Origin of the sequence: Roseibium sp. MMSF_3412 (assembly GCF_030733265.1) — a bacterium.
In the GTDB taxonomy this organism is placed as follows: Bacteria; Pseudomonadota; Alphaproteobacteria; order Rhizobiales; family Stappiaceae; genus Roseibium.
Genome location: NZ_JASHJI010000012.1, coordinates 1 through 114292 on the forward strand (window position 1 = coordinate 1; position 114292 = coordinate 114292).

The window sequence follows — 114292 nt, forward strand, 5'->3', positions numbered from 1 at the left end:
GGTTATGACCTGCTGGCGGTCAACTCATTACCGGACCATGTTGAGAGCATCGTCCAGCATCTCGTCCGCGGAGGTCACGATCCGCGAATTCGCCGAATAGGCCTGCTGGGTAATGATCAGCTTCGAAAATTCGTCAGCGATGTCCGCATTGGAAAGTTCGAGGTTGTTGGCAAGGATCTGCCCGCCGCCCGTCAAATCGGCTTCACCGGAAGACGTTGTCGCGGCAAAGGCGGCCCCATCAACCCGCTTCAGGTTCTGCTCGGCTTCGAAGGTCGCAAGCGGGATCTCGAACACAGCGCGCTGCTGGCTGTTTGAGTAACTTGCAATCACACGGCCCGATTCATCGACGGCGACCCCCGTCAACTCACCTGCAGGATACCCGTCCTGGTCCAGGGAGACGGAGCTGGCAGATCCATCCGGGTCGGAATACTGCGTCAGAGAGAACTGGGTCAGACCTGCATTGGCAAAGGAAATACCCACACCCGTAGCATCCGTCCCGGCGATGGTCAGCGTCGCGATGTCGAAGCCGTCGCTCGTGCCGTTCACGGTGCCGATCGAACCAGCCGTCATGTTGGTCAGCGTGCCGGTGCTGTCGAATTCAACGTCGCCGACATCGTAATAGGCGGTAGTCGCATCCCCACCGGAGCCGATGAACATGGTCCAGGTGTCGTTGACTGCAGGTGGACCGGCCGCGGCATTTGCCGTTTTGGCGTACCGGACCTCGACATTCATGGCCGTGCCGTTCTGGTTGTAGATCGTGATCGAGCCGCCGGAGATCGAACTGTTCAGGAAATCGGTCTCGTTTGCCACCGCCACATCACCGGCACCGACAGACGAAGCCAGAAGCGCGGTTGACGCCGTCGATCCATCGTAGTCGTTCGTATTCGGAATGCGTGGAAGGTTGGCCTGATAGTCAACCTGCGTTGTTGCCGAAGCGGCAAGCGGTTGGTTGTCGATCTGGATCACGGTTGGATCGTCACCCACCGGGTTGCCCGTCACCGCATCAAGCGGGAACCCTTGCAGGTAATAGCCGGCGCTGTTGACGAGATAGCCGTCCTGATCGCGCTCGAAGTCGCCGGCTCGGGTGTAGAATGTCTCGTCGGCGAACGTGGTCGATCCGTCGACGACATCGGCCGCCTGCGTGACGACGAAATAGCCCTCGCCGTTGATGGCCATATAGGTGTCGACATCCACCTGGGTGATATCACCCTGGATCGTGTTCGTGGCCCGTGATGTTGCGTATGTTGTCCCTGCAACCTGTGCTCCCTGGGTCGCCCCACCCCCGGAAACCAGATCGGAGAAAGTTGTATCGAGCCGCTTGTAACCGGTGGTCTGAGAGTTGGCGACGTTACCGGAAATGTTCTCCAGCGCGATCGCCTGCGCTGTCAGACCGGAGACAGCCGAGTTGATAGCCCCATAAATACCCATGATGCATCCTCTTTATAGATCGGGCATTGCGCGAATGGGCTCCCGCCCACAGTCAGACACTGTCCGCAAAGGGCGTGCCAGTTTGGGCGAAAACTGATTTACTCATTATTTTCAAATGATTACGATCATTTCCGGATTCTATTCCTGATCTCCGGCCGGCCATCGGCACACTCTTGCCGGGCAAAAACTTCCGGCCGGCTGGGCAAGACTGTCCCGCTCGGCTGTTTTTGGAAGACACCTTTTTGCGGACTTGCTTCCTGAGGCCGGGCCTGCCAGTTTCCGGCCAGGACTTGAACAACGGACGGCACAATGCGCTTTGAAGGAACTGACGATTACATCGCTACGGAAGACCTGCGCGTCGCGGTCAATGCGGCCGTGGCTCTCGAACGCCCCCTCCTCGTCAAGGGAGAGCCCGGCACGGGAAAAACCGTGCTTGCGGAACAGGTGGCGTCGGCCCTGGGCGCCCGGCTGATCGAATGGCACGTGAAGTCCACCACGAAGGCGCAGCAGGGTCTTTACGAATACGACGCCGTGTCGCGACTGCGTGACAGCCAGCTGGGCGACGAACGCGTCAAGGACATCAACAACTACATCCGGAGGGGAAAACTCTGGGAGGCTTTCGAAGCAACGGAGAGACCCGTCCTTCTCATCGACGAGATCGACAAGGCGGATATCGAGTTCCCGAACGACCTTCTGCTTGAGCTCGACCGCATGGAGTTTCATGTTTACGAGACCGGACAATCCGTTCAGGCAAGACAGCGTCCTGTGGTGATCATCACATCCAACAACGAAAAGGACTTGCCGGACGCTTTTTTGAGGCGCTGCTTTTTCCATTTCATCAAGTTCCCGGACGCCGAAACCATGGCGGAGATCGTCGAGGTTCACTTCCCAGGCATCAAGAAGCGCCTCCTTTCGGAAGCGCTCAGGCTGTTTTTCGACGTGCGAGACGTTCCCGGCCTCAAGAAAAAGCCGTCTACCTCTGAGCTGATCGATTGGATCAAACTGCTTTTGAACGAAGACATCGATCCGGAAACCCTTCGTCAACAAGATGGCAGCAAACTGATACCTCCGTTGCATGGCGCGCTGTTGAAGAACGAGCAGGATGTCCATCTGTTTGAACGTCTTGCCTTCATGTCACGCCGCGAGCGCACCTGACGGCCTGGAGAGCGCATTGAGACATTGCATTGCCGGACTGCTTTTGTGGGGCCTTGTCGGCTTGCCGCTTTCGGCAAGTGTCGCGGTCGCGCCTGCGGGCGCTCAGACCCCGCCTGAAAAGGAAGCCGGCTGGCAAAGCGATGTCGGCGGGCTTCGCCATTTCATGGGACTGCGCTGTCCCGACCAGATCGGAGCGTTTTTCCGGATCAAGGTGCTTGAAGGTGGCGCCAACAGTCTTGCCGGCTGTATCTACACCGGCAGCGACGGCATGACTGCGGTGTTGCGCCAGCACGTGCAGGACACCGGGCGCCGGGAAGCCATCAGTTTTTCGAGAAATTACAAAGCCGCCGGTTTCGAGGAGGTGCAGCTCAGCGGCGCAGCCTCCACCGGAATATCCTTCAGGACGCGGAGCTGGACACCCACCAGCCTGTGCGAAACGTTGTGGCACTTCGCCGGGAAGGAATCGGATTTCACCCTCTGGCTTTCCTACACCCTGCCGACGCAGCAGGACGAGGTCGGACCTGCGGTGACCGCTTTTACCCAAGTGCTTGCACTGCAAAACTGAAGACGGCATTTGCACAAGTGCCCTCCTGTCATTTATTGAGACAGAGGACCAACTGGAACTCTGATATGCGCCTGCTTTTGCTACGACACGCCAAGTCCGACTGGGGAGATGCGGACCTCGCCGATATCGACCGGCCGCTGAATGCCCGCGGCAAGGCGGCCGCCGTCACCATGGCGCGCTACCTCCGTGACCAGAAACTGCAGCCGAGCATGATCCTGTGTTCCACGTCCCAGAGAACCCGTGAAACACTTGCTCGTCTCCTTCCCCACCTGCCTCAGGAAGTTCACATCGAGCTTATCTCCGATCTTTACTGGAAAAGTGAGGAGGGATATGGCGCGACAATCCGCAAGCACGGCCACCGGGCGCAGACCCTGATGGTGATCGGCCACAATCCGGCGACGGAAGACACCGCGCTGGATCTCGTGGGGACGAGCGCGCCCGAGACCCTCGCGGACATTGAGGAAAAGTACCCGACCGCCGCCCTTGCGGTCATCGATTTCGACATCTCGGACTGGTCCGAGCTGGGATCGGGAACCGGACATCTGGAACGCTTCGTCAAACCGCGCGATCTTTAGGTGACGGACTCATAAGTGAGGCCGAAATGGTTTGAGGCGGCTTGCATCTCATATAGGAGCGGAAGCGCAGGAAATGGGGTTCATTTTCAAACCTTTCGCAACGCCGAGGAGGAGCAAGCCGGTCAAATCCGAAGAACATGGAAATGGCTTCGCCCCGTGGCGTCAACTTGCTTGACCGGGCAGGATGCCCGCTCCACACACGCTTCCGAACGGGATTGCGCCATTTAGCACGCCATTTCAGCCTCAATTTTGGGTCCATCACCCAGGGTAAGGTTTCTCCGCCTGGCGCCGATCTCAAAGGATCTGGGGCGGCCAACCGGCCGCCCCGTTTGAAGGCTCCATCTCGTTTGCGATAGAACGCATGAGACTGCTTGCGATCGGATCAGATGAAATCCGTCTCCGGGATGACCATTGCAACTGCACCGGCACCGTGGCCCTGGGCAGCAGCGAGATCAGCCGCGGCCGCATCGCTTTCGGCGGAGCCGAACGCAGACAGGGTTTCGGCAGCGCCAGCCAGAAGGCCAAGGATATCGCCGGACGCAAGCGTGTCCGTCCCAACCGACACCTCTTCCAGGGCAAAACTGAAATCGTCGACCGGATCCGTCTTGTCATAGATCGCTTTCAGATCGAACTGGAAACTGTCCGCGCCCTGAACAACCTTGAGCCATTCAACCGCGGTCGCTTCCTCGTCCATACCGTGAACGGTGGCAACGGTCTTGTCGTCAAGCTGGATCTCGAGCGCATCATCCGCCTTGACGAAGTGAAAGGCATCCTCGTCCATCGCCTGAAGCGAGAAGCTGCGCAGCTCGATGACATCATTGCCATCGGGCGTTTGCGAAATCTCGTCCAGGACCGGCAGGTCGACACCAAAGCTCTCCAGGAACGACTTCACGCCGTCGGTCGCACGTTCGGCAATGGTCGCCTCGCCGTCCGCCCAGATCGTGTAGGTGTCGTCACCGGCCTCGCCGGAAAGGAAGCCCTCTCCCGCAAGCACGTCCGCACCGATGCCACCCATGACGACATTCGCCTTGACTTCATAGGCTCCCAGTCCGGTCGCAAGATCAAACTCCGGACTGAAGTCTGTCACTGCATCGATCAGCTTGCCGATCGGTTCGGTGATGCCCTCGATGGCGTTCACCGTTGCTGTCAGCGCCGAACGGAAGTCCTGAACCCATGGAATGTCCGTCAGGGCGTCATGAATGACGATCTTGGTGAAGTCCATGACATCCATGATGATGTCCGACCCCGCGCCACCGGCGAAGAAATTGCCGAAGCTGAAGGAAATCTCGGCAAGGTCCTCGATGCCGGCGTCCTCATTGTCCATGGCGAGAACAGTCGCCATTTCGCCGAGACCATTTGCCGTCAGCACCAGATCGTCTCCGGCTCCACCCATGACCAGCGAGTTTGCGTCGGCAAGGCTCAGCAGGACATCGTTGTCTGCGCCGCCATGCGCAATGGCACCGGGTCCTTCGGCAACCATCAGGTCGGCACCCTCGCCGCCGAGCTGTGCCGTGACGACGATCTCTGACGGCAGCGCGCCAGTCACAAGACCGCCCTTGCGGTTGCCGTCGCTGTCCGTGTCGGTGTTGAGCGAAACGGACGCGGCTGCATCTCCACCGAGGGAAAGCCCGAGCATCACGTCCGTGCCCGCACCGCCATACTGGAACGAGGCTGCGGCCTTGTACTGAGGCGCGACCACCTTTGCCGCGGCAACCATCACGTCCGAACCTTCGCCGCCGAACTGCGCGACGCCCTGGCCGCCGCCGATCAGGATGTCATTTCCGGCATCGGCATATTGCACAACGCCGATGCCGCCACCGACCATGACATCGTTGCCCTGGCCCATAACCTGTGTGGTCATGCCGCCGGCACCAAAGGCGTAGTCTTTCCCGGAACCGCCGAACTGCAGATTGTTGGTGCCGCCGCCGACCATGACGTTCGTGCCGCCGCCGTCGGTTTCGAAGTGTTCATCGAATTTCTCTATGACCTCGGCGAACTTGCCGTCGTCAAAGCCCAGATCCGACGGAATTGCGCTCCACAGATGATCGCCGAACTGGATGTTGTTCGCGCCGCCGGCCATCAGGAAGTCATCGTCGGACCCGCCGATCTGGATGTTCGCGCCGCCGACAGCAAACAGCTTGTCCTCGCCGCTGCCGCCGTGCTGCAGGTTGATCCCGGCAACACCGACAAGCACGTCTTCGCCATCGCCGCCGAACTGGCCGACATTCACGCCGAGACCATAAAGCTGGTCGTCTCCGGCATCGCCGAACTGGAGATTGCCGTTGCCCGCAGCCGCCAGCAGGTCTTCACCGTCGCCGCCGAATTGGATATTTGCAACTCCGAGCGCCTTCAGCTTGTCGTCGCCGGAACCGCCGAACATGGTGTTGACACCGCCAAGAGCGAGCATTTCGTCATCGCCGGCATCGCCATGCACCACGTTGACACCGCCGGTTGCCTCGATCGTGTCGTCTCCAGCTCCGCCATTCAGGACGTTGACGCCACCGGCTGCCTTGATGGTGTCCTCGCCGTTGCCGCCGAAGGCCGTTGTGGCTCCGGCTTTCGCCTCGATGAAATCATCGCCATCGTCGCCGTGGATGACGTTGTTCACGCCATAGCCGTACATCTTGTCGTTGCCGTCTCCGCCGCGCATGACGTTGGACGCGCCACGGCCGGTCAATTCGTCATTGCCGCTTCCGCCATGCATGACGTTGGATGCACCGCGGCCTTCCATGGTGTCGTCGCCGCTGTCGCCATACATCACATTGGAAAGCCCGTGGCCTTCCATGTGGTCGTTGCCGGTGCCGCCGTGCATGACATTGGAGGCACCGTAGCCATACAGTTTGTCATTGCCGCTATCGCCGTTCATGACGTTCGAGGCACCATAGCCTTTCAGCGTGTCATGATCGTCGCCGCCATGCATCACATTGGAGGCACCGCGGCCCTCCAGTGTGTCGTTGCCGTCCTCGCCGCGCATGACGTTGGAAGCTCCATAGCCTTTCAGCGTGTCGCTGCCGGTTCCGCCATACATGTTGTTGGACGCGCCATAGCCGTAGAGACTGTCGTTGCCGGAGCCGCCTTTCATCTTGTTGGAAGCACCGTAGCCATACAGTTTGTCGCTATAGCTGCCACCATCCATGTCGTTGTAGGCGCCGTACCCCTTGAGCGTGTCGTAACCGCTGTCGCCCCGCATGACGTTTTTCGCGCCATAGCCGTAGATCGTATCGTTGCCGGTACCGCCGCGCATCTCATTGTAAGCGCCGTAGCCGTAGAGCTTGTCGGTTCCGCTGTCGCCCCAAAGGTAGTTCGTGGCGCCATAGGCCTTGACGGTGTCGTTCCCCGACCCGCCGCGCAGGTAGTTGAGCGGCGCCCAGCCGCCGACGAAATCATTGCCTGATCCGCCGCGCAGATCGTTCTTGATCGCCGAATAGCCATAGAGCTTGTCGTTGCCCGACCCGCCATCCTTGTTGCCGTAAAGGCCATAGAGCTTGTAAGTCTGGTGAATGCTTTTTGATTTGGAACCCATAATGAAAGATCCTTTGTAAAACTGGAAAAAAGGGAATTACGCGGCGTATGCGCGTGCTTTTACGGGATGGCCGTTCTGGTCACGGCCAGGGTGCTGGACAATGCGCAGGACATGTCCGTTTCCATCGCGTCGAACCGACCGCAGGGCGCGGTCCGGGAAGACGGTCCGCTTGAGATCCCGCGCGGTCTGGAAACCGTCGCCAAAGGGTGCGATGAAATCGATAACGACCGGATTGGAACCGTTGTTCCACTGATCCGGATCGGGAAGATGATCCTGGTGCAGAACGGCTTCTTCCGTTGCCTCGTCGAGCCAGGCCCAGGTCGCAAGCGCGACCGGCAGTCCGCCGCGTCGCCAGATACGAAGCTGGCCGAGCATCAGCGGTGGCAGGATCAGGGCTCCGACCTCCGAAATGCTCCGGTCCTTGTGCAGCGGGCTTTCGGCCATGAGCACATGGGCCTCGCCGAGCAGCGCGAAAGTGGTCTGTTTGTCGATCTCAATGCCGGTCATGTCGTAGCTCCTGACAGCGTTTGTGTTGTCAGAAAGCTAGGTTCGGCATGGTTTGATCGTTATGGGGTCAATCCCCCAATCGGGATGCGCCAGCCATCCTGCAGGCAGCCGCACGCGGTTTCTCGCATGGCTTCACCTATTGCTGAACCATCGTGATTGGCCTTCAAACACGCCGGACGCTCTTTATTGGGTGACCAGTGTGCCGTCCGTCTGCCGCGATAAAAGCGCGAGGGCGGCGCACCCAATGTTCGTCAGGTGAAAGGTGCTTTCATGGTTCCGGCAATTGCAACTCAAACCCGCGTCGCCCTGGTGGCGTCGCTCATGGCGTTTTGCCTATCCTGGACCGGCGTGTCGCATGCCGAACAGGCGGCCGCCCTGCCCTCCTACGTGATCGATCAGTATGGCGAGCCGCCCGAAATTCCGGACGGACCGCTCTCCGACAGTCTGAAAGCCGCCGTCAACGCTGCTTTTGTTGACAGCATCAAGCAGTCGGCCTGGGGAAGAGACCAGACATTGGCCCTCACCGAAGTGGCTGATTCCAAGGATCCCCGCCTGGTCTGGATCATCAGCGATCTGATGCGTTTTACCGCCGGTTCCCAGCTGAGCACCGCACTCACTGACGCGGCCTCAAAGCTGCTCCGGAAAAAGATCCCGGTCGACAACAACTGGGGTGTCATCACCGATCATCTCATTGCCTGGAACATTCCTGCACCGCCCGACTACCTGGCAGTGAAGCGAGGCATTTTCACCACCATCGTTCCCGGCTGGGACCGGATCTTCGTTGAAGGCGACATCGACTGGCGTCACGTTTCCTGGGGCGGCGTCCTGATCGACAACCGTGCCTACGACACCACCGACGAGATCTGCAATTGCATTCCGGCTGCAGACAACCCCGAGGTCAGCAGCGCTGACGACGCCACCTGGCTGAAAGACGACGACATTGTCTTCGGCATAGGGGTGAACGGTGAGTACCGGGCCTATCCAAGGCGCATCATGGAAGTGCGCGAGATGGTCAACGACACATTGGGTGGACGTGATCTCGGCATTCCCTATTGCACCCTGTGCGGTGCCGCCCAGGCCTATTTTACCGACCAGTTGCCGGGCGGCATCGAGCGCCCGGTCCTCAGGACATCGGGACTGCTGATCCGCTCCAACAAGGTCATGTATGACGTCAACACCTATTCGGTTTTCGACACGTTTCTCGGCAAGGCCGTCACCGGCCCGCTCCACGAGAAAGGCGTCCAGCTGGAACAGGCAAGCGTCGTGACGACCGACTGGGGCACGTGGAAGAAGGCCCATCCGGAAACAACCGTGCTGGTGGAAAGACTGGCGCTCGGCCGGGATTTCGATTTCCGCAATGGACGGGATGCCAACGGGCCGATCTTCCCCGTTGGCGACGTCGACCCGCGTCTTCCCGTTCATGAAGACATCATCGGCATTGTCACCGCATCCGGCAAACCGGTCGCCTTTCAGCGAAGCAAGGCCATGGCCGCCCTGCAGAAGGGCGATGAGATCACGTTCGAAAATGTAAGGCTTGAGCTGGATGCCGGCGGGATTCGCGCCGTCGATGCGGATGGCGCCGACCTCGGCAGCCATCAGGCTTTCTGGTTCGCATGGTCCCAGTTCCACCCGGGAACCGAACTCTGGCCGGGCTAAGACGTGTGCGGCAAAGCTGCCGCGCCCGGCATCAGCCGTTGGCGCGGTAGTCCCGCGGTGATTTGCCGAAGCGCTCCTTGAACATTCGCGTGAGACTTTGCTGGTGCTGTATGCCCCATCGGTAGGCTATTTCACCGATCGAGTGCCGGGCGTAGCGGCTGTCCTTCAGATCCGCGGCAATGCGGTCGAGACGCAGGGATCTGATCTGCGAGGAAATCGAACGGCCATCGCTGTGATAGAGCTCAGACAGGCGTCGCAACGACAGTCCCATTTTGGCTGCAAGCGCGCGGCGATCAAATCCGGGATCTTGCAGATTGGCGCGTATCTCCGCATCGGCGCGAAGAAGGATTTGCTGCTCCGGTCTAGAAAGTTCGTAGCGGGCTTCCCGGAGCGACGCCAGACCGGTCACGAACAGGTCGACAACCGTGTCCTGCAAGGAATGTTGAACCTGCGCAGGTGACTGGTCGATCGCACTGACAAGCCGCACGGCACTGTCGTGAATGATGCGCCCCATCACGCTGCTGCCGGAAACGGAGATGCCGGTCATGAGATCGGCATCGGGCAAACGGCTCAGCAGCATGTCGCGCGGTATCTGCACGACAAGCTGGCGAAACCCGTCCGGAAGCTCAAGATTGTAGCGGTCAACGCTGCTGTAGAGTGCGAAATCGCCCGGTTTCAGCCGCGCCTGGCGTCCGTCCTGCAAGACACCGCCTTCTTTTTGCATCTGCAGGCTGATCAGGAAACTGTCTTCGCCGGCCCGCGCTATGTCCCTCCGCCTGCGCCGCACCGACTGCTGGCTTCCCGAAACAAAGGACGCCGAAAGCCGGGATAACCGGTTGAGCAGGATTTCACCGTGAAAATCGTCCGGACGGTCACACTGGCAGTCAAGGTGAACATAGGCGTCGCAGACAGCCTCGCGCCAATAGGCAAAGCCCTCGGTCTGCCGGACGCTCTCCGTGCTCAGCAATATCGCCATTCACCGCCACCTCCTGGACAGAAAGAACTATCACAGCACGCACGTTTTGCGAAGTTTCTGCGCGTTTCCGCCCGGAATGTGCGCTTTTTCCGCCTGGAATGCGAAGTCGAGTGCCCATCGATATGACACGCTGAAATCAAGCATCACATCGCGGAGGATTTTCTATGACTGCTCCTTTCAAGGCGGCCGCCGTTCAGGCCGCGCCCGTATTCCTGGATCTGGATGCCAGCGTCGACAAGGCCATCGGGCTGATCGAGGAAGCTGCGTCCAAAGGCGTCAAACTGATCGCCTTCCCCGAAACCTACCTTCCGGGCTACCCCTGGTACATCTGGCTGGATGCAACAGCCATGTACATGCCGCTTGTTCCCCGCTACGTGGCAAATTCCATCAGGGAAGGCAGCGAACAGGACAAGCGCCTGGCCCAGGCCGCCAAAGACAATGACATGCATGTCGTCATGGGGCTTTCCTGGAACGTCAATGGAACGCTCTACATGGGCCAGTGGCATTACGGACCGGATGGAGAGGTGATTTCCCGGCGCCGCAAGCTGAAGCCCACACACGTGGAACGCACCGTTTTCGGTGAGGGTGATGGCAGCGACATGTCCGTTCATGAGACCGAACTCGGCCGGATCGGCGCCCTGTGCTGCTGGGAGCACATTCAGCCATTGAACAAATACGCCATGTTCTCGCAGAACGAACAGATCCACATCGCCGCCTGGCCGAGCTTTTCGCTCTATGAAGGCGGCGCCTACGCGCTTGGACCGGAAGTGAACGAAGCCGCCAGCCGGATCTACGCTGTCGAGGGCCAGTGTTTTGTCCTGGCCGCCTGTGCCACAGTCTCGGAAGAGATGTCGGAGTTTCTCTGCGACACGCCGGTGAAGCAGCAACTGCTCAAGACCGGTGGCGGCCATGCCCGCATTTTCGGTCCTGACGGCGCACCGCTCGGAACCAATCTCGCACCGGACGAGGAAGGGCTGGTGATCGCCGATATCGATCTCAACATGATCGCCATCGGCAAGGCGGCTGCCGATCCGTGCGGTCACTACTCCCGGCCCGATGTCTTCCGTCTGATGTTCAACAAGAAGCCCAGCCCACCCGTGATGAGCTTCGACAACGAAGCCGCCCGCTATGTCGAGCAGGACGAGGCGGACGCCGCTCCGGCCGCAGTTGCGAATGCCGCAGAATGAGACATCTTCCGGGGCGCTCAGCAAGCGCTGCGCCCCGGCCAAACCGGGAGGCCGACATGCCGACAGCCGATGACTTCTACACAAGCGCGCAGCGGGATCTTCAGGCCCGGTTCGGGACCGCCAAACTGGCGGATACCGTTGTTGCCGCCATTGTTCGCGACGAAATCGAGGACCCGCATGTACCGTTCATCGAAAGCCGGGATTTCTTCTTTCTGTCGACGGTCAGTGCGGACGGCGAGCCCACGGTGAGTTACAAGGGGGGACCCGTCGGGATCGTGCAGGTTCTGGATCCGCGCACCCTGATTTTTCCGAGCTATGACGGCAATGGCATGTTCAAGTCCATGGGCAACATCAAGGCCGCCTCGAAAGTCGGTCTTCTGTTCATCGACATGGAGACACCCAACCGCATCCGGGTTCAGGGCAATGCAAGCCTGAGCGAGGAAGATCCGGAACTTGCCCGCTATCCCGGCGCGAACATGCTGGTCCGCGTGGACGTAACCTCGTGTTTCCTGAACTGCGCCCGCTACATACACAAGCACAAGCGCATTTCGGAAAGCCCCTATGTGCCTGACGGCAAGGGCGAGCAGCCCCATCCGTCATGGAAACGCATCGATATGGTGCAGGATGCCCTGCCTGAAGATGCCAGAGCCCGAACCGCCGCCGAGGGCGGAACCATCACGATGGACGACTATGCCGAGAAACTGATGGCCGGCGAATCCTGACCTTTGGGAAAAGCCGAGACTAGGTGATGGACCCATAAATGAGGCCGAAATGGTTTGAGGCGGCTTGCTTCTCGTCAAGGAGCGGAAGCGCAGGAAATGTGTTTCATTTTCAAGCCTTTCGCAACGCCGAGGAGGCGCAAGCCGGGCAAATCCGAAGGACATGGAAATGGCGTCACCCCGCAGCGTCAGCGTGCTTGACCGGGCAGCAAGCCCGCTCCGCACACCCTTCCTAACGGGATTTCGCCATTTCGCATGCCATTTCAGTCTCATTTATGGGTCCATCACCTAGCGAACCGTGGCGCCCGGATTGACGGCACGGTTCGTGCGGTCCCCCTCAGGCAGCCTTGTCCAGTTGCGACTTGATCCGGTCCATCCTTCGGCTGACATAGTCGCCTTTCTTCAACTTGCGGATTTCGTTGCTGCGCAGCGCCGGTGTCGACTGGAATGCATACCAGTCGCCCTCCCCGACCTTTTTCTGGTAGATGGTGTTGCCGTCCTTGCGGTGGGCAAAGCACGTTACTGCCGGCGCGGAGCCGTCCGCCGCGACCCAGGTCGCATTGAAGCACAGGGTCCCATCTGCTTTGATGAACCAGTTGCCTTCACCATAGGACGCACTCCGCCCACTGCCTGAATAGGCGGAAAAGGCACGCTTGCTGTTGGCGAAGTAACCGGCACCGTCGCTCCAGATCCAGGACCGGTTTGCATAGAGGCCGAAAACCTCGTCGACCGACATCGGGCTGGCCGCCTGGGCGGCGGCATTCACCTTTTGCTGCGTTGACGCTTCTGCGCTGTCGGTTGTTCCGATAGCCAGTCCGGCGCCAGCGACAGTGGCTGCAAACGCCAGAGCTGCAAATTTCTGTTTCATCTTAACGCTCCTCATTGTCTCGCAACTGGTTTGACTTTGGTTCACGAATTGGCGGGCAGGATCTGTTCCGTGATCCGCCAGTCCGGCAGTCCGTATCCATCCGGCCAGGGCCAGACTTCCTTGTCGTTGAAATAGATAACGGTCGTCAGTTCCGGAAACTCTTCGCCAACCGAAGTGACGTCGCCGGCCCAGTCGGTTACATAGTCACGGTCGCCGACATAGCCGAGTTCGGCCACGTAGACCGGTTTGCCGAAGCCGACGACGCGGTCATAGGCCGGGCTCAGGGTCTCGGAGAAGGACCGGTCGCCACCGAACTTGTCCTTGTCCCACTGCTGCAGGCCGAAGATCGAAAGTCCGACGACATCGGCATAGTCGTCGCCCGGATAGTAGGCCTGAAGTCCTTCTTCGCCCTTGGGCGACCACATGAACCCGGCGTCCGGGGCGCTTTGGCGGCAGACGTCGACAACGTGCCGGTAGGCGTCGATATAAGCCTCCGGCTCCCATCCCGACCAGGTGAAGCGTCCGGACGTGCTTTCCATCTCCTGCGCCCAGCGGATCATCACCTGGCTTTCCATAGCGCCTGCGACCGTACAGATGGCGGCGATGTTGGGATCATAGTCACCGGCAGCGATACCTGCGCGCAATTCGGCCGGAGACACATCCCAGTTCTCACCCCAGGTCCAGGGTTCAATGGTGAGAAGCACCGAACGCCCGCGCTCCTTCGCGTATTGATCGGCGAGCAGAAGGCTTTCCAGTTCCACGTCTTCCCAGGGCAGGAACAGATGCTCGACCGAAACGCTGCTTCTGTCTGTGAAAAATCCCGGCGGGTCATAGGCGCCAAAGGCAATATCCGCACTCGGTCGTGGAACGACGACGCCGGCATCCGTATTGCCGTTGGCAACCTGTGCCACGGCCACCATCGAGGCAGCTCCCACGACTGTCGCGAGAATGCCTGTCCGGATCGATATCTTCGGTAAGTTTGCTCTCTGTTTCATGTCAGGCTCCAGATCGTTTTGTCGCTTCCCGCAGCGCTCTCGGCCGGACGTGCGGGCTCACCCACTGTCTCGGCCTGCTGATTGAAAGAAGGATTTGCCGGTGTCACGAGATGCGGACGGATACGGACAGTCCGAAGACCGGCGCTGCCCATGCCGGCACCGGCAACTGAATAGGTGGACCTAGTCAGCTTGATCGGCTCGGCACCGATCTCCAGGGCCTCCAGACCAACCGGGCCCCTCATGCCAAGCGCGGCAGCCGGCAGGAGTGCCAGAACCGCAACACAGGCTCCTTGTGCGCAGGCCCGCATGTTGAGCGCATCTCCGCTCCGGCCGTTTTCCCGCGCATGCCGGAAGACGATAACGGCCAGCAGGGAGACGTAGATGACCGCATTGAGGATCGCGAAGAGATAGAACCCCCGCGCTTCTCCGACATCTGAAATCGCCAACACGGGCAGGACGGACACGAGCGCAAGCACGACATATGGCGCAAGCACGCGGACCGGCAGCTGTGCGGCAGCATCTCCGCCCTTGGGCGTGACCCGGAAATCGACAAACGAACCGGTCAGCCAGTCCCGGAGCGCGGCAAGACATCCCAGCAGCGCCCAGGGCCAGCGTGCAGCCTGGAAAAGCAAAGCCTCCCAGCTGAGCACCTTTGCATTGTAGGGCCGGCACCAGCCATCGCGCTTCCACCAGAAGGCCATTGCGACCAGAACGGCCGAAATCGGCAAAAAATGTACGAGGAAATGCGGATAGGTAACATTGGCAAACGGAACACCCGCGACCAGGGCAACGATCGGCAGCGCGAACATGGCGGTCATGAAAAACGCGAACAGCGGATACCAGATCTGCGCGAACAGAAACTGGAACTTGAGCCTTCCCGGCAGCTTGCCGACATAACTCGGCATGTATTGCAGAAGGATCGTGACCAGGCTCCTGGACCACTGGAACTCCTGCGTAACCAGATCGGCAAAGGTGTTGGGACCGTCGCCATGCGCAATTGCGTCCATCGCGTGTACGCCGCGCCAGCCGCCCGCATTCATCAGGAGCGTGGTCGAGTGGTCTTCGGCCAGTTCCGGGCCGAGCCCGCCTATGTCCTTCAGCACCGCCGTGCGCACCGCGTAATGCGACCCGATGCAAAGCGGTGCCCATCCGTTGGTGTATCCGGCCTGCAGGGCCCCGTGAAGCGTGCCCTCGGCATAGAGGCGCCCGCGCGCGGACCAGCTCTTGTCCGCATTGCTGTCGCATATGCTCGGTGCCGACACATAGCCGACCTCCGGATCGGCGAACGGGGCCATCACCTTTTCAAGATAGTCCGGCTCGGGAACGTGATCGGCATCCAGCTGGCTCACGAAATCGTAAGTTTCGTAGCCATATTGATCATAGAAAAACGCAAGGTTGCCTTCCTTGCACCGCGTGCGCCGCGGCCAGCTCTGCCGGTGATAGTCCGGTCTGTCTTTCCGGGTGGAAATCCTCACGCCGTTCTCTTCGCACCAGGCGATTGTTTCGGCGCTCGGGTCCTCGTCCGCAAGCCAGGTATCGTGCGCCATGGTCTGCGCCAGCATGGCCTGCAGTGTCCTGCGGACAACGGGGAACGGTTCGGACGGTGCCTTTGTGACAACCATCGCCACGCGCGCATCTTTCGGCAGACGCTGCCCGGACACCGGCACCTTTGCCGGAATGAACATGGCCAGAAAGTAGAGCGGCAGCAGCGTGATCCAGGCAAGGATGACCGAGACGGCAACATAACGGAACGTTCCCGCATTATGGGCAGGGTCCAGCCACCAGCTCCAGAAATAGACAATGGCAGCGATCCAGAACCCGACACCGGCGAGATAGCGCAGTTTCTGACGCCGCGAGAGCATCGGCACCAGGAAAGGTTCCGCATTCTCTTTCAGCGATGTCGCAGGACCGCGCCACATGTCACCGTGTCTCCAGACCGAAGAAGGGAGCAGCCGTTCGCACGATTGTATCGATGTCCGAATAACGTGCCTTGAAGCCGATTTCGGACTGCGCCCTTTGGGGGTTGGCGTAAAGAACGGGAGGATCGCCGGGCCGCTTGTCCTGGTAATTGACCGGAACGGGCTTCGCCGTTATCCGCTCCACGCTGTTGATGATGGCGCGCACCGAAAGGCAGTTTCCCGAACCGATATTGTAGGCCGCGCTCTCCCCGTCCGTATCGAGACGGCGATAGGCAAGCACGTGGGCTTCTGCGAGATCCTGAACGTGGACATAGTCGCGCAGACAGGTCCCGTCCTCGGTGTCGTAGTTGTCGCCATAAACGTCAAGATGCGTCAATCGGCCGGCGGCCGCCATCATGGCGCGGGGGATCAGGTGCGTTTCCGGATCGTGCCACTCCCCCAGTTCGCCTTCCGGATCCGCGCCGCAGGCGTTGAAGTAGCGCAGAATGACGTATTTCAGGCCGTAAGCCCGCGCATAGTCGCGGATCATGTGCTCGGCCATGAGCTTTGTCTTGCCGTAGGGATTGATCGGCTGCTGCTCGCTGTCTTCGCTGATCGGCAGCTGGCGCGGTATTCCATACGTCGCGCAGCTGCTGGAAAAGATCAGCCGGTCCACGCCCACCGACGTACAGGCATCCAAAACGGACAACGTTCCGCGGACGTTGTTGTCATAATAGGCCGCCGGATCGACAACGGATTCCCCGACATAGGCCGAAGCCGCGAAATGGATCACCGCCTCGATGCCGAAAAGGCTGAGCGTATTCTGAAGAAGAACCGTGTCGCGTATGTCGCCTTCCACAAACGGCCCCCACCGCACCGACGCGAGGTTTCCGGTGCTCAGATTGTCGAATGTGACGGGTTCCCAGCCACTCGACGCCAGCAGTTTGCACGTATGGCTGCCGATATAGCCGGCGCCGCCCGTGACCAGTATGCGCCTGCGCATCATTCCGCCGCCTCTGCCAAGAGCGTCTCGCTCCGGCTCCGCAACAGATCGTCAAAATGGGCAATCGTCAGATCCAGTCCCTGATCGAGGCTCGTTTCCGGCATCCACCCCAGGCATTGCCGGGCTTCGCTGATGTCGGGTTTTCTTTGCTGCGGGTCATCGACGGGTTTGTCGAGGAAGACAAGCTTCGAGCGCGAACCGGTCTTGGCGATGACCCTCTCTGCCAGTTCAAGAACGGTGAATTCTCCGGGATTGCCCAGATTGATCGGACCAAGGGCATTTTCCGGAGTTTGCATGTGGCGCCGGAAACCTTCGATCAGATCATCGACATAACAGAACGAGCGCGTCTGCCTGCCGCTGCCATAGATCGTGATGTCTTCGCCTCGCAGCGCCTGAACAATAAAGTTCGAAACGACACGGCCGTCGTCAGGCCGCATGTTCGGGCCGTAAGTGTTGAAGATCCGCACGACCTTGATCGGCACCGACCGGGTTCTGGCATAATCGAAGAACAGTGTTTCCGCGGCGCGCTTGCCTTCGTCGTAGCAGGCGCGCGGGCCTGTCGGATTGACGTTGCCGCAATAGCTCTCCGGCTGCGGGTGCACCAGCGGATCGCCGTAGACTTCCGACGTGGATGCCTGGAAGGCCGTTGCGCCGGTTCGTTCGGCAAGATCAAGAACATTTATTGCGCCGATGACATTGGTCTTCATCGTCCGGACGGGATCGAGCTGATAATGCGGCGGCGATGCCGGGCAGGCAAGATTGTAGATCTCGTCAAGGCGCTCATTGACGACCGCCAGAGGGGTTTCGATGTCCTGAACGACGAGGTTGAAATTCTGGTAATCCGTCAGATCCGCCACATTCTCGAACCGGCCCGTTGAGAAATTGTCGAGGCAGATGACCCTGTAGCCCTCGCCGAGCAGCCGTCTGCAAAGATGCGATCCCAGGAAACCGGCACCGCCTGTCACAAGGGCTGTTCTTGCGGGCCTGAACCGGGCTGCGGGGATCTGTAGCCGCTGGTCTTTTCCGTTTGTCGCACCGTCGGTCTTCATTGCATTCCTCCGAAATCGGCCGCAGCCGGCGATCAGGCAAGCCGCGAGGGTTCCCCGGCGCGCCCTTGACCGGGCTCCCGGGGGACATTTGCCAAAGCGAAACACCGGTTTTGCGGTTCCTGATGGCGTCGAGTGTTCGCAGGAGTGATCCGCCCTCTGCCATTCGGGGCTCAGCTGTCACCGGGCAGAAACAGGACATTCGCCTATACAGCGAATGATTGCATCACGCAGGCTTCACATCTTATCAATGCAAAAGGTGGCGCTGCCTCGGATACAGTTCAATAAAATCGCAGCGATATTAAATATTCTTAATTCGGCAGTAAGATTAAAGTAATCGTACCTGCCGCCATAACAAGTTTGACACATAGAAATATTGAAACGCTGCCGGTATCCACTCCTGTCCGGTTTAAACCGAAATGGATCTCGTGAGGCGATCACCCATCAATGATTTTGTCATTCCGGCTGAAGCGTAGCGGAAGGCCGGACCCTGGTAACCACGAGTTTCGCCTTCATTTTTAGGCTCCGGCCACAAGGGATACTGGTTCCCCGTCTTGCCGCCTGCGCGGCAAACCGGGACGACAAATCCGGGAGACAGTCCTAAATCCCGGCTCGACGCGGGACGAAACTATGTCACCTTTCTTAGCAGCATAAGGTCGAAAGTGTTTTCTAAACCAGGCAGCAGTGGCCGGTATCAGCCTTTGCCGGATCGTGCGCGGCATCTGGACTTCTGCCCGAAGCCGCTGGCGGTGCAAATCCAGGGCGCATCGCCGTGATCGGCCGACACGGCCGACTTGACCTTGTCGGCGGGTGACGTTGCTTTTGCGATCACAATTGGAAGGAAACCCGATTTGGCCGCAGGCACTGCCGTACCGGTTACGGGCACCGGTGGCACCGATCCATCCACCGACACCTGCGTGTCTTGCGGAATGCTTGCAAAATTGCATGAGGCGACAATCGCCGCAGCCGCCAGCGCGGGAACAAGATACGTGGGAAACGCCCGCCTGAAGGAAGTGCCTTTTCGCGGATTTGTCATGTCGTTCCCCTGCCGTTTGGCGTGCGGCCTGTTCGCACCACATCGCATTCGATGTTCACCTCTCCCAAGGTCAAACACAAGTTAACAGTCAAACGGGACACGCTTAACAACAGGTAAACAAACGGGGGCGACGTGTTTCCGATGTCTGCCGGATCACGGTTTCCGGTCGATCCAGAAGTCCCGTCCCTTCCCTGCCCAATTGCACTCTTCCTGCCGCTCGCCTACATGAACGCCCTGGAGGTGCTTGTGAACACACTGACTTCGCTCACGGAAGAAACACGGCTGACGCTTGCAAACCTGGCCGATGCCGCGACCGGCCTGACCGTGCCGAGCCTCAGGCTGGGCGTGACGGGTCTTGCCCGGTCCGGGAAGACCGTTTTCCTGACGGCGCTGGTGCATAATCTCGTTCACGGCGGCCGCCTCCCGCTCTTCAGCGCCTCGGCCGGGCGCAGGATGACGTCAGCGTACCTGCAGCCCCAGCCGGACGACGCTGTGCCCCGCTTCGACTACGAAGCCCACGTCAATGCACTCGTCAATGAGCGGATCTGGCCGGACCCGACACGGCAGGTGTCCGAACTGCGCCTGACAATCGACTATGAAAGCGCGTCCTTCCTCTACCGGAAACTCGGACCCGGCCGACTGCATGTGGACCTGATCGACTATCCCGGCGAGTGGCTTCTCGACCTGCCCCTTCTGGGCAAGGACTTCGCGGCATTTTCTGCCGAGGCTCTGATGCGCGCGCGTGCAGAAAACCGGTCAGGTATTGCAGCACCGTTCCTGAATGCCGTGGCTGGTGCCGATCCGGGCGGTGAAGACAAAGAGCAGGCTGCGCAGGAGCTTGCCTCGCATTTCAAGACCTATCTCGCCGCATGCCGGGCGGACGCCCATGCCCTGTCGATGCTGCCGCCCGGCCGGTTCCTGATGCCGGGCGACCTGGACGGCTCTCCGGCCCTGACCTTCGCGCCGCTTGATATTCCCGCCGACGCAGGCCCCGCACGTTCCGGCACGCTGCGCGCGATGATGGAACGGCGATATGAATCCTACAAGAACCACGTTGTGCGGCCGTTCTTCCGTGATCATTTTGCGCGGCTCGACCGCCAGATCGTGCTGGTTGACGTGCTGCATGCGCTGAATGCCGGACCGCACGCGATTGCCGATCTGGAAGTGGCGCTGAGCGAAGTGCTCGGTGCCTTCAGGCCCGGCCGTCGCAGCTGGCTCTCCTCCATTCTCGCACGGCGCATCGACCGGATCCTGTTTGCAGCGACCAAGGCGGATCATTTGCACAGCGCGGATCACGACCGGCTGGAAGCGATCCTGAAACGGCTTGTCACCCGCGCCGAGGAACGCGCCCGCTTCAAGGGCGCCGAAGTGGATGTCCTTGCCATGGCCGCCGTGCGTGCCACCCGCGAGGCCACCGTAAAGCACCGCGGAGAGGAACTGCCCGCGATCCTGGGCACACCCCTGCCGGGCGAGCGCATGAACGGCGACAGCTATGACGGCAACACCGAAATCGCCATGTTTCCCGGTGACTTGCCGCAGAACCCTGAATCACTTTTTCGAAAAGATGAATCTGTTTCTGAAGCAACCGGCCCCAAGATCCGGAAAGGAAAGTCGAACCTTCAGTTCCTGCGCTTCCGGCCACCGAAACTCGACACGACCGCGGAAGGCCTGACGCTGTCGCTGCCCCATATCCGCCTGGACCGGGCCCTTGAATTCCTGATTGGAGATCGTCTCGCATGAGCGGATCTGAGCCGACAAAGTCGCGGAAACCCACCGCCTTCCGCCTGGACGACAGCAAGGTGCACCTGTCGGACGACGACCTGAGGGTGCCCGCCGCGGACGAGGCCATCATCGCCCGCTCCGCGATCGAGGAAGAAGACATCAGGCTGCCGCGCGATGCCAGCGATCCGAAACCCGGGTTCGGTTTCGGCAAGTGGCTCATGATCGGCCTGACCGGACTCGTGTCGCTTGCCGCAGGCCTTGCGGTCGACAGCCTGATCCGTGATCTCTTTGCGCGCACCGACTGGCTCGGCTGGCTGGGTGTCGGTCTTGCCGCTGTCGCTGCCCTTGGCCTGCTCGGGCTTGTGATGCGCGAACTGGCCGGCCTCATGCGCCTCGGCAAAATCGATGACTTGCGCGAGAACCTGCAGATCGCCGCAGAGGAAGACGATGCCAGGCGCGCCACTGCCGGGCTGAAAGAGCTTCTGGATCTCTACAGGGACCGCCCGGCAACCGCCCAGGGCCGCAAGGCGCTTGCCGGGCACATGCGGGAAGTGATTGACGGGCGCGATCTCGTCAAGCTTGCCGAGCGGGATCTGCTGTCTCCGCTCGATCAGGAAGCCCGCAAGATCGTCATGAACAGCGCCAAGCGGGTGTCCGTGATCACAGCCGTCAGCCCGCGTGCCCTGGTCGACCTTCTTGTTGTCCTGTTCGAAAACCTGAGGATCATCCGCCGCCTCTCGGCGCTTTACGGTGGAAGGCCCGGAACGCTTGGTTTTCTGCGGCTTGCAAAACACGTGCTGGCGCACCTGGCGGTGACCGGCGGCATGGCGGCCGGTGACAGCCTTGCGTCTGAACTTCTCGGACACGGACTGGCAGCGCGCCTGTCGGCCCGGCTTGGTGAGGGTGTGATCAACGGTCTCCTGACGGCGCGGATCGGCATTGCAGCAATTTCCGTCTGCCGGCCGGCTCCTTTCGTCGACAGCAGCGGCCCGAACGTCAAGGACTTCATGGGTGAATTGATTGCCTCGTCCGAAAAGGCCGAGAAGGAAGCCGGGGAAACAAAGTGACGGAGGCTGGGCCGAACCCGTGATCCCGTTTCGCCGCGAATCCACCCTCGACACAGCCACGATCGCTCACTAGTTTCATGTGATGTTCATCAACTTCTTCTCCGAGCTGAAATCCGCCGGAATACCGGTTTCGCTGCGCGAATACCTGACGCTCATGGACGCGCTGGACAAGGATCTCGCGGAACGCAGCGTCGAGGATTTCTATTACCTCGCCCGGCTGACGCTGGTGAAGGACGAGAGCAATCTCGACAAATTCGACCGGGTGTTCGCTCACGTCTTCAAGGGCCTCGACCTGATGAGCGACGTTCCGGTCACCGACCTTCCCGAGGAATGGCTTCGAAAGCTGGCCGAAAAGCATCTGAGCGAAGAAGAAAAGGCCCAGATCGAAGCGCTCGGCGGCTTTGAGAAGCTTATGGAAACGTTGCGCGAACGCCTCAAGGAGCAGGAAAAGCGCCACCAGGGCGGCAACAAGTGGATCGGCACCGCGGGAACGTCCCCTTTCGGCGCCTACGGCTACAATCCCGAAGGCGTGCGTATCGGCCAGAAGGAAAGCCGCCATCGGCGTGCCGTCAAGGTCTGGGACAAGCGGGATTTCAAGGACCTGGACGACACCCAGCTTCTGGGGACGCGGAATATTCAGGTTGCGCTCAAACGGCTCAGAAACTTTGCCCGCACGGGCGCCGCCGAGGAGCTCGACCTCGACGATACGATCCGCTCGACCGCGCACAAGGGTCTGCTCGACATCAAGATGCGGCCGGAACGGCACAACGCGGTCAAGGTGCTGCTCTTCTTCGACATCGGCGGATCGATGGACGATCATATTCGGGTGTGCGAAGAGATGTTTTCGGCCGCAAGGTCCGAATTCAAGGTGATGGAGCATTTCTACTTCCATAACTGCCTTTACGAATACGTCTGGAAGGAAAACCGGCGGCGGTACACCGAACGCATGGATACGATGGATGTGCTCCATAAATACCCATCGGACTACAAGATCATCTTCGTCGGCGATGCATCCATGAGCCCTTATGAAATTGCCTATGCAGGCGGGTCGGTGGAACACTGGAACGAGGAGGCCGGGACAGTCTGGATGCAGCGCGTCACCAATCTCTACAAAAGTGCCGTCTGGCTCAATCCGGTGCGCGAGGAACACTGGCACTACACCCATTCGATAAAGATGCTGAATGAGCTGATGGAAGGCCGCATGTATCCGATGACGGTCGAAGGTCTGACCGAGGCGATGAAGGAACTGGCGCGATGATGGTCTTTTCAGGGCACGGCAAATGAGCGGGGAAAACGCCGGCGGCACCTCACCGGACACCGCTCGGATCGACCCGGACAGCCACGCGACGACGACGGGCATGACCGGGCACGGCTACTACGATGCCAATTCCCGAACCCAGTGGAACGCCATTGAGGCGGTCCTGCCGTTGCTCGACCATGCGGCAGCAACGTTTCCTCTTCAGGGCGACGGCGTGATCACCTTCGCCGATTATGGCTGTTCGGAAGGACGCAATTCGGTTGCCGTGATGGAACGAGCGCTTCGGACGGCCTTGCCGCGCACACCGCTGCCGGTGCAAACGGTCCACTCCGATTTGCCGACAAATGACTTTGGAACGCTGTTCCAGAACCTTCGCCCGCACGGCCAGTCCGTCTTCGGCAGCGGCCGGGTGTTTTCGTCAGCCGTTGGCGGGTCCATGTACGATCAACTGCGGCCGGACCGAAGCGTTCATCTGGCAACGACGTTCAACGCCATCGGGTTTCTTTCCCGACGCCCCGTGGAAACGCTGCCCGGTTACATCCAGCCGAACGGGCCAAGCGCCATCAGGGGCAATGGCTTTGTCTCGGAAGAAGAAACGGCCACATTCAGGGCTCAGGCCAGGCGCGACGTCGAGGCGTTCCTGAAAGTCAGGGCTCGGGAACTGGTTCCGGGCGGCCAGCTGCTGGTGCAGGTTTTCGGTGCCACCGACGAGGCAAAGACCTGCGACGGAATTTACGACCTCCTGAACGATGCCGTTCTTGGCTTTGTCGAAACCGGCGAGATCGATCGGGAAACCTACGACCGTTACTACCAGCCGGTCTATATGCGGCGGCTGGAGGAACTGACCGGACCCGCGCTCGATCCGGGCTCCGAAACGGCGGATCTTTTCGAGGTGAACCAAGCAAGGGATTACGAAATCACCGTCCCCTTCGTCGAGCAGTACAAGGAGGACGGCGATCTTGATGCTTATGCGACAGCCTATGTCCACTTTTTCCGGGCATTCACCGAAGCGGTGTTGACGAATGCCCTGCCCGACACGCCCGAAAGGGGCGGACTGGTCGACCGGGTTTACGACCGGGCGGATGAGATCCTGAGAGCGGCGCCTGATCTCTACCCGTTCCGTTATCTGGCAGTCGCCATGCTGTTGACCCGCAAGCCCTGAAACCGGAACCCCGTCAGCCGCGCAGGACCATGACCGAACAAGGTGCGTGCCGGACGATATGGGCGGCGTTGGACCCGATGAAATAGGTGCTGAGGCCCGGCTTGTGCGAACTCATCAGAACCAGGTCGCAACCTGCTTGTTCGGCTTCATCTATGACTTCGTGATAGACGCTGCCCATGCGCACGACGCTGTCGACCACCCCGTCCGGAAGGTTGAGATCCGCACCGATCTTGTCCAGGATGACGGCGGTTTCGCTCGTCGCCCGCTTCTGCCAGCCCTCGGGCAATTGGCTGGCGACAAAGCTCTGCACTTCCGGGCAAACGGCCATCAGGTGGACCTTGGCTCCGTAGTCGCGAGCCATCTGCGCTGCTTTCGAAAGCGCGTCTTTTGCAAAACCCGGTTCAGCGGGATCGACGGGAACGAGGATTTTCTCAAACATGGCGTTTTCTCCAAGACTGTTTGAACCGAGTCTTGGGTCTTCCGCCTTTCAGCGCCATGAGGCAGATCAATCGGTCTCGACAGACGCGAAATATCGCCCCGGCGTGACGCCGAATGCCTTTTTGAACGTGGCAACAAACGCGCTTGGCCCCTCATAGCCAAGCTTGTGCGAGACATCGGAAACCGTGCGCCCGGAAGCCAGAAGCTCAAGCGCCCGGAACAGTTTCACCTGCCGGCACCACGTCCTGAAACTGAGCCCGGTCTCGGCTTTCATGCGCCGTTCAAAGGACCGCACCGAGACCGTGCACCGCCGCGCGGCCTCCTCAAGCGAGGGAATGTGGGCGGGACATCTGACAATGGCCTCACAAAGCGTTCTGAGCCTGCTGTCCTGCGGCATCGGCAGCTGCAACGGGGCAGCCGGAAGCATCTTGAGCTGGTCGAGAATGACGGCTGCGATGCGTGCCGCCGGTCCCTCCTCCGTCTCAGAACGCGGGTAGGACATGAACTCAAGGATCAGCGCGCGCAAAAGGTTGGTGACCTGGATCACCTGCGGCGTTTGCGGAAGGTCGCGGGCATGATCGATCTGGACGTAAACATATCTGATATCGGTATCCGTCAGATAGCGGGTCTGGTGCGCGACGCGCGGCGGCAGCCAAACGGCCCTTTCGGGTGGGGCGAAGAAAGTGCCGTGCTCGGTTTCGATTGCCAGCGAACCCTTCACGACATGAAAAAGCTGCGCGGCGTCATGAGCATGCCACTCGTTCAGTGCACCGCGCGGCTGCGCCTTCGCGTAGCCGATAAGCGGTGCAGCGACCTCGTGCGTCGGAAACTCGGATAACTCGGGATGAATGGACATGCGTCAGCCCCTGAAAAAGACGGTCAATTCCCGACCGGACAGGAAAATTTTGGCAACTGGGAGATATATCATGACAAAACAGCGCTAACACGCAAGTCCAAATCGGGACTAGAAGCTTTCTGGACGGCGCTGTCGATAGACGTCCTGATCTAACGGAAGCGGAATGACCTACTTTACACAAAGCGCAGACACACACGAAGTAACCGGCTGGCGGTCTCCGGCAGTCCTCCTGATGATCATGGCAGGCGCCATGCAGCTGTCCTTCGCTGCCTGGTGGAACCTCATGAACAATTTTGCGGTTCAGGAACTCGACTTTTCTGGCCGGGAGATCGGCATCCAGCAATCGATCCGCGAAATCCCGGGATTCCTGAGTTTTCTGGCGGTTTACCTGCTGCTCCTGATGCGCGAGCAGACCCTCGCCTATGTATCGCTTTTGCTTCTGGGCGTCGGCGTTGCGATCACCGGCTACTTTCCGACTGCACTCGGCTTCTATGTCACCACGCTGATCATGTCGATCGGCTTTCACTATTATGAGACCATGGCCCAGTCGCTGTCGCTTCAGTGGCTGCCTAAGGCAACGGCGGCAGCCAGCATGGGCAAGATCATTGCCGTTGGCGCGTTCGCCCAGCTGATCGCCTACGGTCTCATTTTCGTCGCCTGGAAGACATTCGACCTTTCCTTCACCTTCGTCTTCGCGATAGCCGGTGGCCTGACACTGGTCGTTCTCGCGTTTCTGATGATGGCTTACCCCCACTTCAAGGAAGGCGTGCCGCAGCACAAGAAGCTGATCCTGCGCAAACGCTACTGGCTCTACTACGCGCTCACCTTCATGGGTGGTGCGCGCCGCCAGATCTTCATGGTATTCGCAGGCTTCCTGATGGTTGAACGCTTCGGCTATGACGTTCATGAAATCGCCGGTCTGTTCCTGATCAACGGCGTCTTCAGCATGATCCTGGCACCGAAAATCGGTCACCTGATCGTCCGGTTCGGGGAACGCAAGGCGCTCATTCTGGAGTATATCGGCCTGATCGGCGTCTTCGTCGCCTATGCCTTTGTCTCAAGTCCCTGGGTCGCGGCCAGCCTCTACGTGATCGATCACGCCTTCTTTGCGGTGGCGATCGCGATGAAGACCTATTTCCAGAAGATCGCCGATCCGAAGGACATCGCACCGACGGCAGGCGTCGCTTTCACGATCAACCATATCGCGGCGGTGTTCATTCCCGTCCTGTTCGGCTTCGTCTGGCTCATTTCCCCGGCGGCCGTGTTCCTGGCAGGCGCCGCCATGGCCGCCGTCAGTCTTGTGCTCGCCTCACTCATCCCGGGCAATCCCGAGGAAGGCCGCGAGGTTGACTTCTGGTTCCGAAAACCGGCAGCACAGGCAGCCGAATAGCGGAAATCCAAATGAAAAAGCCCGCCATCGTCCGGCGGGCTTTCCCTTTAAGGCAAAGGCTTCAGCGTTACGCCTGGCGTTCCGGCACGTGCACAACGAGACCGTCCAGTTCCGAGGTCACCTTGATCTGGCACGACAGACGCGACGACGGTTTCACGTCATAGGCGAAATCGAGCATGTCTTCTTCCATCGGTTCGGCGGATCCGGTTTTGTCTGTCCAGGCGTCATCGACATACACATGACATGTCGCGCAGGCGCAGGCACCGCCGCATTCGGCTTCAATACCCTGAACCATGTTCTTGATGGCGTTTTCCATCACCGTCGTGCCTTCGGCGGCATCGATTTCGGTCTGGTTTCCATCAGAGTTGATAAAAGTAATTTTCGGCATCAGTCGCGTCCAAGCCTCGAATTGCAGGTTTCAGCTGAACCGACATAAAGCTTCCAACGCAAAGGTCAAGGACGATGACGTATTCCGGATGCAAACAGGCCGAAAACCTTTGAGGGATCAGCCCGCGAGCAGATCCCTGATATACGTGTTGGCCTCGTCGACCGCGGCAACCAGCCCTTCGGTCGCGGACCCGGGTGCCTGTTTCATGCGGCCCTCAAGATTCTCGCAAACCTCGGCGACACGGCCGGCGCCGATCGCCCGCGCGGATCCTTTCAGCGTGTGTACCAGATCCAGCCGCACGCTCATGTCGGTCTCGTTTGCAAGACGTTCGAGCGTTGAAGAAGACTGTGATTTGAACAGGTGAAGGACCTGAACTTCAAGATCCCGGTTCCCCAGGGTGTTTGTTGCCAGTTGTACAAGGTCGATCGGCGCTTCGGGACCGCAGCGGCCGCTGACACGGGCCATCGATGAAGGGGCCATTGTCGGGCTCCAAGTTACTCATTACACACCACACGGCACCTCGCCGGCGGCTTGGACTGCTCAAAAGTGTGCTCTCAAGACCCAAACACCCGGTTAAATGCGGCTGACAAACACCCGACTCGGCCCAATGTCCCCAAAAAACTGAAAGTTTGGTTAACGGAGCAATTTCCGCGGGCGAAGCTGGCTGGAAAAAAAACGTTGCCTTTCCGCCGTTTGTCAAAACCGAAGCCGGTCGAACGAGGCAAACAGCCGTTAACTTTTTTTGCGAATTCGACTTGAACTGAGAACCTCGAATGCGTCGGGCGTGAGCCGGCAAACCAGCCAGTTGGGCTTGATTGGGTTGGAAAACCAAGGCTCTGCCCAACCTGCATCAATGCACGCTCTGATCGTTCGTGCCGGAATTTCACGTCCGTTTTCGTCGAACAGAGGCAATTTTCCACCCGGTTGTTCAAGTCCCCTTTTCAACCATCGCTTTTGAACGGCAGTCAGGTTTCCGAGTTTCAGTGCGCCCGGAGCGGACGCCGAAGCTCCCTCCTCCACCACGCCTTCTTTCTTCGATTTCGGCATCGAAACCGCCCCCTAAGTGATTCACGCCATTACAGTTTCTTGTTCGATGGGAGAGATTGTGCCATTACAGTTGGTGATGCGGCAAGATAGGAGCAGACCGTCTGGTGTATAATGGCGGTAGGTCAGCGGCGGCCCTCCTTAGAAAAAGCAGTTTTGCGCTGGTGTATGTCCAATGGCAGACGCGAAATGACGCATCAGATAGACTAGGGAACGGTCGCTTGTGGCGACTGGCGAGTTTTCCCGGCGTGTAATGAGTACGGACGTGAGGCGACCATAAATGGCAAATCCGACAAAGGCCAAGGATCCTGCGGAAGCGGCCCTGTCAGCAGTTGAAGAAGCCCTGAAGCTTGACTTTGGCGGCCCTGACGCGACCTTCAATTTCGATGAAGGCGCTCCGGAAGCAAGCGCGGCTGTGGAAGCTGAACCCGAGAAAGAGCCCAAACCGCCGGCGTCAAGCGAACCCGCGCGCGAGGAACAGCGTGCGCCGCGCCGGCGCGGTCGCGGTGGACGTCCGCCCGCAGCCAACGACGATCGCCGCAATATCGGCAACCTGATCTACGCCCTGCAGCGCCGCCCCTCTTCGGCCCCGTTCTGGGGTGCCCTGGCCTTGAGCGCGGTCTGGGCTGCGCTCGGCGGCAGCCTTTTCTTCTCCACCTTTTCCGATCAGGTCTCGACACTCGACACGCAGGCCCTGCTGTCTTCTCCTGAAATCATCCTCGCCGCCGTCGGGATCCTTGTCCCCATCATCTTCTTCTTCGTGATGGCCATGATGATCTGGCGTGCACAGGAAATGCGTATCGTCGCGCGCGGCATGACCGAGGTTGCCCTGCGCCTTGCCGAGCCGGAAGACATGGCCAAGGAATCCATCCTGAGCGTTGGTCAGGCTATCCGCCGCGAGGTCGCGGCCATGGGTGACGGCATCGAGCGCGCCATTGCCCGTGCAAGCGAGCTCGAAGTGCTTGTGCACAACGAGGTTTCGTCTCTCGAACGCTCCTATAATGATAATGAGCTCAAGATCCGCGCACTGATCGAGGAGCTTGTCAGCCAGCGCGAGTCCATCGTCATCAATGCGGAGCGCGTGCGCGAAACGATCGCCGGTGCCCACGAGAAGTTCTCCTCGCAGCTCTCCGGTACGTCCAACGAGCTTGGCGAGACCGTCGATCAGGCTTCGCAGCGCATGATTGATGCCGTCAACAGCCGGGTCGAGGAACTGACCTCGACAGTCGACAGCCGGATCGAGTCCCTTGGTGCGACCCTCAATGCGTCCGGCAACGAACTTGTCGACAACCTGACGCATCGCGCGGAAGACTATGTGTCCCGCCTGTCCCTCACCGGTCATGAACTGGTCGACAACCTGTCTGAAACCGGCACCACGATGTGGGAAACCCTGTCGGCGCGCGGCAACCAGGTGAACGAGCGCTTCGCGGAAACCGCGAATGCCTTTGTCGAGACGCTGACCGCGCGGGGAACGGAGATCAACGAAACGCTGGCATCCTCCAGCACCTCCGTTGTCTCGACCCTCAGCAGCAAGGCCGACGAGTTCCGCGCAACGCTGGAAAACACCGGCATCACGGTGGGCGACGTCATCACGCAGCGCGGCGAAGAGATCAATGCCAATCTGTCGCTGACTTCCGGCCGCCTGATCGACACGATCACATCGAGAACCGAAGAGCTTGTCTCGACGGTGGATACGCGTGTCACCAATCTCGATGAGTCCCTGGCAGAAACGGGTAACCGCGTTGTGGAAAGCATTTCCGAACGTGGTCAGACCGTGACCGACACGATTTCGATCCGCGGTGCTGAAATCGTCGAGACCCTTTCCGGCCGGTCGACGGAAGTTGCTGAAATCCTTCGCGGAACCGGTGAGAGCATCGTGGTCGACCTGTCCCTGCGCGGTGGTGAAATTGCCGCCAAACTGGACGAGACCGCCGGATCTCTCACCCAGACCATCTCTGTCCGCGGCGGTGAACTTGCCGAGAAGCTGGACAGCATTTCGGAACGCATCTACACGGCGATTTCCATCAATGGAACCGAACTTGACGAGCGCCTGACGGCCCGCAGCAACGAAATGGCGACGATGCTGGAGCAGCAGACCGTCGGCTTCCGGGATACGCTGGAAAGCGTCTCCAGCCAGTTTGCCGCCGGACTGGGACAGCAGACCGGCACGCTGACCCAGACGCTTGCCGAAACCGGAACGCAGCTTGCCGAACTCATCGGCACCCGCGGAGACCGCGTGGCCAATGATATCAACCAGGTCAGCGGTCAGATCGCCGACACCCTCGAAATACGTGGTGGTGCCCTGAATGAAGGCCTCGCCGCGCGCCTGTCCGAGCTTGAAGAGCTTGTGGGTGAGCGCGGCGGACAGCTGATCGACGCCTTCGGCACGAAGACCCTGCTCCTGTCCGAGGCCATGGATTCGCGCCTGTCCACGCTTGATGCAACCTTCGCATCGCGCATCGACACGATGGACGCTTCGCTTGGCAACCGGATTGCGGCGATCGACTCGGCAATCGGAAGCCACGCGGCGACGCTGGATGCCGCTGTCGGCGGTCATGCGGCGACACTCGAGGCCAGCCTGAGCAACCATGCAGCTGCGATCGACACATCTCTGACCGATCGTCTGGCAGCCGTCGAAACTGTGCTCAGCGAGCGCGCGACGACACTCGACACATCCCTCGGCAACCATACCGCGTCGATTGATGCGGCACTTGGAAACCGGCTTGCAGCAATCGACTCCACTCTCACCGAACGCGCCGCGGCAATTGACGCGTCGATTGGTGAACGTGGCAACGCGCTTGATGCGTCGCTTGGTGAGCGGATCGCGGCCCTGGATACGTCGCTCGTCGATCGCATCGCGACAATGGATAGCTCACTCGAGCAGCGTTACAATGCGATTGATGCGACCCTGACAAACCGTATCAGCTCCATGGATACATCTCTTGAGCAGAAACTCTCCTTGATGGACGAGACACTCGAGCAGAAGTTCACGGGCGTGGATGCGACGTTGACGGATCGCATCAGCACCATGGATGCAACGCTCACCGATCGCATCAGCACCATGGATGCGTCTCTGGAGCAGCGCTACAACGCTATCGACGCGACACTTTCCGATCGCATCAGCACGATGGACACGTCGCTCGAACATCGGTTCACGTCGATGGACGCAACGCTCACGGACCGCATCAGCACGCTGGATGCCTCTCTGGAACAGCGGTTTGCCTCGATCGATATGTCCCTGGGAGAAAAAATCTCCTTCATGGACACCACGCTGGAAAGCCGTTTCAACACGATGGATGCCTCTCTCGGTGCCCGCGTGACCACCATGGACGCGGCACTTGAAAACCGCCTGTCTTCCATGGACCGGTCGATCAGCGAACGCATCACGACGATGGACTCGTCCCTCGGCAATCACATCAGCACGCTTGATCTGACGCTCGATCAACGCACGGCGTCCTTCGAGGCAACGCTTGAAGCGCGCACCCAGATCCTGTCCGATGCGATCGAAAACCGGACGACCGGTATCAGCGACGCCCTGGAAGAGAAAACCCGCAACATCACGGACGTTCTCGCGGACCGCTCCGATGCCATCACGCTGCAGCTTGGCCAGCGCATCGAGACCGCGGGCAACACCCTCGCCGAACGCGCGACGGAAATCGGTGACACCCTCTCCGAACGCGTTGACGGCGCTGCTGCGTCCATGGCGGAAAAGGCCGAACTCCTGTCCGCCTCGATGACCAGCGGGACCGACCGCATCGACGAAACGCTCGATGCACGCGCCCGTCAGATTTCCGAAACGCTCATTTCGCGCACCAAGGAAATCGCGAAGGCCTTTGTCGACGGTCAGGACGAAATGACCAATGCCCTCGACAACCGCCTCTCGGAAGCCGGCGATGTCCTTGGCAAGCAGAGCGAGCAGCTCACGGAATCGCTGTCGGAGCGTATCGCCGAAATCAATGTTTCCCTTGGTGCGAAGGTCTTTGAAGTCGCCGAAACGCTTGATAGCCGCGCAACGCAGCTCGAAACGCTTCTCAACGAGCGCCTGGAGAGCATCTCCGGCACGCTTACGGGTGAAAGCGAGCGTGCCCGCGATATCCTGACGGCGGTCATCTCCGAAGCCGGGGCCACCCTGTCGACGGAAAGCACGCGTCTGCGTGACACCGTGCAGGAAGCCGTGACCGCTGCTGCGGCATCGCTCTCCGACGAGCGCACCAAGACCGTTGAAGTTGTCGACACGGCGCTTAACCAGGCGACCGAGAAGTTGGCCGGTGAAAGTGACCGCATGCGCCAGATCGTACTCGGTTCCGTGGGCGAAGCCCGTGGAGTGCTTGTCGGCGAGAGCCAGAAAGCGGCCGATGTCGTCAGCAATGCGATGCATCAGGCGACCGGTGCCATGTCCGGCGAAAGCACCAAGATCCGCGAACTGGTTCTGTCCGCAGTGGCAGACGCAGCCCGCGCCATGGCCGCTGAAAGCGAAAAGGCCAGAACCCTCTATGCCGGAACGCTTGCCGAATTCACCGGATCGCTCTCGGGTGAAAGCGAGAAGATCCGCGGCGATCTTGCCAAGGTTATTGCCGAGATTTCCGGGAACCTCTCCGCCGAAAGCGAGCAGGCCCGTGCAACGCTCACCAAGACGCTGGAAGACATCCGCGGCCAGATGTCGAGCGAAGCCGGCATGGTTCGTGCCCGCGTCAACAGCGCGGTTTCGGAAGCAGCCGAACTTCTCGTCGGACGCGGCAATGATGTCGCCAACGAGCTGATGGAAAAAGCGACATCCCTCAACGAGGCCTTCGGTGAGCGCAGCGGCGAACTCGCGCGCATCGTCGGCACCGATGGCAACGACCTCATCAATGCGATCGAGGCCCGCGCCAACGACCTGACCGGGCGTCTGTCGGAAGTCCACGGCGCCATTCTGGACGCCATCACGGTCAAGGGCCGCGACGTGACCGATACCTTCGCGCATACCGGCCTCGATGCGACCCGTTCGCTAGTCGAGGCGGGCGACCGGATCATCGCGAGCATCAACGATCGCAGCGAACGCGCGACAGCGCTTCTCAGCGACACGAAGCAGCGCCTGGAAGCAGACGTTACGGAGATCCTCAACAAGGTCGAGGAATCCAACACCAACCTTCAGGGCATCGTCACCACCGCAGGCGAAAACCTGACCGAAGTGGAAGGCAACCTCGCCCGCCGGGCCGGAGAATTCCGGTCCGCGGTCGACCGCGCTGTCCAGGAAACCAACCAGACCACGTCGCTCATCAACGAGCAGGTGTCCAACCTTCGCGATGTCACGCAGATCACGCTTGCAGACATCCAGAACCTGACACATCGCTTCGGCGATCAGTCGGAAGAGCTGACACGCGCTGCGCGTCACCTGGAAGACACCAACAAGTCCGTCGAGGGCCGGGTCACCGAACGCCGCACGGCGATCGAGGAAGTGGCCGATACGCTTCTGGCGAAGACGGAAGCTGTCGACACGTTGATGCGGTCTTTCTCGCAGAACCTGTCCGACACGCTCGAGTCGGCCGACGACCAGGCCCGCGAAGCCGCGAACATGCTCGGAGCCGCCGCAGAGGCCGCATCGAAACAGGTCGCGGAACAGTTCGAGTCAATGCGCCTGACGGCGGGCATGGAAGGTCAGAAGGCCCGCGACGCCATTCGTTCGGCTCAGGACGACATCATTTCGGAGATGAGCAAAACGGTCAGCGATGCCTCGGACCGCTTCAACGATGCGGCGGGCCGTATGCGCGATGTCGCCAGGGATGTGCACCGTGAGCTGGAAGCAACGCGCAACGAACTGAAACAGGGCGTTCTCAACCTTCCGGACGAAGCCGAGGAATCGTCCGCGGCCCTGCGCAAGGTCGTGAACGAGCAGATCCGCGCGCTGACGGAGCTGTCGGAGATTGTGGCCAAGCAGTCCAACTCTCTCGACATTTCGCGTCCGCAGGCCCAGGCCGCTGCAGCAAGTGCTCCGGCACCGCAGGCCGCAGCCCCCTCGCCTCAGGGCTATGCGCCTGAACCGCTGGCGCCTCAGCGTCAGGCACCGGCAGCGGATCCGCGTCCTCAACAGCAGCAGCGTCCGGCTGAAATGCGTCGCCAGCAGCCTGCAGAGCCGCAGGGCGGAAACCCCGCCGGCAAGGGCTGGGTTGCCGATCTGCTGCGTCGGGCCTCGCGTGACGAAGATGCAAGTGCCGACACAAGCATGGCACGCACACCGTTGCAGACGGTTGAAAGTCTCAATTCGCTTTCGGTCGACATCGCCCGCGCGATCGACCACGAGACTTTCATCGATCTGTGGAACCGTTACCGCAGCGGCGAGCGGAACGTCTTCACCCGCAGGCTGTACACGCTTCAGGGTCAGCAGACATTCGACGAGATCCGTCAGAAATATACACGCGACCCGGAATTCCGTACCGCCGTGGAAAGATATGTTTCCGACTTCGAGCAACTGCTGGCCCAGGTCTCGCGCAACGACCGTGACAACATGCTCGGCCAGACCTACCTCACGTCGGACACCGGCAAGGTCTACACGATGCTGGCGCACGCCAGCGGCCGGCTCGACTAGGGCTCTGAAAACAAACATGAAAAAGGCGGCCCCTGGCCGCCTTTTTTTGTTCGGGCTGCGAGCGTAAAGACCGCATCAGCCGGTCCCGTCCTGTGCCTCCCCAATGTCCGACAGATTGTCCCGGATACGCTGCGCGATCGCCAGAAAGCCGTAAATGTCGTCTTCGCTCAGACCGCTCAGCATCCTGCGTTCGACAGCCAGCAATTTGGGTCCGAGATCCTCATAAACAGCGCGGCCCTCGTCGCTGAGCTGAAGGAGGAAACTTCTTCCGTCCTCCAGGTGGGTCGAGCGCTTCAGATATCCGCGTTCTTCCATCCGCTTCACGGCGCGGCTCACAACGACCTTGTCCATGCTGGAGCGAGAGACGATCTCGGTCGCCTGGAGACCGGTTTCTGCCGCACCGAGGATCGCCATCGTCCGCCACTCGGCCGGCATCATGCCGTAGTCGCGCTGGTAAACGGCGGACAAGGCATTGGTGACATCGCTGTAGAACACCCTCACCTGATAGGGGAAAAACGCCTGAAGATCGAACACGGGACCGTTTTCAGTCTCCGAATTCTTCATCGGGGTCTTGGTGTGGGCGTTTTCGCGTCGGGTCATGGTGTCTCGGCCGTAATTCTCAGGTCGGTCCATTTTAAGATTGACTTAGTTTCATATGCAACTATTTTCGACCATCAAATGCCGAGTAAAATCCTGGTCGGGGAGTGGCCGGACCTTGGCTGACAAGCAAGTGGGAGGAAAAACCATGAAATCCATCAAATCTCTTTCTGTTCTGGCGGCCGTGACGGCAACCGCTCTGTCGGGTCTTGTTTCAAATGCCGTTGCCGACGAACTGGTGCTTTCGTCCTGGCTGCCGCCGAAACATCCGATCGTGACCGGTGTCATGGAGCCCTGGGCCGAACAGGTTGCGGAGGCAACGGACGGACGCGTGACGGTGCGCATCCTGCCGAAGCCGCTCGGACCACCGCCCGCGCATTACGACCTGGCGGCAGACGGCGTTGCCGATATCACCTACGGCCTGCATTCCTTCACCCGCGACGATCGTTTCCTGCGCTCCCGTATCGGTCAGTTTTCCTTTATCGCCGACACGGCAACGGATGGCTCCAAGGCCTATTGGGATGTCTATGGCGGGCAGCTCGACGCCCAGGCCGAACATCAGGGCACCAAGCTGCTCGGACTGTGGATCCATGGTCCCGGCATGTTTCACAACAACCAGCGCAAGATCGAAACGCCGGAGGATTTCTCGGGCCTGAAGATCCGCACACCTGGCGGTTACATCGCTGATTTGTCTCAGGATCTCGGCATCACCACGCAGTTCATGGGGCCAGGCGAAGTTTACGAAAAACTCTCCCGTGGCGTGATCGACGGTGTCACGTTCCCGATCGAGGCATTGCAGGCATTCAAGCTGACGGACTACCTCACCTCTTCGATGAGCGTCCCCGGCGGCATCTACAACACCTCCTGGTTCATGGTGATGAACGAAGATATCTGGGACGGGCTTTCCGACGAGGACAAGGCGGCCATTGAGAAGGTATCGGGAGCCGCCCTCGCCGAACTCGCCGGCAATGTCTGGGACAGCGCAGACGCGCGCGGAAACGCCTTCGTCGCCGACAAGACGCTCGAAGTCTACGAGGCCCCTGCTCCTGTCCTCGGCAAGATCCGCGAACTCGCAGCGTCACACGAGGCGGCCTGGGCGGATGCGGTCAAGGAAACCGGCTTCGATGGCGCAGCGGCCCTCGCTGAATTGCGCGCGCAGACAGGCATCTCCAACTGATGACACCGTCTGAGCCCGAAACAGGCGCACCACGCAGAACCGGCAGGTTCCGGCGTGGTGCCACCTTCCTGCTCGGCCTTGCCTGTCTCCTTGTGCTGGCAGCCATGATCGGGCTCACCTGCGTGGACGTTGTCGCCCGCTATCTCTTCAACAGCCCGGTCAACGGTGCGTACGAGCTGACGCAGTTGCTGCTGGCATCGCTGATCTTTCTCGCGCTGCCGCTCACGACAGCAGCTGGCGAACATATCGAGGTGGAACTTCTGGACGGGCTCAAGAGCAGGGTTTTCAAGTATCTGGGCGCGATCTGCGCGGGGCTCGCGACAATTGGCGTTTTCCTGATCATCGCCGTGGAGCTGTTCGAACATGCCGAAAAACTGCAGCGCCGGGGCCAGGTGACAGATTCCCTGGAAATCCCCCTCTACCTGATCGGCTGGCTTGGGACGGCTTCCTTCGCAGTCTCCGCCATTGTCGCCGTTTTCTGGACACTCAGCCGTTTGCGCGAAAAGGCCTGATACGTGATCGAAGCACTGATTGGATTCATCGCCCTATTCGGCCTCGTTCTGCTGCGCGTGCCGATAGCCGTTGCCATGGTGATCATCGGCACGGCGGGGTTTGCCGCTCTGCGAAACTGGAACGCAGCGCTGAACCTGCTTGGCAATGCCGCATTCGATACTGGCCTCTCCTATACGCTCTCCGTGATCCCGCTGTTCATCCTGATGGGCAATCTTCTGACCATCTCGGGCGTCAGCCAGTCGCTGTTCAGCACAGCGCACAGCCTGCTGCACCGCATGCGCGGCGGCCTTGCGATGGCCTCGATCGTTGCCTGCGGCGGATTTTCCGCCGTCTGCGGGTCTTCGCTTGCGACAGCTGCCACCATGTCCAAGGTGGCGATGCCCTCGATGCGCAAGGCAGGCTATGCCGACAGCCTTGCGACCGGCTCCATCGCCGCCGGCGGAACCCTCGGCATTCTGATCCCGCCAAGCGTCATCCTGATCATCTATGGCCTTCTGACCGAGGCCGACATCGGCAAGCTGTTCATCGCCGGAATCATCCCGGGGCTTCTCGGCGTCGTCTTCTACCTGGCAGCCGTCTACGTCACCGTTCTTTTCAAACCCGCCCTAGCCCCGTCGGAACATGACGACATCGCGCTGGAACGCAAGGACGTCTGGGGCGTCTTGGCCGTGCTTGGCCTCTTTGCGGTGATCATGGTGGGCATCTATGGCGGCTTCTTCACGCCGACGGAGGCAGCCGCCATCGGCGCGGCGACCGCGCTCATCATCGCCTTCCTGTCAGGTGGCCTCACGTTCGAGAAACTGTTCACAGCCGGGCTCAACTGTGCCCGCACGACGGCAATGATCTTTGCAATCATCATCGGCGCCGAAGTCTTTTCCAACTTCATCAGCTACGCCGGCGTGCCGGACGCGCTTCTGACATTCGTCCAGTCTCTCGATGTCAACGCCTATGTGGTCATGCTTGTCCTGGTGCTGATCTACATCGTGCTCGGCGCGGTGCTGGAAAGCCTGTCGATGATCCTCCTGACGGTGCCGGTGTTTTTTCCACTGGTCACGTCGCTGGATTTCGGCACCGGGCTTCTGAACGACCCGGAACTGGTGCTGATCTGGTTCGGCATCGTTGTTGTCGTCGTCACCGAAATCAGCCTGATTTCCCCACCCATCGGTCTCAATGTCTTCGTCCTGCGCTCCGTCCTTACCGACGTGCCGCTGCGCACGATTTTTGCCGGGGTCCTGCCGTTCTGGGCGGCCGACATTCTTCGCCTCGCACTGTTGATCGCGGTTCCGGCCCTGTCTCTGATGCTGATCTGACGATACTGGTTTGCTCCGCGGTCGGGTGGGAGTTATTGGCGGAGACATCATCAAAAAAAGCACCCGGAGCACCGCCGCCGTGACCAAAGAAGAATTGGCAGAGATCAAGCAGCGCTGCGACGCGGCAACACCTGGCACCTGGGTATCCTACATTGAGGGACGGGATCACTCCGCCGGCAGCAACTTCATCATGACCGGCAATGGCGAAAATCGCGGCGAAGATATCTAACTGACCGGAGCCACGGATGCCGATCAGGATTTCATTGCCCATGCCCGGCAGGACATTCCACGCCTGCTCGCAGAAATCGAAAGGCTTAAAAGTCTACCGCTGAAGTAAAATCACGACATCTGCGTACATCCCAACAGCTTTCGAGACAATACACTGCGGCACTTAGACGACGCCGATCGCATATCGGCCCCGGAACCGTTTTGGATATCAGTTGGCCGACACGAACTGTGCTTAAGGGAATTCCTGCTTGAGGCGTGACATGAAATAAATCAATTGGTCCTCGGAGAAATCGTGCTCCGACGTCTCGACAAAAATCTCCAATCTATAGAAGTCAACAAACCAGGGGTCCAGGACCCGATCATGTACATCGACGATCGTCAGACTAGCGATATTGATGAAACGCACACCTGCCCCGTGTAGGTGATACCCCCAAAGGCTGCCCAGGTGCATCAGGGTACCGGTGACTGAGTATTTTCCCTTGAAAGCAAGTATGTAGCTCAGCTCATCCGATGTGTCGGCCACGGGGAAGGCATTGCGAAAGGCCTCAAGCAATCCTTGCTGGTAAACGAGAAACTCGCACTTGATAAACTCGTAGTCCTGCTCAAGCTGACTGTTGGGCATCTTTCGCGTGTCAGACGTTGCGGAGCGTCCAGGCGGCCATTTCGGCAAAGACGCGGTCGGCTGACCTGTTCATGGCCTCCACCGCCTTGTCGACCGACGAACTGCCCGCAGGCGTTTCGGCACGGAAGACCTTGGTGGCAACCGTGCGACCGTTCCGGTCGTTGACCACGCGGGCGGAGATCTCAACAACGCCCCGGTTGCCGGACACCTGAAGCTCGAACGCCCGGATCTCGGTCTGAAGCTGATAGTCGATCAGAAGACCGTCGCCCGGCAGCCCGACCCCACGCAGGCGGCCGGTATTCTGAAGGGTTTCCTGAAGCTTGCTCTGCACGACATTGGGCAACGTGTCCGCCCAGGCCGATTTCGGGTAGTAGCTGTAGATCGGACCGTCATCGACAACGGCGATATAGCTGGTATCCAGTGCTTTGAGCGCGCGCGGCGGCGCGACCAGAACCTGCACCCGGCTGGAGCGGCCGCGCAGGCTGTCCACATCCGCCGATGTCAGACTGTAGAACGCAGACGGGGCCGTGCTCGCGCACCCGCCGACGAGCGCGCCCAGGCCCATGACTCCCAACAACCCCCGACGGGTCAGTTTGGCTGTTGCCTTCGTCATGCGCCTTCGCCCTTGTTTCTTTTCTTCTTCATCGACGGCGTCCACCGGAATAGGTCGGAACATCCTCACCGCCGAAGATCACCCGGTTCGGGCTACGCTCGAAACTCTCCGCAGCCCGCTGGATCGACACCAGCGTCCGGTTGAGCTGCGCCAGTGCAGCCGTGAAATCGGAAGAGCCCTGTGTTGCGAATTTGGAGAGGCCACCTGCAATGGAATCCGCCCGGCTTTCAAACGCGACCGCCACCTTGCGGATCGCTTCTGCCGCCTGTGTCGCTTCCTTGATCAGCCCCTCGCCGTCGCCGTCGACCATCGTCGCAACTTTCTCAACGAGGCTTTCGACCCGAACGGATGTTGCATTCAGGGTCGCCGTCATCTGTTTTGCATCGGTGATGATCTGGTCCACATCCGGCGTGCGTTTGGACAGGTTCTCGGTCATCTCCTGGACATTGTCCGCCGCCTTTTGCGCACTCTGCAGGATGGACGGAATGCCGTTTTCTTGGCTGGCAAGCTCGGACGCCGTCGTCTCGACGGATCCGACGATGCTCGCGACTTTCTCCGGATTCACCGCCTTCAGCAGTCCATCGGCTGTCTGCAGGGTCTCGGCGAACCGTTCAGCGGCTGCCTGAACATCTGTGATCAGAGCCGCGATCCGGTCGTCCTGATCGCGCACGGTGGCCGAAACGGCCTCGAAATTCTGGATCGTCGACTTGGTCGACGCGATGATCTCGTTGATCTGGCTTTGCTGGTTGTTGAAGTTGTCGATCACCCTGGCGACACCGTCCACCGCGCTTTCAACCGTTTCGGGATCGACGCTTGCCAGAACCTCGTCGACACGAACGAGCGAGGCGTTTATGCCCGTGGTGAACGAACTGACCGACTGAACAACCTGTTCGATCTGGAGCGGATCGATGGCGGCGGCGATTTCGACGCCGCGTGACATGATCGCATCCACTTTCACGACGACATCCCTGCCCCCTTCGAGGATCTCGGTAATGGCGCCTTCGCGTTCCTGAACGACGGCAACGATCTTGTCGATATTCTGCATGGTTGTGGTGGTCGAGGCGATCAGGTTGCCGATGTCCTCGCTTTTGCTTTCAAGCACCCCACCAAGCGCCGCCGCGCCGGTCATGACCTTCTCAACATCCTCCGGCTTGACCGCCTGAACGATCTTCTGGACGTTATCGAGGCCTTCGTTGAGTTTCTTGGTGAACGTATCCAGTTCCTTGGCGGCGCTTTGCGCATCGGACATCAGGAGATCGATGTCCTTGCTTGCCTTGCCGAGACTGTCCGAGAACGTTGTCAGGTCATCGACAATCGCCGTCACCTTGTCAGACGGAACAGCGGCGAGCAGCCTCTCCCCCTGATCCACGAGCTTTTCCAACCGTCCGGACAGGCTGGAAAACGCCTCGGACGCCTGCCCGATGCTCGCCATGAAGTCCTTCACGCCATCCGAATTGGCGGCAAGGGCAGCAGAAAACGTCTCGACGTTCTTGATGGTGTCGTTGATCAGCGGCTTGTTCTCAACGAGCACTTCCTCGATCGTTTTCATGGTCGTGTCGGCGCGTTTGAGCACGTCGCGCGCGCCATCGACAATATCGTCAAAGAAGGATCGCTCTGCGTAGAGGACGGGAACCTTGCCGTCATCCTTGCCGAGAAGCAGCGGCGAAGACGATGTGCCGCCGGACAGATCGACATAGGCGATGCCGGTAAGGCCGGTGAAGTTCAGTGTCGCCTTGGTGTCTTCGCGGATCGGCGTGGAGGGCTTGATGCCGACTGTCGCGACAACCTTGGTCGGATCATCAGGCGCAAAATCGAGGGATTTGACGTCGCCGACCTTGATCCCGTTGAAAAGAACCTGCCCACCGACCGGGAGGCCCGTGACGGGCCCGGGATAAATGATCTTGAGGTCGACGTTCTGGCGGGATTCGGCCGTTGCGGCCTTCCAGTAGATAAACCCGAACGCGGCAGCCAAAACGGCAACCATGAAGGAACCGATCAGTATGTAGCTCGCGCGGGTTTCCATTCAGTCCAACCTATACTCGGCGCAACGCCCGTTGACCCCTGAAATATTCCTTAATCCAGGGATTGTCATTTTTCATCATATCTTCAAGTGTCCCGATAGCCAGAACACGTTTATTCCCAAGAACTGCAATGCGATCGCAAATCGAATGCAGGCTATCGAGGTCATGGGTGACCATGTAGACGGTCAATCCGAGAGTTGAACTCAGGTTTTGAATCAGCGTGTCGAATGCCGCCGCACCGATCGGGTCCAATCCGGACGTTGGCTCGTCCAGAAACACCAAATCCGGGTCGAGTGCAAGCGCACGCGCCAGACTTGCCCGTTTGACCATGCCGCCGGACAGTTCCGACGGCAGTTTGTCGGCCGCATCCTGAGGCAATCCGACAAGTTCGAGTTTCAACGTGGCAAGCTCGTCCATGAGCTGCGGGGACAGTTTCAGGTGCTCGCGCATCGGCACCTGAATGTTCTGTTTCACGCTCAGCGATGAAAACAGCGCGCCTTGCTGGAACAGCACGCCCCAGCGCCGCTCAATGTTTTTCCGTTCCTTGTCGCTTGCAGTGGAAAGATCATGGCCGAAGACCGAGATCGTTCCGGAGCGTTTGGGCGTGAGACCGAGTATGGTCCGCATCAGGACCGACTTTCCCATGCCCGAACCGCCCACGAAGCCCAGCACCTCACCGCGCCGGACGTCGAGATCGAGGCTCTGCAACACGATCTTGGAGCCGAATCCGACCGTTACATCGCGAACCGACAGAACAAAGTCCGCCTCATCGCCGGTCGATACCGTCTCGCTGCTGTTCCATTCGGCCTCTGTTGTGGTCATGCGGTCGATCAAATCCCGATTGCGGCAAAAAACACGGCAAAGAAGCCATCGACGACAATCACAAGGAAGATCGCCTTGACCACCGACAACGTGGTGTGACGGCCGAGTGATTCCGAAGATCCGCCGACTTTCAGTCCTTCCACGCAGGCGATCAGGCCGACGATCAGCGCCATGAAGGGCGCTTTCACCAGACCGACGGCGAGCGTTTCATTTGTTATGGCCACCTGAAGCTGTGTAAGGAAGGCAGCAGGCGGAATGTCGAGATAGACCCAGGTGACCAGGCCAGATCCAAACAGGGCCGACATGTCCGCAATGAACGTGAGAACAGGCAAGGCGATCATCAGCGCCAGAATGCGCGGCAGAACCAGGACTTCCGTAACGCTCAGACCGATGACGTGAAGCGCATCCACTTCTTCCTGCATGCGCATCGCCCCGAGTTCGGCCGTAAAGGCGGACCCCGACCGGCCGGCCACCATGATGGCCGTCAGAATGACCCCGATCTCCCGCAGAATGAGAATGCCCGCCAGGTCGACAACATAGATATCGACACCGAACTGCTTGAGATAAAACCCGCCCTGCTGGGAAATGATCGCCCCGATCAGAAAACTCATCAGGGCAACGATCGGCACCGCACCGATGCAGCTGCGGTCGAACTGGACGGCAATGGAGATGCTGCGCAACCGCCGCGGGTTGATGACGACTGTTGTCAGAACCAGCCCGAGCGACCCGAGAATATGCATCATCGCCAGGCCGTCTTTGTAGGCGTCGACCATCGTGCGCCCGGTTGCTTCCAGAAAACCGACGATGGTGAAACCGCCACGCTCAGGCTTGTAGCTTGGCGGATGATGCCTGTCGATCTCGTCGAAGAGCTGCTGGCGGACTGGCGTGACGCCGGTCAGACCGACCTTCCGTCCCTCGAACTCAAGACGGCCGCGGGTGCGGTGGATAAGCCACGCGCCGCTGGTGTCGAGATGCTCGATCTTGGAAACGTCGATACAGGTCAGGCGGTCCTTGGCAACTTCGAGCTGTTTAAGCCCGGTTTCCGCATCGCCGATTGTGCTCACGGTCCAGTCCCCGGAAAGAGCGAGGAACTGGTGGTCTGGACCATCGGCCTCCAGTTTCATCTCCGGATCAATCTTTTTTTCCAAGAATGCCATTCTGGATGGCTGCCCTCTTGCCGCTGGTTCGATATCCCCCGTATACCTGATTGAGAACTTTAACGTCCAGCAGCCACTTGAAAGCTTTGTCCATGGAAATCGCTCATCCTTATCTTTTGTTCCTCGGGGATGTCCCTGACGCTCTGGCCGCAAAAACTGCCATTGGCATCGTTGATTGGCGGAAAGACTGGTGTCTTGGACAGGTCAGGCTGCAAGGCTGCGCCGCTGATACCGGTCTCCCGGACATGAAAATTGCCGAAGGCGCCGCTGCGGGCGCAAAAACGATGATCATCGGCGCAGTGAACGCGGGAGGCCGCTTGCCCGATCACTGGGTCGCTTCCGTGATCGAGGCGCTTGATTCGGGGATGGATGTTGCCTCCGGCCTGCATGTCCGCCTTGGCGACATTCCGGCGATCCGGGAAGCGGCAGAGCGCAACGGCCGCTCGCTTCACGACGTGCGCCACAACGACATGACCTTTGCCACTGGCAAGGGGACCAAGAGGCAGGGAAAGCGTATACTTGCAGTTGGAACCGATTGCTCTGTCGGCAAGAAGTACACGGCGCTGGCCATGGATCGCGCCATGAACGAGCGCGGTTACAACAGCACCTTCTGTGCCACCGGCCAGACCGGTGTCTTCATTTCCGGTCGCGGTGTGGCTCTTGATGCCGTTGTTGCCGATTTCATCTCCGGCGCAGCCGAATGGATCTCCCCGGAAACGGAAGCCGAGAACTGGCAGATCATCGAAGGCCAGGGCTCGCTGTTTCATCCCTCGTTCGCCGGGGTGACCCTTGGTCTCCTGCACGGATCGCAGCCGGACGGTTTCATCGTCTGCCACGAGCCGACCAGAACAAAGATGCGCGGCGTTGAAACACCGCTGCCGACCATCCAGCAGGTCATCGACATGACCATTCAGTGCGGCCGGCTTACAAATCCGGACATCCGCTGTATAGGGATCGCGGTCAATACCGCCGCGCTCGACAAGGACGAGGCGCTCGCGTTCCTGGCAAAAGTTGGCGAGAAGCACGGTCTTCCGGCCACTGACCCGGTCCGTTTCGGCATGGATGCCATTGTCGACAAGGTCTCGGCGGAATTCGGCGCACCATGAATCAGCTTGTCAGCATTGAGGCCGAGAGCTTTGAAATCGCGGGCGGTTTCAAGATCTCCCGCGAAACCCGCACGCACGCCAAGGTCGTCGTCGTCACGATCACCGACGGTCCGGTCACCGGGCGCGGCGAGTGTGTGCCCTATCCGCGCTATGGCGAATCCCTGGAAACGGTTCAGACGCAGATAGAGGAAGTCACACCGCTGCTGAAGGCCGGTCTTTCCCGCGAAGCGCTGCTGGACGCCATGCCGGCGGGCGCTGCGCGAAATGCCGTTGACTGTGCCCTGTGGGACCTTGAAGCCAAGCGAGCGGGCAAGACGGCGTCAGAGCTTGCGGGTCTGGGGACGCTGCACCCGGTTACGACGGCTTTCACCATCAGCGTCGACACGCCGGAAACGATGGCAAGGAAAACGGCCGCTGCCGCCCATCGACCGCTTCTGAAAGTCAAGCTTGCAGGTCCCGGTGACGACGAACGCATTCGCGCCGTGCGCTCCGCTGCGCCGAACGCGCAACTCATTGTCGATGCCAACGAGGCCTGGGACGATAGCTGCTTCGACAGCAACATGACGGCCTGCGCCGACGTTGGCGTCGAACTCATCGAACAGCCCCTGCCCTCCAAATCCGATGACATGTTGCGCTCTTACAAGTCGCCGATCACGATCTGCGCGGACGAAAGCCTGTCTCCTGGCAAAGGACTGGACGATCTGAGGGACAAGTATGGCGCGGTCAATATCAAGCTCGACAAGGCCGGCGGCCTGACCGCGGCGCTGCGTCTGCTCGATGCGGCACGCACAGCCGATTTCAAGGTCATGATGGGCTGCATGCTCGGAACATCGCTCGCCATGGCACCAGCCGTGCTGGTCGGGCAGAATGCCGACTATGTCGATCTGGACGGCCCGTTGCTGCTGACGCAGGACCGCTCGCCGGGGCTGCGCTTCGACGACAGCACGCTTTATCCGCCCGATCCGGCGCTTTGGGGATAGCCGCCTGCGTTCAAGCCTCTTCTCGGCCAATGTGCCGCCGGATCACCGGCGCCGCGAACACCAGGGCAACACATCCGGCAAGGGCCGCTGCCGCCATCAGGTAAAATGGCAAATGCGGATCTTGCTGGAAGAGTGCACCTGAAACCGCAAGCCCGATTGCCGTCTGAATGCCGATCGATGCGGTCAACAGCCCCTGCCCCGTTCCGGACCAGCGCTGCGGCACCACTTTGGCCAGGATCGCGACGGCGCCAAGATGTGCCGCGCCGAATGTCAGGCCGTGCAGCACCTGCAGGGCTCCCATGAAAACGAACGACTCCGCAAACGGGAACAGTCCCCAGCGAACGATGGCGGCCAGGCCCGCAGCGAAGAGGAAGACCGGAGGATCGAAGCGCAGTGACAGTTTCCCGGCAATCGTGAACAACGCGATCTCGGCGACAACACCAATGGCCCACAAGAGACCAATGTTAAAGTCGGGCACATCGATCGAACGCCAGTACAGCGTGCCGAATCCGTAAAAGGCTGCATGTGTCGCCTGAAAAAGCCCCAGGAGCGCCAGAACGGGCCAGAACCAGAGTTGCGCAAACGGGCTCGCGCCTGGTTCCAGATCAGAAAGCTTGTCGCCGGTGTCCTTCTGCTGGCGTGGCAGCGACAGGACAACGAACCCGGTTGCCAGAGACGCGGCAATCGTCAGCGTGACAATCAGCCAGGCCGTGCTTTCCGCGGCAAGGACACCGCCGGCAAGGTTGGCAAGAACAAATCCGACAGAACCCCAAAGCCGCATACGGGCGTAGTCGGCACCGGTGTTGCGCGCCGTATCAAGTGCGTAGGCATCGCTCAACGGCAGGATCGGTGCCTTGATCACCATGTAGCCGATCATGGCCGTACCGGCGAGAAGAAGACCACCCGGAAGGTAAAACAGCGAAATGAAACCGGCCCCGATGATCGAATAGATCAGAATGGACAATCGCCGCTGGTCCGTTCTGTCGGCGATGTTGGAAAGCAACGGGCTGGCGGCAATCCGCGCAATCGTCCCGGCCCCAAGAATAAACCCGATTTCGGCGGCGCTTATGCCGCGAAATTCCAGTACCAGAGGAAAAAACGGCAGAAAAAGTCCAAAGCCGAAAAAGTGGCAGGCAAACAGCGCCGCAACCCTTGCGCTAACGTTGTTGGACAAATCGGTCATTTAACCTGTGAAACGGACTGGAACCGCGAGGGCATAAAGGGATGTTAACGATTTTCACCATACGATCTCGGTGAAGTTGCCCCTGATACGGCAACACACGATCCTTAGGCAAGTTGAGAATCGCGTCCATATGAAAGCGGCAGCAACACAGCAAGAACCAGAGTTGATCGGCGAAGCCGAATATCACACTCTCGAGCAGACCCTGCTGGAATCCGATCGCGGGCGTCGGTTTCTGAAAGAATATCTCAATCGCCACAAAACGCCTGAAACGACGGAAATCCTTGGAGCGATCCAGAGATTGGAAAAAGTCGTCACGCGCGAACGGACTGTCCCGGATCTCGACAAGATCCGGCTCGACATTGCCGAGATGCACGAGGCGATTGAACGGACCAAGGCCGAAATCGCGAACATCAAGGCCGAGGGAGACGACGACAGCAACCGTTTTGTCGATGCCTCACACGAGCTTGATGCGATCGTCACCCAGACAGAAGGTGCGACCCAGTCGATTCTGGAAGCTGCGGAACAGATCCAGGAACAGGCCTGGGTCCTGCGCGAAAAAGGTGCCGACGACGCTGCCTGCGATGAAATCGATGCGAAGGCGACGGAAATCTTCATGGCGTGTTCGTTCCAGGACCTGACCGGTCAGCGGACGAACAAGGTCGTGCAGGTTCTCAGGTATCTGGAAAGCCGTATCAACCTGATGATCGGCATTTGGGGTATCGAGGGCGTGGAAGCCGAAGATACCGCCGGCCCCGTCGATACGCGTCCGGATGCGCATTTGCTCAACGGTCCGCAAAGGTCAGGCCGGGGCGTATGCCAGAACAGCGTCGATGAACTCATGTCGGTCAGCGACGACGTTTTCAACGCAGCCCTGGAAGAAACGGGAACGGAAACCGGTTCCGAAACGCCCGAACAGCAGGACGTTTCCGGCACCGCGAGCGAGGCCGACGTCGACGCCATCATGGCGGGCGGTGACGAGCCGATGGATGCATCTGCGATCGACGACATGTTCGCATCGGCCCCGGCGGAAACTGTCGAGGAAGATGCAGCGCCGGAAGCTGCAGAAGACGAAATCGATCTGGACGCCACGCTCGACGAAGCGGCAATCGAATTGCTCTTCGACAATGAAGTCGATGCTGGTGCGGAGGAGATTGAAGACGAAGCTGAGGTCGAGGTAGAGGCCGACGCTGACGCCGAACCCGAACTTGAAGCCGACGCAGAGCTCGAAGCCGAGGCGGATGTTGCCTGGGAACTCGAGGACGAGGTCGCCGCGGATGAAGACGTTTCCGACGACCCGCTTCAGCAGCTTTCCGAAGCGGAGCGCCAGGCGCTGTTCAATTGATCACCCGGATCTGCTGAGCATAAACAAAACGCGGCCTGGGGCCGCGTTTTTTTGTTGTGCACAGGGTGCTCTTCGCCCTTAGGACCTTTGGCCTGACAAGGGGCCTTGCGTCCTGCCTTTGCCCGCCCTATCCGTCCTAACGCGACAGGGCTCGTGACAGCATGTCCGGATCGATATTCCCGCCGGTGAGCACCAGTCCCACCGTTTTGCCCTTGATCGGAAGTTTGTCATGGAGAACTGCGGCCAGGGCAGCCGCGCCTCCCGGTTCGACCACCAGCTTCAATTCCGTGAAGGCAAAGGCCACGGCGTCGAGGACTTCCTCGTCTGTCACGGTTAGCGCTTCCGACGCAAGCTGCCGCAGGATCGAAAAGCCGATTTCACCGGGTATTTCGGAAAGAAGCGCATCGCAGATGGAACCCGACTTGCGCGTGTTCGACAGCAATGCGCCGGCTTCAAGGGATCGCTTGTAGTCGTCGAAATCCGCCGGTTCCACGGTGTGAAAGCGTGTTTCGGGCGACTTGTGGGCAAGGGCGAGCGCAATTCCGCTGGAAAGACCACCACCGCCCGTGCACGCCAGAACATCGTCGAGACTGTGGCCCGCTCCGGCAGCCTGTGCCGCAAGCTCCAGACCGACCGTCCCCTGCCCCGCGATCACTGCGGGATCATTGAAGGGATGTACGAATGTGGCGCCGGTGTCAGCGCACAGGGCGGCGGCAATCTGGTCCCGGTCTTCCTTTTCACGGTCATAGGTCACGACTTGCGCCCCGAACGCACGCGTTCTTGCAAGCTTGATCCGCGGCGCATCGGCGGGCATCACGATTGTTGCATCAACGCCAAGAATTCCCGCGCTCGCGGCAACCCCTTGCGCGTGGTTTCCGGAGGAGCAGGCAACGACGCCCTTCGGGCGGTCTTCGCCTGGAATGAGATTGAGACAGTTGAAGGCTCCACGAAACTTGAAGGAACCGCTGCGCTGCAGGCTTTCAGGCTTTATGAGGACGGTCGCCCCTGTGCGTTCATCGAGCGCGGGGTGCCGCAGCAATGGCGTCTTCACGGCAAACCCGTCGATGCGACGCGCAGCCGCTTCCACGTCCGCGATGGTTACTGCTTTGCCGGAATAGTCCCGCAGTTCGTCATCAGTCGTTGGAACAACAGTTTCCGTCATCGAAGTCACCTTTGAACAATCGGGTTGCTTGATGACTTATCAGGAATTGGATGTAACTCAATATGCAGACAGCGCTTTCGATACCGGAATTTTTCCCGTTCCAGTTCGGCGTACCGGGCCGACTTCACTCACTCAGCCGCTCTGGCGCGGCCCGCATGCGCGTTGTGGATGTCGCGTGCTGCGATGCAATTGTCCAGAAACTGCTGTGCGCTGGCTGCCCAGGTGTAGTTCAGCGCGATCTTCCGGCAGTGGTCCCTGGGTATGTCCAGGGCCGCTTCTGCCGCTTCCTGCAGATTATCCGAAAGCACGCCCGCCCCCGTATCGCCGATGACGTCGAGCGGCCCCATGACCGGATAGGCCGCGACCGGAACTCCGCAGGCCAGCGCCTCTAGAAGGACGTTGCCGAACGTGTCGGTAAGCGACGGGAAAACAAAGACATCGCCCGCGGAATAGTGACGGGCGAGATCCTCGCCGAGCCTGGCACCGGTGAAATGCGTATCAGGGTATTCGCGCCGGAGGGTCTCCAGCTGCGGACCGCCGCCCACGACGACCTTCGATCCGGGAAGCGTCAGGTCAAGAAAGGCCTTGATGTTCTTCTCGACCGCAACCCGGCCGACATACATGAAGACGGGCCGCGGCAGGTCATCGGGAAGAACGGAGCCCTCATACGGTCTGAACAATTCCTCGTCGACACCGCGCGACCAGCGCATCAGGTTCTTGAACCCGCGTGCACGCAGATCGTTTTCCAGCGACCGCGTCGCCACCATGCACCCGCACCCCGCATTGTGAAACCTGCGCAACCAGTTGTAGGACCAGGACAGAGGCACCGGAAGGCGCGCGGAGACATATTCGGGAAACCGGGTGTGATAGCTCGTGGTGAACGGTTCACCCGCTTTCCTGGCAACGCTTGCCGCGAGAATTCCAAGCGGTCCTTCCGTCGCAATATGAAGGTGCTCGCAGTCGAATTCGCGGATCAGCCGGCGTACGGCACCCCTGTGCGTGAGCGAGAGACGGATTTCGGGATAGGTTGGACAGGGCAAGGTCTTGAAGGCCTGGGGCGACAGGAATTCCACCCTGACACCAGTTGCTCCCAGCGCTTCCGCGGTTCGTTCCAACGACCTGACCACACCGTTGATTTGCGGATGCCAGGCATCGGTCACGATCAGGATGGAACTCATGCGGCGACCGGGGCTTCCCTGGATTTCGCCGGTGCCGGTCCCTCCTGGGTTTGATCCGCCCATCGGATTACCTCAAACGTCCCGTCGTGATGTTCCGCAACCGCCGTGCAACTCTCAACCCAGTCGCCGGTGTTGATGTAGTGAATACCGTTCATATCACGATCAGCCGCATGGTGGATATGACCGCAGATGACACCGTCAACGCCCTGGCGGCGCGCCTCATCGGAAAGCGTTTCCTCGAACCGGCCGATGAAACTGACGGCGTTTTTCACCTTGAGCTTGGCCCAGGCGGACAATGACCAGTAGGTCAGCCCGAGGCTTCTGCGAATGAGGTTGACCCAGGTATTGACGCTCAACGCGGTGACGTAGGCCTTGTCGCCGAAAAATGCGAGCCACTTGGCGTGGCGGATGACAACATCGAACTGATCCCCGTGAATGACGAGATAGCGTTTGCCGTTGGCCGCTTCGTGGACGATGCTGTCGCTGACCTCGACGCCGCCGAAATGCGTGCCGAGGAAGTTCCGCAGGAACTCGTCATGGTTCCCCGGAATATAGTGTATGCGGGCACCTTTGCGGCCCTTGCGCAGGATCTTCTGCACCACATCATTGTGCAGTTGTGGCCAGTACCACGTGCGTTTTAGCCGCCACCCGTCGACAATGTCGCCGACCAGGTAGATGGTTTCGGCATCATGCTCTTTCAGAAAATCCAGAAGGAATTCAGCCTGGCAACCGCGGGTGCCGAGGTGCACGTCAGAAATGAACAAGGATCGGTAGTGTCGCGATGTCTCTGCGGTAGACATGGCATTTCTCCATATTCCATTAGCACCGCTATAGACGCGATTCAGGTTGCAATATTATGACAGATGCGCAGACGCCTGCCGGAGTTTCCGAATTCCAATTTTTCCTGAACGGCAATATAGCGCTCACGTCCCGATATGCTAAGGGTTGCAAAAATGGAGGTTTTTCATGGATCTGGGTCTAAGAGGAAAAAAGGCGATCGTGTGCGCGTCGAGCCGCGGTCTTGGCAAAGGCTGCGCGGAGGCGCTCGCCGAAGCCGGTTGTGACATCGTTCTGAACGGCCGCACCGAAGCCGTCCTGGAAGAAACGCGAAAACAAATTCAGACCCGGTACAACGTGTCGGTTCTCAGCATCGCCGCGGACGTTTCCACGCCCGAAGGCCAGCGCGCGCTTCTGTCCGCCTGTCCGGATCCGGACATCCTCGTCAACAACAATGGCGGCCCTCCAAGGCGCGATTATACGCAGCTTGACAGGGACGCCCTGGTCGACGGCGCTATCCAGAATTTCGTAACACCTGTCGAGCTTATCCAGGCTGTCGCACCGGGCATGAAGGACCGCGGCTTCGGCCGGATCGTCAATATCACCTCCCTGTCGGTGAAGATGCCGATCGAGGGTCTGGACTTGTCCAGCGGTGCAAGGGCGGGCCTGACGGCCTTTCTCGCAGGCGTCTGCCGGCAACTGGCCCCGCACGGCGTGACGATCAACAATCTCCTGCCGGGCAAGATGGACACCGACAGGCTCAGAGGCGGATTTGAGCGGGCCGCACAGCAGACAGGCACGAGCCTGGATGACATCAGGGCACAGCAGGCTGCCGAGATTCCGACCCGGCGCTTCGGCAATGCGGAAGAATTCGGTCAGGCCTGCGCCTTCCTGTGCTCTCAGCATGCCGGCTACATCACCGGACAGAACCTGCTCATGGACGGCGGCCTCTACCCGGCAGCCTTCTGAGCGGAAGAGAACACAAAAAAGGCCGGGATCGACACCCGGCCTTTTCAGTCATACGGCTGTTCGGATCAGAACTTGTAGCGCAGCGATGCGGACAGGATGTTCACGTTGCTGTCGACATCAGCGACATAGGTTCCGAAGGTTGAGTTGTAATCCTGATGGCTCGGATCAATGTTGATATTCGTGTCTTCCGTCAGGATGTGCGTGTACCCGACATCGAAGGACATGTGCTTGTTGAAGTTATAGCTGGCACCGGCTGACAGCCACCAGCGATTGTTGTCCGGAAGACGTGTGGAGCGGATATCTTCGTCGATCGGCGACAATTCGTATCCGACACCGGCACGGAAGGTCAGCTTCTCGTTGAAATCATATTCACCGCCCACGGAGAAGAACCAGCCGTCGTCATAGTTGAAATGCAATGTGGTCAGCGCAGAGCCGGTAACCGTGGATGTTGCCACCGGGGACTTCAGGCGGCTCCAGTTGGTCCACTCGACCGTGCCGAGCAACCGCATCTTGTCGGTGATCTTTTGCTTTGCCGAGATGTTGACCATGTCCGGCATGACGACGCCCAGATCGATCTCTGCGCGCGTGCCACTTGCAAAAAGCTGTCCGTTCAAGCTGTGGCCGACGCCCGAGCGGTATCCGATACCGATCTCGGTGCCTTCGACCGGCTTGATTGTGACACCGGCGGTAACGCCAACACCGAAACCGTCACCATAGATCTCGTTTGATCTTGGAAATCCTGCACCGGAGGTCGCATCCGCCGACTTCAGGCTGACATCCAGATACTGGACCTGAACGCCGACAGCCAGGGCAATCATCTCGTTGACCTGATAGGCAACACTTGGGTTGACGTTGATTGAAAAGACCCTGGAAGAGCGAGAATAAAACTGCGCCGCCCAGTTCTGTTCGGGCTTCGTGGTCAGGCCGAACGGCGAGTTGATGCCGATCCCGAAGACCCACTTATCATCGGGCCTATAGGAAATGTACGTCGCCGGCACGACCGCATCCAGACCGATATCGCCACTTCCAACCGAGGACGTGCCCAGGAGACCACCGCTCAACGTTCCGTTGATCTCGGAGTTCGGAATAATCACCGATCCGTGTGTTTCAACCGTCCAGCCCATCTGTGCACCGATAAGCGCCGCCGGGTTCCAGTACATGGCCGAGATCGTGTCCCCGGATGTCCCGTATCCAGCGAAGGACGTCCCCTGAAAATACGCGCTCTGTTCGCGGATCGCGAACGCACCCGCATGTACAGCGTTCGCTGCGATTGAGAAGGCTATTGCCGTGGAGGCGAATAGAATTGTGTTTTTATTTGCCCATTTCATGGTGTTTTCTCCCATCCCCCTCCCGCCGGAGGAAATCTGATTTCGGAGAACAGGTTTTTCCAAGATCGGGCGCTGTTGCAAGACAAGAATTCACCGCTGGCGCGGCGCATTTCTTCATGCTGCAACGCAAAATAATTCATGAAACGCGTCACGCAGGCGGACAAAAGAAGCAAAAACGGGCACAAAGGACTTCGTCGGCGTCCCTTTGTCTCGCACTCGACACACATATGCAAGAATGCCTAAAAAATGGGCAAACAAACATTAACCTTCCTTTAACGTCAATTATTCGGTGATCGTTGCTGCATTGCCACACTTACCCTTAGGGAAGGCCTGCCCCTTTGTGGATGACTTGGTATGATGTAGCCGCCGGACTCTGCGCTTTCTGCAGCCAGAGCCGGTCTTTCAAGTTGCAGAACCGGGTGTATCCGGCACCGCCCGGCGCGCTCAAAATCGGCGCGTCCGGGCGCAATCTCGATGTTACGCCAAGGTCACGTGCGAAAAGATTCGCCGCAACTTTTCCCGACCTTGTCAGGCACCGGTGTCGCGCGCAGACAGAAAGCGCCGCATTGCGACATCGCTCCAGGGCGCCAGGCGCGCGCGCGCGTCGCGATGGCTCTCGTAGATGCGCTTGCTGAGCGGGTCTTTTTCGGCGAACTCCAAAAGGACGGCAGATGCCGTTTCGCGCAGAGCCGTCAGAACCTCGTCCGGATAGGGCTTCACAGTGACACCGTCTTCTTCCTGAAGCAGCTTCAGGCTGCCCGCGTTCTCCCAGTCGCTTTCCGCAAGCGCTCGCCCATTCTCCGCGCGGCATGCTTCCAGCACGACGGCACGCAGGTCTTCCGGCAAGCCCTCCAGGGCAACCTGGTTGAAGAGCGCTTCGCCCGTGCCGTTTGGTTCATGAAATCCCGGCGAATAGTAATTTTTCGCAATCTTCTGGAATCCCATCGCGCGGTCGGACCACGGACCGAGGAACTCGGTCGCATCGAGCACGCCGGACTGGAGCGCCTGAAACAGCTCCGCCGGCGGCAGTCCGACAGGTGTTGCCCCGAGCCGGCGCATGACCTCGCCGCCAAGGCCCGGCATGCGGATCTTGAGACCGTTCAGATCTTCCAGGCCGTTGATATCCTTCTTGTACCAGCCGCCCATCTGCACGCCGGTATTGCCGGCCATGACCGGTTTGACGCCGAACGGTGCATAAAGCTCGTCCCAGAGCGCCTGTCCGCCGCCGCGCTCGATCCAGCTGATGTGTTCATGCGGCAGCAGACCGAAGGGAATGGCCGTGAAGAAAACGGAAGCCGGGATCTTGCCTTGCCAGAAGAACGAGGCCGTATGCGCCATCTGTGCAGTCCCGGACGCGACTGCGTCGAAAACCCCGAGCGCCGGCACAAGCTCGCCGGCCGAATAGAGCCGGATGCGCAAGCGCCCCCCTGTCATCGTCGCAACCTGGTCGGCGATCCTTTGTGCCGTGACGCCGGGGCCCGGCAGGTTCTTCGGCCAGGATGTCACCATTTTCCACTCGAGTGTAGCGGTGCCCTGCGCCAGGGCCGGCGCAGCAAGAACCGTCCCGCCTCCGGCCAGAGTGCCGCCGAGCATCGCCCTTCGGCTCAAGTGTCTGTCGTTGCCTGTCTTCTTTGCGGACATCTCACGCGCTCCAAAGTTGATAGAAATGATGGACGGGACCGTGGCCGGAGCCGATCTCGAGCTGATCGGCAGCGGCGATCGCGCCGTGCACATACGATTTGGCGGAGGCAATGGCCTCCTTCATCGTCAGTTGCTTCGCCAGGCCGGCCGCGATCGCGGAAGACAGCGTGCATCCGGTTCCGTGTGTGTTTTCGGTCGCAATACGCCTTTCGCGCAGCCAGATGGCGTCAACGCCGTCTTGCAGAAACAGGTCATTGCTGTCCTCGCCGGTGCCGTGCCCCCCTTTCAGCAGAACGGAACGGGCACCAAGCCCCAGAAGCCGTTCAGCCTGAGACAGCATGTCTGCCTCGCTCTGTGCAACCGGCACCTCCAGCATGCGCGCCGCCTCGTGAAGATTGGGTGTGATCACGTCGGCGAGCGGAACCAGTTCGGCGATCAGGCTTGAAACCGCGCTCTCGGCCAGCAACGGATCGCCGCTGGCGGCGACCATGACCGGGTCCAGAACAATCGGCCCCGTCTCATGCGCCCTGAGGCCTTCGGCGACCGTCCCGATGATGGTCGAACTGGCAAGCATGCCGATTTTCGTCGCCTTGACGCCAAGGTCTGAATAGACCGCATCCATCTGTGCGCGCACGAAGTCCGTCGGCACGTCATGAATGGCGCTGACGCCCCTGGTGTTTTGTGCCGTCAGGGCCGTCAGCACGCTCGCGCCATAGACGCCATTGGCCGAAAATGCCTTCAGATCCGCCTGGATCCCGGCACCGCCACCTGAATCCGATCCCGCAATGGTCACTGCGATCGCGGTCATGTGCATCTCCTCTTTCTGAATTGTCTTGCGCAGCGCTCAGGCGCTTTTCAGCCTGACTTCGATATCGCGCGACGTCATCGTGTAGAGCGCGTCGAGCAGTTCGGGAACGAGCGAGCCGGGCCCGCGAGCCTCGGACGCCGCCATCTCGCCGGCAATGTTGAACACCGAAAGACCCGCAGCGGCGGCAAGCGCCATATCGGGCTCGACACTCGCAAACGCCGCCAGTACGGCACCGCCGGCGCAGCCCGTCGCGGTCACGCGTGCCATGAGAGGGTGTCCGTTGCGCAGCCTGAAGTCTTCCTGCTTGCTTTCGATCCTGTCTTCCTCACCCGTAACCGCCAGAACCGTGCCCTCATTGATAAGGCTTTCAACCGCCTGCCGGTTGTCAAAGAGAGCCGACTGCTCTGCTTCGTTCAGACGGACGAGATCGGGTTTCAGGCTCAGGAGTTCGCGCGCGTAGGCACAGCGGATAGGAGACCTTTCGACAAATACCGGGTCGATACTGACCGGCCGGCCCGCCGTTCTGGCGGCCTCGATGGCAACAGGGATGGCCTGACGGCGGACCTCGTCAAGGGTACCCAGATTGATCAGCAGGGCATCCGCACCCGCTGCAAAACCGGCCACTTCTTCAGGCGCAAGCGTCATGGAAGGGATCGCGCCAATCGCAAGCAGAACGTTGGCGGTGAAGTGCTGTGCCACGGAATTCGTGATGGCGTGAACGCGCGGCGCTTTCCCGCGAACCCTCTCCAACAGGTCAAAGACAGTCTCGGCCGCGAGGGGCTGTGTTGAAGCAGCAACCGAAAGGCTCATGCATCTCCTCCGAATAAGGACGTTCCAATCGAAGAGATGAAAGAAAGGCGCGCAGCCGGATGGCCATCGGTCTATCTCAAATCCCTCCGCCGGTACCAACCGGATCAGGTTCAAGGAGTTGGCGCATGCCTCTCAGCCCGGTCTTCTAACGCCGGGCACCCCCATGAGACTTCTGAACTGCTAACAAGCCAGGTTCGCGATTGCAAGCCCCGGTCCGGTCCCGCAAGGTTCACTGGGCGTCATCGGCAATTGACTGATGCGGTCAGATAGGCGATGTCCTTGAGCAATCCATTGGAAAGCAAACTGCCGGAGTGTCGCATGGTTCCGTTTTTCGTGATGATCAAATGCCAGTTGGGCAAGACTTACCAGGTTGCCAATGCCATCGCAGATGCGGAAATTGCTTCGGAGGTCTATTCCACCAGCGGCGACTATGACCTTCTGGTGAAGTTCTATGTCGACGACGGTGCCGACATCGGACATTTCGTCAACGAAAAAGTGCACCCGATCGGCGGCATTCAGGACACCAAGACAATTATCACGTTCAAGGCATTCTAACCTTTTCCTGCGTTTGTTCCTTGCCGGGATACGGATTTCTTACCAAGGAGATGTTCGATGCGTTTGGTTATCTCAGCAATGATCGTTGCAGGTTTGAGTGTTATGCCGGTCACTGTTGCCGATGAGGCAGGAGCCCAGGGCATGCCGCCGGAGCAGATCAAGCAGATCCTCGACATGACCAAGAAAAGTTGGGTGTCCTTCCGGGACTGGCAGGGTCAGCAGCTGATTTACTTCACCCATCTGGAAGCCTGGAAATGCGGCATTGACTATGTCTTTTACGGCCTGAACGGTGGTCCGCTTGACCAGATCTGGGAACTGGATACCTGCAATCCCGACAACCCGAACGCGGTTCTAAAGGACAAGCCCTATATCGAGTTGCCCGCCGGTTCGACCCAGTCGATCAGCGTTCAGCTGATCTACCCGGACGGGTCGAAAAGCCCTGTCGAGACGTTCCAGTACAAACCGCAATGACCGGGGACAGCCAAACCGGTCACGCCAAGGCAAGGCCTGGAGGCTGGAAGTGCCCCGAGCGCGCGTCCGTTCTCCGCCCCAAGGATCGTGTGTCCGGTGCCTGCCGGATCGCCGACTATGGTTTTCCATAGATAACTTGTTGGCGACTGCTGCTCTATCTTTTCAGAAATTTGATCTGTTTGGAGAAAGCCAATGGCTGATGATCCCTGCTGGGGTTGGTGGGATTTGCACTGGAACAAAGAGTTTTGCACCGTGCTGTCGGAGGCCAAGATTCTGAGTGGAGAATTCACTGGTGCGGCTTACAAGTTGCGCGTCATGGCAGATCTCACCGACGACGTTTACGCGAAGAGAAAACTGTTTGAGGCGGCAGAAAGGTTTGACCTGGCCGGCAAAGCACTGGGAACACCTGAAAAATTCAATGACGCTTTCAAGGCTTTTCACGCGCTCAAGACGTTTCATGAAAACTTCAAGAAGCTGACGCCACAACTTATTGCAAATGATCCGGATGCATCGGCAAAGGCGTTCGGAGATATGTTGGCCGCCGCGGCCACCGCCTTTGACAAGATGGGCATGCCCTTCATTTTGTACACGAAATTCCTGACAGATGCAGGTGAACTCATTGATGGCGTGCTGCACGGCCTCATGCCCGACAAACGCAAGGGTGTCGCCTGGTCCATGTACCGCAAGGCCATGAACGACGAACTGAGAGGCGACAAGCACTTGATAGGCAGGTAGCAGCCCGGACACAAACCACCGGCGGTTCCACAAGCCGCGACAGGCTTCAGGACCGCGACGGTGTAGATGCCCTGCGGTCCTTGGTGCGGTCGAGACCAAGCCTGTGCTCGCGATATATGACGAATACGCCGGCCGCAATCACGATCAGCGCACCGGCGATCACCTCCACCGAGGGCATATCCGCAAAGACCAGCCAACCGATCAAAATCGCCCAGAGCATGTTGACATAATCGAACGGGGCGATGGTTGACGCCTCGGCGTATCGGTAACTCTGTGTAAGCAGGATCTGCCCGACGCCGCCGGCAAGCCCGATCACCAGCATCAGACCCGCTGTCGACGCATCCGGAACAACCCAGGCCTGACCCGGCAGCAGAATGCCAAGCGGCAGCGTCAAAAGGGACAGAACAGTCGACGACGCGGCAAACCAGGTCACGATGGTCGAGGTCCGCTCCGTTTCGCACAGTTTGCGCACAGTGATCATTGCAAGCGCGGCAAAGCCGGCCGCCATGATGCCGAGAAGCGCACCCAGCGTTGATGTACTGTCCAGCTCCCCCTCGCCCAGATGCGGCGACAGAACGATCAAAATTCCCAGAAAGCCGACCCCTACGGCACTCCACCGGTAAACCCGCACCGTTTCACCGAGCAGAAAAAACGCCAGAACGACAACGAAAAGGGGCGTTGCAAAACCGATGGCGGTCGCATCCGGCAGCGGCAGAAGGTAGAGCGCCGTGAAGGAACACACCATCGCGGAGAGCCCGATCGCCGCCCGCGTGAGGTGACCGCGCGGATTGCTCGTCTTGAATGCCAGGCCCAGCTCTCCGCGCAATCCCACCATGAGCAGAACGGGAAAGAGGCCAAAGAAATTTCGGGCAAAGACGAGTTGACCGATCGGGACCTGCTCGGCTGCGATCTTGAGTGCCGTCACCATGACAAAGAAGGTGAAGGTAGAGCCGAGCTTCAGGGAAATACCCAGCAGCGGGGCATGTCGCGTCATACCTGTGGGAGCCGGAGCTCCGGTGAATCGAGAACGCAGGCTTTTGAATGCCATCTGGAACATCCGGGACCGGCGCAAAAGGGTTTGCTCTTCCCAGACGCACCGGGCCTAAGGATCGGAAAGAGCGGCAAGCAGCTCCCGGCAGCCGGCGTCATTTGCCACTGCGCTCAAATTCTGAGCCAGAAACGGATGGGAGCCGTGTTATAGGTTGGCTAGCTACGCCAATATCCCGCGAAGCCGGCGACAATGCAATCGACGAAGTCGCAAAAGGAGGGTTTCGGGATGCATGACAGACCTGCAAATTGAGCGGATCCGTCAAAATCTCTTCACAAGTGGCTCATGACCCCTTACCGGTCTCCCCTTGCCACATCAGCTACCTATAATCTCAGGAAACACAGATTCGAGAGGCAGACTGCCATGTTCCGTTCGTTTTTCAAGAACCGCAAGTGGTTCCTATGGGCCTGGATTGGCTCTGTCCTCATCCTCTGGGTGACCTGGTACAAGGTTCAGCAAAGCGTCAAGATCAACGAATGGTATGGAACGTTCTTTGATATGATCCAAAGAGCGCTACAGACACCTGGCAGCGTGACGTCCGAAGAGTACTGGCAAGGTATCTTGGCCTTTCTCGAGGTCGCTATTCCACTTATCACCGTTGCGGTGCTGCTGGAGTTCTTTATCCGGCACTATGTTTTCAGGTGGCGCACGGCGATGAACGACTACTACATGTCTCATTGGCATGTCGTTCGCCATATCGAGGGAGCAGCGCAAAGGGTTCAGGAAGATACAATGCGTTTCGCAAGGATCATGGAGAGCCTCGGCGTCTCCTTCATGCGATCGATCATGACCCTTGTCGCGTTTCTGCCTATCCTGTGGGAGTTGTCACAGCATGTGACAGAGCTGCCCATCGTCGGTCAGGTCGAAGGCGCTCTGGTTTTTGCAGCCTTGCTTTCTGCAGCCTTCGGCACCGTTTTGCTCGCTCTTGTCGGGATCAAACTGCCTGGCCTTGAGTTCAACAATCAGAAAGTCGAAGCAGCGTACCGCAAGGAACTTGTCTACGGAGAAGATCATGACGATCGCGCCAGCCCTGCAACAATTACGAGCCTTTTCAGCGACGTTCGGAAAAATTATTTCAAGCTTTATTTCCACTATCTCTATTTTGACGTTGCCAAGTGGGTCTATCTGCAAGGCGCTGTCCTTATCCCGCTGATCGTACTCGCACCGACGATCCTGGCTGGCGCCATTACTTACGGCCTCTTGCAGCGCATCAGTTCTGCTTTCAACCAGGTGGAGAACTCCTTTCAGTTCCTTGTGAATTCCTGGGGCACGATCATTGAACTCATGTCGATATACAAGCGCTTGCGCGCGTTTGAACAACACATCAGACAATATGAAAACGAAGGTGGGGAACCAATACCCCTCCCGGCCGAATAAACTCAACCGCCTCTCGAAAGAGAAAAGGCGCCGGAACCGGCGCCTTTTTTGTTGGTCCTGGCAGCCGTTACTTCGCAGCCTGGATCGCTTCCCAGACCCGGAGCGGAGTTGCCGGCATGTCGATCAGTTCACTGACGCCGGCGCCGTCCTTGAGCGCCATCTGAACCGCGTTCATGACGGCCGCACAGCCGCCGATGGTCCCGGCCTCCCCGGCTCCCTTGATGCCCATCGCGTTGGTGGTCGAGGGAACGTTCCGCGTCTCGAAATGAATGTCGGAGAGGTCCGCCGCCCTCAGGAGCCGGTAATCCAGCAGCGACGCCGTCAGAAGCTGGCCATCCTCGTCGTAAACCGTGTGCTCGCACAGCGCCTGGCTGACCGCGTTTGCGGCCCCGCCGATCACCTGACCTTCAAGCAGCAGCGGGTTCACCGTCACGCCGAAATCATCGATGATGACATAGTTCAAAAGCGCCACGTCTCCGGTCTCCGGGTCGACTTCCACTTCGCACACATGCGTGCCGTTGGGATAGGTTGCCTCATTCTGACGAACTTCCTCGCGCGCGGACAGCGTTTCTCCGGCCGATGCAACGATCTCCGCAAGACTGACCTGCTGATCGGTGCCGACCACACGGACGATGCCGCTTTCCAGTTCCAGATCGTCGGCCCCGGCTTCCAGACGGTCGGCGGCAAGTTCCTTGACCTTCTTCACCAGCGCATCGCTGGCATCGCGGACCGATGGCAGCCCGAGTGGGATCGAGCGCGATCCACCGGTGCCGCCGCCATTTTCAACACGATCGGTATCCCCCTGGATCACCTCGACATCGTCGATCGTCACACCGAATTTCTCGGCAACGACCTGACTGTAGGACGTGGCGTGGCCCTGCCCGTTGGTCTGCGTTCCGATCAGGAGAGTCAGGTTGCCGTTCTCACCGAGCTCGACCGTCGCTTCTTCACCGCCCGGAAATGCGCAGGCCTCAATGTAGGAGCATAGGCCGATACCACGGTATTTGCCGGCGCGCGCACTTTCTTCCTGACGGGATGAAAATCCTTCCCATCCGGAAACTTCGAGCGCCTTTTCCAGGTGTGCCGCATAGTCGCCGGTGTCATACATGCGCCCTGTCTGGGTCGTGTAGGGCAGCTGTTCTGCCTTGATGAAGTTCCGTTTGCGGATCTCGACGGGTCCAAGACCCGTCTCCTCACCGGCCTTGTCCATGAGCCGCTCGATCAGGTAGGCAGCCTCGGGCCGTCCGGCGCCGCGAAAGGCATCCGTCGGCACGTTGTGCATGTAGATGCCTTCGGTCTTGGCGAACACGGCCGGTATGTCATAAAGGCCGGATGACATGGCCGTGCCGACCCATGGGATGAAGGGTGCGAACTGGCTGAGATAAGCTCCCATCGCCGCTTTCACGAGCACCCTCAGACCAAGGATCTTTGCATTCTCGTCGAGCGCCAGCTCTGCGGTGCTGAGATTGTCCCGACCGTGCGCATCGGTCACGAAATGCTCCATGCGTTCGCCCGTCCAGCGAACGGGCTTGCGCAGCCGCTCCGCTGCGATCATCAGTAGCGGGTATTCACGGTAACAGAAGGCCTTGGTTCCAAAGCCGCCGCCGACTTCCGGCGTGATCACCTGGATCTTGTCTTTTTCCAGCCCAAGCACCTTGCAGATGACATCGCGCATGCCGTGGCCGCCCTGCGTGCCCAGCGTGAGCTTGTAGCGCTCGCTCTCGGCAATGAATTCAGCAACACAGCCGCGCAATTCCATGTAGTTGGCGACGATGCGGTTGTTCACGATTTCAATGGAAACCGTCTTGTGCGCAGCCGCAAAGGCCTCGTCGGTCCTTGCCTCGCTGCCGTGACCGAACGTGAAGGCGATGTTGGAGCCGTGTTCCGGCCAGACCTTCACGGCGTCCGGTGCGAGCGCATCCTCAATACCGATCACCACATCGAGCGGCTCATAATCAACTTCCAGCATCTCGGCGGCGTTGCGGGCCGTGTTGATGTCGTCGGCAACGATAAAGGCGATCGCGTCGCCGACATACCTGACTTCATCGGTACACAGGAGCGGCTGCGGCGGCAGCCAGTGGTCCGTTCCGTCTATCTGCTTGAGACGCGCCATCGTTGGCAATGTGTGGCCTTCGACGTCGGCTCCGGTAAAAACCAGATATACACCGTCCATTGCCTGAATGTCGGCGGCATTCTCGACACGGATTTTGGCATGCGCCATTGCGGAACGGACCACAACACCATGCAGACAGCCCTCGGGCTGATAGTCGCCGGTGTAAATGCCCTCGCCCGTGATGAGCGGCTCATCTTCCTTGCGGCGCAAAGGTGCGCCGACACCGAATTTCGGAGTGACCATCTGGTTCATAAATCAGGACCTGTGTTTTGGGAGGACTTCCCTGGAAATCAGAATACCGAAGACAACGGATATGCACCCATGTAAGTCTCGAAGGCCCCTGTAGCCAGTGGTTCTGTCGCCTATCGCGCTTCGAAACAGGTGTGCTCACTAAAATATAGCCGGTTCGGCGCAGAAGGCAAACCGTGCCGTAACCGCTTTCTTTCCGGCGCAAAAGCGCTTAGCCTGAGCGTATCGCCACAACCAGACCGACCGAACGGACCCACACGCGCATCCCACTGAGCGCCCCTGTCCCGGTTTTCGTTCGTTCCTGAAAAAATGAAAAAGCGCATCGAGAGGACAGGCCCGAAACCGGACGCCTGACGTCAAAGGACTTCAACTTGCTGAAACGAGTCGAACAGAAGCTGGCCACGATGACGGGTGGATTACCTTCCAACACGGTAGGCGCGCTCTGGATATTGCTGGCGGCATTCGGCTTCTCGATCATGGTGACGCTGATCAAGTTCGTCGGCCAGGACATCGGTGTCTTTCAGATCCTCGTGGTGCGTCAGGCGGTGATGCTGGTGATTGTCGCTCCGACGATCCTGCGTGGATTGCCGAGTTCCCTGTCGACCCAAAGACCCGGCCTGCAGCTTGCCCGCGTCCTGTTGGCAACCACGGCCATGCTCTGCGGCTTCACCGCTTTCATTGAGCTTCCGCTCGCCGATGTCACCGCGATCAGCTTTTCGCGCACATTCTTCATTACCATCTTCGCCATCTGGTTCCTGGGTGAAACCGTCGGCGTGCACCGTTGGGGTGCGACCTTTGTCGGCTTTCTTGGCGTTCTTCTGATGCTGCGGCCGGGTGCGGAAGGGTTCGTCGACCCCTACGCTGTTCTTGCCATCATAGGCGCAGGCTGTGCCGGTATGGTCATGATCGTCGTGCGCATTCTGACTCGCACCGACAGTCCCGTGACCATTCTCACCTACCAGGCGCTCGGGGTCGGTCTTATCATGCTCATTCCGGCAATCATCAACTGGCAGCCGCCGACACTGCACCAGTGGGGCCTGATGATCCTGATCGGCATCGTCTCCTGGGCGGCGCAACTCGCCAACATCAAGGGTTTCAAGGCAGGCGAGGCAACGGCGATCGCGTCGCTCGACTACACCAGGCTCCTTTATGCAACCATCTTCGGTGCACTGGTGTTCGGCCATTGGCCGAGCGTCGAAACGCTGATCGGCGCGTCGATCATTATCGCGGCCTCGATCTACACGGTGCGGCGGGAAGCCAAGCGAGGCCGTGAGCTGGCCCGCGCTGCCGAAGGGCGTGGTGAATCTCACTAGGCTGCACAATAGCGGCGCTTATGCGGACGCAGCCACGTTCCTGCGGGTAAAACGGCCTTCGGCGATCAAGCGCTTTTTGCTTCTGCCTGGGCGCGTTTTTGCGCCTCTTCCTCGACCAGCTCCTTCTTGGAGAGTTTGCCGACCATGGTTTTCGGAAGCTCGTTGCGAAACTCATATTCTCTCGGCAATTCAATGGCTGAAAGGTGTTCTTTGAGAAACAGCTTCAACTCTTCACCCGTAAGGGATTCGCCTTCCTTCAGCTTGACGAATGCCTTCGGCGACTGGCCGCGATATTCGTCGGGGATGGCAATGACGATTGTCTCGTCAACGGCCGCATGCTGATAAATCGCTTCTTCGATCACACGCGGATAGACGTTGTAGCCGGAACACAGGATGAGATCCTTGATCCGGTCGACGAGATAGATGAAACCGTCTGCGTCGCGGTAGCCGACATCACCGGTGTGAAGATAACCCTCCGGCGTGATCGTGTCCGCCGTGGCGTCGTCCCGCTTCCAGTAACCCTTCATGATCTGCGGGCCATGCAGAAGCAGTTCACCCTTCTCGCCTTCCGCAACTTCCGTTTCACGATCCTCGATACTGACGAAGCGCGCGCTCGTACCCGGGACCAGTCGCCCGATCGAGCCGGCACGGCGGTTTTCGTCAAGCGGATTGACGGCAGCGACCGGTGACGACTCCGTCAGGCCGTACCCTTCAACGAGGATACACCCGGTCAGCGTTTCGAAGCTTTCCTTGACCTCGACCGGCAGCGGAGCGCCACCGGAAATGCATAGCGAGATGCTGGACAGATCATAGCCCGACGTCAGCGGCGAGTTGTTGATCGCGGTGTAGAGCGTCGGCACACCCGGAAAAAGCGTCACCTGTTTGCGCTTGATCACATCCAGCAGGGCTTTGAGCTCGAAGCGGGGCTGCAGCACCATTTCCGCAGCGAGGATAATCGACAGGTTCTGGGCGACCGTCATGGCGAAGACGTGGAAGAACGGCAGCACGCAGAGCATCTTTTCCTTGCCCAATTGCGCCTTTTCGAAAACGCACCGCATCTGCTCGATATTGGCTGACAGGTTCTTATGCGTGAGCATCGCACCCTTGGGAACTCCTGTTGTTCCACCCGTGTACTGCAGCACGGCAATCGCATTTTCCGGGTCGATATCAACCGGTTCCGGCGCTGCGCCTTCCGTTTGCAACTCGTCGAACCAGACATGCGCTTCATCGCGCGGAATGACGGCAAGTTCCTTGCGCTTGAAGAGGTTGAACAGCACCTTCTTCATTGTCGGCAGACAGAAGGACATCGGGCACACGATGATCTTGTCGAGCACCCGCTCTTTCCGGACCGCCTCGACCTTGTCGTAGATCACCTTCAGGTCCATCGTCACCATGATGCGCACGTCGGCATCGCGTGCCTGGAAGCTGATTTCACGCTCGACATAAAGCGGATTGAAGTTGGCGACGGTTGCTCCGATCTTCAAAATCGCAAAGTAGAAGATCGTGTAGAAAGGCGTGTTCGGAAGGCAGAGACCCACATGAACGCCGGGTCCGACCCCCATGGCCTGAAGTCCCGCAGCTGTCGAATTCACAAGGTCGCTGAGCTCGTCATAGGTCCAGACCTTGCCCATGAAATCGGCGGCAGGCGATCCGCCGAAATTCGAGACAGTTGCTTCAAGATACTCGTGTACCGGACGGGGCTCGAATGCCGCGTTCCACTCCTCCGCAGTCGTCATAACGTTCTCCAACGCGTTATTTTCCGCTTCAACGCTTGAGACCCGGCCAGCCGAATTGCCCGTTTACCGCGATCCCAGTCGCGAGCGGACACCTCCTTCCCGGCGCCAGGCGCATTGAATGCGTCCCTTCTTGCTTCTTCTTGACATGACGCAACCTTCCGTTCACGTCAACTCACGACGTAACGACACCCCGTCACTTTTTTTGTGCGCAGCGATGGCACTCTCGCGTCCAACAAAAAACGCGACCAAGAAAGTGCAAATTAAATCAGCGATTTGAAGAAAACTGCCGCTGAACGCACGGAGTTATCTTTTCGGCCAGTTCCAGCGAGGCAGTTCCTCAACGTCAGCTACTGTTTCGCCGAGTTCCTTGCGCAGTTCATAGCGAAGACAGCCCGGAAGAACGGCCAGCGTATCGACCAGGGCGCGGGCATGCGACACGACGATCACCTGTGTTTTTTCCGCCGCTCTGGTCACAAGTCGCCCCAGAGGCTCGAGCAAGTCGGGATGGAGGCTTGTCTCCGGTTCGTTCAATACAATCAGCGGAGCCGGACGTGGGGAAAGAAGCGCTGCCGTCAGCAACAGGTACCGCAACGTACCGTCGGAGAGTTCGCTGGCCCTGAGCGGCCGAAGCAGGCCTTTCTGCTGCATGAAAAGCTCAAAATACCCTTCGTTGACCGTCACACTGATCGACGCGCCGGGAAAGGCATCGTCTATTGCTTCGGCAAGTGCCACTTCGTCGCCGATCTCCGCGATGGTTTGAAGGGCAGCCGCCAGATCGCCGCCGTCGGCGCTCAACACGGGTGTGCGGGTGCCAATGCGCGGAAAACGCGCCGGTGCGTCACGGTCCGTGCGCAGATGATCGTAGAACCGCCAGGCGCGCATGCGCTCACGCATGACAAGCAGCTCAAGCCCGTCCTTCGGATCGGCGGCATGGGTCATCATGCTGTCGAAGCGCGCCATGTTCTGGTAGACGGGGATCCTCTGCCCCTGGGAATTCAGCACGCGCACGGTCGGGCCGTTCCTGCCCGCGATCTCGTTGGAGCGCGACAGGGCCTCGCCAGCCCACAAGGCCTCGCTCTTGATCTCCGGATCCATGGAAAACAGCGAGCGTCCGGCATCCGCCGGCAATCCGAGATCGATGGCATAGCCGTAATCCTCGTCGGCAAAACCGAGTTTCAGGCTGACCACGTTCTTGCGCACCGTTCCCTGGACCGGTACCTCGCCCTTCTTCATGCGTCTGGAGATCGCTTCCGGCCCGGCCCAGAGCGTCGACTGCAGCCCCCCTTCCGCTGCAATCGACGCGATCGCCTGCCCCTGCGCCACCTCCGCGAGAAGACGGATCGATCTGTAAAGACTTGATTTGCCGCTGCCATTTGCACCGGTCACCAGCGTGATCCGGTCGAGAGGCAGCACAATGTCCCGGAGCGAACGGTAACCGGAAACAGCCAGTGTGAGGATCATGCGAACCGAAACCTCCCTGAGTAGACACATACTGGCGAAGCGCGCATAGTCCTGAGCATTCTCTTCATGGTGGTGCAGACATGTTCAACCCGAAAGAAGCGACCGAGGACAGCCACGCGTTCAACCTGGCGATATTCTGTTTCGTCGGGTTTGCCTGCCTTCTGTCCATCTACATCCACTATGACAGCGGTTTGAAATACTGGTTGCTGGAGTATTTTGGTGAAGAAGACCAAGCGGTTATCCTGAACATTAAGGATGCGGACGGGGACAGGCTGACACTCAAGGAGGCACTTCACGAGTCTCCGCGCGACACGTTCAAAAACAGCCGACACTTCGAAACGCACGGGACGATGATCGTGGAGATCAATCCGACGGGCAACAATCCGCTGGCCCTGACCTTCCGGGTGCCGGACACCTGGTCCGCCCGGCTGAAATCCGAATGGATCCCGGTCACCTACCTTAGCGTCAACCCCAAAATTGCGCATCCGTCGGATCTCCTGACTGAGTTCTGGTTCGACGCGAGGGTCCTGCTCTGGTCGCTCGGCATTGGCACGATCGTTTTCTTTCTCGGCTACAGGTCCGCGCAGAAATGGTCCCGTTTCAGGAACCGTATGCGGCACTATTGATGGACATCTTGCACCGTCAACTTCCCTGATCGACCAGCTCGAATTTGTCGACGTCGAAGACACCGTGATCCGTTATTTTCAGATGCGGGATGACCGGCAGCGGCAGAAACGCCACCTGCAGGAACGGTTCTTCCAGCGTGCAGCCAAGCGATCTGGCGGCCGTCCGCAGCGTCTCAAGGTCCGTCCTGACCGTTTCGAAAGGCTCCAGGCTCATGAGCCCGGCCACCGGGAGGGCGAGTTCGGCGAGCACGCCATCACTGTCTGCGACTGCAAATCCGCCCTTCATTGCGATAACCCGATTGACGGCATTGGCGATGGACATGTCATCCGCCCCGACGACACAGATGTTATGGCTGTCATGGCCGACGGAACTGGCGATGGCCCCGCGCTTCATGCCGAAACCGTGCACGAAACCGAGGCCGATATTGCCGCTTTTGCCGTGCCGTTCGACAACGGCAACCTTCAGAACGTCCTGATCAAGGTCGGGAAGCGTCCTTCCTTCGGTCACCGGGAGCCGCTTCACCAGATGTTCGGTTATGATCTTGCCGGGCAATACACCGATCACGGACGCTTCGTCATTTCTGGCAGGAATGACGAACTCGCCAGCAGCAACAGGTTCAATCTTGACACTTGCAAGGCCGACCGGTGCAACAGACCCGCGTGCCTCGAAGGCGGCGTCGGTGACCATTCGCCCGCCGCAAACGACCCGGTTGACCCGGCAATCCTCAAAATCGTCCAGGATCACAATGTCCGCCCGTTTGCCCGGCGCGAGCAAGCCCCTGTCTCTCAGCCCAAAGGCATTGGCCCCGGACCAACTGGCCGCCCGATAGGCGTCGAGTGGGCGTATACCCTTCGAGATCAGGCGTCGGACCATGCTGTCCAGATGCCCTTCTTCCGCGATATCAAGCGGGTTCCGGTCGTCCGTGCAAAGCGCGACAAAGGCGGACACATCCGGCGTTAAAATTGGAGCCAGCGCGTCCAGATCTTTGGAAACCGAACCTTCACGCATCAGGACCGTCATGCCCTTGGAGAGCTTCTCAAGCGCTTCTTCCGCACTTGTTGCCTCATGATCCGTGCGGATGCCCGCCGCCAGGTAGCCATTGAGCCCACGTCCGGAAAGAAGCGGTGCGTGGCCGTCGATATGACCGTCCTGAAAGGCGGCAAGTTTGGCAAGAACCTTCGGATCACATGCCAGCACACCGGGAAAATTCATGAATTCGGCAAGACCGATCACGCTCGGGTGGTCGCGAAACGGCAAAAGATCCTCGATTTCGAGGCAGGCTCCTGCCGTTTCGAAGGAGGTCGCCGGGACGCAGGAAGACAGGTTGACCTTCAGGTCCAGCACCGTTTCAAGCGATGCGTCGAGAAAGTAACGGATGCCTTCGGCACCCAGAACGTTGGCAATCTCATGCGGATCGCAGATCGCGGTGGTCACCCCATGGGGCAGCACGCAGCGATCGAACTCGAACGGCGTGACCAGCGAGGATTCCACATGAAGGTGCGTGTCGATGAAACCCGGAACCGCGACCCGTCCCTCCGCGTCAAGCGTCTCGACACCTTCATAGCTGCCGTAGGTTCCCACGATCCGGTCGCCGACTATCGCGATGTCCGTTGCCGTGCAGGATCCATCTATAACATTGAAAAGTTTGACATTTTTTACAACCAGATCGGAAGGTTGCTCACCTGCCCCTGCTGCAATCGCGCGTTTGAGGAAACTCTCGCCATGTGTGACCGGCATTCAGACTCACTCCACTTCCAGTATCTCATCCGACAATACGAATCCTGCCGCCTCCGGCAATGGTCATGCACACTATCTCGGTCATTGTGTCAAAGACCGGGCCGTCCTGTTTGAGCGAAACCCCTCAGATTTATTCGGCCAAGCCATATGCCTGGGGGCACGGCCCATAAATGAGACTGAAATGGCATGCGAAATGGCGACATCCCGTCAGGAAGGGTGCGCAGAGCGGGCTTCTGGCCCGGTCAAGCGCGCTGATGCCACGGGGTGACGCCATTTCCATGTCCTTCGGATTTGACCGGCTTGCTCCTCTTCGGTGTTGCGAAAGGCTTGAAAATGCGCCGCATTTCCTGCGCTTCCACGCCTTGACGAGAAGCCAGCCTCAATCCCTTTCGGCCTCATTTATGAGTCCGTACCCCAACGTCAATTTCTCTGCTAAACTGCTGCTCGAAAACGCTTGATCTGTCAGGCGATTACTGCAGCACAACATCGAAACCGTGCAGTGCAAAACAAATAACCGATTGACAGAACAGTCAGGTCGGCGAATAATTTCATCAAAATTAATTATTATGAAACTGCCCGATCAGCAGGGCAGTTCCCTTGGGAGGAACAAAGAAGGTGGACGAGCGCCGTACGTCTGGTCGAGGTTCGAATTCCGCACAATTGCGCCGGTACAACGAGCGCATTGTGCTGCAGATCCTGCGACGCGCCGGCGAAGCCTCGAAGGCTGAACTCGCCCGCGCCGTTCAACTCACGAACGCGGCAATCGGTGCGATCATACAGGATTTGATCGAGGAAGGCCTCATTTTCGAAGCTGGCAAGCGCCACGACGGCAGCCGCGGCCAGCCCGCCACGATCCTGAAGCTTGCGCCCGACGGCGCCTATTCCTTCGGCGTGCGCCTGGACCGGACGAACATCGAAACGGTTCTGATGGATTTCTCCGGAAAGATCATCGACCGGCGCATTCATGACATGATCCTCCCCGCTCCGGAGACGACGGTCGACATCCTGACCGAAGATCTGAACGGGTTGCGCACCAATCTGAGCGAGGACATGCAGGCGCGGATCACCGGCATCGGCTTGGCGCAGCCCTTCAATCTCGGCGCCTGGCTGCACGAACTCGGCCTGCCGGAGGCGGATTTCAAGAAGTGGGACGGCTTCAACCTTGCCGCCGCACTTGAAGAGGCCATGGCCCTGCCCGTTTTCGGCGAAAATGACGGCACCGCCGCCGCCGTTGCGGAGTTGTTCTATGGCCAGGGCCGCCAGCATGACAACTTCCTGTATCTGTTTCTGGGGCCGGCGATCGGTGGCGGCCTGGTGCTCAAGGGCGATGTGATCAAGGGCATGTCCGGAAACGCGGCCGACGTTGCATTCATGCCGGTTCCGCCAAGTGTTCTGCCGACAGCACCAAAACCCAAGCAGACCTGGGACCTTCTGTTGACACGCGCGTCTCTCGTCTCTTTTGCACGGCACCTTTCGCCGGATGGTTTTGAGAAACTGGACCGGTCCGACCTTCAGGCAGCCGTTGAGGCGGACGACCCGAAATATATCGAGTGGCTGGACGATTGCGCCGCTGCGCTCGGTCTGGCGCTGCGGTCGGCCTATGCACTTCTCGACGTTTCCCTCGTGGTGATCGACAGCGATCTGAGAGGTTCCTTCCCGGAGACCTTCAGACAGAAGGTCAAATCGGCGGTGGAAAGCGCCGCTCCAGAGGAACGGCAATCACCTGAAATCGAAATTGGCAGTTTCGCTCACGATGCCGGCGCGATCGGCGCTGCGAGCCTGCCTCAGTTTTTCAACTTCTCACCGAGGGCAGCCATTCTGACCGGTGGGAAAGACAAGGGACCCGCTGGAGCCGGCAGCGCCGAAGACAAAGCCAGCTTTCCGGCAAGGGCAGCGAGATTGGGGTCACATCTGGCCGAACCCAACCGCTCAAACTGACATAGGCCAGGGAGGAAAAAACACATGATCCGCAAATTACTTGCGACTGGTTCAGTCCTTGCTGCCATGGCGGCGGCACCGGCGGCAGCGGCAGATATTTCAGCCTGCCTGATCACCAAAACCGACACCAACCCGTTCTTCGTGAAAATGAAGGAAGGCGCGACCGCAAAGGCTGAAGAGCTTGGCATCGAGCTGAAATCCTTCGCCGGCAAGGTCGATGGCGACCATGAAACCCAGGTTGCCGCCATCGAAACCTGCATTGCCGACGGCGCGAAGGGCATCCTGCTGACCGCATCCGACACGTCCTCGATCGTGCCGGCCGTACAGCAGGCCCGCGACAACGGCCTGCTCGTTATCGCCCTCGACACCCCGCTCAGCCCGATTGATGCTGCGGACGCGACCTTTGCGACCGACAACTTCCTGGCTGGCGAACTGATCGGCAAGTGGGCCGCAGGCGCACTTGGCGACAAGGCAGCAGACGCAAAGATCGGCATGCTCGATCTTGCCATCAGCCAGCCGACGGTTGGCGTTTTGCGTGACCAGGGCTTCCTGCAGGGCTTCGGAATCGATCTCGGCGACCCGAACAAGTGGGGCGATGAGACCGACGCGCGTATCGTCGGCAACGACGTGACACAGGGCAACGAAGAAGGTGGCCGCCGCGCCATGGAGAACCTTCTCGCGAAAGACCCGATGATCAACGTCGTCTACACGATCAACGAGCCTGCAGCTGCTGGCGCATATGAAGCGTTGAAGGCCATCGGCCGCGAAAACGATGTTCTCATCGTCTCCGTCGACGGCGGCTGCCCGGGCGTCCAGAACGTCAAGGACGGCGTCATCGGCGCAACCTCGCAGCAATACCCGCTTTTGATGGCATCCCTGGGCATTGAAGCCATCAAGACCTGGGCCGACAGCGGCAACAAGCCTGAGCCGACACCGGGCAAGGACTTCTTTGACACCGGCGTCGCCCTTGTGACGGACAAGCCCGTGGACGGCGTCGATTCCATCGACACCGCCAAGGGCACGGATCTCTGCTGGGGCTGATCTCCGGAGTAAAGACAGAAAGGGGCAAGGCCATCCTTGCCCCTTTTTCAAGGCGCACAGAGGGAAACGGGCATGACCTCAGACAACAAGACCGCGGGTGGGCAGGCAAGTTACGAAGCTGCAGCAGAGGCCAGTCCCCAGGCCGTGGCCTCCTTTGACGATCACCATCAATCCCTGGGTCACAAGATCCAGCACACGCTGCACCAGACACCGTCTCTGGTGCCCCTGATCGTATTGATGCTTTCGATTGCCATATTCGGCATTCTGCTGGGATCGAAGTTCTTTTCACCTTTTGCGCTGACCCTCATTCTGCAACAGGTGCAGATCGTGGGCATTGTTGCGGCCGCGCAAAGCCTTGTGATCCTGACCGCCGGCATCGATCTTTCGGTCGGGGCGATCATGGTCCTGTCATCGGTCGTGATGGGACAGTTCACTTTCCGCTACGGCTTGCCCGTCGAGGTGGCGGTCGCCTGCGGACTCCTCTGCGGAACGATCTGCGGTTACATCAACGGCTTTCTTGTCGCGGTCGTGAAGCTGCCGCCTTTCATCGTGACGCTCGGCATGTGGCAGATCGTTCTGGCCACCAACTTCCTTTATTCCGCCAACGAGACGATCCGGTCCCAGGATATTGCCAAGGCGGCGCCCTTTCTTCAGCTGTTCGGCACCAAGGTGAATATCGGCGGCGCCATCTTCACCTACGGCGTCATCTTCATGGTTCTCCTGGTGCTGATCCTCGCCTATGCCCTGCGCCAGACGGCCTGGGGTCGGCATGTCTACGCGGTCGGCGACGACCCGGAAGCAGCCCAGCTGTCCGGTGTCCAGGTCAATAGGGTGCTCATTTCCGTTTACATGCTTTCCGGCCTGATCTGCGCGTTTGCCGGCTGGGCAATGATCGGCCGCATCGGGTCCGTCTCGCCGACATCCGGGCAGCTTGCGAATATTGAATCCATCACCGCGGTGGTGATCGGCGGCATATCCCTCTTTGGTGGCCGCGGCTCGATCCTGGGCAGCCTGTTCGGTGCCCTTATCGTCGGCGTGTTCACGCTCGGCCTGCGACTGCTCGGTGCAGACGCCCAATGGACCTATCTCCTCATCGGCCTGCTCATCATTGCAGCGGTCGCGGTCGACCAGTGGATCAGAAAGGTATCAGTCTGATGGAACCTGTCCTGCAAGCTCGCAACCTGGTCAAGCGCTATGGCCGCGTCGTCGCCATGGATCACGCCGACTTCGAACTCTATCCCGGTGAGATCCTGGCCGTGATCGGCGACAACGGAGCCGGCAAATCCACCCTGATCAAGGCCCTCAGCGGTGCCGTGATCCCGGATGAAGGGGACATTCTCCTCGACGGCAAGCCGGTGAATTTTTCAACGCCCATTCATGCACGCGATGCCGGCATCGAAACCGTCTATCAGACGCTCGCGATGTCGCCTGCCCTGTCGATCGCCGACAACATGTTCATGGGACGGGAACTCCGGAAACCGGGCCTCATGGGATCTGTGTTCCGGCAATTGGACCGCAAGAAGATGGAAGAGGTCGCCCGGACAAAACTCAGTGAACTGGGCCTGCTCACGATCCAGAACATCAACCAGGCGGTCGAAACCCTGTCTGGCGGGCAACGCCAGGGTGTCGCGGTGGCGCGCGCTGCCGCGTTCGGCTCCAAGGTCGTCATCATGGACGAACCGACGGCAGCCCTCGGCGTCAAGGAAAGCCGGCGCGTGCTGGACCTGATCAAGGACGTGAAGGAACGTGGACTTCCCATCGTGCTTATCAGCCACAACATGCCCCACGTCTTCGAGGTTGCCGACCGGATCCATATCCACCGGCTCGGACGCCGCGCCTGCGTGATCAAGCCGTCTGATTTTTCCATGTCGGAAGCCGTCGCGATCATGACAGGGGCGATGGACCCGCCTGAAGACCTGGCGGCCTGACCACGTCCGCATGGCAACGAACCCGTGGTCCGGCCCCGCCGGTCCGCGTAATGAAACACGACTAACTGTCTGGACTTGAAATGTTCCTGATCTGCGGAGAAGCCCTTTTCGACCTGTTCGGCGACGAAGGTGTACAAGATGGCGCCAGGTTCGACGCGAGAATAGGCGGGTCGCCTTTCAATGTCGCCATGGGCCTTGCCCGCCTCGGTGAAAACGCCGGATTTTTCGGCGGCATTTCCAACGACACGCTCGGGGCGAAACTTGTCGAGAAATTCCGGAAGGAAGGTGTGTCCGAGCGCTACATCCTCAGAACCGACTATCTGACGACGCTGAGCCTCGTCCAGAAAGACGAGCATGGCCACCCCGCCTATACGTTTTACGGGGAAAGCGCCGCGGACCGAATGGTCACGCTGGACGACCTGCCCGACTTTGACAACCCGCCGCTTTTCCTGCATCTGGGCTCCTACACGGCCCTGGTTGAACCCGTGGCAGGGACTTTGAAAGCCCTGATCAGGCGCGAGCGCGCCCACACCCTGGTCTCGTTCGATCCGAACATCCGCCCGACCGTGGAACCTGACCTGGAGTTGTGGCGGCGCAATACCGAAGAGCTCGCACCGCTCGCCGATGTCATCAAGGTGAGCGATGAAGACCTGGCTCTGATCGCCCCGGACGAAGAGTTCTCCGCGATTGCACGACGGTGGGTCGCAGGCGGAACCGCGCTCGTTATCGTCACACGCGGTGGCCAGGGTGCCCTCGCCTTCAGCGGCAGCTTTGAAACGGGATGTCCCGGTGTTCAGGTGAAGGTGGAAGATACGGTCGGTGCTGGCGACACGTTTCAGGCGGCCTTGCTGGCGGGGCTCAAAAGGCTTGGGGCAACAGACCGGAAATCGTTGGCAGAGCTTGACGAACAGCGCGTCAATCGTCTTCTTGAATTCGCAGTTCAGGCTGCTGCCATCACCTGTTCGCGCCGCGGCGCCGATCTTCCGCGGATTGCGGAACTGCAAAAAGAATGGTCAAAGCTCATTTGAGGGGCTGACAAACGATTTAAATCGATTTAAAAGCCCACCGGGTTCAGCTGGAGCCATAGTGAGGCCCGGCAACAGACAAGCTGTGAAGGAGTGTCCCATGGCGGTACGCGTCATTGAAGTTCAGGAATTCGACCTGGTCGTTTTCGGAGCATCCGGAGATTTGGCGCACCGTAAGCTTCTTCCCGCTCTTTATCACCGCGATGCAGACGGACAAATGCCCGAACACGCCCGCATCATCTGCAGTGCGCGACGCGACTACACCGACGACGATTATCGGGCCTGGGCGGAAAACGCCCTGAAGGAACACGTCAAGGATCTTGACGATGAACATCTCGCCCAGTTCCTCAAGCGCCTGCACTACGTGAAGATCGATGTCGCGACGGGCAAGGGTTTTGAAGACCTGAAAACGGTTCTGGACGAACGTGACGACGTTATCCGCGCCTTCTATTTGGCAGTCGGTCCTGATCTTTTCGGCACGATCTGTGAAAATCTCGGCCGGATCGGTGTCGTCAACAGACATGCCCGCGTGGTGATGGAAAAGCCGATCGGCAAGGACGGCGCTTCCGCGAAGGCCCTGAATGACACCGTCGGCGCCGTTTTCAGGGAAGACCAGATCTTCCGCATCGATCACTATCTCGGCAAGGAAACTGTTCAGAACCTCATGGCGCTGCGCTTCGCCAACGCCCTGTTCGAGCCGCTCTGGAACGCGGCACATATCGACCATGTGCAGATCACCGTCGCGGAGTCCCTTGGAACAGGGGGACGTGCCGGTTACTACGATACGGCGGGTGCTTTGCGGGATATGGTTCAGAACCATATTCTCCAGCTTTTGTGTCTTGTCGCGATGGAACCGCCGGAATCCATGGATGCGGACAGTGTCCGGGATGAAAAGCTGAAAGTCCTGAAAGCCCTTACCCCGATCGACGCCCAGAGCACCGACAAGCTGACCGTGCGCGGTCAGTATCGCGCCGGCGCCTCCGCGGGCGGTGCCGTGCCGGGTTACCTCGAAGAACTGGGCAACGACGAGAGCCGGACGGAAACCTTTGTTGCGCTCAGGGCGGATATTGCCAACTGGCGGTGGGCGGGCGTCCCATTCTATCTGCGTACCGGAAAACGTCTCGCCCAGCGCGTCTCGGAAATCGTCGTTCAGTTCCAGCCGATCCCCCATTCGATTTTCGACACGGAAACCGGCAAGATCACCGCCAATCGCCTGATCATCCGCTTGCAACCCGACGAGGGCGTGCAGATGCAGATTATGATCAAGGACCCAGGCCCGGGCGGCATGCGCCTCAGGCAGGTACCGCTCGACATGAGTTTCGCGGACGCCTTCAAGGTCCGCAATCCGGACGCATACGAGCGCCTCATCATGGATGTGATCCGCGGCAACCAGACCCTGTTCATGCGCCGTGACGAGGTTGACGCTGCATGGGCCTGGATCGACCCGATCCTGACGGCCTGGGCGGCGTCCAAGGAAACGCCAAAGGGATACACGGCCGGCACCTGGGGTCCGTCAGCCTCCATCGCGCTTGTTGAGCGTGACGGGCGCACTTGGTCGGAGGAAGACGGCGTCTAAGGAATTCCCACAGGCCCGGTCCTGTGTGTTTTCCGTCATTTAAATCGATTAAAAAATGCAAACGGGCAAACCTGCCCTATGTGCCGAAAGACACCCCACCCAGCCTCAAACGGCGAGGAAAGGATCAGAACAATGACAATCCAGGATCGCATCGGCGACGTTACGGAACGGATCGTCAAACGCAGTCAGGACAGCCGCTCGCGCTATCTGGACAGGATCGGCAAGGCGGCTGAACAGGGTCCGCAGCGGTCCCGGCTTTCGTGCGGCAACCTTGCGCATGGATTTGCGGCTTGCGGCGTCTCCGACAAACAGGCGCTTTCAGGAGATGTCGTCCCGAACCTTGGCATCATCACCTCCTATAACGACATGCTGTCGGCGCACCAGCCTTACGAAACCTACCCGGCGATGATCCGCGAGGCGGCCCATGAGGTCGGTGCCGTTGCGCAGGTCGCCGGCGGCGTTCCCGCCATGTGCGACGGTGTCACCCAGGGCCAGGACGGCATGGAGCTCTCGCTGTTTTCCCGCGACGTTATCGCGATGGCAGCGGCGGTCGGCCTGTCGCACCAGATGTTCGACGCAGCGGTCTTCCTCGGCATCTGTGACAAGATCGTTCCAGGTCTCGCGATCGCCGCGCTTTCCTTCGGTCACCTGCCCGCAGTCTTCGTTCCCGCTGGCCCGATGACGACGGGCATTTCAAACGACGACAAGGCCAAGGTGCGTCAGCTATACGCCGAGGGAAAAGTCGGTCGCGACGCGCTTCTTGAAAGCGAATCCAAGGCCTATCATTCGCCCGGCACCTGCACATTCTACGGCACGGCGAATTCCAACCAGATGCTGATGGAGATCATGGGACTGCACATGCCCGGTTCCTCTTTCATCAATCCGGGCACCCCGCTGCGCGATGCGCTGACAAGGGAAGCCGCCAAGCGCGCGCTTGCCATTTCCGCACTCGGAAACGAGTACACGCCGGCGGGCGAGATCATCGATGAAAAAGCCATCGTCAATGGCGTGGTCGGCCTCCATGCCACGGGCGGTTCCACCAATCACACGATGCACCTGGTCGCCATTGCCGCTACCGCCGGAATAAAGCTGACCTGGGATGACATCTCCGAGTTGTCCGACGTCGTTCCTCTTCTTGCCCGGGTCTACCCGAACGGCAAAGCCGATGTGAACCATTTCCAGGCCGCCGGCGGCCTTGCCTTCCTCATTCGCGAGCTTCTGTCGGACGGCTATTTGCATCAGGACGTCAAAACCGTCTACGGCACGGACCTGTCCGGCTACACGGTGGAAGCCAAGCTGGACGAAAACGGCGACATCCTGCGTGAGGACGCACCGGAGAACTCCGGCGACGAAACCGTTCTGGCACCGCTCTCCAAGGCCTTCCAGCCAACGGGGGGCCTGAAGATGCTCAGCGGCAATCTCGGCAAGGCCGTGATCAAGGTCTCTGCGGTTGCCCCGGAACGCCATGTCATCGAGGCACCGGCGCGTGTGTTCCATTCCCAGGACGCCTTCCTGGACGCCTTCAACAAGAAGGAACTGAAGGGCGACGTTGCCGCCGTGGTCCGGTTTCAGGGTCCGAAGGCGATCGGAATGCCCGAGTTGCACAAGCTGACACCATGTCTCGGCATCCTGCAGGACAAGGGCTACAAGGTCGCGCTCATCACCGATGGTCGCATGTCGGGTGCATCCGGCAAGGTGCCGGCGGCTATTCATGTCACGCCGGAAGCCGAAAACGGCGGCCCCATCGCAAAGATCCGAGACGGCGACATGATCCGCATCGATGCCGTCACCGGCGAATTGACCGTTCTCGTGGATGAGCAGGAATTTGCTGCCCGGCCGGTTGCGGTCGCGGATCTCAGCGAGCATCAATTCGGGGTCGGCCGCGATCTTTTCACAGCCTTCCGCGCTAATGTCGGCACCGCGGACAGCGGCGCACACGTGTTCGGCGCATAAGCAAGCAATCTGGGAGAATTCAATGGCACAGGATATCGCAAAAATAGAAACGGTGATGTGCGCCGCACCCGTCATCCCGGTTCTCGTTGTCGAAGATCCGCAAAAGGCCGTCCCGATGGCAACGGCCCTGGTCAAGGGTGGCCTGCCGGCAATCGAAATCACGCTGCGCACTGAGCGTGCGCTTGAGGCCATTGAAGCCGTCAGCAAGAATGTCGAGGGGGCGATTGTAGGTGCCGGCACCGTGCTGAACGCAAGGCAATATGACGCGGCGGTCGCGGCCGGATCCAGATTCATCGTTTCGCCCGGCGCCACAAAAGACCTTCTGGACGCAGCAGATGCTCACAGCGTTCCGCTGCTTCCCGGTGCGGCGACCGCTTCAGAAGTGATGTTTCTGCTTGAACGCGGCTACGAGCGCCTGAAGTTTTTCCCTGCCGAACAGGCCGGGGGCGCTTCCTATCTCAAGTCCTTGTCTTCTCCGCTTGCAGCGGCAAAGTTCTGCCCGACAGGCGGCGTGAGCCTGGACAAGGCCCCGGCCTATCTTGCCCTGCCCAATGTCCTGTGCGTTGGCGGGTCCTGGATCGCGGACGCCAGGGCTGTTGCATCGGAAGACTGGGCCGGCATTGAAGAACGCGCCCGCGCCGCAAGCAGCCTCAACAACTGAGCGTCCGATGCCGGACTGAAACGGAACGGGCAGAGGACGCTCAGGCGTCCTCGGTCTCTTCTGACGCCGCTTCTGCTTCTTGCTGGACTTCAGGACCTTCCGTCTCTTCCAGCGTTCGGTCCCAGAGAAGCCGCAGACCGGCGGACTTGTCGTTGCGCCACGCAAACTCGGCAACCACCGGCTTGTTGAACTTCGCCATGGTCAGAAGAACTTCCTCCGGCAGAGCCGTAAGCCCGTTTGCCTTGACCTTGCAGCCGTTCTTGGCAGCATCGACAATGGTGCCCTCTAGTTCGGTGATGCCTTCCAGATCCGCGATTTTGACCGGTATCTTGACGTCGTTTCTCGTTTCACGGCGCTTGTCGCTCGTCTTGCTTTCGCTCGTCACGAACACCACCGAAGCGTCGTTGCCCTTGACCGAGGTCACCTGAGCCTTGGAGAGTTTGCGCGCGCCCGGGAAACGGATACCGATGTTCTTGTAAAGCTCATCGGCGTGCTCCGTGGTTACCTTGCACCCCCATTCGGTCACATTGGTGATAACGGCATCGACAATTGCGAGTGTGTCGAAATCGACGACCTGAACATCTTCACTGGCTTCAGGGCTTTCCTGAAGAGACGCAAGGGCAGGATCAATGGTCACATTGCTCATGGGTTTAAAACACCTGAAATCTGCTTCTGTTCATCACCTGTGCGGAGCAAGCACGCGTCCTTACTTTTGCGCAAAACTCCTAATTTCCCGTCAATTCACCGGACTTTCGGGATCAGCATGCATGCAACAGGACCTCGCCAGCTCACGGCCTCGGGCCTGCCTTTCAGAAAAGTCTCCACTACGTCAGAATGCTGTGCTAATTGGAGCGCTGTCTGCCATGACCGAAATCCGGATAGTTTAATCGATTTAAGAGGAAGTCTCATGACACTCGAAGCGACACTTGCGTCTCTCACCCGACAGGCTGAAAAGTTGAACAAAACCACGCTTCGGGACCTGTTTGCCGGTGACCCGGCCCGGTTCGAGACATTCTCGGCAAGCGCTGACGACCTTCTGCTCGACTACTCGAAAACGAAAATCGACAGCAACGCCCTGGCCGGGCTTCTCTCGCTCGCAGCTACGGCCGACGTCGAAGGCCGCCGATCGGCCATGTTTGCCGGCGAAAAGATCAACGAGACCGAAAAACGCGCGGTCCTTCACACCGCGCTCCGCAACAGATCCGACAAGCCCGTTATGGTCGACGGGGAAGACGTCATGCCGGATGTCCGCTCCGTGCTCGACGCCATGGCAGATTTTGCAGAAGCGGTCCGGTCCGGCGAACTGGTGTCCTCTTCCGGTGCACCCTTCACCGACGTCGTCAATATCGGCATTGGCGGCTCCGATCTCGGCCCTGTCATGACCACGCTGGCGCTGGCGCCGTATCACGATGGCCCTGAACTGCACTACGTCTCCAACGTGGACGGGGCGCATATCGCGGATACGCTTGAAAAACTCGACCCGGAAACAACGCTCATCATCGTCGCGTCAAAGACATTCACGACCATTGAAACGATGACCAATGCCGCAACCGCGCGCAAGTGGATTGCGTCGGCCCTCGGCGAAGAGGCGGTCGGCGAACACTTCGCTGCAGTGTCGACTGCCCTCGACAAGGTTGCTGCCTTCGGAATCGACAGCGCGCGCGTCTTCGGTTTCTGGGACTGGGTCGGCGGCCGCTATTCCATCTGGTCGGCCATCGGCTTGCCGCTGATGATCGCGATAGGCCCAGATGCGTTCAGCGACTTCCTGGAGGGCGCCCATGCGATGGATGTTCATTTTCAGGAAGCGCCGCTAGAGAACAACCTGCCGGTGCTGATGGCGCTTATCGGCGTCTGGCACCGGGATGTTCTGGGCTATGGCGCCAGAGCGGTGCTGCCCTATGACCAGCGTCTGTCCCGCCTGCCCGCCTACCTGCAGCAACTCGACATGGAATCCAACGGCAAGCGCGTGAAGCTGGACGGAAGCGCCGTGGACATGGATACGGGCCCGCTCGTCTGGGGGGAACCTGGAACCAACGGCCAGCACGCCTTCTACCAGTTGTTGCACCAGGGCACGACGGTTATTCCCTGCGAATTCCTGATCGCGAAGGAAGGCCATGAGGACGATCTGCACCATCACCACGAACTTCTGACGGCCAATTGTCTTGCCCAGTCCGAGGCGCTGATGCTCGGGCGAACGCTTGAGGAAGCAAAATCTATACTTGCCGCTTCCGGGATGTCCGAAACCGATGTGGCGCGGCTTGCACCGCACAAGGTATTTCCTGGTGACCGGCCGTCCTTCACGCTTGTTTACGACAAGTTGACCCCTTTCGCGCTCGGTCGCCTGATCGCGCTTTACGAGCACCGCGTCTTTGTTGAGGGCGTCATCTGGGGCATCAACTCCTTCGATCAATGGGGCGTGGAACTCGGCAAGGAACTGGCGACCGCCCTCTTGCCCATGGTCAAGGGCGAGGTTGCTGCCGACGGCAAGGATGCCTCCACGCGCGGCCTGCTTTCGGCTCTGAAGAACTGATCAAAACCGCCATACTTTCGCCCAACGGACGCTATCTGTTCCACAACACTGAAAGTTCCTGCCCGGACAGCTACTTGGGTTTTGTGTACTGTAGGAATTGATAGATTGCCCCAGCGCACAAAGCAGCTTAACCTTGGCAGAACTTTAAACTATTGAAATTGCCGCACCCAGCGGTCTTGAAGGGAGTTACCTTTAATGAAGAAGTTAGTTCTGCTCGCTGCAATAGGCGTTGCTTTGGCAGGGTGCCAGTCTGACAGCCAGACGGACCGTGCCCTCGTCGGTGGCGGCCTTGGCGCTGCAACCGGTGCTGCAATCGGTGCTGCGGCGACGGGCGATGTCGGCGGTGCACTCGTTGGTGGTGCAATCGGTGCAGCGGGCGGCGCAATCGTCGGCGCGGCAACCACACCGAAAAACTGCGTGGCCTATGACCGCTACGGCAACCCGTATCGCGTCGCCTGCCCGTAAGACGCACCTTTTAGACTTGACTGTGTGACAATGCCGCGGATCGGTAGGATAAAATCATGAAAAAACTGTTTTTTGTTGCTGCCGCTGCGGCGCTTCTTGCTGGCTGTCAGTCGGACAGCCAGACTGACCGGGCACTGGTCGGTGGCGGCCTCGGAGCCGCGACCGGCGCCATCATCGGTGCCGCAGCCGGAGGCGGCGTCGGTCCGGCCCTCGCCGGTGCGGCAATCGGTGGCGCGGGCGGTGCCATTGTCGGCGCCGCGACAACACCGAAGAACTGCGTCGCCTATGACCGGTATGGAAATCCCTACCGCGTCGTCTGCCCCTGATCACAATGCACCAGATTGGCCCCGCGCGTTAACGGGCCATTTAGGTTACGCATTCCATAATGAGTTTCATTGGATTTGAACGTTCCGACCGGGCTTGAGACCGGAAGCGACCGTATGCGTGCGGTTTGCGTTCCTAATTCTTAAGCCTCCGGCCGTGACCTTCAGAACCGCTTGGCGCCGATTCGGCTGTACCTCGTAGGAGCGGCGTGCCTGGCAGATCAATTTCATCTGCCAAGGCCATCTTACCTGGACTCAGCCAAACCGTCGCCAGATCACACTCATTTTGAGGTCGTATCCGAAATGAAACAAATTCTGGTCGTGGCTGCAGTGGCCACCCTCCTCGCTGGCTGCTCCTCAAGCAGACAAACGGATCGTGCAATCATCGGCGGCGGCCTGGGTGCTGCTACCGGCGTCATCGTCGGCGCGGCTGTGGGCGCAGGCGCTGCGCCTGTCATTGCCGGCGCAGCTCTTGGAGCGGCCGGTGGCGCCGCAATCGGTGCTGCCACAACACCGAACTAGAGCATTGAGAAAGCTTGGATAACCGGCTCACGGTAAGAATTTGTTAACCATACATCTCCACGCTGGCTGAGCTTATCGCTTTGCTGGGGAGCATGGATGAAACCGATTCTTGCCGTTGCAGCCCTCGCCTTCCTGCTGGCCGGTTGCGCCAACACGGAAAGCCAGCGCGACAGAATGCTGATTGGAGCCGGGCTGGGTGCAGCCACCGGAGCGACGATTGGTGCCGTGGCAGGTTCGACCGTCAATGCGACGATTGCCGGTGCCGCGCTTGGTGCTGTCGGGGGCGGCCTGATCGGTGTCGTGACGACACCGCGCAACTGCATAGCGCACGACCAGAACGGCACACCCTACAAGGTCAGATGCCCATAGGCGGCCTTTCCTGAAGATCTGAACAATGCCCTGCGGCATCAGGGCATCGTCTGCCGTGCGGAGCTTAGATCGCCGCCTCGATCAGAAACGGGCCTTGCGTACGCGCCGCCATTTCCATTGCCTCGGCGAAGCTTTCCTCCGTATCGGCCCGCACAGCCTGAACACCATGACCGGCTGCCAGTGCGACCCAGTCAATCAGCGGATCCTCGATATCGAACATGGCGCGCGCGTTGCGTCCCGGTTTCGGTGCTCCTTGCGCCTGAAGCTCGGCATGCAGGATCTGGTAGCCCCTGTTTGCGATGATCACGAACGTGATGTTCAGCCCCTCGCGCGCAGCCGTCCACAGGCACTGGACCTGGTACATGGCGGAACCGTCTCCGGAAACGGCAAAAACCGGCCGGTCCGGACAGGCGACCGCCGCTCCGAGCGCATTCGGCAGACATTGGCCGATGGACCCGCCGGTGTTGTTGATCCGGTCATGATGTGAAGACCCGTTCACCGCCGGCCAGATACCGGGCCCGGCTGTAACCGCCTCGTTCACCAGGATCGCATCATCTGGAAGGAAATTCGCCAACCCGCGTCCGATCCCTTCCGCCGAAAGCGGTCCGCTTTCAAGCGGCGGGACGTCACGCGCGATCCGGGCAACCGCCTCGCTGTCGTCGACACCGGCGGCTTCCGCGAGCTTTTCCAGCGTCCACATGACATCCCAGTCCGCGAAGCAGAGCTGACCGATCGCGCAGCCCGCCGGTTCCGGCGTCGACGGTTTGCCAGGATAGGCGAAGAAGTTGACCGGGGGATCTTCCCCGACCAGGACGATATGCTTCAGGCCGGACAGGAACTCGGCGCTCATGTCGACATTGTAAGGCATCGTTTCGAACGCCACGGCCCCTTCTCCAAGGGCAATGCGGGGCGCGAAGAAAGGCGCCAGCAACCGGCAGCCGGTTCGCGCGGCAATCTTGCCCGCCAGTTCCGCCCCTGCCCCGAAAAGCGCAGGACCACTCACCAGCAGGGCGGCTCCTGGAAGCGTCAATGCATGCGCGGACGCCGTCACCCGATCCTCGTCGGGGCGGTGCTTGCGAACAGGCGGCAATTCGCCCGCCGGTCCCGATCCGCTGTTGCCCCATGCCGAATCCGCCGGAAGGATGACCGTGGCGATCTGGCCGCTGCGCGCGATCCGGATCGCCTCCGCGCCTGCCCCCGCGACCGTGGAACTGTCCGTCGCGCGCCGGACCCAGTGGGACACCGAACCCACCACGCCATCAAGATCCGCCTGCAACGGTGCATCATGTTTGAGGTGATAGCCGGCGTGGTCACCCACGATATTGACGACGCCGGACTGGCCCTTGCGGGCGTTGTGGAGGTTGGCCCATCCATTGCCGAAACCGGGTCCGAGATGAAGCAGCGTACCGGCAACGTTGCCGCTCATGCGGGCATAGCCATCCGCGGCCCCGGTCACCCCTCCTTCGAAAAGGCAGAGAATGCAGCGCATTTCCGGATGCGTATCCAGGGCCGCTACGAAGTGCATCTCGGACGTACCCGGATTGGCAAAGCAAACCGAAACGCCGGAAGCCAGCATTGTCTCAACCAGCGCTTCCGCACCATTCATCCCGGCATCTCCCTTTACTTTGCCTTCGAGCTCTAGGTCATACCCTCATAAAGGACGTCGAAATGGTATGGAAGAATTTGTTCCGATACGTCGCGTGAAGCTCCAGGAAACCGTCCGGTTTTCAAATGGGCGTCATGTAAATCAGTTGTGGAGGGTTGTCCCCGCAATGGCGGTGAGGCGGCTACGGGAAACATCCGGAACTGCTCAACACGACAAAAAAGGCCGGTCACTTGACCGGCCTTTTCAACTCTGAAGGACTTGCCGCCCTATGCGGCCTGGCTGGCGTCGCTCTGCTCTAGCGCAGCGGCCGGATCGACATAGTCATAGCCGAGAGCCTCGGCAACCGCCTCGCAGGTCACCTGTCCGCCGATCACGTTCAGGCCCGGCAGGAAGTGCGGATCGTCGAGCAGCGCCTTCTTCGCGCCCTTGTCGGCAAGCGCCAGGGCGAAAGGCAGCGTCGCGTTGTTGAGCGCGTAGGTAGAGGTCTTCGGCACGGCACCCGGCATGTTCGCAACGCAGTAGTGCACCACGTCGTCGATGATATAGGTCGGATCGGAATGTGTGGTTGCCTTGGAGGTTTCAAAGCAGCCGCCCTGGTCGATGGCGACATCAACCAGAACCGAACCGGTCTTCATGCGGCTCACGAGATCCTTGGACACCAGCTTGGGCGCAGCCGCGCCTGCCACCAGAACGGCACCGACGACCATGTCGGCTTCAAGGACGTGTTTCTCCAGCGCGGATTTCGTCGAATAAACGGTCTTCAGCGCCGGCCCGAACGTCTGGGCAAGCTGGCCGAGAACCGCCGTGTTCCGGTCGAGAACCGTGACATCGGCGCCAAGGCCGATCGCCATGGTGATCGCATGGGATCCGACAACGCCGCCGCCGATGACAACGACCTTGGCAGGCTCGACGCCCGGAACGCCGCCGACAAGGGTTCCGGAGCCGCCATGCGCCTTCTCCAGCGCCTTGGCTCCGGCGATGACCGAAAGACGTCCGGCAACCTGGGACATCGGCACCAGCAGCGGCAGGCCGCCTTTTGCGTCCACCACGGTCTCGTAGGCAATGCAGGTCGCACCGGACTTGACCAGATCAGCGGTCTGGTCCGCATCCGGAGCCAGATGCAGGTATGTGAACAGAATGTGGTCCGGACGCAGCATCGCCCGCTCGACCGCCTGCGGTTCCTTGACCTTCACGATCATCTGCGCGGCGTCGAAGACTTCCTTTGCAGTGCCAAGGATCCTGGCGCCTGCGGTCTCGTAGTCGGCGTCGCTTGCGCCAATGCCCACTCCGGCATTGGTCTCAACGAGCACTTCGTGCCCGTGGGCGATCATCTCGTGAACACTGTCGGGCGTCAGCCCGACCCGGTACTCATGGTTCTTGATTTCCTTCGGCACACCAATGCGCATAACCACGTCTCCTCTGGAAGCGTTATTGATTGCCTGTAAGTGTATGCCTTTTGCAGTCGAATGTGCTTGCGTTCCCACGACCGCAAAACCGGAACTGAACAATTCTATTGCGCAAATCTGGAAACACACCGCATTTTCTGCGAACATGGACAAATTTTAACGCAATATGTGCGGTGCAACATAATGAAACTCGATCGTCTGGACCGGAAAATCCTCGATGTGCTGCAAAAGGACGGCCGGATCGCCAACGCGGACCTTGCCGATGTTGTCGGGCTGTCGGCCTCGGCGTGCCTGCGGCGGGTGCGCGCCCTTGAAGAAGCCGGCGTGATCGAGAACTACGTCGCTCTGCTGGACCAGCGCAAGCTCGGCCGCCGCATGGATGTCTTTGTGGAAATCTCGTTGACCGGCCAGTCAAAGGAGACGCTCGAGAGCTTTGAACGCGCGGTCGCGCGGTCGGACGAAATCATGGAGTGTTTCCTGATGGCCGGCGATGCCGATTACATTTTGCGTCTGACCGCTGCGGACCCGATCGATTTCGAACGCATCCACCGCGATCACCTGTCCCAGCTTCCTGGCGTTCTCAGGATGAAATCCTCCTTCGCCATTCGCCCGATCGTGAAACGGACTGCCATACCGCTGGAAGCGGAAGTCTGACCCGGACAGCCTTTCATTTGCCCGGTTACGCTGGCTGAACCGTCAGGATCGATTGCAGTCTCGACGGCAGGTCAAGTCGGCTATATAGTCCGCTTCCGTTTATTGCTTGGCACTTCAAGGATCCTGCCACGGTGTCCCACAAGATCACCCGTTTTCTCGACACAACCTATCAGCTTGGCGAATGCCCGACCTGGGATGAGCGTACCAACCGTCTCCTCTGGGTCGATATTCAGGGCCGCACCATTCAGTCGATGGACTGGGCGACGCGCGACATCACGACCTGGTATTTCGACAACGAGGTCGGCTCGTTCGGCCTGACCGATGATGACCGGCTTGTCGTCGGCGTGTGGGACAAGATCCTGCTGTTCGACCCCAAGACGGAAAAAAGCGAGGTCCTCGCTGAGGTGCAGGCGGACCGCCCCGGCACACGTCTCAATGACGGCAAGATCGGCCCGGACGGCGCTTTCTGGATCGGCACGATGGACACAGCCTCCCCGCGCGAACCGATCGCCGGTCTCTTCCGGATCGACGGCAAGGGGAACGTCGAAGAGATCCGCGACGAACTGCAATGCTCCAACGGCCTCGCCTGGAGCGCAGACGGAGCTTACATGTACCACGCAGATTCCACGCCTGGATGGATCGAGTGTTATGCCTTCGACCCGGCAACAGGTGCCCTCGGCTCCAAGATGCTCTATGCCCAGCAGACCAACGAGACCGGCCGCCCGGACGGCGCGACCGTGGACGCGGACGGCAACTACTGGAGCGCCGGTGTCTCCGCCGGCGTGCTCAACTGCTTCGCTCCCGACGGCAACCTTCTGGAAGCGATAAAGATGCCGGTGCCAAAACCGACCATGCCCTGCTTCTGCGGCCCGGAGCTCGACCAGCTGATCGTCACCACGATCAAGCAACCGACCGACCCGACCGCCATCGAACCGGATACGCTCTCCGGCGGCCTCTTCCGCGTGGAAGGCCATGGGCGCAAGGGTTTGACGACGGAGCGGTTCAAGACTTAGTCCGGCGAAATGGCATCGAAAACCGCCACCACGCGAACGCTAGAAGCACAAGGAACCATGGAACCCATGCCGTGACCTTTCACGGATCGGGGATATGAATTTGGGGCGCCGGAACGGCCTGGATTGCCGGATCAGGTCCGGCAATGACGGGTCATTTAGGTTTTCCGGGACAAACGGACCATTGGCTCCTGAACCAGGTGATGAAAGCACAGAGTTGAACAGAACGTCACTGCCCCGCATTCATTGCCGCCCCGGCCCTGAGCCGGGGCCTCATGACACGTGTTCGGCAGGTCCCGGATCAGGTCCGGGACGGCGCGGATATCTCACCTCATTCTGAGCGCTTCCATAGGTCCGGAGCGGGTCTCCACGTCCACCTGTTTGAGAGGGGCAGGGTGAGGGGCAAACGCCTGAGGAGCGCTCACAGCTCTGATCCCTCACCCGGCCTTTCAGGCCGACCTCTCCCACGGGGAGAGGTGACTGGGCGTGTGGGCGGTTATGCGCTTGACGCCCCTCCCTCATCTCGTTGGAAAGACGCGGAGAACCTGGGTGCCGCCCCGGCCCTGAGCCGGGGCCTCCTGCCAAACGATGAGCAGGTCCGGGATCAGGTCCGGGACGGCGCAGGGTGTGAAGGGCCTTTCGGAGCCTTGTCGCCAGCCTTGCCATGCCTTCCAGGGCATCGATGTCGCCGGAAATGTATCCGTACTGCGGCCTTCATCATACCGAGCGCGAGTGCGGAGCTGTGCAGAAAGTCATGATTTACGCGGCCATACATTCAGGCAGAACCGATTGTCCTTCATTCACCCGATCTGCATAACTTGTCCGGCGTTAGTGCCGGCAGCCCCTGACCTTCACCGGTTGCCACACGGTACGTGCCGGCTCGACCATGACCTGGCGGCTGACGGTCTTGTAGACGGCCGGCTCCCTGATCACGTGGCTGGACGCCGGCTGCAGCATCACCTTTTCCTTCACGGTGCTGTAGATCGCCGGATGGCGGACCGCGACCTTGGACGCGGCCTGCACCTGAACCCGCTCGCTGACGGTCTTGTAAACCGCAGGGTGCTGGACCTTGCAGAGGGTTTTGACACCCTTGATCATGCGGTACTCCCAGCCGACGCTGGCCTTTTGCACCATCACCTTGCGATGACGTGTCTGGTAGACCGCCGGTGTCATCCGGTAGCTGACGCGCCCAGGCTGCACCAGAACGCGGCGTTTCTGGTAGCCGTAGACAGCAGGCCTCTTGACGACCCTCTGGGTCGCCGCCCTGACCAGAACGCGTTCATGAACGGTCTTGTAAACAGCCGGAACAGTGGCTTGCTGATAGCAGGCCAGCGCCTTGCCGCCCGCATGGGCAAAAGATGCAAGAAAAGGTGTAATTGCCAGCGCGATGACCGCGCTCCAGGAACTGCGACGCATAAACTCATCCCCCGGTCTGGTGCAGGAAAATGTCCTGCAACCCGATTTTAGGGAATTTTGACAAGGCATTAAAGCAAAAAGTTAACGCCCGTTAAGAACCTGCGACCGGAACCTCTTCGGATCAGGCCTGTTCCTTTGCACCTTTTTCATAGTCGGTGTCTTCGTTGATGATATGACGTGCCTCCTCAGGCACCCATTCTCCCCAGCGCGGCTTGAGCTGATGATCGACGGACACCCGGTCGTCGAAAACGAAACACTCACCTTTCCAGAGGCTCTCCTCCTCCGGCACCTTTTCCAGGTAATTCAGGATGCCGCCTTCAAGATGATAGACGTCTTCAAACCCGTTCTTGAGCATCCAGGCGCTTGCCTTCTCGCAGCGGATGCCTCCGGTGCAGAACATGGCAATCTTCGGCTTCTTCTCAAGACTTTCCTGCGCATTGACCCAGTCCGGAAACTCCCGGAACGACTGGGTTTCCGGGTTGAGCGCCTTTTCGAACGTGCCGAAGGCGAACTCGTAGTCGTTGCGTGTGTCGATCACGACGACGTCCGGGTCGGAAATCAGCGCGTTCCAGTCTTCCGGCTTGACGTATTCGCCGACGATCTCATTCGGGTCGATGCCGTCCACCGCCAGACGCACGATCTCCTGTTTCAGCCGCACCTTCATGCGCTTGAAGACGTGCCGGTGCGTCCAGGCTTCCTTGTGTGTGAGTGCCTTCAGCCGTGGATCGGCGCGCAGGTGATCGAGCACCGCGCGAACGCCCGCTTCCGGCCCGCAGATCGTGCCGTTGATGCCCTCGCCTGCCAGAAGCAGGCTGCCGCGCACATCCTTCTCAACACAGAAAGCCTTGAGCGGATCACGCATGTCCGCGTAGTCCTCAAGCGGCGTAAACAGATAAAGGGCGGCAACGAGAAAATCGTTCATCGGGCGTGGTCTTTTGCTTAAAGGAGCGCTCTTGGACAAGGCAAGCCTTCAGTCCGATCCGGAGCTTTCGGCGCCCTCTATACAGCGAGTGCCCCCTTTTTGAAAAGTCCGCAGTATCTCGGACACCGTTCCGGTGACGAAGCTCTCTCGCGGAACCTGCGAAAAGTGGTGGCGCACACCGGGATTAATTGCGATCCGGTTTGAACCCGACATGGGTCTTGCGAGGAGATCTCAAGTCTAGCGGTTTGTCATTCCGGCTGAAGCGCAGCGGAAGGCCGGAACCCGGTAAACGCTTGGTTCAAGGGTTTCTTCCTGTCGCTGACCACACAGGGTACTGGGTCCCGGTCTTGCCGCTTGCGCAGCAAACCGGGATGACCAACGGCTGGACCACCCCGTCATTCCGGACCAGTGCAGCATCAGCTGCACGCCGATCCGGAAACCAGACGTATTTCGCGCCGAAGGCGCGGCTGATTACGATCGTATCGACTGCCGTGTTCGCTTCGCTCACGCAGATTTCTGGTTTCCAGATCAGAACGTGACAACCGCCTTTATCAGCGTCTCGCGGTCGCTGGAAAGCGCTTCGAACTGGCCGGCGACATCCTGAACCGGGATCGTGAGTGAACAGAGCGCGTCCGTGTCGATCAGGCCATCGCGAATGGCCTGCATCACCGTCTCGAAATCCTCGGCTGTCGCGTTGCGGCTGCCGATGATCTGGGTTTCCCGCTTGTGGAATTCCGGATCGTCGAACCGGATCTGGTCCTTGACGACGCTGACCAGCACGTAGCGGCTGCCATGGGCAAGCAAGGGAAAGCCCGCCTCGATCGCACGCGCGCTGCCCGTCGCGTCGAAAATGACATCGAACCCGTCGGAGAGCGGCCCGGTCAGAATGTCCGGCCCGGCAAAATACTGTTTTTCAAAACCGAACTTCTCTCCCGCCTGACGCAATCGCGCCTCGCTGAGATCCAGCAGGTGAACGTCCGCGCCCTGAATACGCGCAAACAGCGCCGTGCCGAGACCGATGGGCCCTGCCCCTGTCACAAGTACACGCTCGGCCTTCAGTTCGCCGGCGCGCCGGACGGCGTGGGCACCGATCGCAAGGAACTCCACCATTGCGGCCTGAAGCTCGCTGAGGCCGGAGGCCCGGTAGAGGTTCGTTTCCGGGACCATGATCCTGGAGCACATGCCCCCGTCCCTGTGGACCCCGAGCACCTCGATATTCTCGCAGCAATTCGGCTTGCCCTTTCTGCAGGCACGGCACCTGCCGCACGACAGATAGGGATTGATGACAACCAGTTCGCCCTCCTTCAAGGAGCCGGTTGCCTTGGCGATCCGTCCGCTGAGCTCATGGCCGATCACGCGCGGATAGTTCAAAAACGGATGTTTGCCCTCGAATATGTGGTAGTCGGTCCCGCAAAGTCCGACGGCCCGGATATCGACCAGTACCCAGCCGTCCGGGGCCTCCAGCGGCAAATCCTGCTCTGCCAGCCGGAATACGCCAGGCTCCACGACAACACCGCAGGGCATTCTGGCGTTTTTCCCGTCTGCGGTTGTCGCTGTCTCATGCTTCATTGCACTCTATCCCGGCCGCGCGGTACCCAGTCTCCGGGCAATTCGCCCTTGATGATGAGGCTGAGAACATCGTCCTTGGTCACATCTTCAATACGATGGGACCCGACATTCCTGCCCTTGTTCATTACGACCACGCGGTCGCACAGCTCAAACACATCGTGCATGTCGTGGCTGACAAGCAGGATGCCGATCCCGTCGGCCCTCAGACCCTTGATGAGGTCGGCGACCATCGCGGTTTCGGACGGACCGAGTGCTGCCGTCGGCTCGTCCATGATCAGTATCTTCACATTGAAATAGATTGCCCGTGCAATCGCAATAACCTGCCGCTGGCCGCCGGAGAGCTTTGCAACCGGATCGTCCAGGTTCTTGAAATTCGGGTTGAGTTTGCGCAAGACGCGCTGCGTCTCGGCCATCATCTTCCTGTCGTCGAGATTGCCGAGCCTCGTTTTCAGCTCACGCCCCAGAAAAAGATTGGCGGGTGCATTCAGGTGGTCGGCAAGCGCAAGCGTTTGGTAGATCGTTTCAATCCCGAGATCGCGCGCATCATGCGGGCTCTGGATTTCGGCACGTTCACCATTGACCTTGATCGAGCCTTCGTTCGCGATCATCGCCCCGGACAGGATGCGCATCAGGCACGACTTCCCCGCCCCGTTATGCCCGAGAACGCCGACGACTTCTCCAGGGTAAAGGTCCAGCGAAACACCGTTGACCGCGCGAATACCGCCGAAATGCTTTTCAATGTTGCTCATCTCAACAAGAGGCTGAGAAGCGCTTTCGAGGCTCATGGCGAAGGGCCCTTCATCAAAAAAAGCGCCGGGAACACAAGGAAGGAGTGTGCCCCCGGCAAGTTGGGATTTGTCAGTAAAGGACGTTCTGGACTTCGGGCTGGTCGATGTTTTCTTTCGTGGCCAGCACGACACCCGTATCGATGAAGTCGGACACGCTCTCGCCGCTCAGCAGCTTCATGATGGTCTGGACGCCGAGTTCACCCATCTGGAAAGATCCCTGGACGGCGGTGCCGGCAAGCGTTCCGTCGCGCACGAAGTCCTGAAGGTCGGAATTGCCGTCAAAACCGAGCGCGGTGATGCTGCCGGCCTTGCCGGCCTGAACGATTGCGCGGCCCATGCCGATTGCCGTCGGTTCGTTTGCACCGAAGATGCCGACAAGGTCGTCATTGGCGGCCAGAACATCGGTGGTCTGATTGAGAGCGGTTGCCATTTGCGACTGCGAATAGAACGGGCCGACGATTTCAATGTCGGATTTCTCGTTGATGTGCTCGACAAAGCACCCGACGCGGCCGATTTCCGATCCGACGCCGGCAACATAGGACATCACCGCAACCTTGCCCTTGGTTCCAACCTCGGACAGCATCTTGTCGGCAACCAGCTTTCCGGCTGCGCAATTGTCGGTGGAAAGGAAGGCCTGGTAATATTCCTTGGCGTTGTCGGCCAGACCGGAGTCGATGATGACGACCGGGATTTGCGCCTCGAAGGCTTTCTTGACGACCGGTGTCAGCGCCTCCGGATCGGACGGAGCAAGAACGATCCCGGACACACCGCGGTTGATCGCGTTTTCAACAAGGCTCACCTGATCGGCGATCGCCGATTCAGAGGCCGGACCGTTGAAGGTCATGGTATGCGCTTCCTGCCCCTTGATCGCGGCGCTCGCACCCTTGTTCACGTTCTGCCAGAAATTCGAGTTGGTCGTCTTGACGATGACCGCGATTTCGCCGGCCTGCGCGGCAGCGCCCGTCAGCACCAGTGCACTTGCCATCATCATGGTCGAAATCAGTTTTTTCATGGTTTATTCCCTCCGGTTGAAGACATTTATGTTGATTGTCCGGCTTGTCAGCGCCGGTTTCGGATCTGATCGATATAGACCGCCAGAATGACGATCACGCCGATCACGATTTGCTGGATGAAGGCGGAAACGCCGGCCATGTTGAGGCCGTTGCGCAGGACGCCGATGATGAATGCGCCGATCATGGTGCCGGAGATATTGCCGACCCCGCCCATGAGCGATGCGCCGCCGATCACCGCCGCGGCGATGGCGTCGAGCTCGTACATTACGCCCTCGTTCGGCTGTACGGTCACAAGGCGGGACATCAGGACATTGCCCGCCAGCCCTGCCAGGGCACCCGACATCGTGTAGGCGAAGATTTTTGTCCGGTCGACCAGGACGCCGGCGAGCCGCGCCGCTTCCTCGTTGGAGCCGGTCGCGTAGATATGCCGTCCGGCCTGCCGCTTGTTCAGAAGATAGGCGGCACCGATCGCAACGAACGCAAGCAGGATCGCGGGATAAGGAATGCCGGGAAACACCACCTTGGGGAAAATGCCACCGGTCTTCTCCACGATCCTGAAAAGGGATCCGTTGCCCAGGATGCCGAAGGCTTCGCCGAGCCGCGAGATGGGAGCTGCCCCGGTCAGCTGAAGAGCAACACCGCGCGCAATCAGCATCATTCCAAGCGTGGCGACAAAAGGCGTGATCCGCATCTTGGTGATGACGAAGCCGTTCAGAAAACCGCAAAACGCCCCGGCGACAATCCCCAGCGCCATCGCCGGAGCGGTCGGCACGCCAGCCTTGATGGACAGGCCGGTCACGACGCCCGACAACGCCAGGACAGACCCCACGCTGAGGTCGATGCCGCCCGTGATGATGACCATCGTCATGCCGATGCCCAGCAGGCCGATCACAGATGTCTGCAAAAGAACCGTAAGACCGTTATTGACCGTGAAGAACGCATCGTTGCCGAACGAAAACGCGATCACCAGCGCAACAAGGGTCAGAACCGCCGATAGTTTGTGAAACGATCCGGCCGACAGCCTGAGTGCCGCGGGCACCGGATACGCCTCCCTATCAAGATTCGCCATGTTTCCTCCCGGGCGAAAATTGAATTTTATTATTAAAAACAAAATTGCACTCAATCTGCGCGCCGTCAATTGTTTTTTATTTAAATGTACGAAATTTCGGGAATTGTTCTTCCTCAAGGATGTGCTAATTTCGCGCTATGGCCCGTACAGACGACCGTTTTCGAAGCGCTTACAACAAGTTGCTGGATATTTGCGCCACCATGGACGTTGGCAGCCAGTTGCCTGCCGAGGTCGTCCTGGCGGAGCAGATGGAGGTGAGCCGGACCATTGTGCGAACCGCCCTTCAAAAACTCGACGAGGAAGATCTCATCGACTGGGAGGGGCGGCAGAAAACGCTGATTAAACGGCCTGAGCAAAAACACCGCCTGACTCAATCGGAAAGCGCACCTTCGGGCGAAGAACTGGAAAAGCTGTTTTTCGAGTGGATTCTCCGCTTCGACGTTCCTGCCGGAACATCGCTGAACATTGCCCAGCTGTCGCGGCAGTTCGGCGTCCCGGCTCACAGCCTGCAGGAATTCCTGTCCGGACTAAGCCGCTTCGGGCTTGTCGAGCGGCGGGCCAAGGGCGGCTGGATCCTCTCCGGCTTCACCGCGGAGTTTGCAGTTGAGCTGTCCGATTTCCGGCTCGTTCTGGAAATGAATGCCGTCAGACAGCTCCTGTCCCTGCCCGATGACCACGACATCTGGGTGAAGCTCAAGGACCTTGAACGCGAACACGAGGATCTGAAAAAGGATCTGAAGACCCGTTATCACGACTTCTCGACCCTGGATGAAAAGTTCCACTCAACGGTCAACAGCGTCGTGAAAAACAGGTTCGTCCTGGAAGCGCAGAAGCTGATTTCGTTGATTTTCCACTATCACTATATGTGGGACAAGCACGACGAGCGGGAGCGCAACGCGGCTGCGATCGAGGAACACCTTGAATGGATCAGGGCGATGCTGGCCCATGACCGGCTGCATTCCGAAGAAGCGGCCCTCAAGCACCTGCGCCGCTCAAAGGAAACCCTGCTGGCCTCGCTGAAAGATCACAGGCGCGCCTGATCCAGATGACATTTTCTGTTGCCGGGTTTGGAAATCATGGAGGGCTCACCTTCATTCTTGCATCTGCCTCTCTCCCTCATCCCGAGGAAGCGCGAGAGCGCTGTTTCGTAGGATCGACGGCAAAGCCTTCATGCGTGACCTGTCCTTCGAGGCTTCGCTTCGCTGCGCACCTCAGGATGAGGTCAACGAACCAATACGCCGGGCCCTGTTCCGTCCTTTCGGATTAACGCAATTGACGCTTCGAGTTCGTCCGGAAGCAACCCCCCTGACGCCGCGGGACCCAGGACCCAAGAAATGTGGAAAGGAAACGGCATGGATGCCATGGTCAAGCCATGGCATGACTGCGTGGAGGCGACGGGGCTCGTCCGGTAGCCCTCACTCTCTCTTCGTCATTGCAGGGCTTGACCCTGCAATCCATGCCATTGCTTCTCCTCAGCGACGGCCTCATCCTGAGGAGGAGCGAAGGTCCGTCTCGAAGGACAGGTCAGATACACCGCGTCTCGCCGCCCATCCTTCGAGGCTTCGCTTCGCTGCGCACCTCAGGATGAGGATGAATTGCGCGGCGTTCGTGCGCATGATCCTTCCGGTCAAACCAGTTTTGGAATTTCTGGCCGAACCGACAGCAGTGGCACTCGCGAGTGCCGGCTCTTTTTCTCGTTTCCCACCTAAAGAAGGTGCACTTCGGCAGGCGCTGCCGTAATCGCTTCGAGACGCGGCGCTGAAAAGGCCGCATCCGCTTGTCTCGCCCAGGTCAGGAAGGCCCCGATCCTGCGTTCGATCTTCTCCGCATGGTTCTGCGCGATGTCGGCAAGCTTGTGGTCGAGAAAGGGGTTTTTGAACCTGTCGAGCGTTGTGGCGACATAATCTTCAGCGTCCTCTTTCCGGCCATGTGCCGCAAACCCCGGCACCACTTCGCGCGCATAAAGATCCTCAAGATCGGCAGCTGCCGTCCGGTCGGCGAGCATGTCGCGAACATATTTGTGCCGCGCGGTCCCCTGTTCCGACAGCCACCGCGACACGAGATAGGTGTGTCCGAGGTTGAGGATGAAGAGTTTGAGCGTTTCATAAGGCTCAAGGCTTGGGACAACCCGTACGTTCGGATGCGTGCATGGCAACAGCAAACCCGGCTGATCCTCGATCGCCCAGAGGCAATACGGTTCGGCCACCGCGCCTGCCGGCTCGAGCGGTTCGGAGACGATCCGGTCGACCAGCGAATTCACCCAGATGACCTCTGTCTCCAGCCACTGGCGAAAGGCGTCCGGGTAAAGGCCACCGATCCGGAGAACAAGGTCGCGCAGGACCTCGCCGTTTCGCGGCACCAGTTCTGTCGGCATGATCTGTATGGCTGCGCCGTTCGCCTCGAAGCGCTGAAAAAGAAGCCAGGTCAGCTTTGCCGGATAGGACATGGCCTGGTCGAAATTTGTCTGGTGGTCGGCTTCACGCGGACGAAAGCCCGCATCTGCCGTGTTCGAAAGGATAATCCGCGCTTCGTTCACCACAACCTCGCGGACACGCGCAAGGTCGGCAGGCAGGGACAGCGTGTGCGCGACACTGGTAACGCGTGTGCTGGTTTCAATCAGCTGACCCCGATCAACTCCCCTCACCTGCACCTCGAAGCCTTCCTTGTCCGAAAGCGCGGCAAGCCGTGCCGAGCGGCCGGGATCACCACTCGTCTGGACAACCGTGATTGGTCCGGGCGCTGCATTCCTTTGCAGAGCTTCGGAAACAAAAAGATCAGCGTGCGCCTGAAGGAATCGGCTGGTTCCGAATTGCAGTATTGGGGTTTCCGACATCGTGCCTCCCGCTCAGTCAATTGTTTATTATTAATTAGAACATTTTTGGTCAATTCCCAGATGCACATTTTTCGACAGATCGGGTATTTGACGGCCTCCTGAAGCGCAGTACAGGTCAAAAGCATTGCAAGGCCAAGTGAAATGGCGAAAAACTATCGACCGACTCACGTATAAATTGACTTGACCCGCGCGCGCATCATCCTAGTTAAAACTGGAATTCTGGTCGGAAAATCGATATTATTTACCCATGGCTATACAAATGCAGATAGACGCATCGCAAGAACCTTCCTCTACGCAACGGGCGTATCTCGCGATCCGCAGGATGATTCTGGTCGGCGAGCTGGCGCCGGGCGAAAAACTGAAGATCGAAAAACTGCGGCAGATCCTCGACATGGGCGGTTCCCCTATCCGCGAGGCGCTGACGCTGCTTGTGTCGGACCTCCTCGTGGAACGCCTGGATCAGCGCGGTTTCCGGACCTCCGATGTCAGCCCTTCGAACTTCGCGGAAATCCTGAACTTGCGTTGCCATCTGGAGGAAATGGCACTTCGTGAAAGTCTGGCGAATGCCGACCACGCATGGGAAGACAGGCTTGTCATCAGCCATCATCGCATGATGCGTGAACCGCGTGCCAATGTTGAGCGCTTCGAAGAGCTGCACAAGGCCTTTCACATGAACCTTCTGAACGGCTGCCATTCGCCGGTCCTGCTGAAATTCTGCAACCAGCTTTATGACCTCAACATCCGTTACCGCTACCTCGCCGGACAGGCCCTCAACTATTCGGCGCGCGACATCGGCAAGGAACACAGTGACATCATGAATGCGGCCGTCGACAGAAACACCGACCTGGCCTGCAAATTGCTGCTCGACCACTACCGCAACACCGGCGCATTTCTTGAAAAGCATTTCACCGTGGAAGCTGCCGAGTAGGTTTGCCGGTAGGCTCGGAACGAGCAAAACAGTTTGACTCGCAAACCTCTGCCCAGTCCCAGCGCGGACCAACTGCTGTCCGGTTTAGAACGTCCGGTTAAATTTATGTCACTGGGTGAGCCGCAACATTCCGTCCGGTGCGAAGGCAGGATACGGACTTGTTCTTGTTGTTTGTCGTCCCGGTTTGACGCGTGAGCGGCAGGACCGGGACCCAGTACGCCGTGTAGCTGGTGGTTGGAAGAAGGCGGAGAAACAAGAGATTACTGGTTCCCTGCCTTCCGCTGCGCTCCAGCAGGGATGACAAATCCGCAAAGTTAAATGCGTCATAAGGGCTTCATTTCGCGATAAGCCGGACAGTGGTGGAGTGGACTTTGGTATCCGCCTCAGCCGGTCTTCTCATCCTGAAAACGTCCCAATTCCCGTCTCGAAGGACAGGCCAGATACACCGCGTCTCGCCGCCCACCCTTCGAGGCTTCGCTCCGCTGCGCACCTCAGGATGAGGTCAAGGGACCAATACGCCGGGCCCTGTTCCGTTCTTCCGGACAAGTACGGCCGGTGCCGAGCACCGATCCGGAAGCAACACCCCTGACGCGACAGGACCCAAGACCCAGGAAAAGCGGAAAGGAAACGGCATGGATGCCATGGTCGAGCCATGGCATGACAGCATGGAGGCGACGGGGCTTGTCCGGGGAACACTCGCTGTTTCCCCGGTCATTGCAGGGCTCGACCCTGCAATCCATGCCATTGCCTCTCCTCAATGACCGGCTCCGGGTGGGAATGGATGCCATGGTCGAGCCATGGCAAGAGCAATGTGGGTTGGGTTTTCAGGGTAACCGTCACGCGCTCTTCGTCATTGCAGGGCTCGACCCTGCAATCCACGCCGATTGCCCGCTGGCCGGGAAAGCTCGCCATGTTTCCATGAACTTCCAGCGGCCGCCTTCGGCAAAGATGCCTTCATGCCCAAAGCGACCCAAATCCCGTTTCGAAGGACGGGCAGCACGTTCGAGGAACGAGCCGCCCATCCTCCGCACCTCGGGAAGAGGAGCTGACAAAACGGGGGTGCGCGGGAGCCGCTTCAGGCACCGTCGCGCACAAGGACCAGATCGAAATCGGCGAGCAGCCAGGCGCCGTCCACCTTGCCGGAAAGCGCATAGCCTTCGGACGGGAATGAGCCGGCCGGTTGCTCGACATAGGTCATGACGAGATCGTCACGGACACCGAAGACCGTGTCCTCGTCCAGATACGGATCATCGTCAGGAAAGATCTCGGTGACCAGTGTCCGGAAACCGGAGGCCTTGACGATGTAGTGCAGATGCGACGGACGCCAGGGATGACGCCCGCTGCCCCGCAGGATGTCGCCGACCGGTCCGTCGCTCGGCACGGTATAACTCACCGGCTTGACCGTCGTGAAACCGTAGCGACCGTCAGGACCCGTCGTCTGGATGCCGTGAAACGAATAGGTGTCCTGGTCCGGGTCCTGGCTTGAATACATGCCGTTCGGAGCCGTCTGCCAGATATCGAGTTCCGCGCCCTCGATCGGGTTGCCGTCCTCGTCCCGGATCGTGCCTTTGGCAAGGAGCACCTCACCGCCATAGGCGCGGCGCATGTCTCCGCCGATCGCCAGCGGCGGGGCGCCGGTGATGTGGAACGGGCCGAGTACGCTCGACGACGTTCCCTTCGGGCTGGAATGCAGCATGTCGACCAGCGAGGACAGGCCGAGCACGTCCGACAGCAGTACAAATTCGTGGCGCTCGGCGTCGGAAATATTGCCGGCGGCTTCCAGGAATTCGATACCCTTGCGCCACTCCTCATGGGTGAGGTTGGTCTCGCGGGCGAAGTCGTGCAGATGCGTGACCAGGCTTTTCAGGATTTCCTTCAGGCGCGGATCGGTATCCGGGCCGAAATACCCCATGAAAACATCGGTTATGTTGTCTTTTGTGACGTGACGCATGGGACACCTTCTAGTTCAGGATAGCCAGGCTCAGCGACGGCCAGCGGATCAGCGCGACCAGCACGATCAGCATGACGAGCGCAAACGGAAAGGCCCCGACAAAAACGTCCTTCAGCGAGATGCGCGGATCGTTCAGCGTGGCCTTGATGACAAAACAGGAAATGCCGAGCGGCGGCGTGAGCAGGCCGATTTCCGCACCGACAACGGTGATGATGCCGAACCACACCAGGGACAGACCCATCGGTTCGACCAGCGGCAGGAACAGCGGCACCACGATCAGGATGATGGAAGCCGTGTCGAGGATCGTTCCGAGAAAGATCATCATCGCAACGTAAATCACCATGATCCAGAAGAAGGTCAGCTGTGTGTCGGTCAGAAGGTCGCCGAGTTCGTTCGGCAGTCCTGCAAGCCCGAGCATGCGGCTGTAGATGGACGCTGCAGTAATGAGGAACAGGATCGAAGCGGTAATGTGACCCGTCTCAAGAAGCGCGTGCCAGAGCGTCTTCAGTGTCAGTTTCTTGCGGAAAGCGGCGATCACCAACCCGAGCAGCGACCCGGTCGCTCCCGCTTCGACCGGCGTCAGCCAGCCGGTGTAGATGCCGCCGAGAACGGCCACGATCAGGATCAGCGTCGGCAGGGTCTTGTCCGCGATTTCCAGCGGGGACATCCATTCCGTTTCCTCCGCCGGTCGCCCACCGACATATTTCGGCGTCACGCGTCCCATGAGGAAGATCGCGATCACATAGGCGGCGGCCAGAAGTAGGCCCGGCACCACCCCGGCGAGGAACATGTCACCGACACTCTGTTCCGCAACGAAGGAATAGATGATCAGCATCGCGGAGGGTGGAATGATCATGCCGAGGACAGACGACCCGGCAACCACGCCGACCGCGAAACGCGGATTGTAGTCGAACGCCAGCATCTGCGGCACGGAGACCTTTGAGAACACCGAGGCGGAGGCGATGGACGACCCGGTCACGGCGGCAAAGACGGCATTGGCCCCGACGGTCGCCATGCCGATCCCGCCCTTGACCTTGCGAAAGCCGGAATTCATCACGGTGTAGATATCCGCACCCAGCCCCGCCTTGGAGACGATCAGCCCCATGAAGGTGAACAGCGGCACGGTTGCGAACGTGTATTCCATCACGCTGTCGCCGATCGCGATCTTCAGGAGGTTGATCGCCAGATCGAAATTGTCCCGCATCAGGATAATCGAGACGAACGAGACCAGGCCAAGCGCGATCGGGATATAGACGCCGACATAGACAAGGACGACAATCGCGATGACGGACAGGATGCCGATTTCAAAAGGTGTCACGTGTTTTCCTCGGCATGTTCGTTGAGGCGGACGGGCTCAACAGCCGGATCCGGCATCAGGACCTTGATGAAAAACAGGATCATGCACAGGCCGGCACTTAGAAAGATTGCGAGCTTGATCGGCCACCAGGGCGCTGTGAAGATCCCCGGAACGCCGAAAAAGTCCTTGGTTTCATACATTTCAACGAATTCCGGCCAGATCGCATAGGCCACCAGCAGCATGAACACGCCCGAGACGAAATTGATCGTGCGCCGGATCGTGCCGGCAGACCGGGGCCGCGATGTCGACAGGATCGTCAGAAACCCGTCGGAGCGCGTCAAGCGGTTCATCCGCACCACATCGGGAAGCTGAAGGAACACGATGAGCACCATGGAAAACTGGACCACCTCATACGCCCCCCGGAAGGGGGCGTTGAAGAGACCGCGCGCCACCACGTCGTAATTCACGATAAGGACGAGGCCGAGCACGATGAGGGTGCCAACTGCGTTAGCACCCATGGCAACCCAGCTGGCAATGTTTGAAAGGGCGCGAACGCCAGTACGGATCGGTCGCAGCATTCCGGCGTTCTCCCCTTTTGCCGCTTTCTTACTGCGAAAGTTCCGCAGACCAGTCACGGGTCGGCGTGAAGCCAGCATCCTGCAGTTTCGTCATGTAGGCCTTCAGCATGTCGCTGCCCGGTTCACCCTTGGAATCGAGACCTGCGGCCCACTCGACAGCAAGGTTCGGGATAGCGGCCGCCCAGGCTTCGCGTTCGGCCGGATCCATCTCGACAATGGTGCCACCGGCTTCGACATACTTGTCCCGGCTGGCCTGCGCCCGGTCCATGGCAATGCCTGCCACATGATCACGGTACTCGACGGCAACGTCCTGCAGAACCTGCTTCACTTCGTCCGGCAGACCGTCCCAGTAGTCCTTGTTGACGGTGATCGTCTTGGAATTCACCGCACCGAGGTCGGCTTTCAGCATGTAGGGCGCGACTTCGGCGATCTTGAAGGTACTGGCGGCTTCCGGCCACAGCATCGCCTTGTCGACAAGGCCGGTCTGCAGCATGTTGTAGAAATCGGTCAGACCGCCGCGCACACCCGCGGCACCGTCAATGCCCTCAAGATACCTGAGGTTCATGCCGGCACCGGCGACCTTCTTGCCTTCAAGGTCCGAAATGCTGTTGATCGGGTCCTTGGAAAACACCTGGTAGGTGTCAAGCACGACGCCCGTCGCCAGGTAGACCTGGTTCTGTTTTTCGAATTCCTTCTGCATGGTCGGGAATTCCTTGGCGATCTCGTCGACCGCCTTTGCGACCGCGCGGGAATCCGGTGCAACGAAAGGCGTCACCGCGGAAATTGCCTGGCTCGGCAGTTTCGACGAATGGAAGATCGTCGTCACGATGCCGATGTCACCGAGGCCAAGCTTGATGCCTTCCAGGACACCTTTCGGCTTAACGATGGAACCGCCATAGCTTTCCTGCCAGTCCATCTTGTAGTTGCCGGTTTCCGCAAGCCGCTTGTCGACTTCCGGTATGAAGAAGTTGGTGAATTCCTTCACCCAGAGGGCACGCGCCGGATAACCATCGATCACGACGGCCTTGATCGTCTCGGTCGCGGAAACAGGCAGCGAGGTGGCGCTCAAAAGCGCAAGGGCAAGTGCGCCCCGTCTCGTCATTTTTCCAAACATGGCATTCTCCTCCCAGAATATCAGAGCGTTCAGGCTTTCTGCCAGACCGTCTCGAGTGCGGTCCCCGACTGTTCGAACAATTTCGACAAGGGACAGTATTTGGCAACTTCCCGTGCAACGCGCGCGAGATCGTCGTCATTCGCGGTCCCGTCGCTCGTCACCACCTGGTTCAGTGCAACAAAGGGAACGTCAATTTCCTCCTCGAGAGTGACGCCCCTGCGGTCGAACTCACAGGTGATCTCAATAAGCAGGTGTCCGATATCGACACCCAGCTTGTCGGCACACTTGTTGCCGATAACGTTGGTGCATCCGGCGAGCGCAGCAAGCACCGCCTCCGTCGGTGCCGGTCCGAGATTCGTGCCGCCGCGTGCCTCGGGTTCGTCAATTGAAAATGTCAGATCGCGGATGCCGACATCCGTCCTGGAATGGCTGATCCCCTTGGCGGAGGAGCGCAGCTTGACGACTGTCTTTGCTTTCAAGGCCATTCTTCCGCCTCACAGGAACTTGCAGGCTTTGTCGAACGGAAGGCGCGGCAGTTTCTGGAACAGCGCGGTCTCGTCGGCATAGCCGAAGTTGCACAGGAAATTCGATCTGAGAGTCGTGCCGGCAAAGAACTCCTCGTCGACAATCTTGTTGGAAAAGCCGGACATTGCCCCGACATCAAGACCCAGTGCCCGCGCCGCGATCATGAAATAGGCCCCTTGCAGGGTCCCGTTGCGAAACGCGGTTGTCTCGGAGTGTTCCGGCTTGCCCTCAAAATGCGGCCGGCGATCCTCATGCGGGAACAGGAACGGCAATTCCTTCCAGAATTCCAGGTCATGCGCGATGATCACCGTGCCCGGCGCAGACATCATCTTGTCGATGTTCTTGTCTTTCAGCGCCTTGGCAAGCCGGGTCTTGGCCTCGTGGCTCTCGACGAAGTAGAAGCGCGCCGGGCACGTGTTCATGCTCGTCGGGCCCGCTGCCGTGATGTCGTAGATCGTCTCAAGAACCTCGCGCGGCACGGCCCTGTCCTGCCAGGCGTAGTGCGACCTGGCGGTCCGCAGGATCAGGTCGATGCCGTCATCATCCAGGTTGCCGATCCGCTCACGCAGATCGCGTATATGCGCATGCGCTTCGGCGCGCAGCCTGTCCAGCGCCTCGCCGGTCGGAGCATGAGGGGCGGCCATGGTCATTCCGCGGCCTCCGTCGCGACATGGTCTTCTTCCGCGACGACCGGGTTGGCACAGATACCGATACCCTCGATCTCGATTTCAACCACTTCGCCCGGGCGCAGCCAGCGCTGAGGTGTCTTGGCGTGCCCGACCCCGGGAGGCGTTCCCATGGCCAGGAGATCGCCGGATTCAAAGGTCGTGAACTCCGAGACGGTCGCGATCGTGCGGGCGACGCTCCACAGCATGTCCGACGTCTTCGCGCTCTGCAGGATCTCCGTCCCGACCCGCGACTCGATCTTGAGACCTTCGGCCCCTTCCGGCAGTTCGTCGGGCGTTACGATCACCGGGCCGATCGGGCCGGTGCCGTCAAAATTCTTGCCGGGCGTCCACTGATGGGTCTTGCGCTGGTATTCGCGCACCGAGCCGTCATTGAAAATGGTGTAGCCGAACACGTGATCCAGCGCGTCCTGCTCGCTGATGTGTTTGCCGCCCTTGCCGATGATCACCATCAGCTCGGCTTCGTAATCCAGTTGCTCCGAGCAGCTCGGGCGCACCATCGGTGCCCCTGCAGGGATCATGGACGTGTTGCAGCGCATGAACAGCGCCGGATAGGAAGGAATCTCATAGCCGCCTTCCTTGATGTGATCGACATAGTTCAAACCGAGACAGATGATCTTGCCCGGGCGCTCGATCGGAAGACCCGGGGTCAGCGAAGAGACCGGCTCGGCGTCCGCCTGTTCCTTCAGTGCCTCCAGGCTCTCAAGGCCAATGCGGCCGGCGGCCAGCGCACTCAGATCCGTTCCGATACTTCCGTTTGCCGCCGTAAGGTTCCAGGCCCATTCCCCTTCCACGAGAAAGACACCCTGCCCCGACGAACCTGTCCCTACAATGAATCGCATTTTTGCCTCGGCGTTTCCAAATTTTTTCTAACTTTGACGACTATTTTTAAGATTGTCAAATAATATCGATTTTTTTAATCTAAGAAAAATTGGAGGTGCTGCATGCCGAAATGGAACGACTACAAACGTATGGCCAAGGAGCGCGGATCCCTTGCTCTGGAACTCTATGTCGTGAACACGATTCCTTCCGGTCCGGACGCCGATCTGCCCGGTACCCTGCCCGATCATCTCGCGTACCAGGGCAGGATGGAGCAGGAAGGAAAGCTGGTTTTCGCAGGTCCTGTCTCCGATGCATCCGGTGAGAATCTGGAGGGCGAAGGCATGATCATCTACAGGGCGCCTTCGCTGGAAGAGGCCAGGAGCTACGCAGCCGAAGATCCCATGCACAAAAAGGGTGTGCGGACATTCACCATCCGCCGCTGGCTTGTGAACGAGGGCAGCTTCACGGTTTCCGTCGGCCTTTCGACGAAACGTGTCGAAATGTCCTGACAGGCGCGAAGCGATCGGATTGCCTCACCAAAAGGACAATTGGGCAAGGCCTGATGCTCGGCCTATGATTTGCTGCGCAGAGCCTGTTGCAGCCGCTTGCGTGCGCCTTCAAGGATCGCCGCCGCGGCGTCGAGATGTTTACAGCCCCAGGAGAACGCGATGACCATCCTCGGAGATTTGTTGTCGACCATCTTTGAACGCAGATACCTGGCCGCTGTGCTCGACAAACCCGATTCCCGCTCGATGGAAGAACTGATCACCGCACTTGTCGGTGCGACCGGCGAGATCACCGGACTGTCGGCTGCCAATCACATCCTGAAGCGCTACCAGGCAATGGATGACGAGGAAAAACTCTCGTTTTTCCGGCATCTGGCAAGCGACATGAACATCGACCCCGACAAGGTGCGCAGCACGCTGGATGACTACGAGAACAACCCGAGCAAGCAGAGCTACCGGGCTTTCATGACGGCCGTTGAACCGGACCGGCAGGAACTCATCAGGCGGTTGAACCAGATCCCCGGGGCGACGGAAATCCTGGTGAAGATGCGGGCCGACCTTCTGACACTTGGCAAGAACGATCCCGAACTCCAGGCGCTCGATCAGGATTTCAGGCACCTGTTCGTGTCCTGGTTCAACCGGGGATTTCTGGTTCTGCGGCCGATCAGTTGGGAAAGCCCTGCACATATCCTGGAAAAGATCATCGCCTATGAATCCGTTCATGAAATCGCCAGCTGGGAAGACCTGCGCCACAGGCTTGTGCCGGATGACCGCCGCTGTTTCGCATTTTTCCACCCGACCATGCCGGACGAACCGCTGATCTTTGTGGAGGTGGCGCTGACAGGCGACATTCCCGGTTCCATTCAGCAGCTTCTTACCGACGAGCGCGAGATCATTGCAGCAGACGCGGCAAAGACGGCCGTCTTTTATTCCATATCCAACTGCCAGGCGGGTCTTGCCGGGATTTCGTTCGGAAACTCCCTGATCAAACAGGTTGCGTCCGATCTGGCGTCAGAATTGCCGGGACTGAAGTCCTTTGTCACATTGTCGCCGATCCCCGGTCTGACCAGGTGGCTGACATCTCAGGACATCGCTTTTGAAGACTCAGATACGAAGCAACTGAGGACACTTGCCGCCTATTATCTGATGTCCGCAAAACGCCCCGACGGCGAACCTGTCGACCCGGTTGCCCGCTTTCACCTTGGAAACGGCGCCATGATCCACGCCGTCCACGCGGTCGCCGACACGTCTCCAAAGGGGCGTGCGCAATCAGCCGGGGTTATGGTGAATTACCTTTACGACCTTGCCAAAGTGGCCCAGAACCACGAGAGATTTGCCACAACACAGGAAATTGCCGCATCAAGCGAGATCCGCAGTCTCAATGCAGCGGCAAAAAAACAGGATCTGCACCCGACGGAACCTGAACAGGCCAGCGCCTGATCCAGCCTCCCGTATCAATGAAAAATCCGTACCGTTTGGCTCGCACTCAGGTCAAACGGCACCCTTCGTCATTATTTTGACGCAAGAGACGATCAGGAGGGGCCGACTTTACGACAGTGCGCGCATCTGACCGGCGGCAAACCGACTTGTCCGGCATTGGCCTCGCGCAAGACAAGACAAAAACATGACCATCGACTTTACGCAGATCTTCCAGCAGGATTCGGTGCTGGTGATCTTCACGATCATCGCGATCGGTTACCTGATCGGCAATATCCGCATCGCACGGTTTGAAATCGGCGTCACCGGTGGCGTGCTGCTTTGCGCTCTCATGTTCGGGCACTACGGCTACACGATCGACCCCATCGTTCAGGCGATCGGCTTCACGCTTTTCATCTATTCCGTCGGCTGGCAGGCCGGACCTCAGATCCTAAACGTGATGCGTCAGGACGGACCCAAGTATCTGGTCCTGACAATCTTCATGGCGGGCGGGTCCTTCCTTCTTGTGCTCGGCCTTGCCTGGATGACGGGTCTTTCCAACTCCTTTTCCGCCGGGCTGATGGCCGGCAGCCTGACAAGCACGCCAACCCTGGTCGGGGCGCAGAATGCGGTTTCGTCCGGGCTTGTGGCACCCGCTGCCGGACAAACACAAAACAGCCTTATCGAGAGCATCAGCGTCGCCTACGCGATCACTTATATCTTCGGCACGGTAGGCCTTCTCCTGATCGTGAAACTGTTGCCGAACCTTCTGCGTGTCGACCTGGCGGCAGCAGCTGAAACCTTTGCAAACGAACGCGGCTTCAAGCAGGAAAATGTCGAGGACACGATCGACCGGCCGATCCTGCGTGCTTATCTCATCGACGATCCGGACCTTGACGGCCTCACGATCGCGCAGGCGCTGACGGCCCGTTCACCGAAGGAGATCAGCGTCAGGTCGCTTTACCGGCTGAAGCGCGGAGCCGAACTGATCGATCCTGAGCCCAGCACGATCATCGAAGTCGGAGACAAGGTTGCCGTCTTCGCAACGCCCGAAGAACACGCCAAGGCAAGAGACCTTTACAACCTGGGCGCCGAGGTTCTGGACCGGGATCTGATCGATGCCGTCGTCGATGTGGCGGAAGTCGTGGTCACCAATCCATATGCGGTCGGCAAATCACTTGAGCAGCTCGGCATATACGAACGCCACGGCTGTTACCTGACCCGGATTACCCGGTCCCAGATCCAGCTGCCCCTTGCCACCGGAACGGTTGTCCAGCGTGGAGACGTGATGATCCTGACCGGGGAACGCCGCGCGCTCGACCGGGCCATTTCAGAACTCGGCGCGGAAGATCGAAAAGCTGTCGAAACGGACCTGCTGACCTTTGCGGCCGGCATCGTGTTCGGCCTGCTGCTCGGTCAGATCACTGTCAGGATCGGCGAGATTGATGTCGGCATCGGCACGGCCGGCGGATTGCTGGTTGCCGGTATCTGCGTTGGTTTCCTGCGTGCCAACCGTCCGACCTTCGGCCGCATGCCGGCCGCGGCACGGTTCATCATGATGGAGCTCGGTCTGCTGCTGTTCATGGTCGGGGTGGGACTGAATGCCGGCGGCGGGATCGCCAATGCAATCGGGTCCGTCGGCCCGGTCCTGTTCCTGTCTGGCGTGATCGTCACCTGCCTGCCGCTGCTGTGCGGGTACGTCTTCGGGCGGCTGGCCCTCGGCATGAACCCGGCGTTGCTCCTGGGCGCGCTTACCGGTGCCATGACCAGCACCCCCGCCCTCGGTATCGTGCAGCAGGCGGCCAAGAGCACGGTCCCGGCACTCGGATATGCGGGCACTTATGCCCTTGCGAACGTGTTGCTCACGCTCGCGGGCACCCTGATCATGTTGCTGTGAAGCTCGTTCCACACTTTCGAGCCACTCCGGGCCCGACCCGGCTTGCGCCCTGCGCGCTTGGCACTGACCGTTCCCTCAGGGTTTCGGACGACCGGAGAGCGCAGCGGTCAGGCGGGCGTCTTCCAGATAGGGGTCGTGACCAAAGCGGATCAATCCCTGTCGCTGGACCCAGACGGACTGGTGTGAAACCACGGCCATCAGCCCGCCACGGGCGGGAAAGGTGACCGTGTCCTGCCTGGAAATCCGGTCTTCGATCCCATCGGCAGGCAAGACGCGCGGCTCGATGATCTGGTCCAGGATATCCAGTCCGTTGATGATCCCGAAGGCAGTCTTCGGAAGATAGGGATTGCAGAAAAGGTCATCCTCGGGCGCCGCCGACAGATCAAACAGCTGCAGTCTCTGCTCCTGCCGCAGCCGGTAGGCATACTGGCCAAGCGGGTTCTCGCTGGAAGCTGGCAGAAAAAGCGCATATTGCTCCCGGTTGCTTGCCCGCTCGATATCGCGCAGGCTCGCTTCCTTCCAGGGAAGCGCATCCAGCGGGACATCTGCACCGCTGCGCTTCAGATAGTAACCGGCCGCTTCAACCTGCTCGGGGTCCTGCTTGAGGCGCGGCAGCAGTTCCTTTCCGAAAAACTCCCATGGCACCTGCCAAGTCGGGTGGAACGTGACCGCTTCGATGGTGGTCGCCAGCGTCGTATGGTTTCTGTCCGGGCAGTTCGGATAGGCCTGCCCCTCACGCACAACGCGTCCGTCCTCAAGGAAAACGTAGGTGTTCTCGCCCTTGTTCACGTAGAGCTGGAGCCGGGAATATTCGTTCGGAAGCCAGCGAATGCGCTCCATGGCATTCGTCAGCTGCTCGATCCGGCGATCCACCGGTATGTTGAGTGCACGCACCAGTTCGGGCGTGACCTGTCCGGAAATCTCTAGCCCGTAACGAAGATGCGCCTGACCGACCGCGAAGGCCAGGCGCTTGTCATAGTCCGTATCGTCCGATGCATCGGCCAGAAGACCGTCTTCAAGGAGCCGGCGGCGCAGATCGGGAACGGGCACGGAGCCCGGGTCCAGGAACGTAAATCCGCCGCCGTCCTGAATGTCGTAGAGATGCTGCAAGTGGCCTTTGAGGCGTCTGTAGGTATCGTCCTGCGGTTGCCAGATATCGATGAACGCCGACATTTCCTCGGAGGACGAAAGCCGCGACAGGGCATCGATCGTATCGATGGAGTTGGAGGGCATATAGGCATCGGGATAGAGCACCCGGGGCGAGACGCGCCCTGCCCTCAGATCGTGCGCAAAGTCCAGGAAATGACCGGTATAGAGCAACTCGACCCAGGCAATATCCGCCGGAGACGAAAGACTGTTGATCGAGAGAACCGCATCTTCAAGCACGTCGGCCGGATAGTCTTCCGTCCGCAGACCCTGAAGATAGGCCAGTTGCATCTCGCTGGTGAGCTCGTGGCTGCGCGGCTGGTCGAGCCAGAGCAGTTGTGCCTCGTCGGAATTGTAGTAGGCCGCGATTTCATTGCGCCGTTTTTCAACGATGAGCGGCAGCCTTTCTGGATTTGACAACAGCCAGCGGACATTTTTGAGAGCTTCATCCGCCAGGGCTGCTGCCGGCAGCGCAATGGCAAACAAGACAACAACAACTGCAAATCTGGCGATAGCACGCTTCATCCGGTCAACCCTCTGGACGTCTTTGGCTGTCATCATCACATCTTTCAATGTGGCCCGCATCCGATTTTTGTTCAAAGGAATACGCAGGCCCGAGGCCGCTGGATGTCCGCGGAAACCGGCAAGCCGGGTCTCTCCCGATCCGCTCCCGCACGCGCCGGCGTGCGCAAAAAAGACGGCCGGCCTTTGCTCTTTTTCCATGAAACTGCCGCTGCGCGCATGTTTTCGCGGCATTAAGCACAATTGCAGTTTCTTCGTGGATCAGTTTCCGCTGGGGGAGTCTGACGTTGCATTTTATGTCGCAACGCGTAATATTCGTTAAGAGTTTAGTAATAAATCTTACGGGACGCGTAACATGGAATCACCTGCGGGTGAAAACGGCTTCGACGTTACAACCTGGGCGAACAACGCCATCGAAGCCAGCGGAATGAAGAATACCGAGGTCGCGGATCTGCTCCGGCTGACACCGGCCTCCGTGTCCCGGATTCGAAAGGGAAAACAGGCTCTCAGTGCAGAACACATGCTGTTGCTGTCACGGGAACTGAAAGCACCGCTGCCCGGCGAGGTTCCCCAGGACACAAGCCGGGATCGCCAGAGCCTGGACAAGGAACTGTACCTGAAGGCGCTGGAAAGCGTTGTTGAGCAAAACAACCGGAAACCGGAACATCAACGCATGAACCAGTTCGAAATCCTGGAAAGCGTGTTCTTTGTCTACGAGGCTCTCGTCAAACTGAAAAAGTAACGGTAGAAAACATGAGTGTGCAGGAATTTACAAAGGAACAGCTCGAGTTCCTTGAACTCTTTGAAATCGCAGCCAGATACGACTGTCTGTATCTGCTGGACTTTCACTGTTTCAACATGTTCAATCACGACCAGACCAGTCTACTGACGGATACGGAGCGTGCGGAACTTGCGGTCGAGGCTCGAGGCGACATTTTCGCCGAAGCAATCCAGCGCGGATTCCAGCCGAACCCGGGACCCTTTGGACAGATAGATGAGCAAGAATACCTTTGTTGAGCCACTACCGCTCTCAAATGTAGAGAACGGTCTGGCAGGCGAGCGGGCGCAGTTCCTGCTCAACACCTGGAAAGAAAACCGCGGCGTCATGATCCGGGACAGCCGGATGACGAAGCTGAGCCCCTGGCTGCTTCTGACGCTTCCCTCCGCCAATCCGGGCGACGTTCCGACGATCACGTTTGCCGGCAAGGAAACAACCTTCAGACGGTTCTTCCCGCATGCGCTCGATCCGGAGGCGCAAAAGCCGGCGACCAGTTTCCTGCCGCAGGTTTACCGCAAGGGCGTTGCGGACGGGTATCAGACAGTGTTCAGAGGCGATCCGTGGCTGGATATTCAGCGCACGGGCAACCGCCTTGGCGCGGGTGTTCCCGACATGACGCTCCAGCGTCTCCTGGTCAGGTTCGAGACCCGCTCGGGGATTGTGAGAATATTCTGTCTGATGGAATTGCTGGAAATCCACGAGCGACGCGATCTATC

At 59.5% G+C, this 114292-nt stretch carries 102 protein-coding genes and 1 riboswitch (1 of these 103 cut by a window edge); of the genes, 49 read left to right on the plus strand and 53 right to left on the minus strand.

The features are described 5' to 3' along the window. Window positions 1-27: 27 nt before the first annotated feature. Complete coding sequence (locus tag RBB49_RS19315) at window positions 28-1428, minus strand: flagellar hook protein FlgE (RefSeq protein ID WP_306144521.1); 1401 nt, start codon at window positions 1426-1428, stop codon at window positions 28-30. Between the two features lie 309 nt (window positions 1429-1737). Between RBB49_RS19315 and RBB49_RS19320 the strand changes: the two genes are divergently transcribed. From RBB49_RS19320 to RBB49_RS19330, 3 genes are all read left to right on the plus strand, one after another. Further along, window positions 1738-2583: a MoxR family ATPase gene (locus RBB49_RS19320; RefSeq protein ID WP_306144522.1), complete on the plus strand. Its 846-nt coding sequence runs from the start codon at window positions 1738-1740 to the stop codon at window positions 2581-2583. A gap of 16 nt (window positions 2584-2599) precedes the next feature. Further along, the gene (locus RBB49_RS19325) at window positions 2600-3148 is read left to right on the plus strand and encodes a hypothetical protein (protein ID WP_306144523.1); all 549 of its coding nucleotides are present in this window, start codon (window positions 2600-2602) and stop codon (window positions 3146-3148) included. 65 nt (window positions 3149-3213) lie between these two features. Next, on the plus strand, window positions 3214-3723 hold the full coding sequence (locus RBB49_RS19330) for a histidine phosphatase family protein (RefSeq protein WP_306144524.1): 510 nt from the start codon (window positions 3214-3216) through the stop codon (window positions 3721-3723). A 382-nt stretch (window positions 3724-4105) separates the two neighbouring features. On the opposite strand, the gene RBB49_RS19335 is transcribed toward RBB49_RS19330, so the two are convergent. Then, window positions 4106-7246, minus strand: coding sequence for a calcium-binding protein (locus RBB49_RS19335; RefSeq protein WP_306144525.1), 3141 nt, complete (start codon window positions 7244-7246; stop codon window positions 4106-4108). 36 nt (window positions 7247-7282) lie between these two features. Continuing rightward, on the minus strand, window positions 7283-7753 hold the full coding sequence (locus tag RBB49_RS19340; RefSeq protein WP_306144526.1) for a toxin-activating lysine-acyltransferase: 471 nt from the start codon (window positions 7751-7753) through the stop codon (window positions 7283-7285). A gap of 270 nt (window positions 7754-8023) precedes the next feature. Between RBB49_RS19340 and RBB49_RS19345 the strand changes: the two genes are divergently transcribed. Continuing rightward, window positions 8024-9409, plus strand: a complete 1386-nt coding sequence (locus tag RBB49_RS19345) for a DUF3179 domain-containing (seleno)protein (protein WP_306144527.1) — start codon at window positions 8024-8026, stop codon at window positions 9407-9409. Between the two features lie 31 nt (window positions 9410-9440). On the opposite strand, the gene RBB49_RS19350 is transcribed toward RBB49_RS19345, so the two are convergent. Then, entirely contained in the window at window positions 9441-10385 is a 945-nt protein-coding gene (locus RBB49_RS19350; RefSeq protein WP_306144528.1) for a helix-turn-helix domain-containing protein, read from the minus strand. A 164-nt stretch (window positions 10386-10549) separates the two neighbouring features. Here RBB49_RS19350 and RBB49_RS19355 point away from each other — a divergent pair, with 164 nt between their 5' ends. Both RBB49_RS19355 and RBB49_RS19360 read left to right on the plus strand, forming a co-directional pair. After that, window positions 10550-11572 carry a carbon-nitrogen hydrolase family protein gene (locus RBB49_RS19355; protein WP_306144529.1) on the plus strand — a complete coding sequence of 341 codons (1023 nt, stop codon included), beginning with the start codon at window positions 10550-10552 and terminating at the stop codon, window positions 11570-11572. 56 nt (window positions 11573-11628) lie between these two features. Continuing rightward, a complete protein-coding gene (locus RBB49_RS19360) occupies window positions 11629-12294 on the plus strand; it encodes a pyridoxamine 5'-phosphate oxidase family protein (RefSeq protein ID WP_306144530.1) in 666 nt (221 codons plus the stop codon). Between the two features lie 334 nt (window positions 12295-12628). On the opposite strand, the gene RBB49_RS19365 is transcribed toward RBB49_RS19360, so the two are convergent. The 6 genes from RBB49_RS19365 to RBB49_RS19390 all read right to left on the minus strand — a co-directional run bounded on the left by RBB49_RS19365 (window position 12629) and on the right by RBB49_RS19390 (window position 19137). Continuing rightward, entirely contained in the window at window positions 12629-13159 is a 531-nt protein-coding gene (locus tag RBB49_RS19365; protein WP_306144531.1) for a DUF995 domain-containing protein, read from the minus strand. A gap of 41 nt (window positions 13160-13200) precedes the next feature. Next, window positions 13201-14154, minus strand: a complete 954-nt coding sequence (locus RBB49_RS19370; RefSeq protein ID WP_306144532.1) for a glycoside hydrolase family 26 protein — start codon at window positions 14152-14154, stop codon at window positions 13201-13203. Further along, window positions 14151-16073, minus strand: a complete 1923-nt coding sequence (locus tag RBB49_RS19375) for a glycosyltransferase family 2 protein (RefSeq protein ID WP_306144533.1) — start codon at window positions 16071-16073, stop codon at window positions 14151-14153. The genes RBB49_RS19370 and RBB49_RS19375 overlap by 4 nt, the downstream gene beginning before the upstream one ends. 1 nt (window position 16074) lies before the next feature. Further along, window positions 16075-17058, minus strand: coding sequence for a UDP-glucose 4-epimerase GalE (galE, locus tag RBB49_RS19380; RefSeq protein ID WP_306144534.1), 984 nt, complete (start codon window positions 17056-17058; stop codon window positions 16075-16077). Next, window positions 17055-18104 carry a UDP-glucuronic acid decarboxylase family protein gene (locus tag RBB49_RS19385; protein WP_306144535.1) on the minus strand — a complete coding sequence of 350 codons (1050 nt, stop codon included), beginning with the start codon at window positions 18102-18104 and terminating at the stop codon, window positions 17055-17057. The genes galE and RBB49_RS19385 overlap by 4 nt, the downstream gene beginning before the upstream one ends. Before the next feature lie 691 nt (window positions 18105-18795). Continuing rightward, window positions 18796-19137 (minus strand): hypothetical protein, encoded by a 342-nt coding sequence (locus tag RBB49_RS19390; protein ID WP_306144536.1) that lies wholly within the window; start codon window positions 19135-19137, stop codon window positions 18796-18798. A gap of 246 nt (window positions 19138-19383) precedes the next feature. Here RBB49_RS19390 and RBB49_RS19395 point away from each other — a divergent pair, with 246 nt between their 5' ends. From RBB49_RS19395 to RBB49_RS19410, 4 genes are all read left to right on the plus strand, one after another. Beyond that, window positions 19384-20877, plus strand: a complete 1494-nt coding sequence (locus tag RBB49_RS19395; protein WP_306144674.1) for a YcjX family protein — start codon at window positions 19384-19386, stop codon at window positions 20875-20877. Continuing rightward, a complete protein-coding gene (locus RBB49_RS19400) occupies window positions 20874-21926 on the plus strand; it encodes a YcjF family protein (protein WP_306144537.1) in 1053 nt (350 codons plus the stop codon). Before RBB49_RS19395 ends, RBB49_RS19400 begins: the two co-directional genes overlap by 4 nt. An 82-nt stretch (window positions 21927-22008) precedes the next feature. Further along, window positions 22009-23184, plus strand: a complete 1176-nt coding sequence (locus RBB49_RS19405) for a VWA domain-containing protein (RefSeq protein ID WP_306144538.1) — start codon at window positions 22009-22011, stop codon at window positions 23182-23184. Between the two features lie 22 nt (window positions 23185-23206). Next, window positions 23207-24346: a hypothetical protein gene (locus RBB49_RS19410; protein WP_306144539.1), complete on the plus strand. Its 1140-nt coding sequence runs from the start codon at window positions 23207-23209 to the stop codon at window positions 24344-24346. A 13-nt stretch (window positions 24347-24359) separates the two neighbouring features. On the opposite strand, the gene RBB49_RS19415 is transcribed toward RBB49_RS19410, so the two are convergent. Beyond that, complete coding sequence (locus tag RBB49_RS19415) at window positions 24360-24785, minus strand: universal stress protein (protein ID WP_306144540.1); 426 nt, start codon at window positions 24783-24785, stop codon at window positions 24360-24362. A 66-nt stretch (window positions 24786-24851) separates the two neighbouring features. Further along, entirely contained in the window at window positions 24852-25640 is a 789-nt protein-coding gene (locus RBB49_RS19420) for a helix-turn-helix domain-containing protein (RefSeq protein WP_306144541.1), read from the minus strand. 163 nt (window positions 25641-25803) lie between these two features. On the opposite strand from RBB49_RS19420, the gene RBB49_RS19425 reads away from it, so the two are divergent. After that, the gene (locus RBB49_RS19425) at window positions 25804-27030 is read left to right on the plus strand and encodes an MFS transporter (protein WP_306144542.1); all 1227 of its coding nucleotides are present in this window, start codon (window positions 25804-25806) and stop codon (window positions 27028-27030) included. Window positions 27031-27097: 67 nt separating this feature from the next. On the opposite strand, the gene RBB49_RS19430 is transcribed toward RBB49_RS19425, so the two are convergent. The 3 genes from RBB49_RS19430 to RBB49_RS19440 form a co-directional block, all read right to left on the minus strand. After that, on the minus strand, window positions 27098-27418 hold the full coding sequence (locus tag RBB49_RS19430) for a 2Fe-2S iron-sulfur cluster-binding protein (protein ID WP_306144543.1): 321 nt from the start codon (window positions 27416-27418) through the stop codon (window positions 27098-27100). Window positions 27419-27535: 117 nt separating this feature from the next. Next, window positions 27536-27898, minus strand: a complete 363-nt coding sequence (locus RBB49_RS19435) for an Hpt domain-containing protein (RefSeq protein WP_306144544.1) — start codon at window positions 27896-27898, stop codon at window positions 27536-27538. Window positions 27899-28150: 252 nt separating this feature from the next. After that, on the minus strand, window positions 28151-28465 hold the full coding sequence (locus tag RBB49_RS19440) for a hypothetical protein (protein ID WP_306144545.1): 315 nt from the start codon (window positions 28463-28465) through the stop codon (window positions 28151-28153). Window positions 28466-28742: 277 nt separating this feature from the next. On the opposite strand from RBB49_RS19440, the gene RBB49_RS19445 reads away from it, so the two are divergent. After that, the gene (locus tag RBB49_RS19445; protein WP_306144546.1) at window positions 28743-35027 is read left to right on the plus strand and encodes an antitoxin; all 6285 of its coding nucleotides are present in this window, start codon (window positions 28743-28745) and stop codon (window positions 35025-35027) included. A 75-nt stretch (window positions 35028-35102) separates the two neighbouring features. On the opposite strand, the gene RBB49_RS19450 is transcribed toward RBB49_RS19445, so the two are convergent. After that, window positions 35103-35627: a MarR family winged helix-turn-helix transcriptional regulator gene (locus tag RBB49_RS19450; protein ID WP_306144547.1), complete on the minus strand. Its 525-nt coding sequence runs from the start codon at window positions 35625-35627 to the stop codon at window positions 35103-35105. Between the two features lie 145 nt (window positions 35628-35772). On the opposite strand from RBB49_RS19450, the gene RBB49_RS19455 reads away from it, so the two are divergent. From RBB49_RS19455 to RBB49_RS19470, 4 genes are all read left to right on the plus strand, one after another. Beyond that, window positions 35773-36801, plus strand: a complete 1029-nt coding sequence (locus RBB49_RS19455; RefSeq protein ID WP_306144548.1) for a TRAP transporter substrate-binding protein — start codon at window positions 35773-35775, stop codon at window positions 36799-36801. Further along, window positions 36801-37313: a TRAP transporter small permease gene (locus RBB49_RS19460; protein ID WP_306144549.1), complete on the plus strand. Its 513-nt coding sequence runs from the start codon at window positions 36801-36803 to the stop codon at window positions 37311-37313. Before RBB49_RS19455 ends, RBB49_RS19460 begins: the two co-directional genes overlap by 1 nt. A 3-nt stretch (window positions 37314-37316) precedes the next feature. Further along, window positions 37317-38624, plus strand: a complete 1308-nt coding sequence (locus RBB49_RS19465) for a TRAP transporter large permease (RefSeq protein ID WP_306144550.1) — start codon at window positions 37317-37319, stop codon at window positions 38622-38624. 79 nt (window positions 38625-38703) lie between these two features. Further along, the gene (locus RBB49_RS19470) at window positions 38704-38853 is read left to right on the plus strand and encodes a hypothetical protein (RefSeq protein WP_306144551.1); all 150 of its coding nucleotides are present in this window, start codon (window positions 38704-38706) and stop codon (window positions 38851-38853) included. A gap of 231 nt (window positions 38854-39084) precedes the next feature. Here the strand turns inward: RBB49_RS19470 and RBB49_RS19475 are convergent, their stop codons facing one another. The 5 genes from RBB49_RS19475 to RBB49_RS19495 are packed head-to-tail and all read right to left on the minus strand — an operon-like array spanning window position 39085 to window position 44087. Continuing rightward, entirely contained in the window at window positions 39085-39474 is a 390-nt protein-coding gene (locus RBB49_RS19475; RefSeq protein ID WP_306144552.1) for a hypothetical protein, read from the minus strand. Between the two features lie 10 nt (window positions 39475-39484). Continuing rightward, complete coding sequence (locus RBB49_RS19480) at window positions 39485-40087, minus strand: ABC-type transport auxiliary lipoprotein family protein (RefSeq protein ID WP_306144553.1); 603 nt, start codon at window positions 40085-40087, stop codon at window positions 39485-39487. Between the two features lie 28 nt (window positions 40088-40115). Then, the gene (locus tag RBB49_RS19485; protein ID WP_306144554.1) at window positions 40116-42110 is read right to left on the minus strand and encodes an MlaD family protein; all 1995 of its coding nucleotides are present in this window, start codon (window positions 42108-42110) and stop codon (window positions 40116-40118) included. Between the two features lie 10 nt (window positions 42111-42120). Beyond that, entirely contained in the window at window positions 42121-42930 is an 810-nt protein-coding gene (locus RBB49_RS19490) for an ABC transporter ATP-binding protein (protein ID WP_306144555.1), read from the minus strand. Window positions 42931-42938: 8 nt separating this feature from the next. Continuing rightward, complete coding sequence (locus RBB49_RS19495; RefSeq protein WP_306144556.1) at window positions 42939-44087, minus strand: ABC transporter permease; 1149 nt, start codon at window positions 44085-44087, stop codon at window positions 42939-42941. 92 nt (window positions 44088-44179) lie between these two features. Between RBB49_RS19495 and dgcN the strand changes: the two genes are divergently transcribed. Then, the gene (dgcN, locus tag RBB49_RS19500) at window positions 44180-45193 is read left to right on the plus strand and encodes an N-acetyltransferase DgcN (RefSeq protein ID WP_306144557.1); all 1014 of its coding nucleotides are present in this window, start codon (window positions 44180-44182) and stop codon (window positions 45191-45193) included. Further along, window positions 45190-46173: an N-acetyl-D-Glu racemase DgcA gene (dgcA, locus tag RBB49_RS19505; RefSeq protein WP_306144558.1), complete on the plus strand. Its 984-nt coding sequence runs from the start codon at window positions 45190-45192 to the stop codon at window positions 46171-46173. Before dgcN ends, dgcA begins: the two co-directional genes overlap by 4 nt. 10 nt (window positions 46174-46183) lie before the next feature. On the opposite strand, the gene RBB49_RS19510 is transcribed toward dgcA, so the two are convergent. After that, window positions 46184-47356 (minus strand): MFS transporter, encoded by a 1173-nt coding sequence (locus tag RBB49_RS19510; protein WP_306144559.1) that lies wholly within the window; start codon window positions 47354-47356, stop codon window positions 46184-46186. Between the two features lie 130 nt (window positions 47357-47486). Between RBB49_RS19510 and RBB49_RS19515 the strand changes: the two genes are divergently transcribed. Next, window positions 47487-48698, plus strand: coding sequence for a protein phosphatase CheZ (locus RBB49_RS19515; RefSeq protein ID WP_306144560.1), 1212 nt, complete (start codon window positions 47487-47489; stop codon window positions 48696-48698). 136 nt (window positions 48699-48834) lie between these two features. Here the strand turns inward: RBB49_RS19515 and RBB49_RS19520 are convergent, their stop codons facing one another. The 3 genes from RBB49_RS19520 to RBB49_RS19530 all read right to left on the minus strand — a co-directional run bounded on the left by RBB49_RS19520 (window position 48835) and on the right by RBB49_RS19530 (window position 51838). Beyond that, entirely contained in the window at window positions 48835-49860 is a 1026-nt protein-coding gene (locus tag RBB49_RS19520) for a threonine/serine dehydratase (protein ID WP_306144561.1), read from the minus strand. A 128-nt stretch (window positions 49861-49988) separates the two neighbouring features. Further along, window positions 49989-51038 (minus strand): glycosyltransferase family 1 protein, encoded by a 1050-nt coding sequence (locus tag RBB49_RS19525; RefSeq protein WP_306144562.1) that lies wholly within the window; start codon window positions 51036-51038, stop codon window positions 49989-49991. Then, window positions 51035-51838, minus strand: coding sequence for a UDP-2,3-diacylglucosamine diphosphatase (locus tag RBB49_RS19530; RefSeq protein WP_306144563.1), 804 nt, complete (start codon window positions 51836-51838; stop codon window positions 51035-51037). The genes RBB49_RS19525 and RBB49_RS19530 overlap by 4 nt, the downstream gene beginning before the upstream one ends. A gap of 166 nt (window positions 51839-52004) precedes the next feature. Here RBB49_RS19530 and RBB49_RS19535 point away from each other — a divergent pair, with 166 nt between their 5' ends. Next, window positions 52005-52784, plus strand: a complete 780-nt coding sequence (locus RBB49_RS19535) for an SDR family oxidoreductase (protein WP_306144564.1) — start codon at window positions 52005-52007, stop codon at window positions 52782-52784. A 65-nt stretch (window positions 52785-52849) separates the two neighbouring features. Here the strand turns inward: RBB49_RS19535 and RBB49_RS19540 are convergent, their stop codons facing one another. The 4 genes from RBB49_RS19540 to RBB49_RS19555 form a co-directional block, all read right to left on the minus strand. Continuing rightward, complete coding sequence (locus RBB49_RS19540; protein WP_306144565.1) at window positions 52850-54112, minus strand: OmpP1/FadL family transporter; 1263 nt, start codon at window positions 54110-54112, stop codon at window positions 52850-52852. 528 nt (window positions 54113-54640) lie between these two features. Continuing rightward, window positions 54641-55753, minus strand: coding sequence for a TRAP transporter substrate-binding protein (locus RBB49_RS19545; RefSeq protein WP_306144566.1), 1113 nt, complete (start codon window positions 55751-55753; stop codon window positions 54641-54643). Between the two features lies 1 nt (window position 55754). Next, window positions 55755-56561 (minus strand): bifunctional hydroxymethylpyrimidine kinase/phosphomethylpyrimidine kinase, encoded by an 807-nt coding sequence (gene thiD / locus RBB49_RS19550; protein WP_306144567.1) that lies wholly within the window; start codon window positions 56559-56561, stop codon window positions 55755-55757. A gap of 36 nt (window positions 56562-56597) precedes the next feature. Then, window positions 56598-57371, minus strand: a complete 774-nt coding sequence (locus RBB49_RS19555; protein ID WP_306144568.1) for a hydroxyethylthiazole kinase — start codon at window positions 57369-57371, stop codon at window positions 56598-56600. Between the two features lie 63 nt (window positions 57372-57434). Then, a riboswitch (TPP riboswitch) is annotated at window positions 57435-57544 on the minus strand. A 145-nt stretch (window positions 57545-57689) separates the two neighbouring features. Between RBB49_RS19555 and RBB49_RS19560 the strand changes: the two genes are divergently transcribed. The 3 genes from RBB49_RS19560 (at window position 57690) to RBB49_RS19570 (ending at window position 59132) form a co-directional block, all read left to right on the plus strand. Further along, window positions 57690-57926: an Lrp/AsnC ligand binding domain-containing protein gene (locus RBB49_RS19560; protein ID WP_299474182.1), complete on the plus strand. Its 237-nt coding sequence runs from the start codon at window positions 57690-57692 to the stop codon at window positions 57924-57926. A 57-nt stretch (window positions 57927-57983) separates the two neighbouring features. Further along, the gene (locus RBB49_RS19565) at window positions 57984-58397 is read left to right on the plus strand and encodes a hypothetical protein (protein ID WP_306144569.1); all 414 of its coding nucleotides are present in this window, start codon (window positions 57984-57986) and stop codon (window positions 58395-58397) included. Window positions 58398-58589: 192 nt separating this feature from the next. After that, window positions 58590-59132 (plus strand): hypothetical protein, encoded by a 543-nt coding sequence (locus RBB49_RS19570; protein WP_306144570.1) that lies wholly within the window; start codon window positions 58590-58592, stop codon window positions 59130-59132. 46 nt (window positions 59133-59178) lie between these two features. Here RBB49_RS19570 and RBB49_RS19575 read toward each other — a convergent pair whose 3' ends face one another. Further along, complete coding sequence (locus RBB49_RS19575; RefSeq protein WP_306144571.1) at window positions 59179-60126, minus strand: DMT family transporter; 948 nt, start codon at window positions 60124-60126, stop codon at window positions 59179-59181. 417 nt (window positions 60127-60543) lie between these two features. Between RBB49_RS19575 and sbmA the strand changes: the two genes are divergently transcribed. Continuing rightward, window positions 60544-61557, plus strand: coding sequence for a peptide antibiotic transporter SbmA (gene sbmA, locus RBB49_RS19580; RefSeq protein WP_306144572.1), 1014 nt, complete (start codon window positions 60544-60546; stop codon window positions 61555-61557). A gap of 67 nt (window positions 61558-61624) precedes the next feature. Here sbmA and RBB49_RS19585 read toward each other — a convergent pair whose 3' ends face one another. Continuing rightward, the gene (locus RBB49_RS19585) at window positions 61625-63922 is read right to left on the minus strand and encodes a xanthine dehydrogenase family protein molybdopterin-binding subunit (RefSeq protein ID WP_306144573.1); all 2298 of its coding nucleotides are present in this window, start codon (window positions 63920-63922) and stop codon (window positions 61625-61627) included. Between the two features lie 368 nt (window positions 63923-64290). Here RBB49_RS19585 and RBB49_RS19590 point away from each other — a divergent pair, with 368 nt between their 5' ends. After that, window positions 64291-65232: a DMT family transporter gene (locus RBB49_RS19590; RefSeq protein WP_306144574.1), complete on the plus strand. Its 942-nt coding sequence runs from the start codon at window positions 64291-64293 to the stop codon at window positions 65230-65232. Window positions 65233-65297: 65 nt separating this feature from the next. Here RBB49_RS19590 and RBB49_RS19595 read toward each other — a convergent pair whose 3' ends face one another. Both RBB49_RS19595 and RBB49_RS19600 read right to left on the minus strand, forming a co-directional pair. Beyond that, on the minus strand, window positions 65298-66968 hold the full coding sequence (locus tag RBB49_RS19595) for a long-chain fatty acid--CoA ligase (RefSeq protein ID WP_306144575.1): 1671 nt from the start codon (window positions 66966-66968) through the stop codon (window positions 65298-65300). 303 nt (window positions 66969-67271) lie between these two features. Next, window positions 67272-68429, minus strand: coding sequence for an AAA family ATPase (locus RBB49_RS19600; protein WP_306144576.1), 1158 nt, complete (start codon window positions 68427-68429; stop codon window positions 67272-67274). Between the two features lie 80 nt (window positions 68430-68509). Between RBB49_RS19600 and RBB49_RS19605 the strand changes: the two genes are divergently transcribed. After that, window positions 68510-69055 (plus strand): hypothetical protein, encoded by a 546-nt coding sequence (locus RBB49_RS19605; RefSeq protein ID WP_306144577.1) that lies wholly within the window; start codon window positions 68510-68512, stop codon window positions 69053-69055. Window positions 69056-69071: 16 nt separating this feature from the next. Here the strand turns inward: RBB49_RS19605 and ade are convergent, their stop codons facing one another. Then, window positions 69072-70793, minus strand: a complete 1722-nt coding sequence (gene ade, locus RBB49_RS19610; protein WP_306144578.1) for an adenine deaminase — start codon at window positions 70791-70793, stop codon at window positions 69072-69074. A gap of 615 nt (window positions 70794-71408) precedes the next feature. On the opposite strand from ade, the gene RBB49_RS19615 reads away from it, so the two are divergent. The 8 genes from RBB49_RS19615 to eda all read left to right on the plus strand — a co-directional run bounded on the left by RBB49_RS19615 (window position 71409) and on the right by eda (window position 80915). Further along, complete coding sequence (locus RBB49_RS19615; RefSeq protein ID WP_306144579.1) at window positions 71409-72731, plus strand: ROK family transcriptional regulator; 1323 nt, start codon at window positions 71409-71411, stop codon at window positions 72729-72731. Between the two features lie 24 nt (window positions 72732-72755). After that, window positions 72756-73772: a sugar ABC transporter substrate-binding protein gene (locus RBB49_RS19620; protein WP_306144580.1), complete on the plus strand. Its 1017-nt coding sequence runs from the start codon at window positions 72756-72758 to the stop codon at window positions 73770-73772. A 72-nt stretch (window positions 73773-73844) separates the two neighbouring features. Then, window positions 73845-74927 carry an ABC transporter permease gene (locus tag RBB49_RS19625; RefSeq protein ID WP_306144581.1) on the plus strand — a complete coding sequence of 361 codons (1083 nt, stop codon included), beginning with the start codon at window positions 73845-73847 and terminating at the stop codon, window positions 74925-74927. Continuing rightward, window positions 74927-75700, plus strand: coding sequence for an ATP-binding cassette domain-containing protein (locus tag RBB49_RS19630; protein WP_306144582.1), 774 nt, complete (start codon window positions 74927-74929; stop codon window positions 75698-75700). Before RBB49_RS19625 ends, RBB49_RS19630 begins: the two co-directional genes overlap by 1 nt. An 80-nt stretch (window positions 75701-75780) precedes the next feature. Next, window positions 75781-76728 (plus strand): carbohydrate kinase, encoded by a 948-nt coding sequence (locus RBB49_RS19635; RefSeq protein ID WP_306144583.1) that lies wholly within the window; start codon window positions 75781-75783, stop codon window positions 76726-76728. 97 nt (window positions 76729-76825) lie between these two features. Beyond that, the gene (gene zwf / locus RBB49_RS19640) at window positions 76826-78301 is read left to right on the plus strand and encodes a glucose-6-phosphate dehydrogenase (protein ID WP_306144584.1); all 1476 of its coding nucleotides are present in this window, start codon (window positions 76826-76828) and stop codon (window positions 78299-78301) included. Window positions 78302-78433: 132 nt separating this feature from the next. Further along, on the plus strand, window positions 78434-80254 hold the full coding sequence (gene edd / locus RBB49_RS19645; RefSeq protein ID WP_306144585.1) for a phosphogluconate dehydratase: 1821 nt from the start codon (window positions 78434-78436) through the stop codon (window positions 80252-80254). Between the two features lie 22 nt (window positions 80255-80276). Then, entirely contained in the window at window positions 80277-80915 is a 639-nt protein-coding gene (gene eda, locus RBB49_RS19650; protein WP_306144586.1) for a bifunctional 4-hydroxy-2-oxoglutarate aldolase/2-dehydro-3-deoxy-phosphogluconate aldolase, read from the plus strand. Window positions 80916-80955: 40 nt separating this feature from the next. Here eda and RBB49_RS19655 read toward each other — a convergent pair whose 3' ends face one another. Next, window positions 80956-81561, minus strand: a complete 606-nt coding sequence (locus RBB49_RS19655; RefSeq protein WP_306144587.1) for a PilZ domain-containing protein — start codon at window positions 81559-81561, stop codon at window positions 80956-80958. Between the two features lie 261 nt (window positions 81562-81822). On the opposite strand from RBB49_RS19655, the gene pgi reads away from it, so the two are divergent. The 5 genes from pgi to RBB49_RS19680 all read left to right on the plus strand — a co-directional run bounded on the left by pgi (window position 81823) and on the right by RBB49_RS19680 (window position 85124). Next, window positions 81823-83445, plus strand: a complete 1623-nt coding sequence (gene pgi / locus RBB49_RS19660; RefSeq protein ID WP_306144588.1) for a glucose-6-phosphate isomerase — start codon at window positions 81823-81825, stop codon at window positions 83443-83445. A 195-nt stretch (window positions 83446-83640) separates the two neighbouring features. Continuing rightward, the gene (locus tag RBB49_RS19665) at window positions 83641-83910 is read left to right on the plus strand and encodes a glycine zipper domain-containing protein (RefSeq protein WP_306144589.1); all 270 of its coding nucleotides are present in this window, start codon (window positions 83641-83643) and stop codon (window positions 83908-83910) included. 56 nt (window positions 83911-83966) lie between these two features. Further along, a complete protein-coding gene (locus RBB49_RS19670; RefSeq protein WP_306144590.1) occupies window positions 83967-84236 on the plus strand; it encodes a lipoprotein in 270 nt (89 codons plus the stop codon). A 300-nt stretch (window positions 84237-84536) separates the two neighbouring features. Continuing rightward, complete coding sequence (locus RBB49_RS19675; protein WP_306144591.1) at window positions 84537-84755, plus strand: hypothetical protein; 219 nt, start codon at window positions 84537-84539, stop codon at window positions 84753-84755. 96 nt (window positions 84756-84851) lie between these two features. Beyond that, the gene (locus RBB49_RS19680; RefSeq protein ID WP_306144592.1) at window positions 84852-85124 is read left to right on the plus strand and encodes a hypothetical protein; all 273 of its coding nucleotides are present in this window, start codon (window positions 84852-84854) and stop codon (window positions 85122-85124) included. Window positions 85125-85188: 64 nt separating this feature from the next. On the opposite strand, the gene RBB49_RS19685 is transcribed toward RBB49_RS19680, so the two are convergent. Both RBB49_RS19685 and ald read right to left on the minus strand, forming a co-directional pair. Further along, window positions 85189-86730: an acetolactate synthase large subunit gene (locus tag RBB49_RS19685; protein WP_306144593.1), complete on the minus strand. Its 1542-nt coding sequence runs from the start codon at window positions 86728-86730 to the stop codon at window positions 85189-85191. Between the two features lie 266 nt (window positions 86731-86996). Further along, window positions 86997-88136: an alanine dehydrogenase gene (gene ald, locus RBB49_RS19690; protein ID WP_306144594.1), complete on the minus strand. Its 1140-nt coding sequence runs from the start codon at window positions 88134-88136 to the stop codon at window positions 86997-86999. 183 nt (window positions 88137-88319) lie between these two features. On the opposite strand from ald, the gene RBB49_RS19695 reads away from it, so the two are divergent. Beyond that, window positions 88320-88790 (plus strand): Lrp/AsnC family transcriptional regulator, encoded by a 471-nt coding sequence (locus RBB49_RS19695; RefSeq protein ID WP_306144595.1) that lies wholly within the window; start codon window positions 88320-88322, stop codon window positions 88788-88790. A 131-nt stretch (window positions 88791-88921) separates the two neighbouring features. Continuing rightward, the gene (locus tag RBB49_RS19700; RefSeq protein WP_306144596.1) at window positions 88922-89803 is read left to right on the plus strand and encodes an SMP-30/gluconolactonase/LRE family protein; all 882 of its coding nucleotides are present in this window, start codon (window positions 88922-88924) and stop codon (window positions 89801-89803) included. Between the two features lie 825 nt (window positions 89804-90628). On the opposite strand, the gene RBB49_RS19705 is transcribed toward RBB49_RS19700, so the two are convergent. The 6 genes from RBB49_RS19705 to RBB49_RS19730 form a co-directional block, all read right to left on the minus strand. Beyond that, window positions 90629-91216, minus strand: coding sequence for a hypothetical protein (locus tag RBB49_RS19705; RefSeq protein ID WP_306144597.1), 588 nt, complete (start codon window positions 91214-91216; stop codon window positions 90629-90631). 121 nt (window positions 91217-91337) lie between these two features. Continuing rightward, window positions 91338-92138 (minus strand): rhodanese-related sulfurtransferase, encoded by an 801-nt coding sequence (locus tag RBB49_RS19710; protein WP_306144598.1) that lies wholly within the window; start codon window positions 92136-92138, stop codon window positions 91338-91340. Window positions 92139-92666: 528 nt separating this feature from the next. After that, window positions 92667-93707 (minus strand): zinc-binding alcohol dehydrogenase family protein, encoded by a 1041-nt coding sequence (locus RBB49_RS19715; RefSeq protein WP_306144599.1) that lies wholly within the window; start codon window positions 93705-93707, stop codon window positions 92667-92669. After that, window positions 93704-94492 (minus strand): ATP-binding cassette domain-containing protein, encoded by a 789-nt coding sequence (locus RBB49_RS19720; RefSeq protein WP_306144600.1) that lies wholly within the window; start codon window positions 94490-94492, stop codon window positions 93704-93706. The genes RBB49_RS19715 and RBB49_RS19720 overlap by 4 nt, the downstream gene beginning before the upstream one ends. 73 nt (window positions 94493-94565) lie before the next feature. Next, a complete protein-coding gene (locus RBB49_RS19725) occupies window positions 94566-95507 on the minus strand; it encodes an ABC transporter substrate-binding protein (protein WP_306144601.1) in 942 nt (313 codons plus the stop codon). 47 nt (window positions 95508-95554) lie between these two features. Beyond that, entirely contained in the window at window positions 95555-96577 is a 1023-nt protein-coding gene (locus RBB49_RS19730) for an ABC transporter permease (RefSeq protein WP_306144602.1), read from the minus strand. Window positions 96578-96777: 200 nt separating this feature from the next. Here RBB49_RS19730 and RBB49_RS19735 point away from each other — a divergent pair, with 200 nt between their 5' ends. Then, entirely contained in the window at window positions 96778-97617 is an 840-nt protein-coding gene (locus RBB49_RS19735) for a GntR family transcriptional regulator (protein WP_306144603.1), read from the plus strand. Window positions 97618-98282: 665 nt separating this feature from the next. On the opposite strand, the gene RBB49_RS19740 is transcribed toward RBB49_RS19735, so the two are convergent. Then, entirely contained in the window at window positions 98283-99410 is a 1128-nt protein-coding gene (locus RBB49_RS19740) for a mannitol dehydrogenase family protein (RefSeq protein ID WP_306144604.1), read from the minus strand. A 259-nt stretch (window positions 99411-99669) separates the two neighbouring features. Here RBB49_RS19740 and RBB49_RS19745 point away from each other — a divergent pair, with 259 nt between their 5' ends. Both RBB49_RS19745 and RBB49_RS19750 read left to right on the plus strand, forming a co-directional pair. Continuing rightward, on the plus strand, window positions 99670-100338 hold the full coding sequence (locus tag RBB49_RS19745) for a GntR family transcriptional regulator (protein ID WP_306144605.1): 669 nt from the start codon (window positions 99670-99672) through the stop codon (window positions 100336-100338). Window positions 100339-100970: 632 nt separating this feature from the next. Further along, the gene (locus tag RBB49_RS19750) at window positions 100971-101099 is read left to right on the plus strand and encodes a hypothetical protein (protein WP_306144606.1); all 129 of its coding nucleotides are present in this window, start codon (window positions 100971-100973) and stop codon (window positions 101097-101099) included. Between the two features lie 314 nt (window positions 101100-101413). On the opposite strand, the gene RBB49_RS19755 is transcribed toward RBB49_RS19750, so the two are convergent. Genes RBB49_RS19755 through RBB49_RS19785 form a run of 7 tightly spaced genes read right to left on the minus strand, consistent with a single transcriptional unit; the run spans window position 101414 to window position 107331 of the window. Next, window positions 101414-102289, minus strand: a complete 876-nt coding sequence (locus RBB49_RS19755; RefSeq protein WP_306144607.1) for a dioxygenase — start codon at window positions 102287-102289, stop codon at window positions 101414-101416. A 10-nt stretch (window positions 102290-102299) separates the two neighbouring features. Continuing rightward, a complete protein-coding gene (locus tag RBB49_RS19760) occupies window positions 102300-103607 on the minus strand; it encodes a TRAP transporter large permease (protein WP_306144608.1) in 1308 nt (435 codons plus the stop codon). Next, window positions 103604-104164, minus strand: coding sequence for a TRAP transporter small permease subunit (locus RBB49_RS19765; RefSeq protein ID WP_306144609.1), 561 nt, complete (start codon window positions 104162-104164; stop codon window positions 103604-103606). Before RBB49_RS19765 ends, RBB49_RS19760 begins: the two co-directional genes overlap by 4 nt. Before the next feature lie 28 nt (window positions 104165-104192). Beyond that, window positions 104193-105278 carry a C4-dicarboxylate TRAP transporter substrate-binding protein gene (locus RBB49_RS19770; RefSeq protein ID WP_306144610.1) on the minus strand — a complete coding sequence of 362 codons (1086 nt, stop codon included), beginning with the start codon at window positions 105276-105278 and terminating at the stop codon, window positions 104193-104195. A 29-nt stretch (window positions 105279-105307) separates the two neighbouring features. Next, window positions 105308-105763 (minus strand): OsmC family protein, encoded by a 456-nt coding sequence (locus tag RBB49_RS19775; protein ID WP_306144611.1) that lies wholly within the window; start codon window positions 105761-105763, stop codon window positions 105308-105310. A gap of 9 nt (window positions 105764-105772) precedes the next feature. Next, window positions 105773-106453, minus strand: coding sequence for a malonic semialdehyde reductase (locus tag RBB49_RS19780; RefSeq protein ID WP_306144612.1), 681 nt, complete (start codon window positions 106451-106453; stop codon window positions 105773-105775). Continuing rightward, entirely contained in the window at window positions 106450-107331 is an 882-nt protein-coding gene (locus RBB49_RS19785) for a fumarylacetoacetate hydrolase family protein (RefSeq protein ID WP_306144613.1), read from the minus strand. The genes RBB49_RS19780 and RBB49_RS19785 overlap by 4 nt, the downstream gene beginning before the upstream one ends. Window positions 107332-107433: 102 nt before the next feature. On the opposite strand from RBB49_RS19785, the gene RBB49_RS19790 reads away from it, so the two are divergent. From RBB49_RS19790 to RBB49_RS19800, 3 genes are all read left to right on the plus strand, one after another. Further along, window positions 107434-107820 (plus strand): YciI family protein, encoded by a 387-nt coding sequence (locus RBB49_RS19790; protein ID WP_306144614.1) that lies wholly within the window; start codon window positions 107434-107436, stop codon window positions 107818-107820. Between the two features lie 159 nt (window positions 107821-107979). After that, window positions 107980-109257 (plus strand): malonyl-CoA decarboxylase, encoded by a 1278-nt coding sequence (locus RBB49_RS19795; protein WP_306144615.1) that lies wholly within the window; start codon window positions 107980-107982, stop codon window positions 109255-109257. Between the two features lie 184 nt (window positions 109258-109441). Continuing rightward, window positions 109442-111130, plus strand: coding sequence for an aspartate:alanine exchanger family transporter (locus RBB49_RS19800; protein ID WP_306144616.1), 1689 nt, complete (start codon window positions 109442-109444; stop codon window positions 111128-111130). Between the two features lie 75 nt (window positions 111131-111205). On the opposite strand, the gene RBB49_RS19805 is transcribed toward RBB49_RS19800, so the two are convergent. Then, complete coding sequence (locus RBB49_RS19805; protein ID WP_306144617.1) at window positions 111206-112834, minus strand: hypothetical protein; 1629 nt, start codon at window positions 112832-112834, stop codon at window positions 111206-111208. Between the two features lie 319 nt (window positions 112835-113153). Here RBB49_RS19805 and RBB49_RS19810 point away from each other — a divergent pair, with 319 nt between their 5' ends. Next, complete coding sequence (locus RBB49_RS19810) at window positions 113154-113540, plus strand: helix-turn-helix transcriptional regulator (protein WP_306144618.1); 387 nt, start codon at window positions 113154-113156, stop codon at window positions 113538-113540. Between the two features lie 11 nt (window positions 113541-113551). Beyond that, window positions 113552-113815 carry a hypothetical protein gene (locus RBB49_RS19815; protein WP_306144619.1) on the plus strand — a complete coding sequence of 88 codons (264 nt, stop codon included), beginning with the start codon at window positions 113552-113554 and terminating at the stop codon, window positions 113813-113815. A gap of 395 nt (window positions 113816-114210) precedes the next feature. On the opposite strand, the gene RBB49_RS19820 is transcribed toward RBB49_RS19815, so the two are convergent. Then, window positions 114211-114292, minus strand: the end of a protein-coding gene (locus RBB49_RS19820; protein ID WP_306144620.1) for a hypothetical protein. Its footprint extends 677 nt past the window's final position; only the last 82 of its 759 coding nucleotides appear in the window; its start codon lies beyond the right edge, outside the window; the stop codon is at window positions 114211-114213.

Excerpts from the sequence above, each read along its gene's own strand:
- RBB49_RS19360 (WP_306144530.1), top strand. The coding sequence starts at position 11,629 with ATGCCGACAGCCGATGACTTCTACACAAGCGCGCAGCGGGATCTTCAG.
- RBB49_RS19475 (WP_306144552.1), bottom strand. The coding sequence starts at position 39,474 with ATGCCCAACAGTCAGCTTGAGCAGGACTACGAGTTTATCAAGTGCGAG.
- RBB49_RS19330 (WP_306144524.1), top strand. The coding sequence starts at position 3,214 with ATGCGCCTGCTTTTGCTACGACACGCCAAGTCCGACTGGGGAGATGCG.
- RBB49_RS19575 (WP_306144571.1), bottom strand. The coding sequence starts at position 60,126 with ATGACGCGACATGCCCCGCTGCTGGGTATTTCCCTGAAGCTCGGCTCT.
- RBB49_RS19400 (WP_306144537.1), top strand. The coding sequence starts at position 20,874 with ATGAGCGGATCTGAGCCGACAAAGTCGCGGAAACCCACCGCCTTCCGC.
- RBB49_RS19320 (WP_306144522.1), top strand. The coding sequence starts at position 1,738 with ATGCGCTTTGAAGGAACTGACGATTACATCGCTACGGAAGACCTGCGC.
- RBB49_RS19600 (WP_306144576.1), bottom strand. The coding sequence starts at position 68,429 with ATGATCCTCACACTGGCTGTTTCCGGTTACCGTTCGCTCCGGGACATT.
- RBB49_RS19675 (WP_306144591.1), top strand. The coding sequence starts at position 84,537 with ATGAAACAAATTCTGGTCGTGGCTGCAGTGGCCACCCTCCTCGCTGGC.
- RBB49_RS19585 (WP_306144573.1), bottom strand. The coding sequence starts at position 63,922 with ATGAACCAGATGGTCACTCCGAAATTCGGTGTCGGCGCACCTTTGCGC.
- RBB49_RS19695 (WP_306144595.1), top strand. The coding sequence starts at position 88,320 with ATGAAACTCGATCGTCTGGACCGGAAAATCCTCGATGTGCTGCAAAAG.
- RBB49_RS19480 (WP_306144553.1), bottom strand. The coding sequence starts at position 40,087 with ATGACGAAGGCAACAGCCAAACTGACCCGTCGGGGGTTGTTGGGAGTC.
- RBB49_RS19415 (WP_306144540.1), bottom strand. The coding sequence starts at position 24,785 with ATGTTTGAGAAAATCCTCGTTCCCGTCGATCCCGCTGAACCGGGTTTT.
- RBB49_RS19450 (WP_306144547.1), bottom strand. The coding sequence starts at position 35,627 with ATGACCCGACGCGAAAACGCCCACACCAAGACCCCGATGAAGAATTCG.
- RBB49_RS19440 (WP_306144545.1), bottom strand. The coding sequence starts at position 28,465 with ATGCCGAAATCGAAGAAAGAAGGCGTGGTGGAGGAGGGAGCTTCGGCG.
- RBB49_RS19775 (WP_306144611.1), bottom strand. The coding sequence starts at position 105,763 with ATGGCCTTGAAAGCAAAGACAGTCGTCAAGCTGCGCTCCTCCGCCAAG.
- RBB49_RS19800 (WP_306144616.1), top strand. The coding sequence starts at position 109,442 with ATGACCATCGACTTTACGCAGATCTTCCAGCAGGATTCGGTGCTGGTG.
- RBB49_RS19485 (WP_306144554.1), bottom strand. The coding sequence starts at position 42,110 with ATGGAAACCCGCGCGAGCTACATACTGATCGGTTCCTTCATGGTTGCC.
- edd (WP_306144585.1), top strand. The coding sequence starts at position 78,434 with ATGACAATCCAGGATCGCATCGGCGACGTTACGGAACGGATCGTCAAA.
- RBB49_RS19670 (WP_306144590.1), top strand. The coding sequence starts at position 83,967 with ATGAAAAAACTGTTTTTTGTTGCTGCCGCTGCGGCGCTTCTTGCTGGC.
- RBB49_RS19740 (WP_306144604.1), bottom strand. The coding sequence starts at position 99,410 with ATGTCGGAAACCCCAATACTGCAATTCGGAACCAGCCGATTCCTTCAG.
- galE (WP_306144534.1), bottom strand. The coding sequence starts at position 17,058 with ATGATGCGCAGGCGCATACTGGTCACGGGCGGCGCCGGCTATATCGGC.
- RBB49_RS19750 (WP_306144606.1), top strand. The coding sequence starts at position 100,971 with ATGGATGCCATGGTCGAGCCATGGCATGACAGCATGGAGGCGACGGGG.
- RBB49_RS19345 (WP_306144527.1), top strand. The coding sequence starts at position 8,024 with ATGGTTCCGGCAATTGCAACTCAAACCCGCGTCGCCCTGGTGGCGTCG.
- RBB49_RS19370 (WP_306144532.1), bottom strand. The coding sequence starts at position 14,154 with ATGAAACAGAGAGCAAACTTACCGAAGATATCGATCCGGACAGGCATT.
- RBB49_RS19710 (WP_306144598.1), bottom strand. The coding sequence starts at position 92,138 with ATGAACGATTTTCTCGTTGCCGCCCTTTATCTGTTTACGCCGCTTGAG.
- RBB49_RS19405 (WP_306144538.1), top strand. The coding sequence starts at position 22,009 with ATGTTCATCAACTTCTTCTCCGAGCTGAAATCCGCCGGAATACCGGTT.
- RBB49_RS19365 (WP_306144531.1), bottom strand. The coding sequence starts at position 13,159 with ATGAAACAGAAATTTGCAGCTCTGGCGTTTGCAGCCACTGTCGCTGGC.
- RBB49_RS19420 (WP_306144541.1), bottom strand. The coding sequence starts at position 25,640 with ATGTCCATTCATCCCGAGTTATCCGAGTTTCCGACGCACGAGGTCGCT.
- RBB49_RS19340 (WP_306144526.1), bottom strand. The coding sequence starts at position 7,753 with ATGACCGGCATTGAGATCGACAAACAGACCACTTTCGCGCTGCTCGGC.
- zwf (WP_306144584.1), top strand. The coding sequence starts at position 76,826 with ATGGCGGTACGCGTCATTGAAGTTCAGGAATTCGACCTGGTCGTTTTC.
- RBB49_RS19595 (WP_306144575.1), bottom strand. The coding sequence starts at position 66,968 with ATGACGACTGCGGAGGAGTGGAACGCGGCATTCGAGCCCCGTCCGGTA.
- RBB49_RS19545 (WP_306144566.1), bottom strand. The coding sequence starts at position 55,753 with ATGTCCGCAAAGAAGACAGGCAACGACAGACACTTGAGCCGAAGGGCG.
- RBB49_RS19770 (WP_306144610.1), bottom strand. The coding sequence starts at position 105,278 with ATGTTTGGAAAAATGACGAGACGGGGCGCACTTGCCCTTGCGCTTTTG.
- RBB49_RS19810 (WP_306144618.1), top strand. The coding sequence starts at position 113,154 with ATGGAATCACCTGCGGGTGAAAACGGCTTCGACGTTACAACCTGGGCG.
- ade (WP_306144578.1), bottom strand. The coding sequence starts at position 70,793 with ATGCCGGTCACACATGGCGAGAGTTTCCTCAAACGCGCGATTGCAGCA.
- RBB49_RS19620 (WP_306144580.1), top strand. The coding sequence starts at position 72,756 with ATGATCCGCAAATTACTTGCGACTGGTTCAGTCCTTGCTGCCATGGCG.
- dgcA (WP_306144558.1), top strand. The coding sequence starts at position 45,190 with ATGAATCAGCTTGTCAGCATTGAGGCCGAGAGCTTTGAAATCGCGGGC.
- RBB49_RS19570 (WP_306144570.1), top strand. The coding sequence starts at position 58,590 with ATGGCTGATGATCCCTGCTGGGGTTGGTGGGATTTGCACTGGAACAAA.
- RBB49_RS19495 (WP_306144556.1), bottom strand. The coding sequence starts at position 44,087 with ATGGCATTCTTGGAAAAAAAGATTGATCCGGAGATGAAACTGGAGGCC.
- RBB49_RS19785 (WP_306144613.1), bottom strand. The coding sequence starts at position 107,331 with ATGCGATTCATTGTAGGGACAGGTTCGTCGGGGCAGGGTGTCTTTCTC.
- RBB49_RS19555 (WP_306144568.1), bottom strand. The coding sequence starts at position 57,371 with ATGAGCCTTTCGGTTGCTGCTTCAACACAGCCCCTCGCGGCCGAGACT.
- RBB49_RS19635 (WP_306144583.1), top strand. The coding sequence starts at position 75,781 with ATGTTCCTGATCTGCGGAGAAGCCCTTTTCGACCTGTTCGGCGACGAA.
- RBB49_RS19520 (WP_306144561.1), bottom strand. The coding sequence starts at position 49,860 with ATGACGGAAACTGTTGTTCCAACGACTGATGACGAACTGCGGGACTAT.
- RBB49_RS19730 (WP_306144602.1), bottom strand. The coding sequence starts at position 96,577 with ATGGCGAATCTTGATAGGGAGGCGTATCCGGTGCCCGCGGCACTCAGG.
- RBB49_RS19335 (WP_306144525.1), bottom strand. The coding sequence starts at position 7,246 with ATGGGTTCCAAATCAAAAAGCATTCACCAGACTTACAAGCTCTATGGC.
- RBB49_RS19805 (WP_306144617.1), bottom strand. The coding sequence starts at position 112,834 with ATGACAGCCAAAGACGTCCAGAGGGTTGACCGGATGAAGCGTGCTATC.
- RBB49_RS19490 (WP_306144555.1), bottom strand. The coding sequence starts at position 42,930 with ATGACCACAACAGAGGCCGAATGGAACAGCAGCGAGACGGTATCGACC.
- RBB49_RS19425 (WP_306144542.1), top strand. The coding sequence starts at position 25,804 with ATGACCTACTTTACACAAAGCGCAGACACACACGAAGTAACCGGCTGG.
- ald (WP_306144594.1), bottom strand. The coding sequence starts at position 88,136 with ATGCGCATTGGTGTGCCGAAGGAAATCAAGAACCATGAGTACCGGGTC.
- eda (WP_306144586.1), top strand. The coding sequence starts at position 80,277 with ATGGCACAGGATATCGCAAAAATAGAAACGGTGATGTGCGCCGCACCC.
- RBB49_RS19530 (WP_306144563.1), bottom strand. The coding sequence starts at position 51,838 with ATGTCTACCGCAGAGACATCGCGACACTACCGATCCTTGTTCATTTCT.
- RBB49_RS19375 (WP_306144533.1), bottom strand. The coding sequence starts at position 16,073 with ATGTGGCGCGGTCCTGCGACATCGCTGAAAGAGAATGCGGAACCTTTC.
- RBB49_RS19350 (WP_306144528.1), bottom strand. The coding sequence starts at position 10,385 with ATGGCGATATTGCTGAGCACGGAGAGCGTCCGGCAGACCGAGGGCTTT.
- RBB49_RS19765 (WP_306144609.1), bottom strand. The coding sequence starts at position 104,164 with ATGCTGCGACCGATCCGTACTGGCGTTCGCGCCCTTTCAAACATTGCC.
- RBB49_RS19685 (WP_306144593.1), bottom strand. The coding sequence starts at position 86,730 with ATGAATGGTGCGGAAGCGCTGGTTGAGACAATGCTGGCTTCCGGCGTT.
- RBB49_RS19745 (WP_306144605.1), top strand. The coding sequence starts at position 99,670 with ATGCAGATAGACGCATCGCAAGAACCTTCCTCTACGCAACGGGCGTAT.
- RBB49_RS19460 (WP_306144549.1), top strand. The coding sequence starts at position 36,801 with ATGACACCGTCTGAGCCCGAAACAGGCGCACCACGCAGAACCGGCAGG.
- RBB49_RS19790 (WP_306144614.1), top strand. The coding sequence starts at position 107,434 with ATGCCGAAATGGAACGACTACAAACGTATGGCCAAGGAGCGCGGATCC.
- dgcN (WP_306144557.1), top strand. The coding sequence starts at position 44,180 with ATGGAAATCGCTCATCCTTATCTTTTGTTCCTCGGGGATGTCCCTGAC.
- RBB49_RS19715 (WP_306144599.1), bottom strand. The coding sequence starts at position 93,707 with ATGAAGCATGAGACAGCGACAACCGCAGACGGGAAAAACGCCAGAATG.
- RBB49_RS19515 (WP_306144560.1), top strand. The coding sequence starts at position 47,487 with ATGAAAGCGGCAGCAACACAGCAAGAACCAGAGTTGATCGGCGAAGCC.
- RBB49_RS19680 (WP_306144592.1), top strand. The coding sequence starts at position 84,852 with ATGAAACCGATTCTTGCCGTTGCAGCCCTCGCCTTCCTGCTGGCCGGT.
- RBB49_RS19315 (WP_306144521.1), bottom strand. The coding sequence starts at position 1,428 with ATGGGTATTTATGGGGCTATCAACTCGGCTGTCTCCGGTCTGACAGCG.
- RBB49_RS19720 (WP_306144600.1), bottom strand. The coding sequence starts at position 94,492 with ATGAGCCTCGAAAGCGCTTCTCAGCCTCTTGTTGAGATGAGCAACATT.
- RBB49_RS19410 (WP_306144539.1), top strand. The coding sequence starts at position 23,207 with ATGAGCGGGGAAAACGCCGGCGGCACCTCACCGGACACCGCTCGGATC.
- RBB49_RS19735 (WP_306144603.1), top strand. The coding sequence starts at position 96,778 with ATGGACGTTGGCAGCCAGTTGCCTGCCGAGGTCGTCCTGGCGGAGCAG.
- RBB49_RS19815 (WP_306144619.1), top strand. The coding sequence starts at position 113,552 with ATGAGTGTGCAGGAATTTACAAAGGAACAGCTCGAGTTCCTTGAACTC.
- RBB49_RS19605 (WP_306144577.1), top strand. The coding sequence starts at position 68,510 with ATGTTCAACCCGAAAGAAGCGACCGAGGACAGCCACGCGTTCAACCTG.
- RBB49_RS19525 (WP_306144562.1), bottom strand. The coding sequence starts at position 51,038 with ATGAGTTCCATCCTGATCGTGACCGATGCCTGGCATCCGCAAATCAAC.
- RBB49_RS19625 (WP_306144581.1), top strand. The coding sequence starts at position 73,845 with ATGACCTCAGACAACAAGACCGCGGGTGGGCAGGCAAGTTACGAAGCT.
- RBB49_RS19655 (WP_306144587.1), bottom strand. The coding sequence starts at position 81,561 with ATGAGCAATGTGACCATTGATCCTGCCCTTGCGTCTCTTCAGGAAAGC.
- RBB49_RS19435 (WP_306144544.1), bottom strand. The coding sequence starts at position 27,898 with ATGGCCCCTTCATCGATGGCCCGTGTCAGCGGCCGCTGCGGTCCCGAA.
- RBB49_RS19755 (WP_306144607.1), bottom strand. The coding sequence starts at position 102,289 with ATGCGTCACGTCACAAAAGACAACATAACCGATGTTTTCATGGGGTAT.
- RBB49_RS19780 (WP_306144612.1), bottom strand. The coding sequence starts at position 106,453 with ATGACCATGGCCGCCCCTCATGCTCCGACCGGCGAGGCGCTGGACAGG.
- RBB49_RS19795 (WP_306144615.1), top strand. The coding sequence starts at position 107,980 with ATGACCATCCTCGGAGATTTGTTGTCGACCATCTTTGAACGCAGATAC.
- RBB49_RS19665 (WP_306144589.1), top strand. The coding sequence starts at position 83,641 with ATGAAGAAGTTAGTTCTGCTCGCTGCAATAGGCGTTGCTTTGGCAGGG.
- RBB49_RS19540 (WP_306144565.1), bottom strand. The coding sequence starts at position 54,112 with ATGAAATGGGCAAATAAAAACACAATTCTATTCGCCTCCACGGCAATA.
- RBB49_RS19565 (WP_306144569.1), top strand. The coding sequence starts at position 57,984 with ATGCGTTTGGTTATCTCAGCAATGATCGTTGCAGGTTTGAGTGTTATG.
- RBB49_RS19445 (WP_306144546.1), top strand. The coding sequence starts at position 28,743 with ATGGCAAATCCGACAAAGGCCAAGGATCCTGCGGAAGCGGCCCTGTCA.
- thiD (WP_306144567.1), bottom strand. The coding sequence starts at position 56,561 with ATGACCGCGATCGCAGTGACCATTGCGGGATCGGATTCAGGTGGCGGT.
- sbmA (WP_306144572.1), top strand. The coding sequence starts at position 60,544 with ATGTTCCGTTCGTTTTTCAAGAACCGCAAGTGGTTCCTATGGGCCTGG.
- RBB49_RS19385 (WP_306144535.1), bottom strand. The coding sequence starts at position 18,104 with ATGAAGACCGACGGTGCGACAAACGGAAAAGACCAGCGGCTACAGATC.
- RBB49_RS19560 (WP_299474182.1), top strand. The coding sequence starts at position 57,690 with ATGGTTCCGTTTTTCGTGATGATCAAATGCCAGTTGGGCAAGACTTAC.
- RBB49_RS19725 (WP_306144601.1), bottom strand. The coding sequence starts at position 95,507 with ATGAAAAAACTGATTTCGACCATGATGATGGCAAGTGCACTGGTGCTG.
- RBB49_RS19510 (WP_306144559.1), bottom strand. The coding sequence starts at position 47,356 with ATGACCGATTTGTCCAACAACGTTAGCGCAAGGGTTGCGGCGCTGTTT.
- RBB49_RS19705 (WP_306144597.1), bottom strand. The coding sequence starts at position 91,216 with ATGCGTCGCAGTTCCTGGAGCGCGGTCATCGCGCTGGCAATTACACCT.
- RBB49_RS19390 (WP_306144536.1), bottom strand. The coding sequence starts at position 19,137 with ATGACAAATCCGCGAAAAGGCACTTCCTTCAGGCGGGCGTTTCCCACG.
- pgi (WP_306144588.1), top strand. The coding sequence starts at position 81,823 with ATGACACTCGAAGCGACACTTGCGTCTCTCACCCGACAGGCTGAAAAG.
- RBB49_RS19355 (WP_306144529.1), top strand. The coding sequence starts at position 10,550 with ATGACTGCTCCTTTCAAGGCGGCCGCCGTTCAGGCCGCGCCCGTATTC.
- RBB49_RS19430 (WP_306144543.1), bottom strand. The coding sequence starts at position 27,418 with ATGCCGAAAATTACTTTTATCAACTCTGATGGAAACCAGACCGAAATC.
- RBB49_RS19630 (WP_306144582.1), top strand. The coding sequence starts at position 74,927 with ATGGAACCTGTCCTGCAAGCTCGCAACCTGGTCAAGCGCTATGGCCGC.
- RBB49_RS19455 (WP_306144548.1), top strand. The coding sequence starts at position 35,773 with ATGAAATCCATCAAATCTCTTTCTGTTCTGGCGGCCGTGACGGCAACC.
- RBB49_RS19535 (WP_306144564.1), top strand. The coding sequence starts at position 52,005 with ATGGATCTGGGTCTAAGAGGAAAAAAGGCGATCGTGTGCGCGTCGAGC.